72 protein-coding genes (1 of these 72 running past the window's edge) are annotated in these 92,753 nt (G+C 62.8%); 32 read left to right on the top strand and 40 right to left on the bottom strand.

All coding sequences use genetic code 11. The features are described from left to right. Together GRI69_RS08235 and GRI69_RS08240 are read right to left on the bottom strand one after the other, a co-directional pair. Positions 1-763: the 5' portion of an HAD family acid phosphatase gene (locus GRI69_RS08235; protein WP_160727867.1), read on the bottom strand. The gene continues 137 nt to the left of window position 1, outside the view; the window shows 763 of its 900 coding nt (coding positions 1-763); the start codon lies at positions 761-763; its stop codon lies off the left edge, out of view. After that, positions 763-1,470, bottom strand: a complete 708-nt coding sequence (locus GRI69_RS08240) for a CoA transferase subunit A (RefSeq protein ID WP_160727781.1) — start codon at positions 1,468-1,470, stop codon at positions 763-765. The genes GRI69_RS08235 and GRI69_RS08240 overlap by 1 nt, the downstream gene beginning before the upstream one ends. A 493-nt stretch (positions 1,471-1,963) precedes the next feature. Here GRI69_RS08240 and GRI69_RS08245 point away from each other — a divergent pair, with 493 nt between their 5' ends. Then, a complete protein-coding gene (locus GRI69_RS08245) occupies positions 1,964-4,291 on the top strand; it encodes a CDC48 family AAA ATPase (RefSeq protein WP_160727782.1) in 2,328 nt (775 codons plus the stop codon). Here the strand turns inward: GRI69_RS08245 and GRI69_RS08250 are convergent. Genes GRI69_RS08250 through polA form a run of 3 tightly spaced genes read right to left on the bottom strand, consistent with a single transcriptional unit; the run spans position 4,288 to position 9,552 of the window. Further along, positions 4,288-5,406, bottom strand: coding sequence for a mechanosensitive ion channel family protein (locus GRI69_RS08250; protein WP_237453004.1), 1,119 nt, complete (start codon positions 5,404-5,406; stop codon positions 4,288-4,290). The genes GRI69_RS08245 and GRI69_RS08250 overlap by 4 nt on opposite strands. Continuing rightward, entirely contained in the window at positions 5,381-6,685 is a 1,305-nt protein-coding gene (locus tag GRI69_RS08255; protein ID WP_160727783.1) for a sensor histidine kinase, read from the bottom strand. The genes GRI69_RS08250 and GRI69_RS08255 overlap by 26 nt, the downstream gene beginning before the upstream one ends. A 2-nt stretch (positions 6,686-6,687) precedes the next feature. Then, on the bottom strand, positions 6,688-9,552 hold the full coding sequence (polA, locus tag GRI69_RS08260; protein WP_160727784.1) for a DNA polymerase I: 2,865 nt from the start codon (positions 9,550-9,552) through the stop codon (positions 6,688-6,690). 230 nt (positions 9,553-9,782) lie between these two features. Here polA and GRI69_RS08265 point away from each other — a divergent pair, with 230 nt between their 5' ends. After that, positions 9,783-10,055 (top strand): hypothetical protein, encoded by a 273-nt coding sequence (locus tag GRI69_RS08265; protein ID WP_160727785.1) that lies wholly within the window; start codon positions 9,783-9,785, stop codon positions 10,053-10,055. Between the two features lie 95 nt (positions 10,056-10,150). Here the strand turns inward: GRI69_RS08265 and GRI69_RS08270 are convergent, their stop codons facing one another. Together GRI69_RS08270 and GRI69_RS08275 are read right to left on the bottom strand one after the other, a co-directional pair. Then, positions 10,151-11,170 (bottom strand): serine hydrolase, encoded by a 1,020-nt coding sequence (locus GRI69_RS08270; RefSeq protein WP_160727786.1) that lies wholly within the window; start codon positions 11,168-11,170, stop codon positions 10,151-10,153. Between the two features lie 131 nt (positions 11,171-11,301). Beyond that, positions 11,302-11,709, bottom strand: a complete 408-nt coding sequence (locus GRI69_RS08275) for a baeRF12 domain-containing protein (RefSeq protein WP_160727787.1) — start codon at positions 11,707-11,709, stop codon at positions 11,302-11,304. A gap of 102 nt (positions 11,710-11,811) precedes the next feature. Between GRI69_RS08275 and GRI69_RS08280 the strand changes: the two genes are divergently transcribed. From GRI69_RS08280 to GRI69_RS08290, 3 genes are all read left to right on the top strand, one after another. Next, on the top strand, positions 11,812-13,161 hold the full coding sequence (locus GRI69_RS08280; RefSeq protein ID WP_160727788.1) for a phosphotransferase family protein: 1,350 nt from the start codon (positions 11,812-11,814) through the stop codon (positions 13,159-13,161). After that, positions 13,161-14,453, top strand: a complete 1,293-nt coding sequence (locus GRI69_RS08285; protein WP_160727789.1) for an acyl-CoA dehydrogenase family protein — start codon at positions 13,161-13,163, stop codon at positions 14,451-14,453. Before GRI69_RS08280 ends, GRI69_RS08285 begins: the two co-directional genes overlap by 1 nt. Positions 14,454-14,544: 91 nt before the next feature. Then, the gene (locus tag GRI69_RS08290; RefSeq protein ID WP_160727790.1) at positions 14,545-16,743 is read left to right on the top strand and encodes a DUF305 domain-containing protein; all 2,199 of its coding nucleotides are present in this window, start codon (positions 14,545-14,547) and stop codon (positions 16,741-16,743) included. A gap of 124 nt (positions 16,744-16,867) precedes the next feature. Here GRI69_RS08290 and groL read toward each other — a convergent pair whose 3' ends face one another. Further along, positions 16,868-18,520, bottom strand: a complete 1,653-nt coding sequence (groL, locus tag GRI69_RS08295; protein ID WP_160727791.1) for a chaperonin GroEL — start codon at positions 18,518-18,520, stop codon at positions 16,868-16,870. 55 nt (positions 18,521-18,575) lie between these two features. Then, on the bottom strand, positions 18,576-18,863 hold the full coding sequence (gene groES, locus GRI69_RS08300) for a co-chaperone GroES (protein ID WP_160727792.1): 288 nt from the start codon (positions 18,861-18,863) through the stop codon (positions 18,576-18,578). 217 nt (positions 18,864-19,080) lie between these two features. On the opposite strand from groES, the gene GRI69_RS08305 reads away from it, so the two are divergent. Next, entirely contained in the window at positions 19,081-19,914 is an 834-nt protein-coding gene (locus GRI69_RS08305) for a mechanosensitive ion channel family protein (RefSeq protein ID WP_160727793.1), read from the top strand. Position 19,915: 1 nt separating this feature from the next. Here GRI69_RS08305 and GRI69_RS08310 read toward each other — a convergent pair whose 3' ends face one another. Then, positions 19,916-21,328 carry an MATE family efflux transporter gene (locus GRI69_RS08310; RefSeq protein WP_160727794.1) on the bottom strand — a complete coding sequence of 471 codons (1,413 nt, stop codon included), beginning with the start codon at positions 21,326-21,328 and terminating at the stop codon, positions 19,916-19,918. Between the two features lie 222 nt (positions 21,329-21,550). Between GRI69_RS08310 and GRI69_RS08315 the strand changes: the two genes are divergently transcribed. After that, positions 21,551-22,234, top strand: coding sequence for a PilZ domain-containing protein (locus GRI69_RS08315; RefSeq protein WP_160727795.1), 684 nt, complete (start codon positions 21,551-21,553; stop codon positions 22,232-22,234). Positions 22,235-22,249: 15 nt separating this feature from the next. On the opposite strand, the gene GRI69_RS08320 is transcribed toward GRI69_RS08315, so the two are convergent. From GRI69_RS08320 to GRI69_RS08385, 14 genes are all read right to left on the bottom strand, one after another. Next, positions 22,250-22,945 carry a hypothetical protein gene (locus tag GRI69_RS08320; RefSeq protein WP_160727796.1) on the bottom strand — a complete coding sequence of 232 codons (696 nt, stop codon included), beginning with the start codon at positions 22,943-22,945 and terminating at the stop codon, positions 22,250-22,252. After that, on the bottom strand, positions 22,942-23,403 hold the full coding sequence (locus tag GRI69_RS08325; protein WP_337191047.1) for an A24 family peptidase: 462 nt from the start codon (positions 23,401-23,403) through the stop codon (positions 22,942-22,944). The genes GRI69_RS08320 and GRI69_RS08325 overlap by 4 nt, the downstream gene beginning before the upstream one ends. An 8-nt stretch (positions 23,404-23,411) precedes the next feature. After that, entirely contained in the window at positions 23,412-24,191 is a 780-nt protein-coding gene (locus GRI69_RS08330; protein ID WP_160727798.1) for a tetratricopeptide repeat protein, read from the bottom strand. 2 nt (positions 24,192-24,193) lie between these two features. Further along, positions 24,194-25,171 (bottom strand): type II secretion system F family protein, encoded by a 978-nt coding sequence (locus GRI69_RS08335; RefSeq protein WP_160727799.1) that lies wholly within the window; start codon positions 25,169-25,171, stop codon positions 24,194-24,196. Position 25,172: 1 nt separating this feature from the next. Beyond that, positions 25,173-26,174, bottom strand: coding sequence for a type II secretion system F family protein (locus tag GRI69_RS08340; protein ID WP_160727800.1), 1,002 nt, complete (start codon positions 26,172-26,174; stop codon positions 25,173-25,175). 1 nt (position 26,175) lies between these two features. Next, entirely contained in the window at positions 26,176-27,564 is a 1,389-nt protein-coding gene (locus GRI69_RS08345; RefSeq protein WP_237453005.1) for a TadA family conjugal transfer-associated ATPase, read from the bottom strand. 4 nt (positions 27,565-27,568) lie between these two features. Beyond that, positions 27,569-28,753 (bottom strand): CpaE/TadZ family protein, encoded by a 1,185-nt coding sequence (locus GRI69_RS08350; RefSeq protein ID WP_160727801.1) that lies wholly within the window; start codon positions 28,751-28,753, stop codon positions 27,569-27,571. A 7-nt stretch (positions 28,754-28,760) separates the two neighbouring features. Continuing rightward, complete coding sequence (locus GRI69_RS08355; RefSeq protein WP_160727802.1) at positions 28,761-29,360, bottom strand: TadE/TadG family type IV pilus assembly protein; 600 nt, start codon at positions 29,358-29,360, stop codon at positions 28,761-28,763. After that, positions 29,357-29,851, bottom strand: a complete 495-nt coding sequence (locus GRI69_RS08360; RefSeq protein ID WP_160727803.1) for a TadE/TadG family type IV pilus assembly protein — start codon at positions 29,849-29,851, stop codon at positions 29,357-29,359. The genes GRI69_RS08355 and GRI69_RS08360 overlap by 4 nt, the downstream gene beginning before the upstream one ends. After that, positions 29,848-31,377 carry a TadE/TadG family type IV pilus assembly protein gene (locus GRI69_RS08365; RefSeq protein ID WP_160727804.1) on the bottom strand — a complete coding sequence of 510 codons (1,530 nt, stop codon included), beginning with the start codon at positions 31,375-31,377 and terminating at the stop codon, positions 29,848-29,850. Before GRI69_RS08365 ends, GRI69_RS08360 begins: the two co-directional genes overlap by 4 nt. A 15-nt stretch (positions 31,378-31,392) precedes the next feature. Next, entirely contained in the window at positions 31,393-31,689 is a 297-nt protein-coding gene (locus GRI69_RS08370) for a hypothetical protein (protein ID WP_160727805.1), read from the bottom strand. Next, positions 31,679-33,139, bottom strand: coding sequence for a type II and III secretion system protein family protein (locus GRI69_RS08375; protein ID WP_160727806.1), 1,461 nt, complete (start codon positions 33,137-33,139; stop codon positions 31,679-31,681). The genes GRI69_RS08370 and GRI69_RS08375 overlap by 11 nt, the downstream gene beginning before the upstream one ends. A gap of 1 nt (position 33,140) precedes the next feature. Next, on the bottom strand, positions 33,141-34,070 hold the full coding sequence (gene cpaB, locus GRI69_RS08380) for a Flp pilus assembly protein CpaB (RefSeq protein ID WP_160727807.1): 930 nt from the start codon (positions 34,068-34,070) through the stop codon (positions 33,141-33,143). Between the two features lie 113 nt (positions 34,071-34,183). Beyond that, entirely contained in the window at positions 34,184-34,372 is a 189-nt protein-coding gene (locus GRI69_RS08385) for a Flp family type IVb pilin (RefSeq protein ID WP_160727808.1), read from the bottom strand. 860 nt (positions 34,373-35,232) lie between these two features. Here GRI69_RS08385 and GRI69_RS08390 point away from each other — a divergent pair. The 6 genes from GRI69_RS08390 to GRI69_RS08415 are packed head-to-tail and all read left to right on the top strand — an operon-like array spanning position 35,233 to position 52,810. Next, positions 35,233-46,197 carry a beta strand repeat-containing protein gene (locus tag GRI69_RS08390; RefSeq protein ID WP_160727809.1) on the top strand — a complete coding sequence of 3,655 codons (10,965 nt, stop codon included), beginning with the start codon at positions 35,233-35,235 and terminating at the stop codon, positions 46,195-46,197. A gap of 34 nt (positions 46,198-46,231) precedes the next feature. Further along, positions 46,232-46,942 carry an OmpA family protein gene (locus GRI69_RS08395; protein ID WP_160727810.1) on the top strand — a complete coding sequence of 237 codons (711 nt, stop codon included), beginning with the start codon at positions 46,232-46,234 and terminating at the stop codon, positions 46,940-46,942. A 15-nt stretch (positions 46,943-46,957) separates the two neighbouring features. Next, complete coding sequence (locus GRI69_RS08400) at positions 46,958-48,361, top strand: TolC family protein (RefSeq protein WP_160727811.1); 1,404 nt, start codon at positions 46,958-46,960, stop codon at positions 48,359-48,361. A 26-nt stretch (positions 48,362-48,387) separates the two neighbouring features. Continuing rightward, complete coding sequence (locus GRI69_RS08405; protein ID WP_160727812.1) at positions 48,388-50,532, top strand: type I secretion system permease/ATPase; 2,145 nt, start codon at positions 48,388-48,390, stop codon at positions 50,530-50,532. After that, on the top strand, positions 50,529-51,548 hold the full coding sequence (locus GRI69_RS08410; protein WP_337191048.1) for a cell wall hydrolase: 1,020 nt from the start codon (positions 50,529-50,531) through the stop codon (positions 51,546-51,548). The genes GRI69_RS08405 and GRI69_RS08410 overlap by 4 nt, the downstream gene beginning before the upstream one ends. After that, on the top strand, positions 51,545-52,810 hold the full coding sequence (locus GRI69_RS08415; protein WP_160727813.1) for an HlyD family type I secretion periplasmic adaptor subunit: 1,266 nt from the start codon (positions 51,545-51,547) through the stop codon (positions 52,808-52,810). Before GRI69_RS08410 ends, GRI69_RS08415 begins: the two co-directional genes overlap by 4 nt. A 48-nt stretch (positions 52,811-52,858) precedes the next feature. Here the strand turns inward: GRI69_RS08415 and GRI69_RS08420 are convergent, their stop codons facing one another. Next, positions 52,859-53,827, bottom strand: coding sequence for a transglutaminase-like cysteine peptidase (locus GRI69_RS08420; RefSeq protein WP_160727814.1), 969 nt, complete (start codon positions 53,825-53,827; stop codon positions 52,859-52,861). A 139-nt stretch (positions 53,828-53,966) separates the two neighbouring features. Between GRI69_RS08420 and GRI69_RS08425 the strand changes: the two genes are divergently transcribed. From GRI69_RS08425 to GRI69_RS08435, 3 genes are all read left to right on the top strand, one after another. Continuing rightward, positions 53,967-54,494: an acyloxyacyl hydrolase gene (locus tag GRI69_RS08425; protein ID WP_160727815.1), complete on the top strand. Its 528-nt coding sequence runs from the start codon at positions 53,967-53,969 to the stop codon at positions 54,492-54,494. A 131-nt stretch (positions 54,495-54,625) separates the two neighbouring features. Next, complete coding sequence (locus GRI69_RS08430) at positions 54,626-54,946, top strand: DMT family transporter (RefSeq protein WP_160727816.1); 321 nt, start codon at positions 54,626-54,628, stop codon at positions 54,944-54,946. Positions 54,947-56,481: 1,535 nt separating this feature from the next. Further along, a complete protein-coding gene (locus GRI69_RS08435) occupies positions 56,482-56,748 on the top strand; it encodes a hypothetical protein (protein ID WP_160727817.1) in 267 nt (88 codons plus the stop codon). Between the two features lie 113 nt (positions 56,749-56,861). On the opposite strand, the gene rplL is transcribed toward GRI69_RS08435, so the two are convergent. The 7 genes from rplL to GRI69_RS16255 form a co-directional block, all read right to left on the bottom strand. Then, a complete protein-coding gene (gene rplL / locus GRI69_RS08440; RefSeq protein ID WP_160727818.1) occupies positions 56,862-57,236 on the bottom strand; it encodes a 50S ribosomal protein L7/L12 in 375 nt (124 codons plus the stop codon). A gap of 77 nt (positions 57,237-57,313) precedes the next feature. Beyond that, on the bottom strand, positions 57,314-57,829 hold the full coding sequence (gene rplJ / locus GRI69_RS08445; protein WP_160727819.1) for a 50S ribosomal protein L10: 516 nt from the start codon (positions 57,827-57,829) through the stop codon (positions 57,314-57,316). A gap of 309 nt (positions 57,830-58,138) precedes the next feature. Beyond that, positions 58,139-58,423, bottom strand: coding sequence for a hypothetical protein (locus GRI69_RS08450; protein ID WP_160727820.1), 285 nt, complete (start codon positions 58,421-58,423; stop codon positions 58,139-58,141). A 165-nt stretch (positions 58,424-58,588) separates the two neighbouring features. Beyond that, positions 58,589-58,825 carry a hypothetical protein gene (locus GRI69_RS08455; protein ID WP_160727821.1) on the bottom strand — a complete coding sequence of 79 codons (237 nt, stop codon included), beginning with the start codon at positions 58,823-58,825 and terminating at the stop codon, positions 58,589-58,591. Between the two features lie 105 nt (positions 58,826-58,930). Further along, positions 58,931-59,164 (bottom strand): helix-turn-helix domain-containing protein, encoded by a 234-nt coding sequence (locus GRI69_RS08460; RefSeq protein WP_160727822.1) that lies wholly within the window; start codon positions 59,162-59,164, stop codon positions 58,931-58,933. Next, a complete protein-coding gene (locus GRI69_RS08465) occupies positions 59,164-59,703 on the bottom strand; it encodes a DUF2975 domain-containing protein (RefSeq protein WP_160727823.1) in 540 nt (179 codons plus the stop codon). Before GRI69_RS08465 ends, GRI69_RS08460 begins: the two co-directional genes overlap by 1 nt. Positions 59,704-59,726: 23 nt before the next feature. Next, positions 59,727-59,855, bottom strand: coding sequence for a hypothetical protein (locus tag GRI69_RS16255; RefSeq protein ID WP_272916465.1), 129 nt, complete (start codon positions 59,853-59,855; stop codon positions 59,727-59,729). 408 nt (positions 59,856-60,263) lie between these two features. On the opposite strand from GRI69_RS16255, the gene rpoB reads away from it, so the two are divergent. The 6 genes from rpoB to GRI69_RS08495 all read left to right on the top strand — a co-directional run bounded on the left by rpoB (position 60,264) and on the right by GRI69_RS08495 (position 74,993). Next, positions 60,264-64,445, top strand: coding sequence for a DNA-directed RNA polymerase subunit beta (rpoB, locus tag GRI69_RS08470; protein WP_160727824.1), 4,182 nt, complete (start codon positions 60,264-60,266; stop codon positions 64,443-64,445). 61 nt (positions 64,446-64,506) lie between these two features. Next, on the top strand, positions 64,507-68,835 hold the full coding sequence (gene rpoC / locus GRI69_RS08475) for a DNA-directed RNA polymerase subunit beta' (RefSeq protein ID WP_160727825.1): 4,329 nt from the start codon (positions 64,507-64,509) through the stop codon (positions 68,833-68,835). 183 nt (positions 68,836-69,018) lie between these two features. Continuing rightward, positions 69,019-71,406, top strand: a complete 2,388-nt coding sequence (locus GRI69_RS08480) for an EAL domain-containing protein (protein ID WP_160727826.1) — start codon at positions 69,019-69,021, stop codon at positions 71,404-71,406. After that, a complete protein-coding gene (locus tag GRI69_RS08485) occupies positions 71,403-71,861 on the top strand; it encodes a hypothetical protein (protein ID WP_160727827.1) in 459 nt (152 codons plus the stop codon). The genes GRI69_RS08480 and GRI69_RS08485 overlap by 4 nt, the downstream gene beginning before the upstream one ends. 28 nt (positions 71,862-71,889) lie before the next feature. Further along, on the top strand, positions 71,890-73,236 hold the full coding sequence (gene gltX, locus GRI69_RS08490; RefSeq protein ID WP_160727828.1) for a glutamate--tRNA ligase: 1,347 nt from the start codon (positions 71,890-71,892) through the stop codon (positions 73,234-73,236). A gap of 47 nt (positions 73,237-73,283) precedes the next feature. Next, positions 73,284-74,993, top strand: a complete 1,710-nt coding sequence (locus tag GRI69_RS08495) for a SulP family inorganic anion transporter (protein ID WP_160727829.1) — start codon at positions 73,284-73,286, stop codon at positions 74,991-74,993. Between the two features lie 8 nt (positions 74,994-75,001). On the opposite strand, the gene pyk is transcribed toward GRI69_RS08495, so the two are convergent. Beyond that, a complete protein-coding gene (gene pyk / locus GRI69_RS08500; protein ID WP_160727830.1) occupies positions 75,002-76,456 on the bottom strand; it encodes a pyruvate kinase in 1,455 nt (484 codons plus the stop codon). A 49-nt stretch (positions 76,457-76,505) separates the two neighbouring features. Here pyk and GRI69_RS08505 point away from each other — a divergent pair, with 49 nt between their 5' ends. From GRI69_RS08505 to GRI69_RS08525, 5 genes are all read left to right on the top strand, one after another. Further along, positions 76,506-76,817, top strand: a complete 312-nt coding sequence (locus GRI69_RS08505; protein ID WP_160727831.1) for a DUF1244 domain-containing protein — start codon at positions 76,506-76,508, stop codon at positions 76,815-76,817. Between the two features lie 81 nt (positions 76,818-76,898). Then, positions 76,899-77,135: a DUF2312 domain-containing protein gene (locus GRI69_RS08510; RefSeq protein ID WP_160608848.1), complete on the top strand. Its 237-nt coding sequence runs from the start codon at positions 76,899-76,901 to the stop codon at positions 77,133-77,135. 60 nt (positions 77,136-77,195) lie between these two features. Beyond that, positions 77,196-77,450: a hypothetical protein gene (locus GRI69_RS08515; protein ID WP_160727832.1), complete on the top strand. Its 255-nt coding sequence runs from the start codon at positions 77,196-77,198 to the stop codon at positions 77,448-77,450. Between the two features lie 103 nt (positions 77,451-77,553). Further along, positions 77,554-78,426 (top strand): SDR family oxidoreductase, encoded by an 873-nt coding sequence (locus GRI69_RS08520; RefSeq protein ID WP_202391915.1) that lies wholly within the window; start codon positions 77,554-77,556, stop codon positions 78,424-78,426. 54 nt (positions 78,427-78,480) lie between these two features. Next, entirely contained in the window at positions 78,481-78,828 is a 348-nt protein-coding gene (locus tag GRI69_RS08525) for a heavy metal-binding domain-containing protein (RefSeq protein WP_202391916.1), read from the top strand. Here the strand turns inward: GRI69_RS08525 and trpS are convergent. Genes trpS through secB form a run of 3 tightly spaced genes read right to left on the bottom strand, consistent with a single transcriptional unit; the run spans position 78,825 to position 82,012 of the window. Further along, positions 78,825-79,880: a tryptophan--tRNA ligase gene (gene trpS / locus GRI69_RS08530; RefSeq protein WP_160727833.1), complete on the bottom strand. Its 1,056-nt coding sequence runs from the start codon at positions 79,878-79,880 to the stop codon at positions 78,825-78,827. The genes GRI69_RS08525 and trpS overlap by 4 nt on opposite strands. 7 nt (positions 79,881-79,887) lie before the next feature. Next, positions 79,888-81,459 (bottom strand): murein biosynthesis integral membrane protein MurJ, encoded by a 1,572-nt coding sequence (gene murJ, locus GRI69_RS08535; protein ID WP_160727834.1) that lies wholly within the window; start codon positions 81,457-81,459, stop codon positions 79,888-79,890. A 22-nt stretch (positions 81,460-81,481) separates the two neighbouring features. Next, positions 81,482-82,012 carry a protein-export chaperone SecB gene (gene secB, locus GRI69_RS08540; RefSeq protein ID WP_160727835.1) on the bottom strand — a complete coding sequence of 177 codons (531 nt, stop codon included), beginning with the start codon at positions 82,010-82,012 and terminating at the stop codon, positions 81,482-81,484. Between the two features lie 256 nt (positions 82,013-82,268). On the opposite strand from secB, the gene GRI69_RS08545 reads away from it, so the two are divergent. Genes GRI69_RS08545 through GRI69_RS08555 form a run of 3 tightly spaced genes read left to right on the top strand, consistent with a single transcriptional unit; the run spans position 82,269 to position 84,692 of the window. Beyond that, positions 82,269-82,928 (top strand): Tim44/TimA family putative adaptor protein, encoded by a 660-nt coding sequence (locus tag GRI69_RS08545; RefSeq protein WP_160727836.1) that lies wholly within the window; start codon positions 82,269-82,271, stop codon positions 82,926-82,928. A gap of 28 nt (positions 82,929-82,956) precedes the next feature. After that, a complete protein-coding gene (mltA, locus tag GRI69_RS08550) occupies positions 82,957-84,141 on the top strand; it encodes a murein transglycosylase A (RefSeq protein WP_160727837.1) in 1,185 nt (394 codons plus the stop codon). Further along, positions 84,138-84,692, top strand: coding sequence for a Smr/MutS family protein (locus GRI69_RS08555; RefSeq protein WP_160727838.1), 555 nt, complete (start codon positions 84,138-84,140; stop codon positions 84,690-84,692). Before mltA ends, GRI69_RS08555 begins: the two co-directional genes overlap by 4 nt. 4 nt (positions 84,693-84,696) lie before the next feature. Here the strand turns inward: GRI69_RS08555 and GRI69_RS08560 are convergent, their stop codons facing one another. The 4 genes from GRI69_RS08560 to ahpC all read right to left on the bottom strand — a co-directional run bounded on the left by GRI69_RS08560 (position 84,697) and on the right by ahpC (position 91,180). After that, on the bottom strand, positions 84,697-86,247 hold the full coding sequence (locus GRI69_RS08560) for a catalase (protein WP_160727839.1): 1,551 nt from the start codon (positions 86,245-86,247) through the stop codon (positions 84,697-84,699). A gap of 174 nt (positions 86,248-86,421) precedes the next feature. Next, the gene (gene katG, locus GRI69_RS08565; RefSeq protein ID WP_160727840.1) at positions 86,422-88,635 is read right to left on the bottom strand and encodes a catalase/peroxidase HPI; all 2,214 of its coding nucleotides are present in this window, start codon (positions 88,633-88,635) and stop codon (positions 86,422-86,424) included. A gap of 204 nt (positions 88,636-88,839) precedes the next feature. Next, entirely contained in the window at positions 88,840-90,429 is a 1,590-nt protein-coding gene (ahpF, locus tag GRI69_RS08570) for an alkyl hydroperoxide reductase subunit F (RefSeq protein ID WP_160727841.1), read from the bottom strand. 184 nt (positions 90,430-90,613) lie between these two features. Next, positions 90,614-91,180 carry an alkyl hydroperoxide reductase subunit C gene (ahpC, locus tag GRI69_RS08575; protein ID WP_160727842.1) on the bottom strand — a complete coding sequence of 189 codons (567 nt, stop codon included), beginning with the start codon at positions 91,178-91,180 and terminating at the stop codon, positions 90,614-90,616. Positions 91,181-91,492: 312 nt separating this feature from the next. On the opposite strand from ahpC, the gene GRI69_RS08580 reads away from it, so the two are divergent. Next, positions 91,493-92,488 carry an IS110 family RNA-guided transposase gene (locus GRI69_RS08580; protein ID WP_160727873.1) on the top strand — a complete coding sequence of 332 codons (996 nt, stop codon included), beginning with the start codon at positions 91,493-91,495 and terminating at the stop codon, positions 92,486-92,488. A gap of 51 nt (positions 92,489-92,539) precedes the next feature. Next, the coding region (locus GRI69_RS16085) for a hypothetical protein (RefSeq protein ID WP_237453006.1) at positions 92,540-92,753 on the top strand (214 nt) is incomplete at its 3' end.

A 92,753-nucleotide genomic window follows, 5' to 3' on the forward strand; every position in this document is an offset into this window, starting at 1 on the left:
CATTGCCCCATAGCTGTGCGAGGTCGCCCCGCGCGGCGAGTTCGCGCCGCTCCTGGGGGGCGAGCTCGTCATCGTTGAACACATCTGCGAAGTCTCCGAGGTTGTCACCCGCGAGCGCTATGACGCAGTAGCGCTCGGCGATCAGCGCACGGCGGCCGTCCTTGCCGCCGCCTCCGCCATCGTCGCCGCGAAGGTACAGCGTGTCGCGGTGGACTGCCTCGCCGAGGCCAGCCGCAGCGATGGCCCTGGCCGCACCTTTGGGGCTGAATTCGCGATTGGTGTTGAAGACCGGGGTAATGCCCGCTTCACGCAGGCGGCGAAGGCCGGTCACTGCTCCCGGAACGGGCCGGACGTAGCTTGCGCCCGTCTCTTCCCAGCGCTTCCAGCTTTCGCTCGAATAGCTCTGGCCGGTCGAGGCAGTCCAGTATTCATAGCCGAGGTTGAGGATCAACGTCTCGTCCACGTCGAACACCACCGCCAGCGGTTTCCAGCTATCGCCGCGGGCGCAGCTCTGTGGGCCGGAAACGTCACCGCCGATACCCATGGCTACCGATTGCGGCACGCGCCGTTCGCGCGCGCGGGCGACGGCATAGTCGGCAAGATTGCGCCATGCCTGGATCGAGACGCCGGCCGCCTCGCCAGAGCCATAGAGCCATTGCATCGTGTCCGGTGCATCGGTCGAGGCTGTAGGCGCTTCGGAGGCAGGGACGGTCGCGCAGGCGCCTAGCGAAAGAGCCGCCAGCGAAGCAAGGGCCGTGCGCATCACGCCACCTTCCGTTCGCGGGTCGTCACGAATTCGATCTTCTTGTCATAGGGCGCGCCCACGATCATGCGCTGGACGTAGACGCCGGGCAAGTGGATGCAGTCGGGATCGAGACTGCCCACCGGTACGATCTCTTCGACCTCGACCACGCAGACCTTGCCGCAGGTTGCGGCGGGCTGGTTGAAATTGCGTGCTGTCTTGCGGAAGACGAGGTTGCCGGTTTCGTCCGCCTTCCATGCCTTCACGATGGCGAGGTCGGCAAAAATTCCCTGCTCGAGGATGTAATCCTCGCCGTGGAAGGTCTTCACCTCCTTGCCTTCCGCCACCTGTGTGCCGACGCCGGTCTTGGTGTAGAACCCCGGTATGCCTGCGCCGCCTGCCCGCATGCGTTCGGCCAGCGTCCCTTGCGGGCAGAATTCGACTTCGAGCTCGCCGGACAGGAATTGTCGCTCGAACTCCTTGTTTTCGCCGACATAGGAGGAGATCATTTTCTTCACCTGCTGGGTGCGCAGCAGCATGCCGATGCCTTCGTTATCGATCCCGGCATTGTTGCTGGCGAAGGTGAGGCCCTTGACGCCGCTCTCGCGAATGGCGGTCAGAAGGCGTTCGGGAATGCCGCAGAGGCCGAAGCCCCCGCTGGCGATCAGCATGTCGTCTTCGAGCAACCCGTCGAGGGCAGAAGCGGCGTCGGGAAAAAGCTTGTTCATCGGACCTCCGTTACGGCTTGGCTGCTAGCGCCGTGTCAGGGATAAGTCACCCCCGGAACAGGCGGGTCCTCACCGTACTCCGCCGGAGGCCGCTGTAATTGAACCTCGGCCCGCGTCGGCTTGCCTGCCGGTCGACCTGTCAGACTGGAAGCCAGAACCAGCGGCAGGAGCTTGCGTTTCGCTGCACTTGCGAGAGTAGCCGCTGTATAGGCATCCTGAATTCAGGCACTTACGCAACTCACTTGCGCCTTATGCAACAATTCTTGTTCTTTTCGCACTTGCACAATAGATGCTGCCGGAGCATATGTCGCCCTGCCTTTCAGGCATCCTCTCCCAAGACTTTTCCAGCCCGGTTGGTTCGCCAGCCGGGCTTTTTTCTTGTCCGCCAGCCTCTCAGTTGCGGACCCCCAAGCCCTCTCGCTCATTGCATGTCTGTCACCCGTCCCCATCTGCGGGGCGGAAATTGCACGAAATTGCGAGGGAGTTACCCCAGATGGCCGATGCGGATGCTGCGACGACGGCGGTAGAGGATAAGACAGTCAGGCTGCAGGTCGCCGCGGCACGACAGGAAGAGAGCGGTCGGGGCATTGCCAGAATGCCGCGCTCCACCTTCCAGGCGCTCGGCATCACCGAGGGCGACCCGGTGGAAATCGTCGGCAAGCGTGCCACCGTGGCCATCGCCATGTCCGCCTATGACGAGGACCAGTCGATCGAGGTCATCCGGCTCGACGGGCTCCAGCGCGGCAATGCGGAAGTCGGTTCGGGCGAGCACGTCAAGGTGAAGGCCGCCGAGTCGCGTCCCGCCACGCGCGTCGTCTTCGCCCCCGCCAATCGCGACATGCGGCTGCAGGGCCCGGCACAGGCGCTCAAGCGCAATTTTGCCGGCAAGCCTCTCACTGCAGGCGATCTGGTGGCCACCACTGGCCAGCAGCCTGTCCAGAACATGCCGCCCGAAGTGCGCCGCATGTTCAATGCGCCAGCCTATGCGCTGACCCAGATTCGCCTCTCGGTCGTTTCGACGAGCCCCAAGGGCATCGTCCATATCGACGAGAATACCGAAGTCGAACTGCGCGCCGAGTTCGAGGCACCGCGCGATGCGCGTGCAGTAGTGAACTATGACGATGTCGGCGGGATCGAGGATACCATTCAGGCGCTGCGCGAAATGGTCGAACTGCCGCTGCGCTATCCCGAACTCTTCACACGGCTCGGCGTCGATCCGCCCAAGGGCGTGCTGCTCCATGGTCCTCCCGGAACCGGCAAAACCCGGTTGGCTCAGGCAGTAGCCAACGAAAGCGATGCCAATTTCTTCGCCATCAACGGCCCCGAAATCATGGGCTCTGGCTATGGCGACAGCGAAAAGGCGCTGCGGCAGGTGTTCGAGCAGGCGACCAAGGCCGCGCCTGCGATCATCTTCATCGACGAGATCGATTCCATCGCCCCCAAGCGTGATCGCGTGCCCGGCGAGGCAGAAAAGCGCCTTGTCGCGCAATTGCTGACGCTGATGGACGGGCTGGAATCGCGCTCGAACCTGGTGGTTATCGCGGCAACGAACCGTCCGGAAGCGATCGATGAGGCGCTCCGCAGGCCGGGCCGGTTCGACCGCGAAATCGTCATCGGTGTACCCGACGAGAAGGGCCGCCGAGAAATCCTGGGTATCCACACCCGCGGTATGCCGCTCGGCGACAAGGTCGACCTGGCGGAGCTTGCCAAGGCGACTTACGGCTTTGTCGGCGCGGATATCGCCGCCCTGACGCGTGAGGCGGCAATCGATGCGGTGCGCCGGATCATGCCCAAGATCGACCTGGATGAGCGCACCATTCCGACCGAAGTGCTCGACGAACTTTACGTCGGCCGCGAGGATTTCCTTTCGGCGCTGAAGCGTGTCCAGCCCAGCGCGATGCGCGAAGTGATGGTCCAGGTGCCCAATGTTGGCTGGTCCGACATTGGCGGAGTCGGCGATGCCGTTGAGAAGCTGAAGGAAGGCATCGAGCTCCCGCTGAAGAACCCCGACGCCTTCCATCGGCTAGGGATCAGGCCTGCAAAGGGTTTCCTGCTCTATGGCCCGCCGGGCACGGGCAAGACGCTGCTGGCCAAGGCAGTGGCCAAGGAAGCCGAAGCGAACTTCATCTCAATGAAATCGAGCGATTTGCTGTCCAAATGGTATGGCGAGAGCGAGCAGCAGATCGCACGTATGTTCAAGCGGGCTCGCGCAGTGGCTCCATGCGTCGTCTTCATCGACGAGATCGACAGCCTGGTCCCCGCCCGCGGAAGCGGGCAGAGCGAGCCGCAGGTCACGGGCCGGGTGGTCAATACGATTCTAGCCGAGATGGATGGGCTGGAAGAGCTCCAATCCGTCGTGGTCATTGGCGCGACCAATCGCCCGACACTGGTCGATCCTGCCCTGTTACGCCCGGGCCGGTTCGATGAACTGGTTTATGTGGGCACGCCCGACAAGGCGGGACGGGCGCAGATACTTGGGATTCATACGCAGAACATGCCATTGGCCGCGGACGTCGATCTCGGCGATATCGCTGGCAAGACCGAGCGCTTCACCGGCGCCGACCTCGAGGATGTGGTCCGGCGGGCAGGGCTGAACGCCCTGAAACGCGCTGGCGGCGATGTGCAGGAGGTTACCTCCGCCGATTTCGCCGAAGCGCTAGAGGACAGCCGCGCCACGGTAACCAGCCAGATGGAAGCCGAATACAAGAAGATGCGCGGGGAGCTGAAAAAGCGAGCGGCAGAGGTCCAGCCGATCGGTTTCATCCACGAAGGCATGGTCGAAAGTACCCGTGACGCCAAGCACGGCACCGAGAAAAGCTAGCCTTGCATGGCCCGCTGGTTCGCCGCCTCCACCTCGAGGCGGTGGCGGATCAGCGCGCCGGGCTGGTTCTGCCTCAGCCATGTCACCATGTGCTCCCTGACCTCGCAGCGCAGGGTCCAGAGATCGCCGATCGTGTCGGCGCTCATCGACAGGCGGAGCTCGATGCTCTCGGGATAGGCCTCGGTCATCAGCAGGGCGAGGTTGCGGCCATCCCACAAGGGGTGTGCTTTCACGAACCGCTCGAATTCCTCCCGGATCGGTTCGACCTCGGCGGCCGGATCGAGATGGAGCATGACCGGCCCGGTGAGTTTCTCGCTCACGCGTGACCAATTCTCGAAACTCTGGTCGAGAAACCGGAGGGTAGGCACCACGAGAACGCGTTCGTCCCAGGTACGAACAGTGACATAGCTCATCCGGATTTCCTCCACCCTCCCGGTCTCCCCGTCGACCCTCACGAGGTCGCCGATCCGAAGCGGCTGGGTCAGCGCCATCTGCAATCCGGCGATCAGAGATTTCAGAGCAGGCTGCGCAGCGGCACCCACTGCCAGGGCAGCCAGACCGGCCGATGCCAGCATCGTCGTGCCGACATCGCGTACGCCCGGGATGTTCAGCATGATCAGCGAAATGGTCACGATGACGATCGCCACGCGGGCGGTCCGGGACAGAATGGCGATCCGTGTACGATAGCCGCGGTTGGCAACCTCGTCGCCGGTCAGTTCGAGCTGGCGCTCGTATCCGGCGGCAAGGCCTTTTACCAGGGCGAACGCCGCCCAGCCGACTACGGCAGGCGTGAGAAAGCGGGCAAACACGTCCCAGCCATTGCCGACCAGGGCATCGTTCTCGGCGGCGATGGAGATGGCGAAAGCGACCATCGCCCAGCGCACGGGATTGCGGATTTTCTCGACGACTACATCGTCCATCTGGCTGGTCGATGCGCGGGTAATCCTGCGCAGGATCGCAAACACTACCCAGTGCAGGATCAACGCACCAAGCAGTGCGCCGCCAAGTGCAATCAGCATGTGGATCAGGCCTTCCTGGGAGATCGGCCAATTATCGGGATGGTAGCGTTCGAGCATCAAGTGATCGTCACTATGGAGCAGGGGTAGGGCTTGCAAGGGGCGTACGCCCTTCGACATAAGGGAGGTCGATCGTGACCTCCAGCCCGTCGGGTTTGAACTCCCGCGTCAACGTGCCGCCGAATTGACGTGCCGCGCTTTCCATCAGGAGACTTCCGAACCCCTTGCGTTCGGGCTGTCTCTCTACAGGCACACCGCTTTCACGCCATGTCAGGTGGATACAATCGCCGATCCATTTCCATGAGATGTCGATCTGCCCGCCATTGGCCCACGCCCCGTACTTTACGGCATTGGTGGTCAGTTCATGGAAAACCAGACCAAGGGGTGTGATGCGTTTGGCGGGCAAAAGCACTTCGGGGCCGCCGATCGTCGCCGGCTGACTCTGCGACCGATAGGGTGCGAGTGTCGTTTCGATCAGCGTCTCAAGCGAGGCAAGCTCGCGATCCAATTCGCCCTGGCTTACCTCATGCGCGGTCAGCAACGCACGTACACGCTGCGCGATCGCATCGGTGACCGGCTTGGCTTCGGGCTTGTCCTTGGCGCTCATCTGTATGATCGCCAGAACCACGGCGAACAGGTTCTTCACACGGTGGTTCAACTCCCGTGCCAGAAGGTCCGCACGGTCTCGTGCCTCGCCAACCACCACTGCCTGTGCGGCTTCGGCCTGGTGCCGGGCAGCACGCGAAACGAGACGCGAACCCAACAGGATTGCGATCAGCAGCAGCGCGATCAATGTGCCGAGCAAGGGCAGCACACGGCCTTCGATCCTGGCGGTTTCTTCCGCCTGCTCGGCCAACAGGCGGCGCTCGATCTCTTCCATCTCGTCGAGTGCCCGGCGCAACCTTTCCATCGTTTCCTGACCCTCGTCAGTCAGGATGGCCCGTCTTGCATCGAGAAGTCGCCCGTCTTCGAGCAGGATGATCGTATTCTCCATCTCGGAGAATTTTGCACGCGCCAGGGCATCGATCTCGTCGAGAAGCTCCTGCTGCCTCGTCGTCGCATTGTCTGAAAGGAGTGTGCGCAGCCGCCGCAAGGTCGGCTCGATTTGCTCACTGCCCTTGCTGTACGGCTCGAGGTAGCGCCGGTCGAGCGTGATAAGATAGCCGCGCTGCCCGGTCTCGCCGTTCAGCGTGGCGGTATCGACCCGGCCAAGTTGCTCGATAATCTCGGCAGTCAGCTGGGACCGGCTACGCTGTTGACGCTCGGATTCAACCGTCTGGAAGACGAGAAAGATGAGTCCGAGCATTGCCGCTGCGATGAACAGCAGCACGGCAGCGTTGGGCAGCCTGCTTCCCCAGCGAAAGCGGTTCCAGACCATGACTAGTGCGCGGCTCCCCAACTCCTGCCGGTTCCGATATCGACTCCCAGCGGAACAAACAACACCACAGCGGGATTGTGTGCGTTCGCCATGACACGCTCGATGACCTTCGATGCCGCGTCGACATCGGTTTCGGGAAGTTCGAACACCAGTTCGTCATGTACCTGCAGCAGCATGCGGACATGCCCCAATCCGGCCTGGTCCAAGGCGGGCCCCATCCGCACCATCGCCCGCTTGATGATATCGGCGCTGGTACCCTGTATCGGGGCGTTGATTGCCGCGCGCTCCGATCCTGTACGCTCGTTCTGGTTCTTCGAATTGATACGCGGAAACCAGGTTTTTCGGCCGAACAGCGTCTCGGAATATCCCTTTTCACGCACGCTTTCGAGGGTGTGGAGGATGTATTTCTGGATCCCGGGGAAACGCTTGAAATAGGTGTCGATCATCGCCTGCGCTTCGTCGGGTTCGACACCGAGCCGGCCGGCAAGGCCCCAGCGCGAGATGCCGTACAGGATGGCGAAATTGATGGTCTTGGCCCGCGCGCGGGTGTCGCGGGTGACTTCGCCGAACATCTCGGTTGCAGTGCGAGAGTGAATATCCTCTCCCTTTTCGAAGGCATCGCGCAGCGGGCCGACGTCTGCCATGTGCGCGGCGAGACGAAGCTCGATCTGCGAATAGTCGGCTGACAGCAATACGTTTCCTTCATCCGCCACGAAGGCTTCGCGGATCTGGCGGCCGATTTCCGTCCGGATCGGGATGTTCTGCAAATTCGGGTCGGTCGAGGAAAGCCGCCCGGTTTGCGCGCCGACCAGGCTGTAGCTCGTATGCACGCAGCTGGTTCTCGGGTTGATCGCCTGCTGGAGCGCGTCGGTATAGGTCGACTTCAGCTTGGTAAGCTGCCGCCATTCGAGCACCTTGTCCGCGATCTCCGCTCCATCGGCCGAGAGGCGCTCCAGTATCGACTGATCGGTCGAATATTGCCCGCTTTTTCCTTTCTTGCCGCCCTTGTGGCCGAGCTTGTCGAACAGGATGTCGCCGAGTTGCTTCGGGCTGCCGACCGTGAATTCCTGGCCTGCAAGAATATGGATTTCGCCCTCTAGCCTTGCCGTCTCCGTGGCGAACTCATTGGAAAGCTTTGCCAGCCGTGCGCGATCCACCTTGATGCCGTGTCGTTCCATGCCGGCTACCACCGGGACAAGCGGGCGGTCGACGCGCTCGTAAATCTTCGTGCCTCCCTCGATCGGCAGGCGCCGGCGCAAGTGGGCGTGCAGACGCCACGTGACATCCGCGTCTTCGGCCGCATATTCGGTCGCCTTGTCCAGTGGCACTTCGCCGAAAGGGATCGCTTTCTTGCCCGTCCCGCAGATTTCCTTGAAGCTGAGGCAGGTGTGCCCGAGGTGGCGTTCGGCAAGCTCGTCCATCCCGTGGCCTCCGCCGATACCCGATTCGCTGCGTCCGGCGTCGAGCGCGAAACTGATGATCATCGTATCGTCGATAGGCGATACCATGATGCCCTGTCTCGCCAGGACGTTCAGGTCGTACTTGCCGTTCTGGAAAATCTTGAGGATCGCATCGTCTTCCAGCATCGGCCTGAGTGCGGCGAGCGCCGCATCCATTTCGATCTGAGCCGGGCGTTCGGCGAACATGTCGCTGCCGCCATGACCCAGCGGGATGTAACAGGCCTCGTTCGGGCCGACCGCGAGACTTACACCGACAAGATCGCACAGCATGCAATCGAGCGAGCTGGTTTCCGTATCGACCGCCACGAGCCGCGCGTCGGTTGCGCGCCGGATCCAATGCTCCAGCCGGTCCATCGTCTGGACGCACTCATAGGCGCTGCGATCCACTGCAGGCATTTCCGGCAGCGGCTGCACATTGCCCTGGCTGCTCGCTTCGGCCCCGGCGGTCTGCTGTTTGGGCGGATTGAGATCGGTCCGGCGATTCGGGCTGCCAGTGCCCGATTCGAGGCGGCGCAGCAGGCTGGTGAAGCCGTGCTTCTCGAGGAATGCCGAAAGAGGTTCTGGCGGGACGCCGCCGAGCTTCATGTCTTCGAGTTCGACCGGAAGATCGCAATCCTCGCGCAGCGTCACCAGTACGCGGCTGAGTTCCGCATTGGCCCGGTGTTCGATCAGGCGTTCCTTGAGCTTGCTCTTCTTCATGCCCTCGGCGGCATCGAGTGCGGCGGTAAGGTCGCCGTGTTCGACGATCAGCTTGCTCGCGGTTTTCGGTCCGACCCCGAAGATGCCGGGGATGTTGTCGACCGAATCGCCCATCAGCGCGAGGACGTCGCCCACCTTCTCGGGCGGGACGCCGAATTTCTCGATCACTTCCTCGCGCCCGATGCGCTGGCTCTTCATCGTGTCCAGCATGTCGATGCACCCGCCGGTTTCGACTCCCGGCTCCAGATCCTCGTCCGCACATTTGCCGATAAGCTGCATCAGGTCTTTGTCGGACGAGACGATTGTCACGTCCCATCCCTTGCGCGTGGCGGCCCGGGCATAGGACGCGATTATGTCGTCCGCCTCCACGCCGGGTTCCTCGATGCAGGGAAGGCTGAAGGCACGCGTCGCATCGCGGATCAGGGGAAACTGCGGCACCAGATCCTCTGGCGGATCGGGGCGGTTGGCCTTGTACTGATCGTAGATCTCGTTCCGGAAGGAATGGCTCGACTTGTCGAGGATTACCGCAAGGTGGGTCGGACCGTCGGCCTTGTCGAGATCATCGGCCAGCTTCCACAGCATCGTCGTATAGCCGTAAACCGCACCGACCGGCGTGCCTTCCGGATCCGTGAGCGGAGGCAGGCGGTGATAGGCCCGAAATATATAGGCGGAGCCATCGACGAGATAGAGGTGCTGTTTGTCGGCCATCCCAGCGGCACTAGCAGTGAGTCGCGTGCATGGGGAGCGGCAAGAGGCGGAAAAATGTGACCTAAAAATGGCGGAAATGCGGCAATTTTGCTGAAACTATGGCGAATTCGCTTGCGATGCCACAATCCGGCCACTATTTAGACATTGTAAGGCCCGAATTGCCGGGCCTTGCGTGAGGGGGTGGGATCACTTCTCTCGCACCATGAACTCGCTGTTTAAGGATTACCATTATGCGCAAGATCGCACTCTTCGCCGCCGCTTCGGCCGCTGCTCTCTCGCTCGCCGCTTGCTCGGAAGCTACCGAAGACGCAGCTGGCGAAACCGCTGATTCGGCTGCTGCCGACACCGAAGCCAACATGGAAGCCATGGAAGCCGGTGCTGAAGAAGCTGGCGCCGAACTGGAAGCCGGCGCTGAAGACATGGCTGCAGAAGCTGACGCAGCTGCTGCTGAAGTCGAAGCCGACGTCCAGGACGAAACCGCTGACGAAGCTGCTGTCGACTAATATCGCAGGCTTCGTAAACGGTTGACCGTTTCGAAAAGAAAGGGCGGCGCCGCAAGGCACCGCCCTTTTTTCATGTCTGAAACGAGATTGACCGCCTAGCCGCCGTAATCGGCGTCCGCCCACACGCGGCGATCATCGTCCTGGCTGGCAAATCCCCGGTACAGCGCACCCGCTATCGTTGAAATGCGCGCATCGCGCATCTGGCGGGCTTCGAGCTTGCGGCTGCGGTTTCCATTTTCGACTGCCATCGACGGGCTCTGGCCGGTCACGTAAATCGCGGCGGCAATTGCGCGTCCATCGGGCGTGTGGAAAATTCCGATATCGCTCGCGGTGCGGCTAAGGGTTCCGGTCTTGTGCGCCAGCCCCGCGCCTGTCGGAAGCGCGGAACGCATCCGCTTTTTGCCCGTGGTCGTGGCCCGCATCGCGTTCATCAACACGTTACGCGAAGAGGTGCTAAGCCACTTGCCCTGATAAATTCCGGCAAGAAGCTGACCCATTGCACGCGGCGTGGCGCTATCGCGCAAATCTACGCTGGATGCAGGATCGACGCGGCCGTCTTCGCGGATAAGCGTGGCAATGTCGCGAGTGAGTTCGAACTCCTCCAGACCAGCATTGCGCATCCACTGGTTGACAGCGCGCGGCCCGCCGACCGCCGCGAGCAAGGCATCGGTGCAATCGTTGCAGCTCTTGCTGATCATCAAATCGATATGCTGGCGAGCGGAAAGGTGGGCGCCGCCCGGACGGGGCAGTCGCCACTCGCTGGTCAGGCTCCATTTCCCGGCATCGACACCGGCCAGATAGGTAGCGGCGATCGCGACCTTGCTGGTGCTGGCCATGGGAAAGCGCTGGTCGGCGAGAATGCCGATTTCCTGCCCGGTCGAAAGATCGATGGCGTAGACGCCGATGCGCCCGCGCGATCCATCGGCCAATTGGGAGATCCGCTGCTCCAGCGCGTTGTCGTAGACCGCATCGAAGCTCTGGGGCGCGCGGACTTCGGTGCCGAGCACCTGATCGAACTGCGCGCTATAGTCCTTGGTTTGTGCCTGTCCCGGTGCCGACAGCGAAAGCGAAAGAGCCCCCATGGTCAGCAGTTTTGCTAGTGATCTGATCCGCATACCCATCCCAATACCAATTTCATGGTTGTCAGGACATTAACGCATCAGTGGATTCATGCGCAAGTGTTGCCGCGACGAATGGTGTCGCGGCAACGATGGCACCTTTTCCGGTAAGGAAGTTTCGTCACCGCTCAGGCGGCGGCGATGACCTGCTCGATCTTCGAGGTCGGTTCGCCGGTCACGGTCTTGTCGATTTCGCCGACAAGACGCTTTTGCAGCTCGGTGTGATAATGACGGCGCATCTCCCCCAGCGTCTTGGGGTCGGCGATAACCAGAACGTCGGTCAGTTCACCAGCGATAGCCTTAGCGTTCAGCCATTCGGCCGCGGCTGCGCCATGCGCGAGTTCGTTGAGATCGGTCGAGTTGGTCCGTTGGCCCATATCGTCCTGATGCTTCACACCTGCGCTGAAATTCGTGGCTGTGAGGTCCGGCTTCTGCGCGCCTTCGAGTTTCGGTTCGAAGGGCTGGCCCTTGTTCTGCATCACGGTGAAGTGTTCGCCATCGACGATTGCGACATGAGCCATGTGCGGCAGTTTCATCGGGTTCTCCTTGGTAAGATGATGTGTCACCTCACCAACGGCCGAGATGCGGCTGGGGTCCGGGACTTGTGAGGCAATCTGCGATGCGCCACAGTATCGCCCATGGGAGAGAGCGATGGCGCGAGCCAGCTGCAAGCCGGACTGACCAGGGCGCTGGGCCGCGCCGGGATGGGTGCGCCCGGTGGCCTTGCCCGGCTGACCGGCGGCGCGACCATGGAAAGCTGGCGCTTCGAGGCGGACAGGGAGCCCTTTGTCCTGCGCCGGGCCCCAAGCCTGTCGTTCCTCGAAGACCGACCTTTCGGACACGATACCGAAGCTGCCCTTATCCGTGCGGCTGGCGGAGCAGGAGTGCGAGCGCCGGACGTTGTGGTCGAACTGCAAGGAGAGGACGGCATAGGAAGCGGTTTCATCATGCGCGCTCTTCCCGGCACGCCCGATCCGCGAGCCATCCAGCGAATGGACAAACCGGAACGCCTATTGGCGGAATGCGCAGCTCAACTTGCCGACATCCATGGAATCGCGCGCAAGGATGTGCCCGCCGACGTTCCCGTCATGAATTACGGAGAGGCAATCGCGAAACTCCGGGAACAATTCGAGGAAGCGGGCGGCGACCGCCCCATTCTGGCGCTCAGCCTGAAGTGGCTGCAGGACAATTGCCCGGCGCCGGTCGAACCGGTGCTCAATCACGGGGATTTTCGCCTCGGCAATCTGCTTGTCGAGGAAGGAAGGCTCACCGGCGTACTCGACTGGGAGCTGGCGCATTTCGGCGACTGGCATGAGGATCTCGCTTTCGGCTGCATGCCGGTCTGGCGCTTCGGCGCTTACGAACGGCCGGCCCTGGGACTGGGATCGCTTGAAGACTACTTTGCTGCCTACGAGGCTGCCGGGGGCAGGCCGGTCGATCGCGCACGTTTCCGTTTCTGGACGATCTACCGCATGGTCTGGTGGGCGCTCGGCTGCCTGAGGAATGCGCAGATGTGGCGCAGCGGCGATGACCGGATGCTGGAACGGGTGGTCATCTCGCGGCGGACCAGTGAGCAGGAACTCGATCTGTTGCTGCTGCTGGAAGAAGAAGCCCCGGAAGCCGAGCGAACCGCGCCGGTAACCGCGCCTTATGCGGCCTGGCCGGGCCATGGAGAGGCCACTAGCGGAGAGATCGCGCGGGCTGTCTCCGAATGGCTCGGCACGATCAAAGCCCGAATGGAAGGACACGATCGCTTCCAGCTCGCCGTCGCGCGCAACGCTCTCGGCATGATCGCACGAGACGATTCGCTGCTCCCGCGAACAATGAACCTCGATCTGGCCGCAGCGCTTCTGGCTGGAGACGCTTCGCTGGACAGCGCAGGACTGCTCGCAACGCTCCGTGCCGATGCACTGGAAAAGCTCGAGGCCGACGTGCCCAAATACCCCGCGCTCGCAGTCGCGCGCAGGAAATGGTTGGGAGAGAATTGATGGATTTCGCCGTCCCCCGGGAACTCGAAGATTACTACGCCGAGCTGGTTTCCTTCATCGAGGCCGAGATCGAACCGCTGGTCGGAAAGGACGACAACATCCGCTTTTTCGACCATCGCCGCGAGAATGCGCGGACCGATTGGGATCGGGACGGGCTGCCGAGCTGCGAATGGGAGGAGCTGCTGCGACAGGCACGCAAGGTGGCTGACGAGGCAGGCCACTGGCGCTTCTCCGCGCCGAAGAAATATGGCGGCAAGGACGGGTCGAACCTCTGGATGGCGGTTATCCGCGACCGGTTCGCGCAGCGCGGGCTCGGCCTCCACAACGATCTCCAGAACGAACATTCGATCGTCGGCAACTTCCCCTTTGTCGCCATGTTCGACACCTTCGGGACCGAAGAACAGAAACAGGAATTCATCCTCGGCGGCTTCGAAGGCACGCGCCGCGTCGCTTTCGGTCTTACTGAACCCGATCACGGTTCGGACGCCACCCACATGGAAACCGTCGCAGTTCGCGAGGTTCGTGACGGAACCCCCGGCTGGCGGATCGATGGGGAGAAGATGTGGATCACGGGCATGCATGTCGCCACGCATTGCGCGCTTTTCGCCCGTACCGGCGGGACGGCGGGCGATGCGAAGGGAAACACCTGCTTCCTCGTGCCCAATCCGACCGAAGGGCTGAAGATCGAAGAGTGGATGTGGACTTTCAACATGCCCACCGACCATCCGCGGCTGTCGTTCACGAATGTCTGGGTGCCGGACAGCGCGATCCTCGGTGAGGAGGGCCGGGGTCTCGCGCTGGCCCAGAGCTTCGTCCACCAGAATCGCATCCGGCAGGCCGCCTCCAGCCTCGGCGCGGCGCAGTACTGCGTGGAGGAAAGCGTTCGTTATGCCCGCCAGCGCAAGCCTTTCGGCGAAGAACTGGCGCGCAACCAGGCGATCCAGTTCCCGCTGGTCGAGCTTGCGACGCAGTGCGAAATGCTCCGCCTGCTGATTTATAAGACCGCCTGGCAGATGGACAACATGCCACATGAGGAGATCGAGAAGACGATCTCCGACAAAGTCTCCATGTGCAATTACTGGGCGAACCGGCTGGTGTGCGAAGCCGCCGACCGCGCGATGCAGGTGCATGGCGGGATCGGCTATTCGCGGCACAAGCCCTTCGAACATATCTACCGCCACCATCGCCGCTATCGCATCACCGAAGGCGCCGAGGAAATCCAGATGCGGAAAGTGGGGGCATATCTGTTCGGCTATCTGGGGCCGCGCAAGGGCGAGTTTGCGGCCGGTTGATCCGCATCCTCATGTCGTTCGCAGAACTCCCGCTTGACCATGGGCGTTGCATTTGCCTCTCTCAGGCCCACAATTCTTGGGGACTTATAACATGAACACCTTCCTTCGCGTCGCCGCGACCGGCTTGCTTGTATCGACTTCGACCGCCGCTTTTGCGCAAGGGGCTCCGATCGTGATGCCCGGCGCTCCGGGAGAGGCGCCGCGGGTGATCGACGAGGCGCAGGCGATTGCGCTTTCGGACACGCGCTATTCACCGGCCGACGTTGCTTTCATGCAGGGCATGATCGTCCACCACCAGCAGGCGGTGGAGATGGCCGATCTGGTCGAGGCGCGCACCAATAACGACGCGATCCTCAAGACGGCCGACCGTATCGGAGCGGGCCAGAGCGACGAAATGAAGTTCATGCGCGAATGGCTCGAAGCACGCGGCGAACCTGTTGAAATGAAACACACCGGGCATCAGGGCCATGGCGGCCACATGATGATGGGCATGGCCACTGCGGAGCAGATGGCGGCGCTGGCCGCGGCCAATGGCACCGAGTTCGATCGCCTGTTCCTCCAGCGCATGATCGCCCACCACAAGGGCGCCCTCGAAATGGTGGAACGTCTGCACGATGCGCCCGGTAGCGCCTACGAACCCGTGATGTTCGAATTCACCAACGAGGTGGTGAGCGATCAGCAGGCCGAGATTGACCGGATGAACGCCGTCCTCGCCGAGCTGTCCACCGATCCGCGCGCCCGGCTCGCTGCCGGCTTCCGCGATGCGGAAGAGGCGATTTCGAACCTCCGCCTCGTCGCGACGCAGCCCAAGCCGACGGGCTTCTTCGATCCCGAAAATCCGGCCCAGTTGCAACCCCTCATCGAAAAGGATGATGCGGAAGAGCAGCCTGCCGACACCGAAGCGGACGGCGAGGAAGAGGAAGACAAGCCGCAGTTCGGCAAGCGCGGTTCGCTGCTAGACTTCGCCAACACCGATATCGCCTTTTCTGGCGATCTCATGGTCGCGGGCAATTATCACGGCTTCAACGCCTACCGCCTCGGCGAGGACGGCGTGCCGCAGCTCGTTTCCTCGATCGTCTGCCCCGGCGGGCAGGGCGATGTCTCCATCGTCGGCGATCTCCTGGTGATGAGCGTGCAGGACAGCCGCGCGCGGATCGATTGCGGCCTCGAGGGCGTGACCGGCAATGTCAGCGAAGATCGCTTCCGCGGCCTGCGCATCTTCGATATTTCGGACATCACCCGGCCGCGCCAGGTCGGCCTCGTCCAGACCTGCCGCGGCAGCCACACGCACTCCATCGTGAGCGCCGACGCCGACCGTATCGTGCTTTACAATTCCGGCACCTCCTACGTCCGCGACAACGAAGAACTGGAAGGCTGTTTCGACACGGCGGGTGACGAGACCGCGCTGTTCAGCATCGATGTCGTCGAGATCCCGGTCGCCAATCCTGCAGCTGCGCGCATCGTGGACAGCCCGCGGGTGTTCGCGCGTGACGGCCAGATCGCCGGCCTCTGGCGCGGCGGCGATCATGGCGACGGCACGCAGGATACCAGTGTCACCAACCAGTGCCACGACATCACCGTCTTCCCGGCAAAGAACCTCGCGGCGGGCGCGTGCTCGGGCAATGGCATCATCCTCGACATTTCTGACCCGATGAAGCCGGTCCGGATCGACGACGTGACCGACAAGGGCTTCGCCTACTGGCACTCGGCCACCTTCAACAACGATGGCACCAAGGTCCTCTTCACCGACGAATGGGGCGGCGGCGGACGCCCCCGTTGCCAGGCGGGCGATCCCACCAACTGGGGTGCCGACGCCTTCTATGCCATCGAGGAAGGCAAGCTGAGCTATCGCGGGATGTACAAGCTGCCCGCGCCGCAGGGCGACAAGGAGAACTGCGTCGCGCATAACGGCTCGATCATCCCCGTCCCGGGCCGCGATATCTTCGTGCAGGCGTGGTACCAGGGCGGCATTTCGGTGATCGATTTCACCGATGCGGCCAATCCGGTCGAGATCGCTTATTTCGACCGCGGCCCGGTGGACGAGGACCAGCTTGTTACCGGCGGCTACTGGAGCGCCTATTGGTACGACGGCCGCATCTACGCGACCGAGATCAGTCGCGGGCTGGATGTCTTCGCGCTGGAGCCGAGTGAGTTCCTCACCCCCGAGGAAATCGCCGCCGCCGAAGCGGCGCAATACCCGGGCAATGTCTTCAACCCGCAGACCCAGACGCAGGTGACCTGGCCTGAAGATGTGATCGCGGCTGCCGAGGCGAGCCGCAAGGGCGGCTAAGTCCCGGCGCGGGAGGGGCGTCATTTCGCCACTTCACACCGGGTGCTCAACGCACAAGAAAAGGCCCGGCGGATCGCTCCGCCGGGCCTTCGTGTTTTCTAGCCGTTCGGCTGGTCGGTAAGGCTTAGAAGCCCATGCCGCCCATACCGCCCATGCCGCCCATGTCGGGCATGCCGCCGCCGCCGGAGGACTTGTCTTCCGGCTTCTCGACGATGGCTGCTTCGGTGGTGATCAGCAGGCCGGCAACCGAAGCTGCGTCCTGCAGTGCGGTGCGCACGACCTTGGTCGGGTCGATCACGCCGGCAGCCACGAGGTTTTCGTAGGTGTCGGTCGCGGCGTTGAAGCCGAGCGTGTCGTCATTGGCGTCGGTCAGCTTGCCTGCGACAACCGCGCCGTCGTGGCCGGCATTGGCCGCGATCTGGCGAACCGGTGCCTGCAGTGCACGGCGAACGATGTCGATGCCGCGGGTCTGGTCACTGTTCTCGCCTTCGAGACCGTTGAGGGCCTTGGTGGCGTAGAGCAGGGCAGTACCGCCGCCCGGGACGATGCCTTCTTCGACGGCTGCGCGGGTTGCGTGCAGCGCGTCGTCGACGCGGTCCTTGCGTTCCTTCACTTCGACTTCCGACGCACCGCCGACCTTGATCACGGCAACACCGCCAGCCAGCTTGGCCAGGCGTTCCTGCAGCTTTTCCTTGTCGTAATCGCTGCTGGTATTGTCGATCTGCGTGCGGATTTCAGTCACGCGCGCCTTGATGTCGCCTTCGTCACCGGCACCGTCGACGATGGTGGTGTTGTCCTTGTCGATGGTGACGCGCTTGGCTTCACCGAGCATGCCCAGCGTGACGTTCTCGAGCTTGATGCCGAGATCTTCGCTGATCATTTCGCCCTTGGTCAGGATCGCGATGTCCTGCAGCATTGCCTTGCGGCGATCGCCGAAGCCCGGTGCCTTGACCGCAGCAACCTTGAGGCCGCCGCGCAGCTTGTTGACCACGAGGGTAGCCAGCGCTTCGCCTTCGATGTCTTCCGCGATGATCAGTAGCGGACGGCCCGACTGGACGGCCGCTTCGAGCACGGGCAGCATCGCCTGCAGGTTCGATAGCTTCTTTTCGTGGATCAGGATGTACGGGTTTTCGAGTTCGACCGTCATCTTTTCCGGGTTGGTGATGAAGTAGGGCGAAAGGTAGCCGCGGTCGAACTGCATGCCTTCGACGGTTTCGAGCTCAAATTCGAGACCCTTGCTCTCGTCGACGGTGATCACGCCTTCCTTGCCGACCTTTTCCATGGCTTCGGCGATCTTTTCGCCGACTTCACGGTCGCCATTGGCGGAGATGATGCCGACCTGCGCGATTTCCTGGCTGCCGGACACGTCCTTCGAACGGCTCTTGAGGTCTTCGACGACCTTGGTCACGGCGAGATCGATGCCGCGCTTGAGGTCCATCGGGTTCATGCCTGCTGCGACCGACTTCATGCCTTCGGTCACGATCGACTGGGCCAGAACGGTTGCGGTGGTGGTGCCGTCGCCGGCAAGATCGTTGGTCTTGCTCGCGACTTCCTTGATCATCTGCGCGCCCATGTTCTCGAACTTGTCCTTGAGTTCGATTTCCTTGGCGACGGTGACGCCGTCCTTGGTGATGCGGGGTGCGCCGAAGCTCTTGTCGATCACGACGTTGCGGCCCTTGGGGCCCAGCGTGACCTTGACGGCATTGGCGAGGGTATCGACGCCGCGCAGAATGCCTTCGCGCGCGTCGCGGCCGAACTTTACGTCCTTGGCTGCCATGGGAGTTTCTCCTGGAATTGGTTGTTAGACGAAGAAATGCGAAAGGGGTGGGCGATCAGCCCATGATCCCCATGATGTCGCTTTCCTTCATGATAAGCAGGTCTTCACCGTCGAGCTTGATCTCGGTGCCCGACCACTTGCCGAACAGCACGCGGTCGCCAGCCTTGACGTCGAGCGGGGTTACGGTGCCGTCTTCGCCCTTGGCGCCCGAGCCCACGGCGACAATTTCGCCTTCGCTCGGCTTTTCCTTGGCGCTGTCGGGAATGATGATCCCGCCGGCGGTCTTCTCTTCTGCTTCAATGCGGCGCACGAGCACGCGGTCGTGCAGCGGACGAAATGCCATGTTATGACCTTTCTCATAGGTTAGATCTGGTGTTGGCACTCTCTCGTCGAGAGTGCCAGCGCACCGCATTTGGGTGTGCGCCTGCACAGAGTCAACGGGACGCTTCACAAAAATTTCTGCGCCGAGGGCGAGACGTTGCCCGGGGTGGCCAGAGCGAGAGCTTCTCTCTATCGCGCCGCTGAATCCCGCCATTTCGCCTATGACAGGAGCGACCAGAATGCAAACCGACCAGGCCGTCTCGGCCCTCACGATCCCGGAGCAGATATTGCTCTGGTTGCGGCTCAACATGATCGAGATCGCCGGGGCCTTCGCCGTGCTGGTGATCGGCCTGCTGGTGGCCGGACTGATTTCGAACTGGGTGGAAAAGGCGCTTAGCCGCTCTCCCCGGTTCGAACCGACTGTGGCGAACTTCCTGTCCAACGTGGTCAAATATGCGCTGTGGGCGCTGGTACTGGTAACGGTGCTCGCCCAGTTCGGGGTGGAGACTACCAGCATCCTCGCCGCGCTCGGCGGACTGGCGCTGGCCGTGGGCCTCGCCCTGCAGGGCACGCTCAGCAATGTTGCCTCCGGCGTGATGATCCTCGTGCAGAAGCCGTTCAAGGTGGGCGAGGGGATTACCACCGGCTCGGTGACCGGCACGGTGCAGCAGATCGGGCTGTTCACCACCGAGTTGAAACAGTTCGACGGCCTCTTCGTGATGGTGCCCAATTCCGAACTGTGGAACCAGGCGATCGTCAATTTCAACCGCCACCCGATCCGCCGTTTCGAGCTGATCGTGGGCATCGCCTATTCCGACAGCATGGAGCAGGCCCGCAAGGAATTGCTGGCCCTGGCAGAGGCAGACGAAAGGGTGCTGGACGATCCCGCGCCGCAGGCCTTCGTAAGCTCGCTCGATGACAGCTCGGTCGGTATCGGCCTGCGCGTCTGGTGCGCGACCAGCGACTACCTGACGCTGACCTGGGACCTGACCGAGGCGGCCAAGGCGCGCTTCGACCAGGTCGGTCTCTCCATCCCCTTCCCGCAGCGCGAAATCATCCAGCGGGCGGCGTAAATTACCGGCTGGCGGGGCGCAGGGTCAGGCCCAGCGCCTCGCGCCGGTGCCAGCGCCAGCCGAGCAGCGCGGCGGCGACGATGAGCCCGGTCGCAAGACCGATCCAGATGCCGACCCCTTCGAGCGGTGTGGCAAAGCCCAGCACCAGCGCGGTGCCGATACCCGGCACCCAATAGGCGAAGGCGGCGATCCACATCGGGATGCGCGTGTCCTGCAGGCCGCGCAGCGCGCCTGCGGCGACCGCCTGCATGCCGTCGAACAGCTGGAAGGCGGCGGCGATCACGATATAGGTCAGCGCAAAGCCGACCAGCGGGGCATTCTTCGGATCCCACGGATCGATATAGATCGCGAGCAGGTACTCGGGCGCGATGATCATCGCCAGCGCGGTAATCGCCATGAAGCCGGTACCGATCACGATCGCACTCCAGCCCGCGCGTTTCATGCCTTCGGGATCGCGCGCGCCGTAGAAATAGCCCACCCGGATCGTGGCCGCCTGCCCGACCCCGAAAGGCACCTGGAAGGCGAGGGCGGCGATCTGCAGCGCAACGGTGTGCGCGGCAAGCTGTGTCGCGCCGATATTGCCCATCAGGAAGGCGGCGGCGCCGAAGATCCCCGCTTCGGCCGTGATCGTCAGCGCGATCGGCGTACCGACGCGGGTGATGTGCCACAGGCGCTGCCAGTCCGGCGACCACCAGCGGCCGAAGATATGGTAGCGGTGCAGCCGCCGATCGATCCGGATGGCGACGATATAGGCCGCCAGCGTGGTGAATGTGGTGATGATCGTCGCCACCGCCGCGCCCTTCAGCCCCAGCTCGGGCGCGCCGAAATTGCCGAAGATGAAGGCATAGTTCGCCAGCGCGTTGACGAAAATGCCCGACGCCGTGATGGCGGTCGCAAAGATCGGCCGGCCGAGCGTCGAAACAAAACTGCGCAGCACGTTGTTGAACAGCATCGGCACGAGGCTCAGCACCAGCAGCGTGTTGTATTCCAGCGCCATGGCGATGATCTGCGGTTCCTGCCCGGTCACGCGCATCAGCGGGCCGAGCAGCAGGCAAAGCCCGATCCCGGCCACGCCGGAAAACACGGACAGCCACAGCGCCATCCGCACCGAACGGCGCACGGGCCGCAGTGCCGGTGCGCGCTCTCCCAGTTCCGCCGCCGCGACCGCAGCGACAGCGCCCGTCAGTCCGGAAAGGGCCCACAGGACCAGCCCGAAGAGCGCGATGGCCAGCGCCGATGCGGCCAGCTGGTCCTCGCCCAGCCGCGCGATGAAGATCACGTCGATGGCATAGGTCAGCATCTGCAGCAGGTTCGCCGCCGCCAGCGGCCAGCTCAGCCGCAGGGTGGCGCCGATTTCGGCGCGCCAGCCTTCTCTGCCGATCGGCAGGGGCGTGGTGGAGGGTGTGGAGCTCATGATCTTCCGCTCTTCGTGAATCGGAAGAACCGCCCCGCTTAGTCGGATCGGTGCCGGACCTCAAACGCGGATTTCATCTGCGGCCGCGGGAAGCCCCAGAGGCACGAGACGACGGGAGTTTTGCGATTTGCGCCATGCGGCCAGTTGTGGGATGGAAGGAGCGGGCGGCCTTCGGGAAACAATACGGGTTTGCCGAGAAAACGACAAGACGAGGGGTTCCGGGTGAACGACAAGATGGATCTCGACCGCCGCCAGCCGCGCCTGGTCCTGCGGCTGCATACGGGCGTGGGGCAGTCGGGAAAGGCGTTCGACGCCGAAATCCTCAACCTCTCCCGCAACGGCATGCTGGTACGGACCGAAGCGGAACTGTCGCTCGACGATCCGATCCAAGTGGTGCTGCCGAACCGCGGCGCAGTGCCAGCCAAGGTCGTCTGGTTTGCGGACGGATTATACGGTTGCAGCTTCGTCGAACCGATTTCCCAGGATGAAATGGAAGCGGCCACCGATGTCGCATCGACCGAAGACGATTCGGAGCATCGCTACGGTGTGGACCACGAAACGCTCGGCAGCAGGATCAAGCGCCTGCGGGTGAGCAAAGGCCACACCATGCGAGGGCTGGCGCAGAAAGTCGGAGTGAGCAAACCGACCTTGTGGAAGTGGGAAGGCGACCAGGTTCGCCCGCGTCACGAAACGATGCAAAAGCTGGCCGAAGAGCTCGGCGTGAGCGAACTGGAACTGGTCTACGGCGCGCCCGGCCTCGGTGAAGCGATCGCGCTGGCCGAAGAGGATGCGGACAGCGGGAGTTCCCTCGCCGATATCGTCAGGGCGAGCCGCAAGCGGATTGCCGATGCCGCAGGGGTGGACGAGGCGAGCGTCGAAATCCACATCAACTGGGACAAGGAATAGGCGCAGCCCCTGCAATCAGGGGCGCAGCACCAGCCTGTCACGAATGGCATCATAGCGAAGGTCCAGCCCCGCCGTCCGCACCCGGTCGAGCGAGAGACGCCCGCTTTCGCCCGCTGCTGGCAGATTGCCCGCCTTTTCCGACGCCCCCAATCGCGCGAGCGCGGTAACGAGTTCTCCGCGATCGACCTCGATCAGCGACCCGCCGATAAGGAAGATCGTCAGTCCGGTCGCCTCACCCCCTTCGGCCGCGATGGTCTTGGGCACCCCGACACCGCCACTGACCGCAGAAACTCCCTCGGCCAGGCTGAAGCCGATTGGCAGCACCCCGTTCGCATCCGGTTTGGCATAGTTCGCCGGCCGCTGCTCGCGCGCGGCCTGCTTCGCGATCTGCACGGCAGAAGCGGGCTGCGGAGCGGGTCGGTCTGACGGGTTCGCAGCTTCCCCTGACACGGCCGGTTCGCCCGCGGCGAGGACGGCGTCCGGCGCGGCGGGACCCGGTCGCGGAAACTCATGCCCGAAATGGACCACCCGCTCTTCGGGCACGCTGGAGAGGGAGACGCGGACGACTGCCCCGCGGTCGCTGCCCTCGGGCCGCATGGCCCATGCGACCACGAGAATGGCAAGTGCGGTAACCAGCGCAACGATTGCGCGCGAGCGGCTTCGCGGCGGCACCGGGACAAGCCTTTCACCGTCCGAGCGCATCTGGATCATCGCGAGATCCAGAATGCGTAACCGACCGCGCCGATCGCGATTGCAACTCCGTAGGGCAGCTTGGCAAAATCGTCCTTCAGGCGCTTTTTCAGCCCCGTTGCATGCTTGAGGGTCAGCCAGGATACGGCGAGAAAGAAACCCGCGAAGGTGATCGCCACGAACAGGCCGAGCATCTCCCACAAGGGGTAGAAGGAGGCCACCGCCGCGTAGAACTTGCCGTCACCGCCGCCGAAAATGCCCGCCATGAACAGCAGGTACCCGACCACCAGGGCGAGCGCGGCGTGCGCGAAATGCAGGCCCAGCGCGGTCCAGCCGCCCATGGCGAAAGCCAGGCCGAGGCCGGTCACCAGCATCACCAAGCAGAGGATATTGGGCAAGCGCCGCGTGAACGCGTCCAGCCCCGCGCCGATGGCGGCGAGGGCACCCAGCGCGCCGAGCCAGAGTGTGACCACGCCCACCGCGGGGCCTAGTTCTTGTCGGGTGCGGCCGGGCGCGGAGCCAGTCGGACACGCAGCGGATAAGTGTCTGCGGCCTGCGACTGGCCGATGCGGACGCGCTGCGGCGCGGGATCAGCAGCGGTGCGAAGGACGATTTCCGCCGGGCGGGCAGAACCTGCCGGCTGGCGCAATTCGCCGCTCGACAAACGCACGCGTACGGGTACGGAATTCTCGGTCTGGGCCACAGCTGCCGGTCCGCCGACGCTTACGCGCTGCGAACGGGCCGCATTCGAAATGGTGATCCGGTGGGTTTCCCCGCCGCTCATAACCATGCGCTCTTCGGTCACCGGTTCGGCGGGCTCGACCTGATCGTTCTGCGCCAGTTCGGCCAGCGTTTCGCGCGCTCTTTCACGCTGCGCGTATAGCAGCCGGCTGTCGCGGGCGAGATCGCTGCGATAGAACCGGTCGAGGTTGGCGGCAAACCGCTCGTCATTCGCATCGACGCGGGTCGCCGCGATGAAATAGCGTTCGGCGAGGTCGGCGCGGCCGAGCTTGGCGTAAGCCACGCCCAGCGCGTTGAGCGCAGCGCCGCTAGTCTGCGGGTTGAGCGCGGCGCGGTGAAGCGGGCCCAGCGCATTGCCGGTGCGGCCTGCGCGCAGGTGTTCGCGTCCCTCTTCGAGATCGGCGGGTCCGATGGCATATTGCGGCGCCGAGGAATGGCGCGAGAAATCGAACGCCTGGACGAAATTCTGACAGCCCCCCAGGCTGGCGGCGAGCGCAACGAGTGCAAGTGTGGATGCAGGTTTCATGATTATCCTCCTCCTCCCAAGAGTGCTGGACCAACTTCGCGCACGACGCCGACCGCGGCCGGCAGGATCAGAACACCGATCATCGTGGGCAACATGCAGGTCACCAGCGGTATCGAAATCAGCACCGGCAGGCGGTGCGCCTTCTCTTCTGCGCGCATGCGGCGCCCTTCGCGCATTTCCAGCGCATAGACTCTCAGCGTGCTGGAAATGCTCGTGCCCAGCTTGTCGGACTGGATCAGCAGCGTTGCGAAGGACCGGATCTCATCGACCCCCGAGTTTTCGCCCATCCTCCGCATGGCATCTTCGCGCGATGCACCCGCGCGCATCATCAGCGTCGTTTCGGTGAACAGTGCGGAAACAAGCGGGTGGGTGGTGGCGATTTCGCGGCCGACCCGGTCCATCGCGGATTCGAGACCCAGACCGGCTTCGACGCAGACCAACAGCAGGTCGAGCGAGTCGGGAAAGCCGTTGATGATCTCGTTCCGGCGCCGGTCCGCCTTTGCCTGGATGAACAGGTAGGGGAGGAAGAAGCCGAAAAGCGCGCAGACCGCGGAAATGACGTAGATTTTCACGATGCCCGGCGGTTCGGGATCGGTGATAACGCCGAGCAGGTAAAACCCCGGGAAGGCGAAGACCAGCACGATGCGGATCAGCGTATAGAGACGGGGCGCGGAGCTGCCGCGATAGCCGGCGGCTTTCAGCAGCTTCTGCAGCTTGTCGTCCTCGGTATCGGTCAGTTTGATGCCGGAGGATTCGATCGATTGCGCGATCTGCGCCCAGCGGCTTTCGCGTTCCCGCTCGAGCACGCTGTTTTCGAACTCGACGCTGTTTTCGCGCCCGAGCCGGGCGATCTGGTTGCCTATGATCCGGCGCTTAGCGGCCCAGTTGACCGCAATCAGGACCACGCCCACCGCGATGGCGAAGATGATCGCCAGGATCAGTACGCGTATCAGCCAGTTCGAGATCGCGAGTTCGAGCATATCAGACCTTGATGTCGATCATTTTGCGGATGGTGATGACCCCTATGATGTAGAGGATGGAGAGCGTGATCGTGCCGATGATGAAAATCGGATCCTCGATCACGTTGAGATAGAATTGCGGGTTGGCCAGGAAAACGGTCACGAAGGCGAAAACCGGCAGGACGGTGAGCATCCAGCCCGTCATCCGGCCTTCCGAACTCAGCGCCCGGACCTTCATGAACATCGATGCGCGTTCACGGATGACCGTCGCCAGGTTTTCGAGGATTTCGGCCAAGTTGCCCCCGGTTTCGCTTTGCACCGATAGCGAGACCACGAACATCTTCATGTCTTCGAGGTCCCAGCGTTCGGCCATGGCGTTGAGCGCGGTCACGAGGTCCGAACCATAGGTGATCTCGTCGGCCACGATGCCGAATTCGGTCCCGATGGGATCGTCCATTTCGCGCGTGAGCAGTTCGATCGCCGAGGCGACCGGATGGCCCGAACGCAGCGCGCGCACGAAGATATCGAGCGCGACGGGAAATTGTTTTTCCACCTTCCTGCGGCGCGAGGCGGCAATCCGCTGCAGCACGAGGTAGGGCATGACGAAGGCGAGGCAGAGCGCCATTAGGAAAGCGAGCTGGATCACGCCGAATCCGATGCCGACCCCGAAGCCCGCGGCCACGAGGATCACCAGGGCGAAGATCACCAGCCCGGCAATGGTCATGAACATGGCCAGCTGGCCCATGCCCATGGGAATCGCGGAAGCGAAGACGGCGCGCTGGAAATTCTCCACGATCCCGCGAACTATCGGCGGCAGGTGCGGATGCTGGTGCGGGCTGTTCTTGAGCAGCTGCGATACGACCTCGTCCCGGTCCGCGCCGGACTGGATCAGCGTCATCCGGCGGTTGACGGCCCGCGAAAAGGTGCGCTTTTCCGCCGCCGACCGCGCGAGGGTCTGGGCAATCAGGAACACCGCCACGAAGACGGCGAGCAGGAAGACGATCCGGATGATGGTCTCGGCCATGTCAGCCGATCCTCATTTCCGGACGGAAGAGTTCGCTCGGAAGCTTGATGCCGTGCGCTTCGGCGTCCTGCAGGAATTTCGGGCGGATGCCGGTGGCCTCGAAATGGCCCAGCACCGTGCCGTCATCGTCCCGCCCGGTCATCTTGAAGCGGAAGATCTCCTGCATCGTGATGGTTTCGCCTTCCATGCCGGTCAGCTCGGAAAGGCTTTTCACCTTGCGTCGTCCGTCGGACAGGCGGGTGACCTGCACCACGACGTTGAGCGCAGAAGCGATCTGTGCGCGCGAGGATTTCGACGTGATGTCGATGCCGCTCATGCCGATCATCTGCTCGACGCGGCTCAAGGCATCGCGCGGCGTATTGGCGTGCACGGTGGTCATCGATCCGTCGTGGCCCGTGTTCATGGCCTGCAGCATGTCGAAGGCCTCACCGGCGCGGACTTCCCCCACGATGATGCGATCGGGCCGCATGCGCAGGGCGTTTTTCACCAGGTCTCGCTGCGTGACTTCACCCTTGCCCTCGATATTGGGGGGGCGGGTTTCGAGACGGGCGACGTGCTGCTGTTGCAGCTGGAGTTCGGCCGAATCCTCGATCGTGACGATGCGCTCGCGCTCGTCGATATAGGTCGACATGGCGTTGAGCAGCGTGGTCTTGCCTGAGCCGGTGCCTCCGGAAATCAGCACGTTCCGGCGCGAGGCGACGATGGCCTCCAGCACATGCGCCATCTCCTGCGGCAGAGAGCCGAGGCCGATCATCTTCTCGATGCTAATCGGCTGCTTGGCGAATTTGCGGATCGACAGCAGCGATCCGTCGATCGCCAGCGGCGCGACAATCGCGTTGACGCGCGACCCGTCGGCAAGGCGTGCGTCAACGAAGGGCGAGCTCTCGTCCACCCGGCGGCCCACGGCGCTGACGATCTTCTGGATCACGCGCATCAGGTGCTTTTCGTCCTGGAACCGCGTCGATACCCGTTCCAGCTGGCCGCGCTTTTCGACGAAGACCGTGTCATGGCCGTTGACGAGGATGTCGGTGATGGTCTCGTCCTGCAGCAGCGGTTCGAGCGGGCCGAGGCCCATCAACTCGTCCACCACTTCCTGGAGGAGATTCTCGCGCTCCTGCCGGTTCAGGGGCTGATCGAAATCGGCAATCAGTTCCGGCATGATCGCGGAGATCTGGGTCTTGAGCTGTTCGACCGGGGTCTTGTCCAGCATGCCGAGGTTGAGCCGGTCGAGCAGCGCCTTGTGGATCGACACCTTGAGGTCGAGCATCGCCTCGCGCTGGCTATCCTTCTCGCCGAAGAGGATGCGTTCCTGCTCCTCGTCGTCGGGGACATGGAGCGCTTCGATTTCCGAAGCCTGTCCGGCATCCTCGCCGCGTCTGACCTTCCACATGATCTCAGCCCTCCTCGACCAGCGCGAGCATGTGATTGGCCAGCGAGTCGATATCGGCGGCGAACCTGCTCTTGCGCTGGACAGCCCTAGCGAGGACGCCGCGCGCCTGCGCCTGTTCGATCAGCGGTGTGTCAGAATGGACCATGGCGGAAATGGCGTGACCGAGAGCATCCTCGATGCCCTTGCGATCGATCTTCTTGAACAGTCCCGATGCCGCGTGGTTGAGCGCGATGGCAACGCGAGCTTCCGGGTAATCGAAATTGCGCAGCAGCTGCAGCTTGCGCTTCACCTGGCGCAGCGCACCGATGGAGCCGTTGCCGACCAGCAGCACGGCGTCTGCACCCAGCAGGGTCGACATCGCCCAGTTGGTCAGCGCGCCGGGCATGTCGAACAGCACGAGATCGTATTTGCGGCGGGCCAGCGCCACGACCGATCGCAGGCCGTCGAGGTCGAGTTCCTCGATCGGCATGATGTCGGCCGGCGCGGCGATCACGTCGAAGGTGTCGCTCCCCTCCACCGCCACCGAACGGAACAGCTCGTCATCGAGCCTTGCCCCGGCCTCGACGAGGTCGATCAGCGACTTCCGCGATTTGCGGTCGAGGTAGGAGGCGGCGTCGCCGCTCTGCAGGTCGAGATCGATGACGCAGGCGCGCAGGCCCTGTCCCATCGCGCGGGCCATCGCATCGGCGAGGTGGGTGGCGATGGTGGTCGCCCCGGTTCCGCCCACGCATTTCTGCACCGCGAAGACCGGCGCCAGTTCGAGCGTCAGCTCGTCGGGCTTATCGGCCTGTTCGCGCTCGACCTCGAGGATCGCAGTGAGCAGTTCGTCGGTGGTGAAGGGCATGGGCACCACGTCGCCAATGCCCTTGCGCAGCATTTGGCGCGTGATCGACAGATCGACCTGCGGCAGGCCCGCGATGATGGCGAGGTGCGGCCGGGCGGCGCGCAGCGCATCCAGCCGCGCCAGCGAGCGGGGGTCGGCGGGATCGACCTCGATCACCGCGATCCGTGCCCTGCCCACCAGTTCGGCGGGGAGCGGCTCGGACGGTTCGATTTCGACCAGCGTCACCGTGTCCGCCAGCGTCTCCAGTCCGTCCAGCTCCCGCGGGCGGGCGAAGACGAAAACCTGTTCCGGCAATCCTGCCATCCTGTTCGTCTCCGCGGCGTTGAATTTCTGGAAATCGCTCATGTCTGGTTCAATTCGATATCGTGCCTTCGCCGTCCTCGGAGGTCAGCGAATAGGCGAATTCGGGAAGGTCAACCGAGCCGATCAGGAGGCCGAACAGCGGCCTGTGTTCCATGTCGATCAGTCTTACGGTGACGATGGGTGCGACGTCGGGACCGTTGGGGTCTCCGGAATATCCGAGGCCCGACCAGTCATAATCGATCTGGACGTTTTCGGGTGTGATGTTGCCTTTGAAATCCTGCATCCGGCCGACGATCGCGTCGAATGCCGCCCCGTTGCGGGCGGTGCCGAAGGCGCATTGGCCCTTGCAGGTGCAGGCGGTGCTCGTGCAGGTCAGGCCGGGAAACGCGGAAATCGGCACCACCGTGCCTTGCGGAACGCTGCCTGCACTAGCGAAACTGTAGTTGGCCAGACCGGATGGCACCAGGTTGGTGGCGACCGCCCAGCGCGCGCCCATCTGGGTCGCCTTTTCGCCTTGGTTGATCGCCCATGCGTAATAGCCGACGTCCATGATGCCGAACAGGAACAGCAGCATGATCGGCAACACCAGCGCGAACTCCGCCGCCATGGCGCCGCGAACGTCGCGGAGGAAGGCGCGCGCGCGGATCATATGCCGTTCACCACGGCTTCGGCGCTGGCCTGCACGTCGATGGTGGTATCGGTGAGGCCCAGCTGGCCGAACAGCGAATTGTACCCGGTGCGCGCCTCCACCAGCAGGACCGGCGCGCCGCCGGACTTGCCCTTGAAGATGCCGGAATCGATGTAACTCGAGTCGCAGGTAAAGCTCACGGTGATGTCGTCCAGCGCCATGCCGGGCACGCGCGCCGCGGTGCCGGTGGTGGTGCCGGTGCGCGTCACCTGCTTGATCTGCGTTTCCGCCGCGGTGCTGAGGCTGCCGCCGCAAGGGAAATTGGCCCACGGCAGCCGCCCGCCGTATCGAGCGCCTTCGCGCACCGATTTGATCACCTTGTGTTCGGTATAAAAGTAATGCCCCGCCTCGAAGCCCACGAACATGAGGATCAGCAGCAACGGGATCATCAGCGCCATTTCTGCCGCTGCGGCACCGCGCGTATCGCGAAGAAAGGCGAGGGCGCGCATCATTCGATCAGGTAGGGGACATCCTTGCGGACCTCCTGCCCCTCGCTGGCACCGCCGCCCAGCGATGTGCGGCCGATGACCTCGATGTAGAAATCGCTCTTTTCCGTCCGGGCGCGCGCAGCGGAGGGTTCGACCATGAACACGTCGACCCAGTCGACCACTTGCACGTCTTCGGTCCGCCCGCGAATATCCTCGGCCAGGCAATTGACCACGGCAATGGTCAGCACGCGGCGGTCGGGCGTGCTTCCGGGGGGAACTCCCGGCGGCACGCACAGCGGCGTACCCTGCTGCTTGAAGCCCCCGGTGACGTTCTTGGCGGTCAGCATCGTTGCGCGGTTTTCGTATTCGTACCGATATTGCTGGTACCGCGTCGGGGTCGAACGGCCCGTCAGTTCGGGATAGCCATAGTTCGACCATGTAATCGGGATCGCGCCATATCCGTTGGACACGTAATAGGCGTTGCGGTCCCAGTTCCCGTCACCCATCCGGCCCAGCAGGCAGCTGCCCTCCTGGCTCACCGCATGGCACTTGTCACGCGGGTAACCCATCGGGTCCAGCGACAGCGGGTTGGGATGATCGTTGACCGGCGAAGTGGGGAGATAGGGCCGGTCACCCACGATGAAGCCGTTGTTATTGCCGAGGTCGCACTTGTTGCCCTTCTGCAGCAGGTCGATGCGGGCGTTCGCGCTCGCCGGGCAGAGTTCCTGATTGGTCCCGCAGGCCTGGTTCAGCCCGCTGCCCTCGATGCCGAAGCGGGTGTTGATCGCGTCGAACACGCTCACGCTCAGGCCGGGCTTGGTGGTCACGCCGGTTTCCTGCAGGCAGTCGCCGGGGATTTCGGTGCGGCCCAGCACTTCGCGCAGCGCGCTGGCGCCATTGCCGACATTGGTTTCGAGGTATCCGAAATTGCCCGGCACCAGCCCGCCGCCGTCATTGGCGATCAGGCGAATGCCGTGGCCGATATATTGCGTGATGTCGAAATTGGGATCGGCCGTCTCGTTCGGATTGCACAGCATCAGCGGCGGCGTCTTGCACACGGCGGAGCCGAGTCCTGCAAAGGCCACCCCGGCCAGATCCGCGCCATAGGCGCCCACGATCGGCAGCAGCGAATAGTTCAGCCGCCGCCCGTCGACCTGCACTTCCACGTAATTTGCATTGGCATCGCTCGTCGCGGGCGTGGCCTTGGCCTTGTCCTGGTAAAACCGGACCAGGCCGGTCGCATCGCAGGCGGTTTCGGAAGCGACGGTGACGAACTGGCTTTCGGAGGACAGGACCGCGAGGTTCTGCAGCATTCCCGATGCGGCACCGGCGGCGCGTCCGCAAGCCCCGGCCCGCCCGTCCAGCTGGCTGGCTGCGGCCAGCGCGGCCTGGTCGGCGCCGTTCTGCAATTCGCTGTCCAGCCCCATCACGCGGGCGTAATCGAACCCGACCCCAGCAAAGGCGATCAGCGGAATCAGCGCAAGCGCATAGGTGGCCGCAACCGCCCCGCTCTCATCGCCGAAAAACCGCTTAGTCGTGACCGCCTTCATGGTTCATGCTCCGTCCTAGTTCGGACCGCCGCTGGAAATCGCATCGGTGGTGCTGATCGTCTCGACTTCCTCGACAGTGCCTGCGTTATAGGCGTCGATCGCGCGCACCGCGTTGGTGGCCGAAGTCGGCGGGATGGGTGTGTCGTATTCAGGCGATGGATCCACCACCTGCGCGGCCATGGTTGCGCGGTTGGCATCGCCCCAGGTCGGATCGCCCTGCGTCAGGTCCACCCGGCCATCGGTGTTGGTGCAGGCCGCAAGGGCCAGTGCCGCGCCCGCGATCGGCAGGATGCGCTTGGCGTCAATAGTCATAACCGTCTCCTTCGGCAGCAGCCGTTTCGCCGTCGGCGGGACGTTCGCCGGTGATCGGCTCCAGCGGGCGCGGCTTGTATCCTTCCCCGTCCAGCAGCAGCACGTCGGCCTCGCTCGGGTCGTAGATCCGGTCGGTCGGCAGGCGCACCTGGCTGGGCTTGATCGGCGCCACCAGCCGCGGCGTTACCACGATCAGCAGTTCGGTTTCGCCCTTTTGGAAGGAAGAGGAACGGAACAGCGATCCGATGATCGGGATCGATCCTAGCAGCGGGACCTGGTTGACCGTGGTTGTGAAATCGCGCTGCAACAGGCCGGCGATGGCAAAGCTTTCCCCGTCGCGCAGTTCCAGCACCGTGCTGGCGCGCCGGGTCTGAAGGCCGGGGATCTGCAAGCCGCCGATATTGATCGATGCGGCCTGGTCGATGGAGGATACCTCTGGCTCCACCACCAAATTTATGACCTTGTCGGACAGCACCGTGGGCGTGAAGCCCAGGCTGACCCCGAAGGGCTTGAATTCCACCGTCACGGCATTGTTGCCGTCCTGCCCGCCGCCGCCGCCGCTCTGGACCACGGGGATCGGGAATTCGCCGCCCGCAAGGAAGCTGGCGGTTTCACCCGAAAGCGCGATCAGCGTCGGTTCGGCCAGCGTTTTGGCCAGCCCCTTTTCCTCCAGCGCATCGATAAACAGATCGATATCCACGCCAAGGACATCGCTGAACGCTCGCCCGAGGATACCGAAACCGCCAGTTATCGGATCGATCTGGAAGGGGTTGGCACCGCCTCCGAGGGAATAGGGGCCACCGGGAAGGCTGGCGCCATTGCCAGTCGCTCCGGCAAGGCGGCCGCCCGTGATGAAACTGCTGACCCCAAGGTCCTTGCCTACGCTGCGCGATACTTCGGCAAAGCGTACTTCCAGCATCACCTGCTGGCTGCCGCCCAGCGTCATCAGGTTCACGATCTTGTCTTCGGTGGCGTAGGCGCGGGCAAGCTGCATCGCGCGGGATGCTGCACCGGCATCGCTGACCGTTCCCGAAAGCACGATGGCGCCATTGGAAACGCGCATGTCCACCGGCTGGCCGGGCATCAGCTGGCCCATCTGTTCGCGCAGGCCCGCCACATCGGGGCCAACGGAAATGTCCATCACCGCGATCACGCGGTTGCTGCGGTCATACAGCGTCAGCGATGTCGTGCCCACGGACTTGCCGAGGACGTAGATCGAATTGCTGGACACCGGCAGGATATCGGCGATTTCCTCGTTCCCGATCATCGCGCGGTCGATCGCCGTATCGGCGGTCAGCACCTGGCTCTTGTTGACGGCGATATCCACCGTACCGGCATGGATGTTGGCGCCGCCCTGGCCATAGACCTGCGCCGTGGCGGCGCCGGGGGCTAGTGCGGTTCCGGCCAGGGCCAAGGCGATCGCGGCGAGTGGCGTATTCAGGCGAGCCATCTTAACGCTCCACTTCATAGGATTCGGATTCGGTACCCCGGATGATGGCCATGGTCGGCCCGCGCGGGCGGCTGGGCGCACTCGCGGTGCGCGTGGCCTGCGTTGCTCCACCCAGCATGGCGGGCGTGATGTTGATTACCGGCTGGGCCGGACCGCTTCCGGCATTGGCGCCGCCGCTGCTGTTGCGCCCATAGATGCGATAGCCCGCACCGCCCAGATCGGAGAGTACGACCGTCTCGGTCGCGCCGACTTCCTGGTCTTCGACATTGCGCAGGGCGAGCGTGAAGGTGCCCACTTCGCGGGCCAGCGCCAGCTTCTGCGCGCCGAACAGATCGGTCTGAAGCGTGACGGTTTGGACCACTGTAGGCTCGGTGTTCTTTTCGTCCGCCACCTGATCAGTGCCGAGAACAAGGACATTTTCCAGAGCCACTGTAGTCATCCTATCGGTGGTTTGTGCCCCTTCGCCGGGGATTTGTCGGGTCACCATCACGTCGACCACATCACCGGGGCGAACAAAGCCGCCTACACCGGCGACATTGTTCACCGGGATCGCTACTGCACGCATATTGGGCGGGAGGTTTGCGGCGAGAGTGGCGCGACCATTCGCTCCGCTGACCTTGCTGGCCAGGATCGGCTCGCCCGGCGTGATCGGGCGTAGTGCGACGCGGCCGTTGGCCGCTTCCTGCAAACTGGTAAACGCGCCTGAAGGAACCGAGCTGGCAGGCCAGTTCACGAGGCGCGTATTGGTGTCGGTAAGCGGATTGCCGAAAGCGATTTCTTGCGAGGCAACGACGATGCGCGCCATCTGAAGTTCCTCGGCCTTGCGCTCTTCGCGCTCCTGCGCACCGCTAAAATACGAATTGGCGATATAGACGGCGAACAGGCCGACCACGATCGCAATGCCCAGAACAATCCAGTTTCTGCTTTGCATGACCAGAGCCCCCCCTCTTAAGTCGACGTCGTTATACTTAATCTATGCCAATTCGCCAAAAAGAATAATGCGGCCCCCGATTTTCATCGAGGGCCGCAAGCTTAGCCTACCGATTAGGCTGTGCAACCAGTGCCGCCGGGAGCGCACTTTTTGATTTCGGTGGTAGCATTGTCCATCGAAGTCTTAACTGCCCCGCCAAGCGAGAATGCGGCGAAAGCAATCGCTGCGCCGACGACGGCGAGGATCAGAGCATATTCGGCAGCCGAGGCGCCGGATTCGTCACGAAGAAAAGTCTTGAACATGATGTATTACCCCAAGTTGTAAATTCACGGCTGGCATCGCTCTGATGCGTCCCCGCATGGTTCAAAGGCCCCGGCTCTATTTCCGGATAACCCATGTTCGAGGGGGGTAGTGTGGAACCGACGCGACCCTGTTATTATTAACCGGCTTCGCGCCGATCCTTATCACGCTGGCTCCCCTCGAAGCCCATTTAAGTTCGCTGAAACGTAGTCTGCGGTCAACTTTCATGCAACCGAAATCGACTATCCCTGAAATTCAGTTGTTTAAGCGAACCGGAATTTAACGAACGCGGTTAATTCTGGCGGCGGGTGTGGCGGATTCACCCCGATCGGCGAATCAGGAATGTTCACCTGCCCGTTCGATGCCCGTTCGTGGGCCGATGAAGCGCTTGATCGACAACTCCCGTCGAACACCTCGCCCGCTCGCGCGCGGGATCTTCCTGTTCATCATGTGTCTGACAGGCCTGGTTAAGGCCCCGGCACCCCTGCCGGATCCAACTCGGCAAACCGCCTTCTGTCCCATTCCAAGACACTATTTCATTATCCCCGAAAACCAGTGGGATAGCCCGATTATGCGGCCCGCCGCCCCCTCTGCTCCCCTGCGGACCCGTCTCCGAAAAGTTAATTGCATTGCATGATGGTGCCGGGAGGGGTTACTTCGGTTGCAACAACGACACATCGGCAGCCCGGGGCGATTCGTCCCGGAGCCGAATGAACAAGTCGGGGCCGCGAACAGTAACGGATGACATTCGTCAGGGGGCAATACCGGACGGCAGTCCAACAGCCAATCGGCCCGAAGATCCGTGAACTGTCCGCAACAGGAGGGGGGAAACCTTCCTGCCCGCACAGGAAGGATGGACGAGATGGACAGTTTCGAAACCCGCAACGAGTTTGCAGCCCAGGACAGCGACACCGCTTCCGAGAGCCAAGCTACTGATATGCAAGGCAATTCTGTGCAGGCGATGAACCTGCGCAATGCCGATATCGTGCTTCGTCCCGATGCCGACGGCGTCGTCGTCCTCCCCGAAGGCGCCAGCCTCGACAACATGACCGCCGTGGGCCGCGACCTCGTGATCGTCCTCGACGACGGCACCCGCATCGTCATCCCCGACGGCGCGATCATCGTCCCGCAGATCGTGATTGATGGAGTCACCGTCCCGGCTGCCAACCTCGCCGCGCTTCTCACCGGCAACGAGCCGCAGCCCGCCGCCGGCGACCCGCAGAGCTCGGGCGGCAATTTCGAAGTCGATCCCGGCAACATCCAGGCCGCCTATGCCCTGGGTGACTTGCTGCCCTATACGCAGCTCCAGTTCCCGCAGCCCGAAGAGCGCGAGATCATCCCCGCGCTGGCCGAGCGCGATCCGGACATCGTGATCGAAACGCCCGACAATCCCGTTGGCGTGATCAATGCCATCGCCACCGTCGATGAAGACGGCCTGCCGGGCCGCACAATTGACGGCGCCTCCGAACCTGAAGGCACGCGCAGCGAAACCAATTCCGAAACCGCCAGCGGCACCATCGTCTTCAACGCGCCCGACGGCGTGGGATCGGTCCTGATCAACGGCGTAGCGATCACCTCGGTCGGCCAGACCTTCCAGGGCGAAACGGGCACGCTGACCATCACCAGCATCGATCTCGCCAGCGGCCGCATCGGCTTCAGCTTCACGTTGCAGGACAACATGGTCGGCGGCGAGCTGGACGGTTCGTTCGTGATGAGCGTGATCGATTCCGACGGCGACCGCGCCGATGCAAACCTGCAGATCCGCATCATCGACGACGCGCCGATCGCGGCCGACGATGCGAACAGCGTTGCCGCGGGGACCTTCGGGCCGATTGCGGGCAGCGTGCTGGTCAACGACGAACCCGGCGCGGACGGCTATGCCGCCGGCGGACCGGTTACCGGCTTCGCCAATGACAGCGGCTCTGCCGAACCGGGCGATACGCTTGTCGGCACCTATGGCGAGCTGACGCTCAACGCCGACGGCAGCTATTCCTACACCCGCTATTTCAACACGCCCGGCGGCGTGAGCGAAGAGTTCACCTACACCATCACCGATGCCGACGGCAGCACCAGCACCGCCACGCTGACCATCGATATCGGCGATGCGAACGATGCCATAACCAACGTGCCAGACGGCGAAGACGAGACGGTGGTGGAGGAAGGCCAGCTGCCGCCCACCACCGACACGCGTGACGACGAACCGGAGGGTTCGGATTTCGACGGCGACGATGAAACGGCAACCGGCACGATCACCTTCACCTCGCCCGACGGCGTGGGCTCGGTCTCGGTCGGGGGGACCGTGATCGATCCCACCAACCTGCCGCAGGTCGTGGTATCGGACGATACGGGCACCCTCACGGTCATCGACTATACCTATGACCCCGTGACCGGCGAAGGCACGATCACCTACGAATACGAACTGACCGACAACACGGGCGATCCCGAAGGCACGACGGTCGACTTCCCCATCGTGGTGATCGACCTCGACGGCGACGTGGCCGAAGACGACCTGGTGATCACCATCATCGACGACGTGCCCGAAGCCTTCGACGATACGGGCGCGCAGGGCGAAGAAAACGCCCCGATCACCGTCGACGCACTCGCCAATGACATCACCGGCGCGGACGGCGTGGACCTCGCCACTGGAGTGGCCGTGGTCGACGGAACGCTCAGCGGCGACGGCAGCGTTGCCTACAATGGCGACGGGACCTTCACCTATACCCCGGGAGCGGGCGAGGAAGGCACCGTAACCTTCGATTACACGATTACCGATGGCGACGGCGATACGTCGACCGCCACGGTCACGATCACGCTGCAGCCCGATTCCGCGCCTGAAATCGCAGTCGCCGGACAGGACACGGTCTTCGAGGAAGCACTCGGTGCGCGCGGCGACGAACCAGCTGGTTCCAATGCGGCGAGCGACGGCGAATTCGCCAGCGGATCGATCACCATCGCGACCGGCGGCGACAGCGTGGATACGCTGGTCATCAACGGCGTCGACGTTACCGGCGGCGGCACCGTCACCACCGATCGCGGCGTACTGACCGTTTCGGTCACCGACGGCGCCTACAGCTACAGCTACGAGCTGACCGACAACACGCTGACCGATCCGGACAGCGACAGCTTCACGCTGGTTGTCACCGACAGCGACGGCGATACGGCGCAGACCACGCTGGTGGTTTCCATCGTCGACGACAATCCTTCGGCTGCGGACGATGCGAACAGCATCGCAGCGGGCGAATACGGCCCGGTCGGCGGCAATGTGCTGGCCAATGATGTCGAAGGCGCGGATGGCGCGGTCGTCACTTCCTATACCGGCGCGAACGGCACCGGCTCGGCCGGCGACACCATCCAGGGCGAATACGGCACGCTGACTATCGCGGGCGACGGAAGCTATAGCTATACCCGGAATCCGGGCACAGAAGGCGGCGTCAGCGACAGCTTCACCTACACGATCACAGACGGAGACGGCGATACCGCTACCGCCAACCTCGTGATCGCGATTGCCGACAGCCCGGTCGTGCTCGACCTGCCGGTTGCAGGCGAAGAAGGCACGCTGGTCGATGAGGCGGGCTTGCCCGCGGGTTCGGACGCGGCAAGCGACAGCGAATTCACCAGCGGCACCTTCACCTATGACGCGCCCGACGGCCCGGCAGCGGTGACCATCGGCGGCGAGAGCGTGACCGCGGTCGGCCAGACCATCACCGGCAGTTTCGGCACGCTGACGATCACCTCGATCGCCAATGGCGCGATCGGCTACACTTACGAACTGACCACCAATACCGACGGCGACGATACTTTCGACAGCTTCGAAGTGACCGTCACCGATCAGGATGGCGACGTGGCTTCGGGCGATCTCGACATCGCCATCGTGGACGACGTTCCCACGGCAGTGGCCGATACCGACAGCGTGACCGAAGACGGCCCGCTGACCGCGGACGGCAACGTGATCACCAATGCCGAAGCCAATGGCGACAATGGCGGCGACACAACCGGTGCCGATGGCGCGAGCGTGACCGATGTTTCGTTCGGCGGCAATGCGGGCACAGTGAGCGGAGCGACTGCGGGCGCCTATGGCTCGCTCGTCCTCAATGCCAATGGCAGCTATACCTACACGCTCGATAATTCGAACGAGTTCGTCCAGGGCCTCGATTCATCCGAGAGCCTGACCGAGGTCTTCACCTATACTCTGACCGACGGCGACGGCGACACCAGCGTGACCACGCTGACGGTCACGATCAATGGCGATGACGATATCGTCACGATCAATGGTCTCGATCTCCAGACGCCCGAACTGACGGTCGACGAAGACGACCTTGCGGATGGCTCCTCGCCCGATGCAGCGGCACTTACTCCTGCGGGCAACTTCACGGTCGACAGCCCTGACGGGCTCGACACGCTGACCGTGGGCGGCGTCCAGGTCTGGGGCGGCGGCGAAAGCTATCCGATCTCGATCCCCGGCGCCTATGGCACGGTGAACGTAACCGGCGTGACCGTGACTACCGATGCCAATGGCGATGTGATCGCGGCGACCGTGTCCTATGAATACGAACTCAGCGACAACACGCTCGATCATACGGTGGACGGCGAAGACCAACTGGTCGACAGCCTCGACGTTGTCGCCACCGATAGCGACGGATCGCAGGATACGGCTTCTCTCGATATCGCCGTGGTGGACGACGTCCCGACCGCCAATGACGATAGTGCGGGTCAAGGAGCAGAGAACGCGCCGATCGTGATCGATGCGCTGGCCAACGACGTGTTCGGCGCAGACGGTGTCCTCACCGCAGACGGTGTCAGCGTGGTCGTCAGCTCGCAAGGGGCGCAGGGCACCGCGACCTACGATCCGGCGACCGGCCTGTTTACCTACACCCCGGCTCCGGGCGCAGGCAGCAACGGCCAGCTGACCGACAGCTTCACCTACACCATCACCGATCAGGACGGCGACAGTTCGACCGCAACCGTGACGGTCGATCTCCAGCCCGACAGCGAGCCGAGCGGCGGCACGGCTGCCGCGGCAGTCGACGATGACGGCCTGCCCGGCGGCAATCCGGACTCCACCGCCGGCGATCTCGACGCCAATGCAGGCGACGATCCTGCCGACACCAGCGACGCGAGCTTCACCGGCGCGTTGACCTTCGATGTCGGCAACGATGGCCCGGCGACCATTACCTTCGGCTCAGGCCTCGACGGTTCCAGCGTCATGCTGGGCAGCGAAATGGTCACCTATTCGGTCAGCGGCAACACGCTCACCGCATCGAGCGACCGCGGCGACATTTTCACGGTGGAAATCACCGATCCGGCGACCGGCGAATACACCGTCACCCTGCTGCAGAACGTGCTTCACACTGCCGGCAACGACGAGAATGACGCGCTGGCCACCATCGGCTTCACCGTCACGGATAGCGAAGGCGAAACCGCCGATACCACGCTCGACATCACGTTCGACGACGATGCACCAACCGCGACCGATAATACCAATTCGGTCGTGGAGGGCGCCACGGTTACCGGCAACATTCTGACCGATGACGACGGTTTCGGCGTCGATGCGAACGGTGCCGACGGTACTCTCACCATCCTGGCGGTTTCCGGAAGCGGCAGCAGCGACGATGGTGCCCCCTTCGTGGTGACAGGGACCTATGGCGAACTGACTGTAAATGCCGATGGCAGCTACAGCTACGAAAGCTTCGCCAACGCGACGAACGCAGACGCAATCGACAGCTTCACCTACCAGATCGTCGATGCCGACGGAGACATCTCCGAAGCGGCGCTGGATATCGACATCACCAATGTTGCCGGTACCGTCGAAGACGATGAAGCGACCGTCAATGAAGCCGGTCTTCCTACGGGCAGCGATGCGCCGAGCGACAGCGAAATCGACGCCGACGGTCAGATCACCGTCGTCGATGCGACCGGGACGTTCACCTATGTGCTGACCGATCCCGCGGGCGGCAATTACGGTACTCTCACGCTCGACAGCGTGACGGGCGAATATACCTATACGCTCGACACGAATGTCGATGGCGACAGCATCACGCTCGACCAGGGCGGCGACAATGGCACCAACACCGTCACCGGACAGGAAAGCTTCGGTTACGAAGTCTATGACGAGTTCAACAATTTGATCGGCAGCGGGACGATCAACGTCGATATCGTCGACGATGTCCCGACCGCTACCGACCAGGCACTGATCAATGTCGCCGAGGATGCTGCCGATATTTCCGGCAACGTCATGACCGATGGCACGCCCGATACCGAAGGCGCGGACGGCGCCAGTGTTACCGCGATCACGGTGGGTGCGCAGACCGTGGCCGTGCCGCAGGACGGCTCGGACGCAACGCTGATGACCGCCAACGGCACCTACACAATCGACATGGACGGCAACTGGACCTTCGATCCGAACCCGGGTCTCGACCAGTCGTCGGGCGCCATAGTCGCTGACTTCAGCTACACGCTGACCGACGGCGACGGTGATACCGACACCGCCACGCAGCCGATCCGCATCCTCGATGGAACGGGTCCGAACGATCCCGAAGCGGTCAGCCTGACCGTCGACGACCAGAACCTTGCCGATGGCAGCACTCCTGCCGGTCCGGACTCGGATTCCGAAACGATCAATTTCGTCCCCGGATCCGATCCGTTCGAAAGCATCGTGTTCGGCGACACCTCCGGTCTCGACGGCGGCCTGACCTGGGCGCGAGTAGACGATTTCACCATCACCGGTTCGGATGGCGGCCGTCTCGTCGTTACACTGACGCTCAATGTCGTCGGTGACGATGCCACCGTCACTGCAACGCTAAACGACAATTATCTCGGCCATGCGAGCCAGGGCGACGAACTCGACGCGCTCGGCTCGGTCGACGTCATCGCCACAGATATCGATGGCGACACTGCCACCGGATCGGTCGCCGTGAACGTCTCGGACGATGTCCCGACACTCGAAGCCACTGCACCCGGCGCCGGCTCGATCGAAGTCGACGAAACCGACCTGGGCACGCCTGCAGGTGCCGACTTCTCGGGCCTGTTCACGCCCGACTACAATGCCGATGGACCGGGTAGCGTAGGCAACTACATGCTTGGTCTGACCGCCAGCGCGACCGGCCTGGTCGACACCGCCAGCGGCGAGGCAGTGGTTGCCACGCTGGTTGGCGGCACGATCGAAGGACGGACCGAAAGCGGCGGCGAACTGGTGTTCACCATTACCGTCGATGCCGATGGTAATGTCGAACTGACGCAGGAGCGTGCAGTAGTCCACGCCGACGAGACCGATCCCGACGATGCCACCGGTCTTCCGGGTAACCTGGTCACGCTGACAGCCACGGTTACCGATGGCGACGGCGATACGGCGGATGCCACGGCGAATATCGGCGGCGCCTTCTCGTTCCGCGACGATGGCCCTGCGATCGATGCATCGGTAGTCGATGGCAACGCGGTCACGCTGACCACGCAGGATGCCGAGACGATCGGTGCGGGCAGCGACACTGCGGTGTCGACAGCCAACTTTGGCGGGGCATTCACCGTCGCCAGCAGCGCCTATGGCGCGGACGGCGCAGGCAGCATCGCCTGGGACTTCTCGCTGGCAATCGACAATGCGGCATCCGGCCTCACCAGCGATGGTGTGCCTGTTACGCTTTCGTTGAACGGCGATGTGGTCGAAGGGCGCGCCAACGGTACGCTCGTCTTCACGGTCTCGGTCGATGATTCGACCGGCGAAGTCACGCTCACCCAGTTCGAGGAGATAGACCACGACCTTCCCGGCTCGGACGACAATTACGATAGCCAGCTCGAAGCACTCGGTGACGGCGTGCTCTCGCTCAGCGGCACCGCGACCATCACCGATGGCGACGGCGATACGGCCGAGGAAACCGTGGTCCTCGACCTCGGCGGCAATATCCAGTTTGCGGACGACGGCCCGAGCATCGATGCCGCAGTCGTCGACGGCGACGCGGTCACGCTGACCACGCAGGATGCCGACACCGTTGGCGGCACGGACACCGATGTCTCGATCGCCAACTTCGGCGGCGCATTCAGCATCGCGGCCAGCAGCTACGGTGCGGACGGTGCGGGCAGCATCGTCTGGGATTTCAGCCTCACGGTCGATCAGGCCGCGTCGAACCTCAGCAGCGATGGCGTTCCGGTAACGCTCTCCCTGAACGGCGATGTGGTCGAAGGCCGTGCAAACGGTACTCTCGTCTTCACGCTCGAAGTGAATGAGACCACAGGTGCCGTTACCCTGACGCAATATGAAGAGATCGACCACGATCTTCCCGGCGCGGACGGTAATTACGACAGCCAGCTCCAAGCGCTCGGCAATGGCCTCGTCACCCTATCGGGCACGGCGACCATTACCGACGGCGACGGCGATACGGCTGAAGAGACGGTTACGCTCGATCTTGGCGGCAACGTCCGCTTTGCCGACGATGGACCCAGCATTGATGCGGCAGTCGTCGATGGCGATGCGGTCACGCTTACCACGCAGGATGCCGATACTGTCGGCGGTGCGGATACCGATACTTCGATCGCAGATTTCGGCGGCGCCTTCTCGGTCGCCAGCAGCGATTACGGGGCAGACGGCGCCGGCAGCATTGCCTGGGCCTACTCGCTGGTCATCGACAACCCGACTTCGGGCCTGACGAGCGGCGGCGTTCCGGTAACCCTGACGATGAACGGCGATGTGGTCGAAGGCCGCGCCAACGGCACGCTGGTCTTCACCGCTGCGGTGAACGGCACCACCGGCGTCGTCACGCTGACGCAGTACGAGGTGATCGACCACGATCTTCCGGGTGACACGACCGGCTTCGACAGCCAGCTCGAAACCCTTGCCGACGGCGTCCTTTCGCTGAGCGGCACCGCGACGATCACGGACGGCGACGGCGATACCGCCGAGGAAACGGTGGTACTCGACCTTGGCGGCAATATCCGCTTTGCCGATGATGGCCCAATCGCCGATCCCGATACCAACAGCCTGACCGAGGACACCGCATCGGTTGGCGGCAATGTCATCGCCGACGATGCCTTCGGCGCTGACGGCGCGGGTGATCCGGCCGTAACCGCAGTGACCGGCTTCAATGGTACTGCCGGCACAGTGGGCGGCTCGACAGCCGGAGAATTCGGTACGCTCTCGCTCAATGATGACGGGACCTATACCTATACGCTGAATACCGCTGCGGTGCAGAATCTCGATGACGGGGAAAGCGAAGTGGACAGCTTCACCTACACGATCGTCGATGCCGACGGCGATACCAGCACCACCACGCTCGACATCACCATCACCGGCGCAAACGACGCTCCGATGGCCGAGAACGACACCAACTGGGTGCTCGATGTCACCGTGGGCGCCGACCCGACCACCTCTGGCAATGTCCTGCAGGATCTCGATCACCCCGGCGCGCCGAGCGGTTCGTTCGCGGACGTGGCGGACACCGATGTCGACGGCGATACGCTGAGCGTAACCGGCGTGACTGGCGGTACGGTGGGCGCATCGCTCGCCGGGACCTACGGCGCGATCGTCATCAATGCCAACGGGACCTACACCTACACGCTCGACAGCGACAACGCCGCGGTCGATGCGCTGGGCGACGGTGAAACGCTGACCGATACCTTCACCTATACGGTGAGCGACGGCGACGCGACCGACACCGCCACCGTGGAGATCACGATCTTCGGCACCAATGATGCACCGGTTGTCGGCACCGCTGTTGCAGCAGTCTCGGACGAGGGTCTGGCCGGAGGCAATGTCGACGGCGTCGGAACCCCGACCGACACCACCAACTCGGCCATTGCGATGGGCACTGTGACGATCACCGACGCCGATGGCGATGCGCAGACCGTCACCCTCGGTACGCCGACCTCCGGGGCCCTTTCTTCGGGCGGCGATCCAGTTCTTTGGACTACGCAGGACGGCGGGCAGACGCTGGTCGGCTACACAACCAACGTGAACAATCCGGTCGTCACGATTACGATCGACAATGACGGCGATTTCACGGTCACCCAATTCCAGCAGATCGACCATCCGGATACCTCGGTGGAAGATGTCGATTCAATCGTCATTCCCGTGAGCTCGAACGATGGAACGACCACGGTCACCAATCCGAACGCAATCTCTGTCTCATTCGAGGATGATAGCCCGATCATCGGCGCCTTCAGCCCGGATGATCAGGTCATTCCGAACGAGGACGGATCCACGGCTGACGGGACCTTCGTCTATTCGCCGGGCGGCGATGGGCATGGCGAATTCACGATCACTGGACCGGTTATCGATGGCATCGTCTACCAGCCGCTTGAACACGGCCTGCTCGACCTGACTGACGACGGGGTAGCAAACCCCGTTCAGGGCACGACACTTACCGGCACGAATGCCGATGGGACGGTCGACATCTTCACCTTCCAGGTGGATGCCGAAGGAAATTATCTCTTCACGCTTCTCGAGCCGGACGCCGGAGATACGGAGACCGTTTCGTTGCTGGGCCTCACGGCCGGCGGCCCACAGGCATTTGTCCAGACTCCGGATGGCCGGATCGAATTCAGCAGCGCTGACGGCATCAATTCTTCGACAGTCGGATTTGGTGTCGCCAACCAATTCGTGGGAGCGGGTGAAAGCTTCGCTGTGGAGTTCCACTCTCCTGGCCAGCCCGGCAACCAAAACCCCTTGGTAAATCCGGACTTCGTCTCTTCTGCGGTCCTCACCAACGATCGTGACGGCGGGAGCGTCGTCTACCAGATCACCGTTTACAACGACGCCGACGGGACTTCGGAAGTAGTCTACAACGGGACTATCACAACTTCGGAAACGTTGATCGATCCGACTACACTGGATACGTTCAATCGGTTCGAAGTCGTTGCGGTCAGCGGTGGTGGGCAGGGCGCGCGCTTTACTGCGCTGAGCTTTACCAAGCAGATCTTGCCGGACGAACAGCAGTTCGATTTCGATGTCAGCGCCACCGATAGCGACGGCGATGCGACGGCTATCGCTTCGATCTCTGTGCTGGTCGATCCCGACGCGCCGAGCAGCATGGCTTCGCTCAGCAAGTTCTCGCTCGACAGCACGCTGGTTCAGCAGGACGGCGCAAACGACAACGCACTCTTCGCGAGCTCCTCGACTGCCACCAAGACCACCAGCGATCCGCGCATGGACATGCGCCCGATGGAAATGGCGACGGTTGCGGCGATGGCATCCGGCTTCTTCATGCCGGAAATGCAGTCGCAGTTCGACCAGACCATCGGCGATCGCGTTTCCGCGGACCGTGATATGGTTAATTTCGAGTTCGCTCCTGCTGCGGAAGTCCAGGCTCCGGAGATGCTTGAACCCGAAGCGATGAGTTTCGACGGCTTCGTCCAGACGGATCAGATCGATCCACGCGAACCCACAATGTCGAATATCATGGAAGGCGAAAGCGCGTCCAAGGCACCCCAGGCCGAGTTTGGCAGTAACCTGCAAAACGAAGGCGTGGACTTCGCCCAAGGCGTGGATGCCGGGCCCCAACTGGCCGGCGGCCCGAGTGTGTTCGAAGGCTTTGCCGGGGGCGATGCGGCAAGCGCGATGGAAGCGCTGCTCATGCTCGAAGCGCCAGCCAAGATGGCAGAAGCCGGTCCTGCGAAGGAGCCCGGGAAGGGTGTGGGTGAGACTGTGGCCGAGATCGCGGCGGAAGCCGAAGTCGACGCCATCGTCGATCACTTCGCGGCCAACGATGGTCCGGCGATGGCGGTAACGCCGCCGGAAGGGCTGCTCGACAGCATGATCGGAAACGAAGTGGCGCTCCATGCCATGGGCATGATGCCGCAGGACCAGAACGACGAAGCGGCCGCATTGGCAGCGGCTTCGGCATGATCGCAAAGAGAAGTTTGAAACAAGGGGCTTTGCAATGAGAAAAACAACCGCGATTTTCGCGCTTGCCGGAGCCGCAGTGGGGATGATCCCCTCTGCGGCCTTCGCGCAGGACGACCTTATGAGCCTGGACGGCAGCGAATTGCGCAGCGCCGTACAGATGCGCTACGACGCCGCACTCGCGCTAACCAAGGATCCAGGAATCGTGAACGCGAACGATCCGCGTTACATCTGGGCCAGCGAGGCGAAGGCGCAGTGCGGTATCGCGCTCGGTTTCCTCAAATCCAGCACGAAGGACGAGGTCAGCCTGTCGAAGTGCGGGATGGCCTACGACATGATGAACCGCACGCCGCAGGCGCGGGTAGCCGCTCCTGCGCCGCAGGCGCCCGCTGCGCCTCCAGAAGTCTGCAACGCGCAGGCACCGGGCCTCATCTTCTTCGAATTCGATTCCGCCACGCCGCAGCAGGATGCGGTGGAAACGGTCGAATACGTGGTCGAGAATGCAGCGGTCTGCAATTGGACGCGCTTCACCGTCGTCGGTCACACGGACCGGTCGGGCAGCAACGCCTACAATCAGGGACTGTCGGAACGCCGCGCCGAAGCCATCGAGGGGCTGATGGTCGGTCGCGGAATTGCCGATGCCACAATTTCCACGCGCGCCGAGGGTGAAGAAAGCCCCCGCGTGCCGACCGCCGACGGGGTTCGCGAATTGCAGAACCGCCGCGTCGAAATCCTGGTCAACCAGTAAGTGAGGGGACGAAAAATGCGCAAGACAACCCTGGCCACTGCCGCGGCGCTCCTGCTTGCAGGATCGGCTCCGGCAGCCATGGCACAGACCGCGCCCGCAGAAACCGTATCGATGCAGGACGCGATTGCCATCGCCATGCAGTCGAACCCGGAAATCATGCAGGCACAGTACAACAAGGAAGCGATCGAGTTCGAACGTAAGCAGGCGCAGGGGCTGTACCTTCCCCGCGTCGGCATCGAGGCGAGCGCGGGCGTTCGGAGGCTGGAAAACAACACCCGCCGTACGCTGGGCATCGCGAACAACGAGCTCTATCCGCTGGAAGCGGGGATCAACGCCGAATGGACAGTGTTCGATTTCGGCCGCCGCCGCGGCGAATTGCTGCGCCAGGCGGCCCGCGTCGACGGTGCCTCCCTGCGTGTGGTCGAGCGTTCGGAATTCATCGCCCTGCAGATTGCACGCCAGTATCTCGATGTTCTCCTCCAGGAACGCGTTGTTGCCGCCGCACGTGACAATGCGGCCTTCCATCAGACGCTGGCTTCCGATCTGTCGACCGGGGTGGACGAAGGTTCGATTTCGGTTGCCGACCAGCAGCAGGCCGAAGAGCGGCTGCAATCGGCACTGGTGCGCAGCGAAGAGGCCGATCTGGAACTCCAGAACGCCTATATCTCGCTACGCCGCCTGACCGGCATGGACATCAATGTGGGCACAATCCCGCCGGATCTTTCCAACGCCATGCCCAGCGATCTTCCGACCGCGGTCGGTCTGGCTCGCCTCAACAATCCGCTGGTGCGTGAAGCGGAGGCCGATGTCGACGCCGCTAATGCGCTGGTCGACGCGGCCGAGGGCGACCTCTGGCCGACGATCGGAATCGAGGCGAGCGGCCGCACCGGTGAGGATATCGACGGTTTCGCTGGCGAAACCACCGACCTGCAGGCCCGCGTGGTGCTGCGCTGGGACGTATTCGACGGCGGCATCAACCGGGCCAAGCTGCAGGAGAACATCCGCCAGGCGAGCCTTTCCCGTTATGCACTGCATGATCGCCAACGTGCTGCCGAAGAGGACGTGCGGCTGGCATGGCAACAGCTCGATACGCAGCGCCGGGTGGTGCAGCAGCTCGACCGCCAGAGCCAGGTCAGCGACGACCTCCTGCTGAGCTATCGCAGCCAGTTCAACATCGGGCGTCGTTCGCTGCTGGACGTGCTCGATGCACAGAACACGCGCTTCAATACGCAGGTCCGTCTCGAAACGGCACGGTTCTCCCAATTGTTCGCGCAGTACCAGACGCTTGCTGCTACAAACCAGTTCCTCGATGCGCTGAGCATCGCTCCGGGGGCCGGGGCAGGCGAGCAGGAACGCGAACGGTTCAATTATGGGCCGTCCGCGGATGCCGAATTGCAGCGGCGCGTCGCCGGAGATTGACGCAACACGAAGGGCCGATCACGGCTATGGAACAGACTAGGGCGGAACAGATTGGCGGGCGGGTCCTGGACCCGCTCGTCGATTGCATTGGCGAGGCGGCGAAGCGTTATGGCTTGCCGTTTGCGCGCGGCACGCTTGTCCAGCTTCCACGAAACACCGAAGGGCTGCTGCCGGCCCATCAGGCTCCGGCAGCACTCGACCTTGTCGGCCTCAACCACGATGTCCTGCGCCGTCGGCGCCTGCCGACCAACGCCAAGCTCCTGCCTGCTATCGCGGCAATGGACGGGGGCGGCTTCGTGCTGCTGCTCGAAGCGCAGGAGGACGAACTTCTCGTCTGGCGTCCGGAAACCGGCGCAGAGACCTGGGAAAAGCGCCACGATCTTGGCGAGGTTTACGCCGATACGCTGATACCCGTTTACGGTGATCCGGACCGGATGCGCGCCGACGAGGCACCCTGGCACGCGAAAGCGCGGAGTCACTGGTTCTGGGGCGAACTCCGCCGCGAACGCAGTGCCTTCACGCCCGTCTTGCTCGCATCGCTATTGGTGAACCTGCTGGCGATCGCGCTGCCGATCTTCACGATGAACGTGTATGACCGGGTCATCCCCAACCAGGCGCAGGAAACGCTCTGGGTGCTGGGCCTCGGCGTCCTGCTCGCCTTCGCGCTCGAATTCGCGCTGCGCCGCGCGCGCACATCGATCGTCGACGAAATTGCGCAGCGCCTTGATCTCAAACTGAGCCAGAAGATCTTCTCGCGCCTGCTCGCCATGCCGCTGGCAGAGCGCAAGGGCCACACGGGATCGATGGCCGCGCGGGTGGCCGAATACGCCATCGTGCGCGATTTCTTCGCCTCGACTTCGGTCGTTTTGGTGGTCGATGTGCTCTTCCTTGTTGTCTTCGTCGCGGTCATTGCGATCATCGCGGGCTGGCTGGCGCTGGTTCCACTGACGATCATCGCGGCGATGGCGGTTGCGGGGTTCGTCCTGCAGAAGAAAGTGGTCGAGGCTTCGCAGGATGCGCAGGCCGATTACGGTTTGCAGCAGACGCTGCTGGTTGAATCACTGACCGGTGCGGAGACGCTGAAGGCCATGGGCGGGGAGGGCGGCATGCTCTCGCGTTGGCACCGGCTGGCCGATGTCGGTGGACACTCGCAGCTGCGGCTACGCAACATCAACTCGGTCGCGGTCAGTCTGGCACAGGTCTTCCAGCAGATCTCCACCGTCGCGCTGATCATCGGAGGCTATTACCTCTTCGCCGCGGGCGAGATTACCATGGGTGCGATCATCGCCATCGTGATGCTGGCTTCGCGCTCGCTCGCCCCTGCAGGCCAGATCGCCTTCCTGCTGACCCGCGGCCGGCAGGCCAAGGAGACGCTATCCAGCATCGAGCGGATGTTCGAGACCGGGGACGAGCGCAAGCTCGGCGCCAGCGTTGCGCCCAGCGCAATCACGCGCCCACGCATCGCGCTTCAGGATGCCGAATTCCGCTATGCCGAGGAAGCCCCTGCGGCGCTTTCCGGCCTCAACCTGACCATCGAGCCGGGCGAGCGCATCGCGCTGGTCGGCCGTGTCGCCTCCGGCAAATCGACATTCGGGCGGCTGCTCTGCGGTCTTTATGCTCCGACCGAAGGCGCGATGATGGTCAATGGAATTGACAGCCGCCAGTACCGTCCGCAGCAACTGCGCGAGGCATTGGGCTTCGTGGGGCAGGATGCGGCGCTGTTCTCCGGCTCGGTGCGCGACAATCTTACGCTTGGACGGCTCGGCCTTTCGGAAGAGGCATTGCTTGAAGCGATGCGGGCCACGGGGGCGGACCAGTTCCTGTCGCGCGATGCCGGAGGGTTCGACCGCTCGGTGGGCGAAGACGGACGCCAGCTTTCGGGCGGCCAGCGCAGTTTCCTTTCGCTTGCCCGCGCCTTGGTCGAACCGCGCGAGCTGCTGTTCCTCGACGAGCCGACCGGCGCGATGGACAGCGAGACGGAAAAGATGTTCGTCGAACGCCTGTCGGGCGCAATGAAGCCCGAACAGACGCTGGTGATCTCGACGCACCGTCCGGCTCTCTTCTCCATCTGCAACCGACTGATCGTGCTCGACAAGGGCCGGATCGCTGCCGACGGGCCGGTCAAGGAAGTCCTCGCTCAGGCCGGCGCAGCGCGCGGAGGTGTCGCGTGAACAAGGCCGCAGCCACCCGCATCAGGCGCATCTGGGCGTTTTCTGTCCTTGTCGTGACCAGCCTGTTCGTCGGCACGTCGGCGCTGCTGGTTCCGCAGGAGCAGGCGATCGCCATGGCAAAGCTGGCGCCGGAATTGCAGGCCGATCTTTCGGACATGACTACTTCCGCCGAAACTGGGGCCATGCTGCTGGACGCCGAAGATGGTGATGCACTGGCGCGCAACCTTGCGATCCCCACGCTTGCGGGCCGTCTGGAACGCCCTGGGCGGTTCGCAGCCATACCGCTTTCCTCGAACCACTTTGGCACAGCAGCGGACTGTCTAGCGCAGGCGGTCTATTACGAAGCGGCGCTGGAACCTGCGCTGGGCCAGCGCGCGGTTGCGCAAGTCGTGCTCAACAGGGTCCGGCATCCGGCCTATCCCAACACCGTTTGCGGCGTCGTCTATCAGGGCTGGAACCAGAAGGTCTGCCAATTCAGCTTCACCTGCGACGGGGCACTGATGCGCAAGCCGCAGGCCGATCTATGGCGCTCGGCCAAGGCCATCGCGCGTGACGCGCTTTCGGGCCGCGAAGTCGCCGAAGTCGGCACCGCAACGCATTACCACGCCGATTACGTCGTGCCCTACTGGGCCTTCAAGCTGGGCAAGATCGCTACCATCGGTCGCCATATCTTTTACCGCTTCCCCGGCTCGCCGGGTCGCGCCGCCAGCTTTTACGGCAATTGGGCGGGTCGGGAGATCAAGCCGCAGGTTGATTTCGCGCGCTTCATCGAAACGGACGGCGAAGAGCCCATCGAACTGGTCGCGGAAGCCGTTTACACGCCCGGTCTTACGGTTGAGCCGGATGTCCGGGACCGGCATGCCGCTGCCGATGTGGGTGGACGGATCGACACCACCAAGGCGTGGCGCCTGACCATTCCCGACCCGGTCGAGGCCAGCGCCGGTTATCGCAATACCCTCTCTTCGCAGGGCGCGCTGGTGGCAGCGGCGCCCGGATCTTCGGAGCAACCGCAATGACCGCCTTCCAGCGCTGGAATACGATGAGCGCGGCGCAGCGCCTGATCGTCACCGCCGCAGTGGGAATCGCCCTGCTGTTTGCCTGGGCCGCTTTTGCCCAGGTCGACCAGATTACCCGCGGCACCGGTACGGTCATCCCGTCGAGCAAGGCGCAACTGGTACAACCATCGGAGCCTGCCGTGATCGAGGAAATCCTCGTGAGAAGCGGGCAGAGCGTGAAAGAGGGCGACTTGCTCGTCCGCCTCGACGATTCGCAGAGTGCGTCGACCCTGGGTGAACTCCAGACCGAGAACGAGCGACTGGCCGTTCGTGCCCAGCGCCTCAACCAAGAGGCGGCTGGAGGCACTTTGGGCTGCGAAAGCGGAAGCGGTTGTGCCGATGAACAGCGTTTGGCGCAGGCCCGCGCTGCGACGGCGCAGGCGCGCGAATCCTCGCTCGCTTCGGCGGTCGAGCAGCGCCGCCGCGATCTTTCGGAAGCCCAAGCTACGGCCTCAAGCCTGGAAAGCAGCCTGCGCCTCGCGCGCGAGCAGGTCGAGATGTTGCGTCCGCTGGCTGCGAAGAATATCGTACCGCAAACCGATCTCCTGACGGCGGAGCGAGAAGTGATCGACCTGCAGGGCCGGCTATCCGCTTCGCGTCAGGCCGCAGCGCGCGCTTCCGCCTCCATCAGGCAGGCGCAGGCCGATCTTTCGCAGGCCCGTGCCGATTTCCGCCAGCAGGCGCTGGCTGAGCGCAGCGAGATCACCACGCGCATGGCCGTGAACGCGGAAAGCATTCGCGGCGCCACCGCGCGGCGCAACCGCAATGAATTGCGCGCCCCGTCGGACGGGATCGTCAACGATGTGCAGGTCACCACCGAAGGCGGCTTCGTCAATGCGGGTGAGAAGATCATGCAGATCGTTCCGGTAGGCGACAAGTTGCTGATCGAGGCCCGCATCTCACCCAGCGACCGCGCTTTCGTGAAGGTCGGAGACCGGGCGAATGTGAAGGTCACAGCCTATGATTTCTCGATCTACGGCGGATTGAAAGGCCGCGTCGCGCAGGTCAGCGCCGACAGTATCTTCGACGAGGTCGAGCGCGAAGCCTATTACGCAGTGATCATCGAGACCGACCGTGCTTTCATCGAGAAGGGCGGAGTGCGCCTGCCGATCGTGCCCGGCATGATCTGCGATGTCGAAGTCCTGACCGCACGCCGCAGCGTGCTGTCCTACCTGTTTAAGCCGGTAAACCGCGCCTTCGACCGCGCGCTGACCGAACGCTGAAGTTTGCTTGGGGGGAGAGAGGCGCGAGCGTTGCTGCGCTCGTGCCTCTCAATATCCGTGCAGCCAGCTCTGCTTCGCGCCCAGGCTCATGACCGGGCGATAGCCGTGGTCCTGCGAGGCATCGAGCGGCGCGCTGCCGACATTGTCCAGCATCAGGTAACCGTCATCGGTCTTTACCAGCAGCACGGCATGATCACGGCGGCGGACGAGATCGCGCGCCAATGTCAGGATCATGTCTTCGCGCGCAACACCGGCGGCGGCGAGCAGTTCCATCTTGAGCAGGGCAAAGTCTTCGCAGTCACCCTGCCCAAGGCGAAGGGTGGTCGCGGCATCGGCCCAGTAATCGCTGCGGCCGTAGAGGTCGATATCCTCGACATGCTCGATCTCGCGGTTCACCCAGCGGTTGACCGAAGCGATCACCTGCCCCAGATTTTCGCGGCTTCCGCCCGCCTGGATAAGCGTGGCGGACAGGTTTGTCCGGCTTGCGCCCACGCGCTCCCACTGGGCATCGAAACTCGTGCGCGAAATCGGCACCATGCGGCTGCCGAGGACAAGGTCCTTGCGTGCGGCCGAAGGCAGGAGCGATGGATCGCGGCGCGGAGCCGCGAATTGGGTCTGGCCCGGCCGGAACGGGATTGCCGAAGCGAAGGGGCTGGCTTCGATGGCGCAGGCCCCGCTACGCGAAGCAACCGGTGCGGCCGCCGGCTCGAAGGGTGGGCGCGGCGCGCTGGAGAGCAGCGGATGCGAGAGTGCTGCACTCGTCTGCCGCGCGCGGATCGCGTCGAGTGCGCTTTCGCCGCCGATGATCTGCGATGCCTTGCTCGCGGAAGCCGATGTGAGGGAAATGGGCGCATTGGCGGGCATCGGTTCGCTGCAACCCGATGCCATCTTCTCCACCGCCTGCACCGCGATAGCCGGGGTCGCGGCCTGTACAGCCTGCGGGGCGATTGCCAGCAAGGCCGCCGCCGCCGTCAGAGCAGGGCGAAGCAGGGCGCGGGAGGATGAGGTTCCAACCATGCCCCGGTGTTACGAAGGCAAGCTCAAGGAACGGTTGCGGGTCAGGGTTAATGGCCGGAAAAGACCTTGCTTCAGCCCCGCGAAAGCTGGCGGCATCTAATCCCTAACGCGCCTTCACCACGGTCCGGGAATTTCCAAGATGCGCTTTTTCGCCCCCCTGCTTGCGCTTGTCTTCGCTGCGATACCTGGTGCTGCCAGCGCGCAGGAAATCTATGGCGGCCTCTATGCGCATGGCGTGGATACGCCTTTCACCTTCGACACCAATGAGGGCGGCGTCGATGTCCAGGCCGGGGTTCGCTTCGACGAGATCGAGGCGATGGCCGATGTGCAGCCCTATGTCTTCGGCTCGGCCAATTTGTCGGGCGATACCAGCTTCGTCGGCGCCGGGGTGAGCTGGAAGGCGGAGATCGGCAGACTGTACGTGCGGCCCGGCGTCGGGCTGGTGATCCACGATGCACCCTCGCTCCGCGTGGATCCGCAAACCGGCATGCGCACCGATCTGGGCAGCCGTGTGCTGTTCGAACCGGAACTCGCGGTCGGCGTGGACCTCGACGAACGCTGGTCGGTGGAGGCGAGCTGGGTCCACATCAGCAATGCGCGCCTGTTCAACAGCGAACAGAACCCCGGCATCGACATGATGGGCCTGCGGGTGAACTACCGGATGTGACAGGCGGCACTTCCTGGGGGCAAGGGCCGTTGCGGGCCGCCGCCGTAGTGCCTATGTGAACCGCGCGGCGACCACGTTCCCGCCCTTTGGACTTCAAGACCGGGACGGCCCGGCGGTTTCAGGAGGCTGCTATGGCGTGGGTTGCGCTTTTCTTTGCTGGATTGTTCGAAATTGTCTGGGCGACTGCAATGAAGCAGTCGGACGGGTTTACCAAACTCGTGCCGACCATAGTCATGGCTGTGGGGATGCTGCTGAGTTTCGGCTTGCTGGCCTGGTCGATGAAGGTGCTTCCGCTGGGCACGGCTTACACGATCTGGACCGGGATCGGCGCTCTGGGCGCATTCATCATCGGCATAGCCTATTTCGGAGAAGCGCTGAGCTTCATGCGGGTCACTGCTGCGGCGCTGATCGTTTGCGGTCTGGTGATGATGAAGCTTTCGAGTCCTGCCTAGACCTTCAGCAGGTGCCTCTTTTCGCAGACATGCAAGAACATCCGGCGGCGAGCCCGGACCTAACGCCGTGGGAAGCATCCGCGCTCAAGCAGCCCGAAGGGCGGTAGCGCAAGATAAACAGATCACGCGGCTGGGCGAACCTTGCGCGAGGCGAGGCGTAGCTCCCGAGAGCGAGAATGACGGGGGCCTTTTGCAGATTGCTCTGCGAAAGACCCCGCGGGCGGATGCCTGATCGGCGCGGTTCGGGTGGCGGCCCCGCCGGACCTTTGCGCACTCAAGCAGCCCGAAGGGCGTTAGTGCAAACAAACACGCACTGAAGCAGCCCGAAGGATGCCAATGCATGAACGTTCATGCATACGAGGCCGCCCGAAGGATGCCCGAACACGAACACCGAACCTGAACCCGGCTTAGTCTCATGTGCGACCTGGGCAGCGGGTGCGACGGGGAGGGTTCGCCTGTGAAAAGCATGAGCCCCTGCCGCTCTCCCGCGCGGGCGAAGAAGGTCCCGCGACCTGTATCGTGCTGCCGGCCGCATCCGGGCGAAGGAGAGAAGGTGTCCTGGGGCCTGGAAGAGGTCATTCGCTCCCGACCTGGACGCCCGCGCCTTTCGACCGGCCGCGCCGCCCATACAGGCACCGCCGTCGCGGGCCCTCCGGGCAAGGAAGGGGGGTACCAGCTTCGCGCCCTCCCGATCCGCTGCCACACCTAACCAAATAGGTGACAAAGTCAAGAATTTAGCGGAGAAATAGGTTTTGCATAGGGCGGTGCCTACTGAGACTGGCGGCAGTCAGTTTCGGTCATTCCCGGTGGAATGGCTGGTGCAGCTCTACGTCCGATTTGGGGTGGAAACCTGCCAGAACCTGAAGATGGATTTTAGTAGCGAAAAGGTAAAGAAATGACGGCTATGGTGCATATCGATCTTGTTGGGGCATAATTTGTGGACGATCGTAAGAATGCTTATCTCGCTTGCGCCGTTAGCTTTGCTTGCACAAGTGGCGGCACCTGGACCCGAGAATTGGGCCTATTTGACGTGCATGACGTCACGTGCAGCAGAGGTCGCACAGGAAAGACTGCCTGAAGCAGAGTTCAAGCAACGCCTTCAAAGCTTTTGCCAGAACGAGAGATCGACACTTCGAAATGTAATTGTGCGCCAGCAGATTGCAGATGGACGGACACGCGAGCAGGCCAACTCCGACGCCAATGTGTTCTTCGCAGAGATAATGGAGCAGATGCTTAGTCTGCGACCAGTCGCGCCTAGGTAGAGAATTAGTCTTAGTAAGAGAACAAGGGACGAGTGTGACGCTTACACGTTGTCCGTAATGGCGTCGGAAGCGGAAAGGCCGCCTAATCGCTGAAGCTCGCTTTTTCCAAAGGTGTGAATTCGCACCTTGAAAAATCTCTCGGTTAATTTTCAGTATTTTAACCGGTTGGAAAGTCCGAAGAACAATTAAGGCTCGTATCAGACGTCTTGTTGTACGGTGCCAATAATGTCCCACGTTCAATCGAGAAAACTTCAGTTTCGAATAATGAGGATATTGGCGCTGGTGCTGGCCTTTGTCGGACCCTTGACGGCATCGGTGGTCTATTCGAAGTTTTTTCGGGAAGACGGCTTGGTAACTGAAATTCGCCAACTGGTTTTCGTGAGCATGGCGAGCCTGACGGTCATTGGCGGTGCGCTGCTGCTCAATTGGCCATTCGATCAGTGGCCGCGAATTGCCAGGCGCGGAGCGTTCGCAATACTTGCGCTGGCCATGGTTTTTGCCTTTTTGTTCATGACGATATTTGTCATGATCTATCTCTGAGTTGGGTGTCAGCGCGCTCTCGGAGGACCGCACTTGGCACCAAAAAGGGCGGCGCCTTGCGGCACCGCCCTTCGGTGATCTCGCGGAACGAGATCGAAGCGTAAGCCTGTGGCTTACTTGAGCTCGACGGTACCGCCGGCTGCTTCGATCTTGCCCTTGATTTCTTCGGCTTCAGCCTTGTTGACGCCTTCCTTGACGGCCTTGGGCGCGCCTTCGACGAGAGCCTTGGCTTCAGTGAGGCCCAGGCCGGTGATGGCTCGGACTTCCTTGATGACCTGGATCTTCTTGCCACCGTCGCCGGTGAGAATGACGTCGAATTCGTCCTTCTCTTCAGCGGCTTCAGCGGCGCCGCCAGCGGCGGGTCCAGCTACGGCAACAGCAGCGGCGGCGCTTACGCCCCACTCTTCTTCAAGTGCCTTGGCAAGCTCAGCGGCTTCCATAACAGTCAGCTTCGACAGTTCTTCAACAAGCTTGGCGATATCGGCCATGATGTTTCACTCCAAATAAAAGGCCGGGGCGGTTGATTGGTTTGCCCCGATAAAAAGTCGCGTTTGCGAGAGGTCTCTTACGCCGCTTCCTTGGCGCCATAGGCACCAACGACACGAGCGAGCATCGAAACGGGTTCCTTGATCGTGCGGACAACCTTGGTTGCCGGCGCGTTGAGGAGGCCCACGATCGTGCCACGAAGTTCGTCGAGGCTGGGCATCGAGGCCAGCGACCTCACACCTGCTTCGTCGAGCTTCTGCGCGCCCATCGATCCGCCGACGATTTCAATCTTGTCGGTGGTCTTGGCAAACTCCACCACGGCTTTCGCCGCAGCGACCGGATCTTCGGAATAACCGAGGGCGGTCGGACCGGTCAGGAACTCGTCGAGTCCTGCATAGTCGGTGTCCTTGAGGGCGAGCTTGGCGAGACTGTTCTTCGCAACCTGGTAGGCTGCACCAGCTTCACGCATCTTGTTACGCAATTCGGTCGACTGGGCGACCGTAAGGCCCAGGTTGCGGGTCACGACGACCACGCCAGCCTGGTTGAAGACATCGCTGAGCTGGGCAACTGCGTCGGTCTTTTGCGAACGATCCATGCCATACTCCTTCACTATGGCCGCACGGAATGACTTCCAGGCGACCGGCTACGTTTGTCCATGCTGCAAGAGGCAACACAGGCGAGTCCGTTGATGGGGAAGGAGGTGCGCCAGCTGGCGCGAAACGGCGGATGTTGGCCCGCCGGAAATCTCTGTCCCCGTCTAGGCTGGAAATTAAGACCGGCAAATCCCGGTCACCAACTGTCTCGGACGGATGCAAGGGCGAAAATCGAAAAGACCCGCCATTGCGTGGCGGGCCTTTAGCGATTTCGGCGCTCCGGTCAAGCCGAAGCGTGATGGGTACTGCCTTTATTCGGCAGGATAGGCGGGATCGACCGGATCGTCGGCCATCGACTCTTCTCCTGCTATAGGCTCGGCGGCAGGTTCATTGGCGGCTTCCGGGTCCGGTTCCATGTCGGATTGCAGCAGGCCGTCCTCGCCGGGCTCATATTCGGGGCCGCCTTCCGGGCCGGGATCGGCTGAAGTCACGTCGCTGCCCAGATCGGCGGTGTCGCCGCCGTCGATGGGTTCGCCGCAGGCGGCGAGGCCGAAGACAAGGGCAAGCGGGAGGGTGGCGGTTAGGGTGCGTTTCATGGCGGGGTTCTCCTCGTTGTCTTATCCCACCAACGGAGCCCGGCAATCACCGTTCCGGCAGGACTATCGACCCCGGGTTTCTGGAGCAGGAGCACAAATGGAAAAGGCCCGGTCCGAAGACCGGGCCTCCCGTAATTCCGTGCTGCTTACGCAGACTGGCGGAAATTATTCGGCTGCCGGAGCTTCTTCGGCGACCGGAGCTTCTTCAGCCATCGGATCGACTGCGGTTTCGTCGGTCATGGTGTCTTCGGTGGTCATGGTGTCTTCGACCATCGGTTCTTCCATCGGAGCCGGTTCGACAACGGTGGTTTCTTCTACCGGTGCTTCTTCGGTTGCGGTTTCGCCGCAGGCGGCGAGGGTCAGCGCAACGGGAAGGGCGGCGAAAAGAGCGATCTTCTTCATGGGTGTTCTATTCCTATGCGCCATGATCGGCGCGGTCACAAAATAGCCACATTGTGCCGAGTCGAAAATAGGGAAAATGCATCGAGCCCGCTGCCCGGTGCTTTTTTATCGGTTTTCGCCTTGATCATAGGCGAGCAGGTCGCCGGGCTGGCATTCCAGTTCGCGGCAAATCGCCTCCAGGGTGGAGAAGCGGATTGCCTTGGCCTTGCCGGTCTTGAGGATCGAAAGGTTGGCGAGGGTCAGGCCCACCCGCTCGGCCAGTTCGGTGAGCGTCATGCGGCGTGAGTGGAGGAGATCGTCGAGCCGAACCACGATATTGGTTCCTTCTTCTGCAGGCATCACACGGTTCCTTCGAGATCGTCGCGCATCGCGGCGCCGTGGCGGAATACACGGGCAAGGATGAAGAGGACGACCACTAGCACGACACCGCTAAGGTCGAGGCCTGCGTCGACGGTTATGCCGTCCTGTTCTTCGAAATTCTTGGCGATGTAGAGCGCGGCACCTGCGGCCGGGATCGCAAGCAGCTGTGCTGCAAGAGCGAGCCAGCCCATCAGGGTAAGGCGCTCGGCATTTGCGGGTACGAAGGGATCGCCTTCACCAACCGTGTCGATAATCTTGCGCAGGAGGCGCAGGAACCAGAGGGCTCCGGCCAGGAAGAGGATCCCGAAGACCATTATTCCGAGCACGGCGCCAAGAGGGAAAACGAGGTCGGGATTGGCATATTCGATGCGCGCTTCGGCGGTAATCTTGTCGCGGAGGAAGAATACGAGCGGCAGGCCGATGATCAGGACGACCGCTGCGAAACCAAGGATCGCCTGCATAACGACGATAATGAGGCGGCCTGCGAGGAGCAGCGGGTCATTTGGGCGGGTTGTCATATGGCTTCTCCGTAAGCGCGGTGTCAGGCGAGCGTCGGCGCGTCGATGACGGCCACCTGGGCCTGCGGGACACTGGTGACGGCCTGCAGCGAGACGATAGTGATAAGGGCAGCAGCGAAAGCGGCGGTGAGATGTGTGGTGATACGAGGCATTTATCGAACTCCTTGATGGTCAGTATTGATAATCAATAATTCGAGTAATCCTTATTGTCAATCAATAATATTGAAAAACGATATTGCGTTTATCGAGCTTCGAGATTCCCGGAAATTCGCCCTCGCAGGGCCGATCTGTCGTTTGACAAAGGTCGGCACGCTTCCTACATGCCCCATCGACCGCACGCTTCGAGCGAGTCCGATTCATGCGCGGGAATCGGACACAGGATGGAAGCGGCGTTTCCATATCGCGACGCTTTTCATGAGCTGCAGCTGCCGCCGCTATTGGTGTGCATTCGCTGCAGCCTTTTTGCGTCTCGCGATTTGGCTCTCACGCGCATGAGACAAGAAATTCGAGCTCCTGTCCGCGCGGGAGCCCAGGCACATATCAAGAGGTAACTACCCCTTATGGCTACCAAGGCGAAGGCACCCCGCAGCACCGCGTCGGGCACTGCAAAGCGGCGTATCCGCAAGATCTTCGGCGACATCCACGAAGTCGTCGACATGCCCAACCTCATCGAAGTCCAGCGCGAGAGCTACGAACAGTTCCTCCGTTCGGACAAGGACAAGGGCCACGTCTCGGGTCTCGAGAAGACGCTGCGCTCGGTCTTCCCGCTGCGCGACTTCGCCGGCACCGCCGAACTCGACTTCGTCCATTACGAACTCGAAGCGCCGAAGTACGACACCACCGAATGCCGCCAGCGCGGCATCACCTATGCGGCCCCGATGAAGGTCACGCTGCGCCTGATCGTCTTCGAAGTCGACCAAGAAACCGAGACTCGCTCCGTCCTCGATATCAAGGAGCAGGACGTCTACATGGGCGACATGCCGCTGATGACGGACAACGGTACCTTCATCATCAATGGTACCGAACGCGTCATCGTATCGCAGATGCACCGTTCTCCGGGTGTGCTGTTCGATCACGATCGCGGCAAGACCCACAGCTCGGGCAAGCTCCTCTTCGCTGCCCGCATCATTCCGTACCGCGGTTCGTGGCTCGATTTCGAATTCGACGCCAAGGACGTCGTCAACGTGCGTATCGACCGCAAGCGCAAGCTGCCGGTCACCGCGCTGCTCTATGCTCTCGGTCTCGACGCCGAAGGCATTCTCGAGCATTTCTACGAAACGGTCACATGGAAGCGCTCCAAGGACGGCTGGGAAATTCCCTTCGTCGCCGAGAACTGGCGCGGCCAGAAGCCGGCATTCCCGCTGGTTGACGCCAAGACCGGCGAAGAAGTCTTCGCCGCCGGCCAGAAGATTTCGCCCCGCGCTGCCAACAAGGCGGCCAAGGACGGTCTCGAAACCCTGCTGCTGCCGACCGAGGAAGTGTTCGGCCGCTATGCCAGCGCCGATCTGATCGACGAAAGCACGGGCCGCATCTACATCGAAGCGGGTGACGAGGTCTCGGCAGAGAATCTCGAAGTGCTCGACAATGCGGGCGTCGACAGCCTCGAACTGCTCGACATCGACCACATCACCACCGGTCCCTGGATCCGCAACACGATGAAGGTCGACAAGGCCGAGAACCGTGACGAAGGTCTGGAAGCGATCTACAAGGTCATGCGTCCCGGCGAACCGCCGACCAAGGAAACCGCCGAAGCGCTGTTCGAAGGCCTGTTCTTCGATGGCGAGCGCTACGACCTTTCCGCCGTCGGCCGCGTCAAGCTCAACATGCGTCTCGATCTCGACGCGGAAGACACCGTGACCACGCTGCGTAAGGAAGACATCCTCGCCGTGGTCAAGGAGCTGGTCGACCTGAAGGACGGCAAGGGCGAAGTTGACGACATCGACAACCTCGGCAACCGCCGCGTGCGTTCGGTGGGCGAGCTGCTGGAAAACCAGTACCGCGTCGGCCTGCTCCGCATGGAACGCGCCGTGAAGGAGCGCATGAGCTCTGTCGACGTGTCCACCGTGATGCCGAACGACCTCATCAACGCGAAGCCCGCCGTGGCTGCGGTGCGTGAATTCTTCGGCTCCAGCCAGCTCTCGCAGTTCATGGACCAGACCAACCCGCTGTCCGAAGTCACCCACAAGCGCCGCGTGTCGGCGCTCGGGCCGGGCGGTCTTACCCGTGAGCGCGCAGGTTTCGAAGTGCGCGACGTTCACCCGACCCACTATGGCCGCATCTGCCCGATCGAAACGCCGGAAGGCCCGAACATCGGTCTGATCAACTCGCTCTCGACCTTCGCGCGCGTCAACAAGTACGGCTTCATCGAAACGCCGTATCGCAAGGTGAAGGACAACAAGGTCACCGACGAGGTCATCTACCTCTCGGCGATGGAAGAGCAGAAGCACACCGTCGCGCAGGCTTCGGCCGACCTCGACGACAAGGGCGGCTTCGTGGAAGATCTGGTCTCTGCGCGCCAGAACGGCGACAACCTGATGGCCCCGCGCGACACGATCACGCTGATGGACGTCAGCCCCAAGCAGCTCGTCTCGGTCGCCGCATCGCTCATTCCGTTCCTGGAAAACGATGACGCCAACCGCGCCCTCATGGGCTCGAACATGCAGCGCCAGGCCGTTCCGCTCGTCAAGGCAGAGGCGCCCTGGGTCGGCACCGGCATGGAAGAAACCGTGGCGCGCGATTCGGGCGCTGCGATCACCGCCAAGCGCGGCGGCGTGGTCGACCAGGTCGACGCGACGCGTATCGTGATCCGTGCGATCGGTGACGTCGAACCCGGCCAGTCGGGTGTCGACATCTATACGCTGCAAAAGTTCCAGCGTTCGAACCAGGATACCTGCATCAACCAGCGTCCGCTAGTGAAGGTGGGCGAAACGGTCGAACCGGGTGACGTCATTGCCGACGGTCCTTCGACCGATCTCGGCGAACTGGCGCTCGGCCGCAACACGCTCGTCGCCTTCATGCCCTGGAACGGCTACAACTACGAAGACAGTATCCTCATCTCCGAGCGTATCGTGAAGGACGACGTCTTCACCTCGATCCACATCGAGGAATTCGAAGTCATGGCGCGCGACACGAAGCTCGGGCCGGAAGACATCACCCGCGATATCCCGAACGTCGGCGAGGAAGCGCTCCGCAACCTCGACGAGGCAGGTATCGTCTACATCGGTGCTGAAGTGCACCCGGGCGATATTCTGGCCGGCAAGATCACGCCGAAGGGCGAAAGCCCGATGACGCCGGAAGAAAAGCTCCTCCGCGCCATCTTCGGCGAAAAGGCCAGCGACGTGCGCGACACTTCGCTTCGCCTGCCGCCGGGCGTTGCCGGTACGGTGGTCGAAGTCCGCGTGTTCAACCGTCACGGTATCGAGATCGACGACCGTACGCGCGCGATCCAGAACGAGGAAATCGAACGCCTCCGCAAGGACGCCGCCGACGAACGCGCGATTCTCAACCGTGCGACCTACAACCGCCTGCGCGACATGCTGCTCGGACAGACGGCTTCGGCAGCGCCCAAGGGCGTGAAGAAGGGTAGCGAGATTACGGAAGAACTGCTGGACGACATCGAACGGCACGAATGGTTCAAGTTCGCTGTTGCGGACGATGGCCGCCAGCAGCAGATCGAAGCGGTCAAGACGCAGTACGACGAGAGCGTGAAGGTAATCGACGACAAGTTCGAAGACCGTAAGGAAAAGCTCGAGCGCGGTGACGAGCTCGCCCCGGGCGTGCTCAAGATGGTCAAGGTCTTCGTCGCGGTGAAGCGCAAGCTGCAGCCGGGCGACAAGATGGCCGGCCGCCACGGAAACAAGGGCGTTATTTCGCGCATCCTGCCGATCGAGGACATGCCGTTCCTCGAAGACGGGACCCCGGTCGATATCGTGCTGAACCCGCTGGGCGTGCCTTCGCGCATGAACGTGGGACAGATCTTCGAAACGCATCTCGGTATGGCGGCCCGTAACCTGGGCCACCAGATCTCCGATGCGCTCGACGACTGGCACAAGGCGAATCCGAACGCTGCCGAAGATTATTCCAAGGCCAAGCCTCCCGAGGCCGTCATGGAACGCCTGCAGAATGCCTATGGCGATCGTTATGCCGAAGATCTGAAGTCGCGTTCGACCGAGGAAATCGTGGAACTCGCCGGAAACCTGCGCGCAGGCGTTCCGATGGGTACCCCGGTGTTCGACGGTGCCCGCGAGGGCGACGTTACCGTTGAATTGGAGAAGGCGGGCCTCGACGCAGACGGCCAGTCGATCCTGTTCGACGGACGTACCGGCGAAGCCTTCGACCGCAAGGTGACCGTGGGCATCATCTACATGCTCAAACTGCACCACCTTGTGGACGACAAAATCCACGCCCGTTCGATCGGCCCCTACAGCCTCGTCACCCAGCAACCGCTGGGCGGTAAGGCGCAGTTCGGCGGCCAGCGCTTCGGTGAGATGGAGGTCTGGGCACTCCAGGCCTACGGTGCAGCCTACACGCTGCAGGAAATCCTCACCGTGAAGTCGGACGACGTGATCGGCCGTACCAAGGTCTACGAAGCCATCGTCAAGGGTGACGATACCTTCGAGGCCGGCATTCCGGAGAGCTTCAACGTGCTCGTCAAGGAAATGCGCAGCCTGGGCCTCAATGTCGAACTCAAGTCGCTTGCCGACGACGAGGACGGCGACGGCCTCGCGATCGCGGCGGAGTAAGGGGGCTAACCACCCCCTCCGCTTTCCGCCCTTTAGAATTACCCCGATAGGGAATTAAGTCATGAACGAACTGACCAAATTCACCAACCAGCTCGCGAAGCCCGAAACCTTCGACGAGATCCAGATCGGCATCGCCAGCCCCGAGCGCATTCGCTCGTGGTCCTTCGGCGAGATCAAGAAGCCCGAGACGATCAACTACCGTACGTTCAAGCCCGAACGCGACGGCTTGTTCTGCGCGCGCATCTTCGGCCCCGTGAAGGATTACGAGTGCCTGTGCGGCAAGTACAAGCGCATGAAGTACAAGGGCGTCGTCTGCGAAAAGTGCGGCGTCGAAGTCACCGTGACCAAGGTCCGCCGCGAGCGCATGGGCCACATCGAACTGGCCGCCCCGGTCGCGCACATCTGGTTCCTCAAGTCGCTGCCTTCGCGCATCGGCCTGCTGCTCGACATGCAGCTCAAGCAGCTCGAACGCGTGCTCTATTTCGAGAGCTACATCGTGACCGAGCCGGGCCTCACTGCGCTCGAAAAGAACCAGCTGCTGACCGAGGATGAACTCCTCGAAGCGCAGGACGAATACGGCGAAGACGCGTTCTCCGCCTCGATCGGTGCCGAAGCCGTCAAGTTCATGCTGATGGATCTCGATCTCGAGCAGGAAAAGGCAGATCTGCTGGAAGAGCTGGCGACCACCAAGTCCAAGCTCAAGCCTGCCAAGATCATCAAGCGCCTGAAGGTCGTGGAAAGCTTCATCGAATCGGGCAACCGCCCCGAATGGATGATCCTCGAAGTCGTGCCGGTCATTCCGCCCGAACTGCGCCCGCTGGTGCCGCTGGACGGTGGCCGCTTCGCGACCTCCGATCTCAACGATCTCTATCGCCGCGTCATCAACCGCAACAACCGCCTGAAGCGCCTGATGGAATTGCGCGCGCCGGACATCATCGTCCGCAATGAAAAGCGCATGCTGCAGGAAGCCGTCGACGCCCTGTTCGACAACGGCCGCCGCGGCCGCGTGATCACGGGTGCCAACAAGCGTCCGCTGAAGTCGCTGTCCGACATGCTCAAGGGCAAGCAGGGCCGCTTCCGTCAGAACCTCCTCGGTAAGCGCGTCGACTATTCGGGCCGTTCGGTCATCGTGACCGGTCCGGAACTCAAGCTGCACCAGTGCGGCCTGCCAAAGAAGATGGCGCTCGAGCTGTTCAAGCCGTTCATCTATGCCCGCCTCGACGCCAAGGGCCTGAGCATGACGCTCAAGCAGGCCAAGAAGTGGGTCGAGAAGGAGCGCAAGGAAGTCTGGGACATCCTCGACGAAGTCATTCGCGAGCACCCGGTCCTCCTCAACCGCGCGCCGACGCTCCACCGTCTCGGCATCCAGGCGTTCGAGCCCGTGCTGATCGAAGGCAAGGCGATCCAGCTTCACCCGCTGGTCTGCGCCGCCTTCAACGCCGACTTCGACGGTGACCAGATGGCCGTGCACGTCCCGCTGAGCCTCGAGGCACAGCTGGAAGCGCGCGTGCTCATGATGAGCACCAACAACATCCTCTCGCCCGCCAACGGCAAGCCGATCATCGTGCCTTCGCAGGACATGGTGCTGGGTCTCTACTACCTGTCGATGGAACGGCAGGAGAAGACACCCGAATTCGTCAAGGGCGACGATGGCGAGCAGCACGAGAAGCTGCCGCTGTTCAGCGACATGGCCGAAGTGCACCAGGCGCTTGAAACCAAGTCGGTCACTCTGCACTCGAAGATCATGGCTCGCGTTCCGCAGGCCGACGAGGCCGGCAAGGTCGCAATGAAGCGCTTTGTCACCACGCCGGGCCGCATGCTGATCGGCGAATGTCTGCCGAAGAACTTCAAGGTGCCGTTCGACATCGTCAACCGCCTGCTGACGAAGAAGGACATCGCCGACGTGATCGACGAAGTCTATCGTCACACCGGTCAGAAGGACACGGTGCTGTTTGCCGACGCCATCATGGTGCTGGGCTTCCGTCACGCGTTCAAGGCCGGCATCAGCTTCGGCAAGGACGACATGATCATCCCCGACTCCAAGGCGGGAATGGTCGACGCCACCAAGGCGCTGGTTGCCGATTACGAGCAGCAGTACCAGGACGGCCTGATCACCCAGCAGGAAAAGTACAACAAGGTCATCGACGCCTGGAGCCAGTGCGGCGACAGGGTTGCCGACGCCATGATGGAAGAAATCCGCTCGCAGCCGGTCGACAAGGACGGCAAGGAAGCGCAGATCAATTCAATCTACATGATGAGCCACTCCGGTGCGCGTGGTAGCCCCGCGCAGATGAAGCAGCTCGCCGGTATGCGCGGCCTGATGGCCAAGCCTTCGGGCGAGATCATCGAGAACCCGATCATCTCGAACTTCAAGGAAGGCCTGAACGTCCTCGAATACTTCAACTCCACCCACGGTGCCCGTAAGGGTCTCGCGGATACGGCGTTGAAGACGGCGAACTCGGGTTACCTGACCCGCCGCCTGGTCGACGTGTCGCAGGACTGTGTCATCGTCGAAGAGAACTGCAAGACCGACAATGCGCTCGAAATGCGCGCCATCGTGCAGGGCGGTAGCGTTATCGCCTCGCTCGGCGAGCGTATCCTGGGCCGTACGACTGCCGAAGACATCGTCAACGCCGCTACCGGCGAAGTGATCGTCAAGGCCGGCACGCTGGTCGACGAGCCGATGGTGAAGGAAATCGAGGAGGCCGAAACGCAGGTCGCCAAGATCCGTTCGCCGCTGGTCTGTGAAGCCAAGCAGGGCGTTTGCGCGACCTGCTACGGCCGTGACCTCGCTCGCGGTACGCCGGTCAACATCGGCGAGGCTGTCGGCGTTATCGCCGCGCAGTCGATCGGTGAACCCGGCACGCAGCTGACCATGCGTACCTTCCACATCGGCGGTGCCGCACAGCTCAACGAGACTTCGCATCTCGAAGCGGTGTCGGACGGCAAGGTCGAATATCGCGACATGCCGACCATCACCGACAAGAAGGGCCGTATTCTGTCGCTCGCCCGCAATGGCGAACTGGCAGTGATCGACAAGGAAGGCCGCGAACGCGAAATCCACAAGGTGCCTTACGGTACCGTGCTGATGCACAAGGATGGCGCGAAGGTGAAGGAAGGCGATCGTCTGGCAGAATGGGACCCCTTCTCACTGCCGATCATCACCGAAACCAGCGGTGTGGTCCGCTTCCAGGACCTCATCGACGGGACCTCGATGGAAGAACGCGTCGACGATGCCACCGGTATCGCCCAACGCGTCGTCACCGAAATCCGCACCGGCGGACGCGCCAAGAAGGACGATCTTCGTCCGCGCCTGACGCTGTTCAACGATGCCGGGGACGACAGCGAAGCCGCGCGCTACATGCTGGCGCCCGGTACGGCGCTGTCGGTCGAAGACGGTCAGGACGTGCAGGCCGGCGACATTCTCGCCCGTGCCTCGCGTGAAGCCGCCAAGACCCGTGACATCACCGGTGGTCTGCCGCGTGTTGCCGAACTGTTCGAGGCCCGCGTGCCCAAGGACAATGCGATCATTGCCAAGATTTCCGGCAAGATCGAATTCGTCCGCGAATACAAGGCGAAGCGCAAGATCGCGATCGTTCCGGAGGAAGGCGATCCGGTAGAATACCTGATCCCCAAGACCAAGATCATCGACGTCCAGGAAGGCGACTTCGTCAAGAAGGGCGACACGCTGATCTCGGGCTCGCCGAACCCGCACGACATCCTCGATGTCCTCGGGATCGAGCCGCTCGCCGAGTATCTGGTCGACGAAATCCAGGAAGTCTACCGACTGCAGGGTGTGAAGATCAACGACAAGCACATCGAGGTGATCGTTCGCCAGATGCTGCAGAAGGTCGAGATCACCGACAGCGGCGACACCGTGTTGCTGCCGGGCGAACAGATCGATCTGGAAGAGCTCAACGAGACCAACTCGAAACTGGGCCGGAACAAGGAACATGCCAAGGGCAAGCCAATCCTGCTCGGCATCACCAAGGCTTCGCTCCAGACGCGCTCGTTCATCTCGGCCGCTTCGTTCCAGGAGACCACCCGTGTGCTCACTCAGGCTTCGGTCGAGGGCAAGAAGGACTCGCTAATCGGTCTCAAGGAAAACGTCATCGTGGGCCGCCTCATCCCTGCCGGTACCGGTGCGGGCATGAACCGTATGCGCGTTACCGCTTCCAGCCGCGACGCTGCGCTGCGCGCACAGTGGAAGAAGGCCCAGGATGCGATCATCGCCGCCAATACGGCAGCCGAAGAGCATGAAGCGGAACTCGCCCAGGGCGAGGAAGCGGCAATCGGCGACGATCCGCTTGCGAGCATGAAAGGCGAAACGCACGGCACCGATGCCGATGCGGGCGACTACCTCAATGAAGACGCGAAGGACGGCGAGTAAGTCTTACTTCGATTTTAACAAAAAAGCCCCGCCGGAGCGATCCGGCGGGGCTTTTTCGTGATGGCGCCGGTGAGACTGAGTTGGAAGGCTCCACTTGCGCTTGACCGGACGTATGCGAGGTTGCACCATCTGACGTGCAGACGGGGGTCCGGGCTGTGGGGCGCTCGCTACCGGGGGAATATCGTGTCGCGATCCGAGTACGTGACCGAAGGCCAGGAGGATGGGAAAGGCGTGAAGAGCGCCGACCGCTTGCGGCACCTGGTGCTCCATCGCCGTCTGAAGAATTTCAGTTCTGGGGCGATGACATCCTTGCTGCCGGCGCTCGGTTCGATTTTCCTTCTTTTGTGGACGTTCTGGAACGATGCGCCCCGAATGGTGATCCTTGTTTGGGCGACTGTGCAGGTATTCCAACTCGGCGTTTTCGTTATCATGGATCGCAGCCTTCACCTGGATAGCGCGCCATACGAGCAGATGCGCAGGCAGTGGCGGCGGATACTGCTTCTCCAGATGTTCGGGAGCACGATTTGGTGCGTGATCTTTCCATATCTGGCGATCTACGCCGTCGGCCTGGAAATCGCTGTGCTCGGCGTCGTAGGCACGGCTATCCTCTGCGGTACGCTGCTCGTGCACCGTACTGCGCCGCAGGCGGCCATCTTCCATACCCTGACAATATCCTCTGCCCTCATCGCCTCGGCATTCCTGATAGCCTCCTGGAGTTCCTGGCCAACCATCGCGCTGATACTGACATTTGCCGTCGCTCTGCTCGGTGCGACCAAGGCGCAGGAAGTCTACTTTCACGCCGCAGCCAAGGCCGAAATCGAACGACGCGAGAGCGCCAATGTCGTCCGGATGCTGCTCAACGACTATGAGGAGCAGTCTTCGGAATGTCTGTGGACGGCAGGGCCTCGCGGAAACATGCGGGACGTTAGCGAGCGCCTCGCGAAGGCGCTCGATCGGGAGAGGAGAACGCTAGAAGGCTCTTCCTTCCTCGAGATGTTCGTGCCGGGACCGGAGCGCGATTCCCTGGCCGCACATCTGGGCGAGCGTGTTCCCTTCCGCGACCGGCTCGTCCGCCTTCGGCTGAACGGCGAGATGCGGTATTGGAAACTGTCAGCGCGCCCGCGGGAAGACGGCAGCATGAGCGGCGTGGCGCGCGATGTAACGGCAGATCGCCTGATCGAAGAGCGGGTCGCCTTCATGGCGCATTATGACAATCTCACTGGTCTCGCCAATCGCTATCTCTTCAACGAACGACTGCGCAGCCTGACGGGAGAGCAGCATTCGAAGGGCTCGAACATTGCGTTGTTCTATCTCGATCTCGACGATTTCAAGGCGGTCAACGATACTCGCGGCCATCTTGTCGGCGACCGGCTCCTGCGTGAAGTCGGCACACGGCTGGAACAGGAAGTGCGCAGCGAAGACCTTGTGGCAAGGCTGGGAGGCGACGAATTTGCGGTTCTGATCGAAACGCGCGCCGGAGACGGACTGCTGATCGAACGTGCCCACCGGTTCCTCTCCGTCGTCCGCGCGCCCTACGAGATCGAGGGCCATACCTACCGTGTGTCGACGAGCGTGGGCGTGGCGAGATGCTCCGATGGGGATTGCGATGCGGAAGAATTGATGCGCCGCGCGGACCTTGCGCTTTATGCCGCAAAGGAAAAGGGGCGCGACAATCTCGCCATGTTTGAACCTTCGCTGGACCGGATCGCCCGCCAGCGAAGGGAAATCGAGAACGACCTCCGCGACGCTCTCGCGCGGGGGCAGATGCGTATGCATTACCAGTCGATTATCGATCTGGATACCGGTCGCACAACCGGCTTCGAGGCACTTCTGCGCTGGTACCACCCGCACCGCGGCGTGATCGAGCCGGGCGATTTTCTGTCTGTGGCAGAAGACACCGGGTTGATTGTGCAACTGGGCGAATGGGTCATTCGCCAATCGCTCGCAGATGCGGTCGCGATGCCGGGCGACTTCCGCATCGCAATCAACCTTTCCCCCACGCAGGTGAAAAATCCCAATCTTGTCGCCACTGTGGCGCAGGCGATCCACGCAACCAATATCGAGCCTGAGCGCGTAGAACTCGAAATCACAGAGCATGTTCTGATGGATCAGGATGAAGTAGGGCACAGTACCTTGATGCGCCTGCGCGAATTGGGTGTTCGCATTGCTCTCGATGATTTCGGAACCGGCTATTCCTCGCTCGGATATTTGCGCCGCTTTCCCTTCGACCGGATCAAGATCGATCGGGGTTTCATCGCCGATGTAGCCAGCGACCTTGGCAGCCAGGCGATCGTCTCGACCATAACGCGACTTGCCGATGCTCTCGGCATGGATACGACCGCAGAAGGTATCGAGGATCGCGCGCAGCTCGACTTGTTGCGCAAATTGGGCGTACAGGAAGCGCAAGGCTTTCTCATTTCCCAACCGGTGCTGCCCGAAGAAATCGGCCCTCCCGGAGAGGAGTGCGGGATAGAGTTGCACGCTCCCGATCCCGAGCTCGGCCCGGAATTCTTGAGCTATCGCAAAAAGCGCGCTGAAGTCGCTGCCCGGCGGGCGGGCGGGGCAGCATGATGCGTCTGGAGGGCTCGACCGTTTTCTTGCTGCTGGCCGCATGCAGCCCGCAGGCTCCAGCACCGCACGGCGATACACAGCCCCCGAACAACCCTTCTATAGCTCCATCGCGGCAAGCATTACCGGCGGTCGAACTGGCCGGAGAGTGGCGTGTGGCCGGCATCGACGGAGTACCCCTCGACGCAAACTACGGAATTGCTCTGTCCGCCAATGACACCCGTATCTGGTGGGAGCCGCAATGCGCCGGGCAGTTTCGCGAGTACCGCATTTCCGGCGCAAGCTTCACTGCGTTGAGCCCAGACAGCGGCACTCAGGAAGGTTGCGAAATCGGCTATCCGGAGGAACTGGCGACAATCTGGTCCGCTCTGGATGCAGCAGACACGATCGAGCGCACACCCGAAAACGGTGTCCTGATTTCGGGAAACGGCCGCAGCCTACTCATCTTCTCGCAATAGTCCCCGGCATGGGCTATCGGCGCAGTCCATGACCACGATCACCCGTTTCGCGCCATCGCCCACCGGGCACCTCCATGTCGGCAATATCCGTACTGCGCTCCATAACTGGCTACTCGCGAAGAAAAATGGCGGACGCTTTCTGCTGCGCATCGACGATACCGATGCCGCGCGCAGCCGAGAGGAATACGTCGATGCGATCCGCGCCAATCTCGCATGGCTTGGCCTTGAGCCGGACGCTGAGGAGCGCCAGTCGCAGCGGCTGGAGAAATACGAAGCAGCGTTTGCGGCGTTGAAGGAAGCAGGTCGCGTCTATCCGGCATATGAGACAGCGCAGGAATTGGAACTCAAGCGCAAGATCCAGCTCGGGCGTGGCCTGCCGCCGATTTACGACCGGGGGGCGCTCGCTCTCACCGACGAACAGCGCAAAGCGAATGAGGCCGCAGGCACCGCGCCGCACTGGCGTTTTCGCCTCGACCATGAAGAACCGATCCGGTGGGAGGACGGCGTGCGCGGGCCGCAGGAGTTCGACGCGACGCAGCTTTCCGATCCGGTCATCCGCCGTGCGGACGGCAGCTGGCTCTACATGCTGCCGAGCGCAGTGGACGATCTCGATATGGGCATCACGGATGTCCTGCGCGGAGAGGATCACGTTTCTAACACTGCCGTTCAAATTCAGATGTTTACCGCACTAATTGCTGCGCTTCGCCCGGCGCAGCAAATTCCCCGCTTCGCGCATGAGGCCTTGCTGGTCGGCAAGGAAGGCAAGCTGTCGAAGCGACTTGGTTCGCTGGGCTGCGATGCATTTCGCGAGCGCGATATAGAACCGGAAACGCTCATCGCCTTGCTGGCCCGTCTTGGCACATCGCAACCGGTCGAACCGATTGCCGATCGCGAACGGATCGTGGAGACATTCGACCTTGCTACCTTCGGTCGCGCACCCGCGAAATTCGACGATACCGAACTCGACCGGCTCAACGCCGCCATCGTCCATCAGATGGCGTTCGAAGATGTGGCTGATCGCCTGCCCGCGGGAATGGACGAGGCCGGCTGGCATGCGGTGCGTCCCAATCTTGCGCATATCGGCGAAGCTGGCGGCTGGTGGCGACTGGTGACCGGGCCGATAGCGCCGCCTCGCCTTGAAGAGGAAGATCGCGCCTATCTTGCGGAAGCGGCGGCCACCCTCGAATGGTCGGACGATCCGTGGCATTCGCTCACCAACGCGCTCAAATCCCGGACCGGGCGCAAGGGCAAGCAGCTGTTCATGCCTCTGCGCCAGGCGCTTACGGGTCTCGATCACGGGCCCGACATGTCGGAATTGCTGCCGCTCATCGGAGAGGATGAAGTTCGCGCCAGATTGGAACGCGCAGCAGCCTGATGGTTTTCGTTTACGAGGGGACCTAACGACAGGGGAAGTTCCGCAGCATGACAGGCAAGGCGTTTGTCCCGACAGGAAGGTGGCTTGCCAGCCTTTCGGGAAGCGTTGCCTTCAAGGATGCAATTGCCGGTATGGTCCTGTCCATACTGCTCGTCCCGCAGGCCATGGCCTATGCCCAGCTTGCCGGATTGCCACCCCAGATGGGTCTGTTCGCGGCGCTCGCCCCGCCGCTGCTCTACTTGTTTTTCGGGACCAGTCCCTTCGTTTCCCTCGGTCCTGTCGCGCTCGTCTCGCTGGTTATAGGCGAGGCTATTGGCAACACGCCTCTCGCCCCCGCGATCGGTGCGGAGATCATCGCGATAGAGGCCGGCATCCTCCTGCTGTTGCTGGGCGGGTTCGGCCTGGGGCGGCTGGTCAATTTCATCAGCGAACCGGTGCTGCTCGGTTTCACCGCCGCTTCGGCAGTCCTGATAGCCGCGAGCCAGCTTCCGACCCTGCTTGGCATCGATTCCTCGCGCGCCGGCGATCTGCCCAGTGCGCTTTCCGCGCTGTTGGCGGGGTTCGCCGGCGTTCGCCCGGCCACTGCAATCGTCGGCACGGTCTCGCTGGTCATCCTGTTGCTGGCGGGACGATATGCGGCACCCATGCTCTGGAAGATGGGGGTCAAGCCGCCCTTTCGCCTGGCGCTGGCGAAATCGTTCCCGCTTGCGGTCATCGTGGGGGCAGGAGTGGCGGCGCTGGTCGTGGAGGCCCCGATCCCCACGGTCCCATCGATCGAGGGCGGTTTGCCGCAGCCGGCTTTCCCTTTCGTGCCGCTGAACTTCTGGTTTCAGTTGCTACCCAGCGCTCTGGCCGTTGCGATCATCATCTTCGTGACTGCGACGGCGGTCGCCAAGACACTGGCGGGGGAGGACCGTAGCAATCTGAATTCGAGCAGAGAAGCAGTTGCCCTGGGAGCCGGCAATGTCGCGGCGGCCCTGACCGGCGGCTATTCGGTCGGCGCGAGCCTCAGCCGCTCGGCCTTGGTTCGCGACAGCGGTGGAAGGACGCCGCTGGCTACTGTATTCGCGTCATTCGCGGTCATCGCGGTGCTGTTCCTGCTCGCGCCCTTGCTTGCCTATCTGCCGCGGACGGCGCTTGCGGCGCTGGTCATCAGTGCGGTCTTCGCGCTGGTGAAATGGCACGACATTGCCATGGTCTGGCGTCACGACCGGGTCGAGGGGCTGATAATCGCCGCCTCCTTCGCCGCCACTCTCCTGTTCGGGGTGCAGCTCGGCCTCGCCATCGGTGCCGTGCTCGGGCTGGCGCACTTTCTCTGGTTTTCCTCGATTCCGCGCGTGACCGTGGTCGGTTCGAACGATGGCGGCACCACCTTCCGGTCGGCAAGGCGCGACGGCGTCAGCGTCAAGACGCTACCCGTTCTGGTGGTCCGGATCGACCGGTCGATCTATTTCGGCAACAGCGAATACTGCGAAGACCGGATCGTCGCGCATGTGGCTGAATACGAGGCGGTCGAACATCTCGTGCTCGACATGCGTGCGGTCAACGCGGTCGATGCCAGCGGTGCGGCCATGCTGCTGCGCCTCGTCCAGAGAATGCGCGACAATAACGTGATCGTACATTTTGCTGCCACGCACGAACCGGTCGCGAGCAAGATCAAGCCCTATGGCGGCCAAAGGAGCGATTTTCATCGCACGGTGTCCGATGCGCTGGAAGCCTGCGGGGTCCGGGAAGACGGACCGATACCCTACACCTGACGAGGCGTTCAGCCTTCGTGCTTGTCCAGCTCGTTCCCACTGATGGTCACGACATGGAGCAAATTGGTCGATCCGGGCGTGCCGAAGGGAACACCGGCAAGCGCGATAAGCTTCGATCCGGCACTTCCGAAACCGTGCCGCAGTGCCATGCGCTTGCCCTTGGCGATCATCTCTTCGAAACTGCCGATGTCCTTGGTCGCCACGGCATGCGCGCCCCACAGGAGGCCGAGACGGCGGGCAGTGGTCATGCTCGGGGTAAGCACCAGCATGGGAACGCTCGGGCGCTCGCGCGCGACGCGGCGCGCGGTCGAACCGCTGCCGGTGAAGACCGTGATCGCTTCTATCGACACCGTATCGGCCACCGTCATGCAGGCATGCGCCAGCGCATCGGCGGTGGTCCGGTCGGGCGGCGTATCGAGAAAGCGCACGCGGGCGAGATAGGCCTCGTCGCCTTCGACCTGCTTGGCGATGCGGTGCATGATGGTGACCGCTTCCTCGGGCCAGTCTCCGGCCGCAGTTTCCGCCGACAGCATCACGGCATCGGCGCCGTCGTAGACCGCATTGGCGACATCGGAGACTTCCGCGCGCGTCGGGGCGGGACTTTCGATCATGCTTTCCAGCATCTGCGTTGCCACGATTACCGGCTTGCCCGCGGTGCGCGCCTTGTTGACGATCCGCTTCTGCAGCGGCGGCACTTCCTGCGGCTCCAGCTCAACGCCCAGGTCGCCGCGCGCGACCATGATGCCGTCGCTCATCTCGATGATCTCGTCGAGGCGGTGCACTGCCATCGGCTTTTCGATCTTGGCGCAGAGCGAGCCCTTGCCGCCCATCAGCCGCCGCGCTTCGGCGAGGTCTTCGGGGCGCTGCACGAAACTGAGCCCTATCCAGTCGACCCCCTGGCTCATGGCGAAGGCGAGGTCCTTGCGGTCCTTGTCGGTCATCGCGGGGATCGGAATTTCCGCATCGGGGACATTGACGCCCTTGCGATCGGAAATCACGCCGCCGACCTCTGCCGAGCAGAGGATCTCGTTCTCGTCGGCGCGGATCACCTTCAGACGGATCTTGCCATCGTTGATGAGGAGGCGCTGCCCCTTTCCGAGCAGGCCGAACAGCTCGGGATGCGGCAGCTCGACACGCGTTTCATCGCCGGGCTCGGGGTTGCGGTCGAGCGTGAAATGGCCCGAGTGGCGGATGACCGCCTGCCCGTCCTTGAACTTGCCTACGCGCAGCTTCGGCCCCTGCAAATCGGCGAGGATTGCGATGGGGCGGTGGAAGTCCTTCTCCATTGCGCGGATCGACTTGATCGTCTGTTCGTGATCGGCATGCTCCCCATGGCTCATGTTGACGCGAAAGGCGTCCACCCCAGCCTTGAACAGACGGGCGAGCATTTCGGGAGAGCGGCTGGCGGGGCCGACGGTGGCGAGGATCTTGACCTTTCGGCCCCGGGGATCGAGCTTTTGCATATGCACCGCCTATGGCAGAGCCACATGGCAACTCAAGGACAAGTAACAGATGGATACGAATACAGACCCGCTCGACCAGCTCGACGATGCCGTAGCGGCACAGGCCTTTCGGCGGCTGGTGCGGCACCTGCGCCACCGGCACGATGCGCAGAACATCGACCTGATGGGGCTCTCCGGATTTTGCCGCAACTGCCTTGCCGACTGGATCATTGATGCAGGGTTCGAGGGCGACAAGCTGGCCGCGCGCGAACTGATCCACGGCATGCCGCAGGCGGAGTGGAAGGAAACCCGCCAGACGCCCGCAACCGACGAGCAGTTGGCGCGGATGGAGGCCAGCGTCGCGAAAAATCGCGTGGACTAGCGAGTCGCCGCCTTCACCCCGCGCGGAGCGATGGCTATCGCACCGCCAACCGATTCTCGTTTCACTGGAGTTTTCACGAAAATGGCCGAAGCCACCGACGACCGCCTGCGCCTGCTGATCGAGCGCATCGAACGCCTCGAGGAAGAAAAGAAGGGCATCGCCGACGACATCCGCGACGTTTATGCCGAATCCAAGGCGGTCGGATACGACACCAAGATCATGCGCCAGATCATCAAGTTGCGTAAGATGAAGCCGGACGAGCGCAGCGAACAGGAAACCATTCTCGATACCTACAAGGCCGCCCTCGGCATGGGTTGACATCACGCGCCGCCCATGTGTTATGGTGATGTAATACACTAACTGGATGTGGGGGGAAGGATGTCTACCGATACCAAGCCGAGCCGCGGCCTCATTGGTTTTCTGCTGTTGGGGCCGATTGTCTTCGCGATCGTCGCGGTGCTGGCCATGCTGTTCGGTGCGGCTGCGGGTTGGTTGGGCGAATTCATCTCTCCTCAGGTGTTCGAGCGGTTGACGGCCCTGGTGTTCGGCGAAGCGATACCGGGCTGGCAATTCGGCGCGATGCTCGGCTTCGTGGGCGGTTTCCTTCGCGCCTCGCTTCCCAAGCAGCGATAGGGCCTCTTCTGCTGCCGGGCGCAACTGGCCGGTCCGTATTTGAGACGGGCCGACGGAACGCGTCGCCGCCGCAAGCGGTTGATCGGGTGAAAGGAATTCACCCATGTCTACCGAAACCGTCGACACCGCATTCGTCGAAGAAACTTCCGAAGAACCCCGGATGCCGGGGTCGGAAACCGATCTGGATCGAAAGCCGAAATGGCAGCCGCGCTTTCCGGGATCGGGACGGCTGAAAGGCAAGGTCGCGATCGTGACAGGCGGCGACAGTGGCATCGGCCGTGCGACCGCCGTCCTGTTTGCGCGCGAGGGAGCCAAGGTTGCGATCGCCTATCTCGAGGAAAGCGAAGACGCGCAGATCACCGCCAAAGCGATTAAAAAAGAGGGCAGCGAGGTGTTGCTCCATGAAAGCGACCTTGGCTGCCCCGACAGCTGCAAGCTGCTGGTCGACCGGGTGATCGACAAATGGGGGCGGCTCGATGTGCTCGTCAACAATGCGGGCGAACAGCATCCCGACGAGGACATTACCGATATCACCGTCGAGCAGCTCCAGCGCACCTTCCAGACCAACATCTTCTCGATGTTCTACCTGACGCAGGCCGCGCGTCCGCACCTCAAGAAGGGTGCGGCGATCGTGAACTGCACCAGCGTCACCATGTACAAGGGCGCAGGACTGCTGCTCGATTACAGTGCGACCAAGGGCGCCATTACTGCTTTCACGCGCTCGCTCAGCGAACAGCTGGTCGGCGACGGTATCCGTGTAAACGGTGTCGCGCCGGGGCCGATCTGGACACCGCTCAATCCGATGGGCGGCCAACCACCCGAAAAAATGGACGACTTCGGAGAGGATACGCCCATGGGCCGACCGGGCGAGCCGAACGAGGTCGCGCCCGCCTTCCTCTTTCTCGCCTGCGAGGACAGTTCCTACATGTCGGGCCAGGTCCTGCATCCGAATGGCGGGATCATCGTCAACGGTTGACCCGGGCAGCAGCCGTCCTATCTAGGCAACACAGTCTTGTGTAGGAGAGAACGAATGGCCGGACCCTGGAAAGATGCGCGCGGGATAACCGTCACCACCACGCCGACGATCGAAGGCAAACCCATCCAGGAATATCTGGGTATCGTGACCGGCGAAGTGATCGTTGGCGCGAACCTGTTCCGCGATCTCTTTGCCAACATCCGCGACATCGTGGGCGGGCGTTCGGGCAGCTACGAGCGCATCCTGCGCGACGCGCGGGAACAGGCGATAGAGGAATTGCAGGCCGAAGCGGCGACGCGCGGCGGCAATGCCGTGGTCGGCGTCGATCTCGACTATGAGGTGATCGGCGACACTGGCTCGATGCTGATGGTCTCCGCCAGCGGGACCGCAGTCAGGGTTTAACCCCGCACGAGGCCCAGCGCCTTGTAGGTTGCGTCGAGCGTCGGAACCGCGATCTCGCGTGCGCGGGAGGCGCCGCGTGCGAGTATGGCATCCAGTGCCTCGCGGTCCTCGAGCAATTCGGTGAAGCGCGCCGAGATCGGGCGGAGGCTCTCTACCAGCACCTCGCCCAGCGCAGGCTTGAACTTGCCGAAACCTTCACCGCCATATTCGCCCAGCACATCGGCCATGCTGCGATCGGTCAGCGCGGCATAGATCGTAACCAGGTTCAGCGCTTCCGGACGTCCGGCCAGACCGGCTTCCTCGCTGGGTAACGGTTCGGGATCGGTCTTGGCCTTCTTGACCTTTTTCATGACGGTATCGGGGTCGTCAGCCAGATTGATCCGGCTCATCTCGGACGGATCGGACTTGCTCATCTTCGCCATGCCGTCACGCAGGCTCATGATCCGTGCGGCCTGCGGCGGCACGATCGGATCGGGCAGGGTGAAGACGGGCACATCCTCCGATGCGAAGTCATTGTTGAATTTCTGCGCAATGTCGCGCGCCAGCTCCAGATGCTGCTTCTGGTCTTCGCCCACCGGCACGTGCGTCGCCTGATAGAGCAGCACGTCGGCGGCCTGCAGCACGGGATAAGTGAACAGGGCAACCGACTGGCCTTCGCGGTTCTTGCCCGCCTTGTCCTTCCACTGCGTCATGCGGTTGAGCCAGCCCATCCGGGCCGTACCGCCGAGCAGCCACTGCAGTTCGGCATGTTGCGGAACCTGCGCCTGGTTGAACAGCACGCTTTTCGAAGGATCGATCCCGCAGGCTACCAGTGCCGCCGCCATTTCGAGCGTGCCCTTGTGCAGGTCGGCCGGAACGTGCGGCATCGAGATCGCGTGAAGATCGGCGAGAAAGAACAGGCATTGGTTCTTCTCTGCGCTACCGCCTGCGGCTGCTTGAGCGCGGTTCGCATCTTCCATCTCGTCCTGCATGCGCACCCAGTTGCGGATCGCACCGAGGTAATTGCCGAGGTGGAGATTGCCCGTGGGCTGGATGCCGGAGACTACACGCATGATGATCTTACGGAGCTTTCTTCTTGGTGAGGGCGGCAAGGCGTTGCCTGTCGATCGCGCCCACCGCAAAGGCGACGCCGAAATAGACCACTGCCGAACAGCCGACGAGGACGAGCAGGGCGCCCAGTCGCTCGAACAGCCCGGCGGAGAACCAGCCGGTTAGCAAATCGCGCGCGAACCACAAGGCGGCGCCCATGGCGGCGGCGGCGACAAGCTGGCGGGCGATCCGGCCGACGAGGGCAAGCGGGATGGAGTAATACCCGCGCTTGACGAGGACGACGTAGAGATAGGCGACGTTGATCCACGCGCCAATCACGCTGGCATAGGCGACGCCGACCACGCCGTAATCGGTCAGGATCGCGAAGTTCAGCCCGACGAAGACGATCAGCGAGATGAAGGCGGCATATACCGGGGTCTTGGTATCCGACCGGGCATAGAAATTGGGGACCAGAACCTTCACCAGCACATAGGCGGGCAGGCCCAGCACCAGCGCGGCGAGGACCTGGCCCGTTGCCGCCGCATCGGCCAGATCGAAGCGGCCGCCTTGGAAGATCATGGTCACGAACGGTACGGCGCATACCGCCAGCGCCACTGCCGCCGGTATGGTCAGCAGCATCGACAGCTCGATTGCGTCGGACTGGATACGATCGGCCCCTTCCTTGTTCTTGCTACCCACGAACTTGGACAGCGTCGGCAGGATGGCTGTCGAGAGGGCGATCCCGATGATGCCCAGCGGCAACTGGTTCAGCCGGTCGGCATAGTTCATGTAACTCACCGAACCGTCGGCCAACTGGTTGAGGAAATAGAGCTGCACCAGCGTGTTGATCTGATAAGCGCCGCCGCCGATCGCAGCGGGCAGGGCGATCACGCTCAGCCGCTTCACTTCGGGCGTGATGCGCGGCCACAGCAGCCTGGGCCGAAAGCCCTCCACCCGGGTCCAGTAATAAAGCCAGGCGAGCTGCAGCACGCCTGCGCCGGTCACCGCCCAGGCCACCGCATAGCCAACCTGTTCGACGCTCCAGCCCAGTGTTTCGGCGGCATATTCGCCGCCCATAAGCGCGGTAATCAGCACGAGGTTCAGGATGATCGGAAAACTTGCCCCCGGGGCAAAGCGGCTCACCGAATTGAGCATGCCGGTGAACAGCGTCACCAGACTGACGAGGATGATGTAGGGGAACATGATCCGCGCAAAGGTCACGGCCATGTCGAAGTTTTCCGGGTCGATCGGCTTTTCGGCAAGGATCCAGATCACGCCCGGCATCGCAACCATCATCGCCGCGCACAGCAGGATGAGGACCGGCAGGAAGACGCTCAACACGTCGTCCGAGAAACTGCGAGCACTCTCGAGTCCCCCATCGCCATGCAGACGCTTGGAGAACATCGGTACGAAGGCGGCGGAGAAAGCGCCTTCCGCGAACAGGCGGCGGAAGACGTTGGGAATGATGAAGGCCTGGAACCACGCATCGGTCACCGCATTGGCGCCGAGCACGCGGCTGAAGATCATCTCGCGCGCCATGCCGGCGACGCGGCTCACCATCGTCAGTGAGCCGATCGTCCCGACATGTTTGAGCAGGCTCATCGCCTATAAGCTCTCTGATGCGTCAGTTGTCGCCGGCCGGCGCGGGGGCGCCTTCGCCCTGCTGCGCCGCGCGGGCCTGCAGCTGCTGCTGGTAGAGCGCACCGAAATCCATCGGATCGAGCAGCAGCGGCGGGAAGCCCGCATCGCGCACCGCATCGGAAATCACTGCGCGGGCGAAGGGGAAGAGCAAACGCGGAGCCTCGGCGAAGAGAAACGCGTGCGCATGCTCGTCGGGCACATTGCGAATGCCGACCAGACCGCAATAGGCCAGTTCGACGATGTAGAGATTGCCCTTTTCGCCATCGGCGCGGGCAGTCATCTTTAGTTCGACCTCGTGAACCTCGTCACTGATCTTGTTCGCGCCGATGTTCACCTGCACGTCCACCTGAGGCTGGTCGTTCCACTGGAAACTGCCCGGTGCGTTGGGATTCTCGACCGAGAGATCCTTGATGTACTGGTTGATCAGCCCCACCGCCGGACTGTTGTCCGCACCGTTTGCCCCGGCTGCAGGGTCCATGTTGAGATCGGTCAGTACGTCGTTTTCATCGGCCATGGGAAAATCACTTCTCTGCGAATGTCGAATCGGAATGGCCGGGGGCCGTGCGGGCAACCCGGCTGGTTCGGCGCGCGCCTAGCACCCCCTCGCGCGCGGGGCAATGCGGCTAGGGTGCTCCCGGCGGGCGAGCGCAAGCACGGTGCGGCCGAGCATTGCCCGTTTGTAATTCCTTCCTATCTAGGGCAGGAAAGTATGGAACTGCCAAGCCCTCCGGCGCGTAGGCAGAATACGATATGAAAACGGACAAGTATTTGTGATCTACGAGATCGTCATCCTCGCCGCCATCGCCGCCTTTCTGGGGCTGCGTCTCTATTCCGTGCTCGGGCAGCGTTCCGAGCATGAGGAAGAGCCTGCACGGCACCGTTTCGATGCGCCCGAGTCCCAGGTTCCGCCTGCAACCGACCGCCAGCCTGCTGGCACGCGCGAACCGGTGCAACTGCGGAGCGTGGACAACGCCTCTTCCGCTAACGAAAGCGCCATTCGCGCCATCGCCAGTGCCGATCCGCGGTTCGACCTGCTCGGCTTCCTCGATGGGGCAAAGGCGGCCTATGGCATGATCCTCGAAGCCTTCTGGGAAGGCGACAAGGAAACCCTGCGCGAACTGACGGACGACGATGTCTATGCCGGTTTTGCCGCGGCCATCGATGCCCGCACGGACGCGGGCGAGAAGCTGGAAAACCGCTTGATCCGTATCGAGGATGCAACGGTCCATTCGGCGGAACTGGACCGGCGCACGGCGCGCATTTCGGTGCTGTTCGTCTCCGACATCGCTTCGCTCACCCGTGACAAGGATGGCAATGTGATCGCCGGTTCGCTGGATGATGCAGTGGAAAGCCGCGACATCTGGACCTTCAGCCGCAACGTCGATTCGAGCGACCCGAACTGGGTGCTCGACGAAACCGACCAGGACTGATCACCGCCCCACAATTCGGAGAGTGCCAATGCATCGTCTCGCCGGGCTGGTCGCAGCCTTCAGCCTTGCGGGATGCGCTGCCATCCCTGACGTCCGCCCGCCGATGGATACCGGCGTGGTCGAGATTCCCGAGCCTATCCCGGCGGACACCGCACTTGCCGCCACGCTCTCGCCCGGACCCGCGATCGAAACCATGCCGTTTACCGGTTTCGATGCCGCTCCGGCGCTCGCCGCTTTCCGCGCTTCCTGCAGCAAGATCCTCTTTCGCGACGACACCAGCGGCCTGACCCGGCGGGTCGACTGGCAGGGTCCTTGCGGCGCGGCGCAAAACTGGTTGAGCGACCCGACGGATTTCTTCAAGAGCCAGTTCGAGACCGTGATCGTCGGTGACGGGTCCGCATTCGCGACCGGCTATTACGAGCCGGAAATACTCGGCAGCCGCGTTCGGGCGCCCGGTTACGACATACCGGTCTATGCCATGCCCGAAGACCTCGTGCGCGCCTGGCCTGCGGACATGCCCGAAAGCGAACGCACCGGCCGCCCTCCGCTGGGGCGCTATGACGAGAATGGCGATTTCGTATCTTATTACGAACGCGCCGAGATCGAGACGGGCGTGCTTGATGGCAAGGTTCCGGTAATCGCCTGGGCGGCCGATCCGGTCGAATTCTTCTTCCTCCAGATCCAGGGCAGCGGGCTGCTGCGCCTGCCGGACGGCACCCTCATGCGCATCGGTTATGCCGGCCAGAACGGCCGCGAATATGTCGGCATCGGTCAGGTCATGCGCGAACAGGGATTGATCGGTGACGGAACACCCTATCCCACTTCGATGCAGGGCATCATCGCCTATATCCGCGACAATCCGGAAAAGGGCGCCGAGATCATGCGGCTCAACAAGAGCTGGATTTTCTTCCGCGAACTCGACACCGACGGTCCGCTCGGTTCGCTCGAAATCCCGGTAACGCGCGGCGACAGCGTGGCGGTGGATCCGAAATTCGTGCCTTATGGCGCGCCGGTCTGGCTCGATATGGAGCATGACGTGGCCGATGGCCTCTGGATCGCGCAGGACACGGGCGGAGCGATCAAGGGCGCGAACCGCTTCGACACTTTCTGGGGCAATGGCGAGGACGCCCGTGAAATCGCGGGCGGCATGAGCAGCCGGGGTACGTCCTACCTGCTCCTGCCCAAGGGGACGCTTGCGCGCCTGAAACCATGACCGCTCCGCGCGGGCTGAGCAGCGAAGAGGCGGCCGCGTGGGAGAAGGTGGCTGCGACGGTCGAGCCCCTGCATCCGCAGGTCATGCGCAAGCAGCCGGTGCCCGAAGTTTCTCCGCCCAAACCGCAGGCGAAGGCGGCCTCGGCCAAGCCTCCGAGACCGGCCCCGGCTCCAAAGCCTGTCGTCCAACCCGTCCGGCGTCCGCAAAACAATCTCGATTCCCACTGGGACAAGCGGCTGAAAACGGGGACGATCCAGCCAGACTTCACTCTCGACCTGCACGGACATGGTCTCGACGCGGCCTATAGCCGGCTGATGAGCGGCGTGGCGCAGGCGCGCGCCATGGGTGCGCGCACGATCCTGCTGGTCACGGGTAAACCGCGCCCCGTCGATCCCGCCGATCGGGGCACCAAACGCGGCGCCATTCGCGCCAAGGTGCTCGACTGGCTGGCGGCCTCCAGCCACCATTCCGCCATCGCAGCAGTAAGGCGCGCCCATCTCCGCCATGGCGGAGAGGGCGCGCTCTACATCGTGCTCAGGCGAGAGCGGTAGGGGCTTACTCGGCAGCTTCCTTCATTGCCGCACCTTCGCCGGAAATGGAGAGTGCACTGGCCATTCCGGGCGCCTTCGACTTGCCGCCGACCTTGTCGCGCACCGATTTCTCGATCCGTTCGCCGATCTTCTGATCCACGTTCTTCCAGTATTCGAAAGCGCGGACGAGAACCTTCCCGCTCACTCCATCGGCCAAATGGCCGGCCACATTGGAAACGAAGCGGTCGCGCTGGGCATCGTCCATCACTTCGTTGATCAGCGCGCGCGGCTGGCTCCAGTCGTCATCGTCCTCGCGCAAGGTATAGGCCTGCCGCACCATATCGCCATCGGCGTACCAGGTCGCTTCGCCGCCCACTTCGGGCTGCGCGGCAGGGCCGCCATAGGAGTTGGGCGCATAAACCGGATCGACGGCATTCACCGTCCGGCTCTTGCCCGCGCGTGAATAGGAATTGACCTCCGCATTGCGGGCCGAATTGACCGGGATCTGCTTGTAGTTGACCCCCAGCCGCGCGCGGTGAGCGTCGGAATAGGAAAAGCCGCGGGCTAGCAGCATCTTGTCGGGGCTGAGGCCAATGCCCGGCACCATGTTGTTCGGCTCGAATGCCAGCTGTTCGATCTGCGTATCCCAGTCGACCGGGTTTTCGTCCAGTACCAGCCTGCCAACTTCGATCAGCGGATAGTCCGCATGCGGCCAGGTCTTGGTCAGGTCGAAGGGATTGATGCGATAGGTCTTGGCATCCTCGAACGGCATGATCTGCCATTTCAGCGTCCAGCTCGGGAAGTTGCCTTCGTGGATCGCGCCGAACAGGTCGCGGCGGTGATAGTCGCTATCCTCGCCGGCCTTCTTTACCGCTTCGTCCTGCGTCAGATGGGCGTTGCCGCTTTCATTGCCGACATCGGTGTGGAAGTGGAACTTGACCCAGAACTTCTCGCCATCCTCGTTGATGAGCATGTAGGTATGGCTGGAATAGCCGTTCATTTCGCGCCAGTTCTTCGGCACGCCGCGGTCACCCATCAGGTAGGTCACCTGATGCGCGCTTTCCGGGCTCAGCGTCCAGAAATCCCACATCATGTCGTGATCGCGCAGGCCGTTGTCCGCCCGGCGCTTTTGCGAACGGATGAAGTGCTGGAACTTCAGAGGATCGCGGATGAAAAAGATCGGCGTGTTGTTGCCGACCATGTCGAAATTGCCGTCCTCGGTATAGAACTTGACCGAAAACCCGCGCGGATCGCGCCAGGTATCGGGGCTGCCGCGTTCGCCTGCCACGGTGGAAAACCGCATGGCTACATCGGTCTTCTTGCCCTTCTTGAAGAGCTTGGCCTTTGTATATTTCGATACGTCGGCGGTGGTTTCGAAATGCCCGAATGCGCCCGAGCCCTTCGCATGGGGCTGGCGTTCGGGAATCCGCTCGCGATTGAAGTTGGCCATCTGCTCGATCAGGTAGTGATCGTTGAGCACGATCGGGCCATCGCGGCCCAAGGTCAGCGAATGTTCGTCGCTCTGCGCCCGGATGCCTGCATCACTCGTGGTGGGGGGTACTTTGCCGTCGGTCATGTCGGGCGCCTTTTCGAATTAGGGGAGTGACCGACCTACGGTCGGGAGGGCCGCCGCGTTCCTTCACCGGCGCAGGATAAAAACTACTAAGCGTGATTGCATTCTCCTCTCACGAAAAAGCCCCCGGCATCGCTGCCGGGGGCTCCTCGCAGTCCCGAAGGGTCCTCGGCGGCCCTACTGGTACTTCGCGTATTCGAGATCGAAGCGGTCTGCATCCATGACCTTGGTCCAGGCCTTGACGAAATCGCGCACGAACTTCTCTTCATTGCCGTTCTCGGCATAGACTTCGGCCACGGCCCGCAGGCGCGAATTGGAACCGAAGACGAGATCGGTGCGGGTCGCGCGCCATTTCTCGCTGCCGTGGATGCGGCACTTGCCGACGAATTCCTCGTCGCCGCTCTCGTCGACCACTTCCCAAACCGTGCCCATGTGGAGCAGGTTGAGGAAGAAGCTGTTGTCGAGCTTGCCCGGCGTTTCGGTGAGTACGCCGATGCTGTTGCCGTGCTTGGCATGCTTGCTCACCGCGCCCAGCGCACGCAGGCCGCCGACCAGCACGGTCATCTCGGGGATTGAAAGGCCGAGCAGGTGGGCCCGGTCGATCAGCATGTCTTCCGTCTTCACCGAAGCCTTGGTCTTCAGGTAGTTGCGGAAACCGTCGGCAAAAGGTTCCAGCGGCTCCCAGCTTTCGGCGTCAAAATCTTCCTGTTTCGCATCGCCGCGGCCGGTGGTGACCGGGACGGAAATATCGAACCCGGCATCCTTCGCCGCTTTCTCGACTGCTGCCGAGCCGGCGATGACGATGGCGTCGGCCATGGAAATGCCGCCGCGGATTTCGTCGAGCTTCTTCAGAACCTTTCCGAGCTCTTCGGGGTCGTTAACCGCCCAGTTGCGGACCTCGTCGAAGCGGATATGCGCCCCGTTAGCACCGCCGCGGTGATCCGAATTGCGATAGGTCGAGGCCGAAGCCCAGGCTGCCTTGACCAGCTCGGCAACCGAAAGCCCGCTGTCCAGCACCTTGGATTTGAAGGAGGACAGATCGCTGTCGGATACCTGCGTTCCAGCAGGGATCGGGTCCTGCCAGATCAGGTCTTCGGCCGGGACGTCCGGGCCGAGATAGCGGACCTTGGGCCCCATGTCGCGGTGGGTCAGCTTGAACCATGCGCGGGCGAAGGCATCGTCCAGCGCGGCCTGGTCGTTGAGGAAGCGTTCCGAAATCTTGCGATATTCCGGATCGCGCTTCAGCGCCATGTCCGCCGTGGTCATGATGGTCGGGACCTTCTTGTTCGGGTCGCGCGCATCGGGGGCCATGTCTTCGGGTTCGGGATTGACCGGGGTCCACTGGTTTGCGCCAGCGGGGCTCTGGGTCAGTTCGTATTCGTATTTGAACAGCAGGCGGAAATAGTCGCCGCCCCATTGCGTGGGGTTCGGGGTCCACGCGCCTTCGATGCCGCTGGTGGTGATATGACCCTTCTCGATTTCTTCGGGATCGGTCAGCCAGCCGAAGCCCATGCGGTGCAGGGTCTCGCCTTCCGGAGCGCTGCCGAAGCTATCGGCTGGCGCTGCGCCGTGGCACTTGCCGAAGGCGTGGCCGCCAGCGGTCAGGGCCACGGTTTCCTCGTCGTTCATCGCCATGCGGGCGAAGGTTTCACGCATGTCGCGTGCCATGCCCTCGGCATCGTGCGGGTTGCCGCCCGGACCTTCGGGATTGACGTAGATGAGACCCATCTGGATCGCGGCGAGCGGGTTTTCGAGCGCCTTGCCCTCATCGGGGAGGATGCGCGTTTCCGCGCCGGTATCGACCCACTGTTCTTCGGTGCCCCAATAGACGGTTTCCGGGTCGAACACGTCCTTGCGACCGCCGCCGAAGCCGAACACCGGACCGCCCATCGATTCGATGGCGACATTGCCGGTGAGGATGAAGAGGTCGGCCCAGCTGATGTGCTTGCCGTATTTCTGCTTGATCGGCCACAGCAGGCGACGTGCCTTGTCGAGGTTGCCATTGTCGGGCCAGCTGTTGAGCGGGGCGAAGCGCTGCTGGCCGCTGGAGGCACCGCCGCGACCGTCACCGGTGCGGTAGGTGCCGGCCGCATGCCATGCCATCCGGATGAAGAATGGGCCGTAATGCCCATAGTCTGCCGGCCACCATGGCTGGCTGTCGGTCATCAGGTCGGTGAGGTCTTTCTTCAGCGCGGTGTAGTCGAGCGCATTGAAGGCTTCGCAATAATCGTAATCCTCGCCCATCGGATCGGCTGCGCGGCCGCCTTCGGTGAGGATTTCGAGATCGAGCTGGTCGGGCCACCAATCGCGGTTGGTGCGGCCGAGCAGCGAGCGGGTACCTCCGTCACCGTGGAAGGGGCAGCCGCTGATGTCTCCGGTCTTGGCGTCCATGAAAACTCTCTCCTCTAGAAATTAAAGACTCGGTTCCCGTCCGAGGTTGGAGAGCACGTTGAACCCGGTCGGCTTATTCGTCCAATCGATTAAACGGTTCAAATAGATAGGCGGAAGCGATTGTGCTGCGAGGCGTGGCGCGCATACGTAAAACGCCGCCATCCCGCTGGAATGACGACGCTTTCGTGTTCGGTTTATGACGGGTCAGGCGGCCTGAGCGATCTCTTCGGCGGGTTCGGTCCGGATCAGGTAATCGAAAGCAGAGAGGCCCGCCTTCGAGCCTTCGCCCATGGCGACCACGATCTGCTTGTAGGGCACGTCGGTCACGTCGCCTGCGCCGAAGATGCCGGGCAGATTGGTGCGGCCTTCCTCGTCGGTGGCGATTTCGCCGAACCTGGTCAGTTCGAGCCCGCTTCCCTGAAGCCATTCGGTGTTCGGGACGAGGCCGATCTGCACGAATACGCCTTCCAGCTCGATCCGGCGCGTGTCGCCGCTCTTGCGGTCCTTCAGCATCAGCCCGTCGACCTTGCCGCCCTTGCCGGTGACTTCGGTGGTCTGCCCGCTGGTGACGATTTCCACATTGGACATGCTGCGCAGCTTCCTCTGCAGCACCTCGTCGGCACGCAGCTTTTCGTCATATTCGATCAGCGTCACATGGCCGACGATCTTGGCAAGATCGATTGCCGCCTCGACGCCCGAATTGCCGCCGCCGATCACCGCGATGCGCTTGCCCTTGAACAGCGGACCGTCGCAGTGCGGGCAATAGGCCACGCCCTTGTTGCGATATTCCGCTTCGCCCGGAACGCCCAGATTGCGCCAGCGCGCGCCGGTCGCAAGGATCAGGCTGCGCGTCTTGAGCGATGCGCCATTGCCAAGTTCCACCGTGTGAAGCCCGCCTTCTTCCTTCGCGGGGACCAGCTTCACCGCCCTGGCGAGGTTCATCAGGTCGATATCGTATTCGCCGACATGGCGTTCGAGGTCGCCCGCCAGCTTGGGGCCCTCGGTGTAGGCGGTGCCGGGGAGGTTCTCGATGCCCAGCGTGTCGTGCAGCTGTCCGCCGAAGCGTTCGGCCGCAATTCCAGTCCGGAAACCCTTGCGCGCGGTATAGATCGCCGAGGCAGCACCCGCAGGGCCTCCGCCGACAACCAGCACTTCGAACGGGTCCTTGGCGGCGAGCTTCTCGGCGGCCTTCGCGTCCGCGCCGGTATCCACCTTGGCGAGGATTTCGGCCAGTTCCATCTTGCCGTTGTAGAAGGGTTCGCCGTTGAGGAAGGTCGCAGGCACGGTCATCACGTCGCGTGCATCGACTTCGTCCTGATAGGTGCCGCCTTCGATCAGCGTGGCGGTGACGCGCGGGTTTTCCAGCGCCATCAGCGTCAGCGCCTGCACCACGTCGGGGCAGTTGTGGCAGCTCAGCGAGAAATACATCTCGAAATTGAAATCGCCCTCCAGCCCGCGAACCTGCTCGAGCAGGTCGGCGTCGACCTTGGGCGGGTGGCCGCCAGCCCACAGCAGGGCAAGCACCAGCGAAGTGAACTCGTGGCCCATCGGGAGCCCCGCGAACCGCACCCACTTCTCCGCATCGCTGGCGCGGCGGATCACGAAGCTGGGCTTGCGGTCATCGGTGCCGTCGAAGTTGGCGCTGACGTCTTCGTGCAGCGCGGCGATCTCTTCGAGCAGTTCGCGCGTCTGGCGCGATTTTTCATCGTCGCCCAGCGAGGCGACCAGCTCCACCGGCTCGCGCAGATTGGCGAGATAGGTCTTCAGCTGCTGGGTAAGGTTCGCATCGAGCATGGACGGACTCCGGGCGTAGGTTGCGGGCGGGGGTTGCGGGCGTGATCGAAATTCAAAGGGATGGAAAAGACCCGGGGCTTGGGGGGGAGGATTGCCCCGGGTCTTCCAGCGACCCGAGATTATTGTCTCGGGCTCTTGAGGCGGGCGAAAACTAGGAACGCCCGCCCTGACTTGTCCTGCCGGCTCAGATCTTGCCGACGAGGTCGAGCGAAGGTGCCAGCGTGTCGCTGCCTTCTTCCCATGCGGCCGGGCAGACCTGGCCGGGGTTGGCGCGGACATACTGGGCCGCCTTGATCTTGCGGGCGAGTTCGTTGGCATTGCGGCCCACGCCTTCGCAGGTCTGCTCCATGATCTGGATCACGCCGTCCGGATCGACCACGAAGGTGGCACGATCGGCAAGGCCGGCACCTTCACGCAGCACGTCGAAATTGCGCGCAAGGACGTGGTTCTGGTCGCCAAGGAACGGGAAGCTCAGCTTGCCGATCTTCTCGCTGGTGTCATGCCATGCCTTGTGGCTGAAATGTGTGTCGGTCGACACGGCATAGACTTCGACGTCCATCTTCTGGAGCATGCCATACTGCTCGCCGAGGTCTTCGAGTTCGGTCGGGCAGACGAAGGTGAAGTCGGCCGGATAGAAGAAGAATACGGCCCACTTGCCCTTCACGTCTTCGTCGGTGACTTCGTAGAAATCTTCACCGGCCTTGAAGGCGGTGGCGTTGAACGGTTTGATCTGGCTTCCGATGATACCCATGGGTTTTTCTCCGTTGTCGGGTTGAAACTGATGGGTGTCAGATAGGCCGTGTTGCGGTGCACAAAAGCGATATGTTGCGATTGCTAGCATCGGAATAATCGATTAACTCGATGGAACTTTCGAAAAGCGCAAGGGTCGCGCGATTTCATTGCGTTTTGCGCAATTGGAACGAGGATTGGGTGGAGCTGCAGCGGCGGCTTTGAGGTGATGGGGTGGACGCCCCCCGGCGGCATCGATGTGCCATAGTGGAGGTGTTTGAACACCACTAGAGAGGAGGCGTCCATGTCGGAAGTTAGCATCATCGGGTGAGATATCGCAAAGCCTGTTTTCCAGGTCCACGGGGCCGATGCCTCGGGCCGTGCGGTGCTCCGCAAGAAGATCAGCAGGGCGAAGCTCTTGCCGTTCTTTGCTTCGCAGCCCTCCTGCCAGGTGGTCCTGGAAGCGTGCGGGGGCGCGCATCACTGGGCGCGTGAACTGGCGAAGCTGGGTCATGAGGTCCGGTTGATCGCGCCAGCTTACGTAAAGCCGTTCGTGAAGCGCCAGAAGAACGATGCTGCGGATGCCGAGGCCATCTGCGAGGCGGCGCAGCGCCCGAGCATGCGGTTCGTGCCAGTAAAGACCGAAGCACAGCAAGCAGCCGCGCTGGTGTTCCGGGCCCGCGACCTGCTGGTCAAGCAACGCACGCAGATCAGCAACGCCGTTCGCGGTCACATGACCGAGCATGGCTGGATCGCGCCGCAAGGCCTGGCGCACATGAAGAAGCTGGCCGCACTGCTTGAGGATCCCGACGCGGTTCCCGAGAGCGCACGGCCGGTACTGGAGATAATGCTCGATCAGATGGCAGTGCTCAGCGAGCGCATTGCCGAACTTGACCGGGAGATCGCCCGGCGTGCCCGCGAAGACGAGACCGCGCGGCGGCTGATGACGATCCCGGGCATCGGACCGATCACGGCAACCGCGATCACCGCACTTGCACCTCCGCCCGGCACCTTTGCCAAGGGCCGCGACTTTGCCGCATGGGTCGGGCTTACACCGCGCCAGCACTCGACCGGCGGCAAGCAGAGGCTCGGCGCGATCTCGAAGATGGGCGAGCGAACGCTGCGGCGGCTGCTGATCATCGGCAGCAGCGCGGTCGTGCTCCAGGCAAGCAGGCGCGGCGCACCCGCGGGATCGTGGCTGGAACAGATGATGGCGCGCAAGCCGCGCATGCTGGTGACGGTGGCGCTCGCGAACAAGACCGCGCGCATCGTCTGGGCAGTGCTGACGAAGAACGAGGATTACAGGGCTCCGGTCTCGGTCGCGGCGTAAGCCGGGCCGGACCAGAGGTCGCCGGAAGGACGTAGGCGGACGAAGGAGAGTATGGCAAAACAGTCGGCGAGACGGGACCGGAAGAACCAGGGCTTTCCACCGTGCTTCATCAGTACGCTGAGGGTGATGTGGTTCCGGTCCGCGAACTCCCATACGGGCCCGCAGCACGAAAAGCTGCACCAGGAGGCCGGACAGATGGCAGCATCCGACTACGTGCCAAACCTCTCAAAATACCGCTTGCATCCTGCGGGGCGTCCACAGATGG

The sequence above is a fragment of the Qipengyuania vulgaris genome, assembly GCF_009827325.1.
GTDB classification, from domain to species: Bacteria; Pseudomonadota; Alphaproteobacteria; order Sphingomonadales; family Sphingomonadaceae; genus Qipengyuania; species Qipengyuania vulgaris.

Bases quoted from the DNA above. Each gene is read 5' to 3' on its own strand.
- rplJ (WP_160727819.1), bottom strand. From the start codon at position 57,829: ATGGATCGTTCGCAAAAGACCGACGCAGTTGCCCAGCTCAGCGATGTC.
- GRI69_RS08515 (WP_160727832.1), top strand. From the start codon at position 77,196: ATGTCTACCGATACCAAGCCGAGCCGCGGCCTCATTGGTTTTCTGCTG.
- GRI69_RS08415 (WP_160727813.1), top strand. From the start codon at position 51,545: ATGACCGCCTTCCAGCGCTGGAATACGATGAGCGCGGCGCAGCGCCTG.
- mltA (WP_160727837.1), top strand. From the start codon at position 82,957: ATGCATCGTCTCGCCGGGCTGGTCGCAGCCTTCAGCCTTGCGGGATGC.
- GRI69_RS08495 (WP_160727829.1), top strand. From the start codon at position 73,284: ATGACAGGCAAGGCGTTTGTCCCGACAGGAAGGTGGCTTGCCAGCCTT.
- groES (WP_160727792.1), bottom strand. From the start codon at position 18,863: ATGGCATTTCGTCCGCTGCACGACCGCGTGCTCGTGCGCCGCATTGAA.
- GRI69_RS08345 (WP_237453005.1), bottom strand. From the start codon at position 27,564: ATGTGGAAGGTCAGACGCGGCGAGGATGCCGGACAGGCTTCGGAAATC.
- murJ (WP_160727834.1), bottom strand. From the start codon at position 81,459: ATGAGCCTGCTCAAACATGTCGGGACGATCGGCTCACTGACGATGGTG.
- GRI69_RS08450 (WP_160727820.1), bottom strand. From the start codon at position 58,423: ATGAAACGCACCCTAACCGCCACCCTCCCGCTTGCCCTTGTCTTCGGC.
- GRI69_RS08240 (WP_160727781.1), bottom strand. From the start codon at position 1,470: ATGAACAAGCTTTTTCCCGACGCCGCTTCTGCCCTCGACGGGTTGCTC.
- GRI69_RS08355 (WP_160727802.1), bottom strand. From the start codon at position 29,360: ATGATCCGCGCGCGCGCCTTCCTCCGCGACGTTCGCGGCGCCATGGCG.
- GRI69_RS08455 (WP_160727821.1), bottom strand. From the start codon at position 58,825: ATGAAGAAGATCGCTCTTTTCGCCGCCCTTCCCGTTGCGCTGACCCTC.
- secB (WP_160727835.1), bottom strand. From the start codon at position 82,012: ATGGCCGATGAAAACGACGTACTGACCGATCTCAACATGGACCCTGCA.
- rplL (WP_160727818.1), bottom strand. From the start codon at position 57,236: ATGGCCGATATCGCCAAGCTTGTTGAAGAACTGTCGAAGCTGACTGTT.
- GRI69_RS08520 (WP_202391915.1), top strand. From the start codon at position 77,554: ATGTCTACCGAAACCGTCGACACCGCATTCGTCGAAGAAACTTCCGAA.
- GRI69_RS08560 (WP_160727839.1), bottom strand. From the start codon at position 86,247: ATGACCGACGGCAAAGTACCCCCCACCACGAGTGATGCAGGCATCCGG.
- GRI69_RS08525 (WP_202391916.1), top strand. From the start codon at position 78,481: ATGGCCGGACCCTGGAAAGATGCGCGCGGGATAACCGTCACCACCACG.
- GRI69_RS08275 (WP_160727787.1), bottom strand. From the start codon at position 11,709: ATGAAACTGCCGCACATGGCTCATGTCGCAATCGTCGATGGCGAACAC.
- GRI69_RS08485 (WP_160727827.1), top strand. From the start codon at position 71,403: ATGATGCGTCTGGAGGGCTCGACCGTTTTCTTGCTGCTGGCCGCATGC.
- GRI69_RS08400 (WP_160727811.1), top strand. From the start codon at position 46,958: ATGCGCAAGACAACCCTGGCCACTGCCGCGGCGCTCCTGCTTGCAGGA.
- GRI69_RS08460 (WP_160727822.1), bottom strand. From the start codon at position 59,164: ATGCCTGCAGAAGAAGGAACCAATATCGTGGTTCGGCTCGACGATCTC.
- katG (WP_160727840.1), bottom strand. From the start codon at position 88,635: ATGGACGCCAAGACCGGAGACATCAGCGGCTGCCCCTTCCACGGTGAC.
- trpS (WP_160727833.1), bottom strand. From the start codon at position 79,880: ATGCGTGTAGTCTCCGGCATCCAGCCCACGGGCAATCTCCACCTCGGC.
- cpaB (WP_160727807.1), bottom strand. From the start codon at position 34,070: ATGCAAAGCAGAAACTGGATTGTTCTGGGCATTGCGATCGTGGTCGGC.
- GRI69_RS08320 (WP_160727796.1), bottom strand. From the start codon at position 22,945: ATGATCCAGATGCGCTCGGACGGTGAAAGGCTTGTCCCGGTGCCGCCG.
- GRI69_RS08350 (WP_160727801.1), bottom strand. From the start codon at position 28,753: ATGAGCGATTTCCAGAAATTCAACGCCGCGGAGACGAACAGGATGGCA.
- GRI69_RS08505 (WP_160727831.1), top strand. From the start codon at position 76,506: ATGGATACGAATACAGACCCGCTCGACCAGCTCGACGATGCCGTAGCG.
- GRI69_RS08365 (WP_160727804.1), bottom strand. From the start codon at position 31,377: ATGAAGGCGGTCACGACTAAGCGGTTTTTCGGCGATGAGAGCGGGGCG.
- GRI69_RS08425 (WP_160727815.1), top strand. From the start codon at position 53,967: ATGCGCTTTTTCGCCCCCCTGCTTGCGCTTGTCTTCGCTGCGATACCT.
- GRI69_RS08310 (WP_160727794.1), bottom strand. From the start codon at position 21,328: ATGAGCTCCACACCCTCCACCACGCCCCTGCCGATCGGCAGAGAAGGC.
- GRI69_RS08465 (WP_160727823.1), bottom strand. From the start codon at position 59,703: ATGACAACCCGCCCAAATGACCCGCTGCTCCTCGCAGGCCGCCTCATT.
- GRI69_RS08360 (WP_160727803.1), bottom strand. From the start codon at position 29,851: ATGATGCGCGCCCTCGCCTTTCTTCGCGATACGCGCGGTGCCGCAGCG.
- GRI69_RS08285 (WP_160727789.1), top strand. From the start codon at position 13,161: ATGGATTTCGCCGTCCCCCGGGAACTCGAAGATTACTACGCCGAGCTG.
- pyk (WP_160727830.1), bottom strand. From the start codon at position 76,456: ATGCAAAAGCTCGATCCCCGGGGCCGAAAGGTCAAGATCCTCGCCACC.
- GRI69_RS08385 (WP_160727808.1), bottom strand. From the start codon at position 34,372: ATGTTCAAGACTTTTCTTCGTGACGAATCCGGCGCCTCGGCTGCCGAA.
- GRI69_RS08395 (WP_160727810.1), top strand. From the start codon at position 46,232: ATGAGAAAAACAACCGCGATTTTCGCGCTTGCCGGAGCCGCAGTGGGG.
- GRI69_RS08305 (WP_160727793.1), top strand. From the start codon at position 19,081: ATGCAAACCGACCAGGCCGTCTCGGCCCTCACGATCCCGGAGCAGATA.
- gltX (WP_160727828.1), top strand. From the start codon at position 71,890: ATGACCACGATCACCCGTTTCGCGCCATCGCCCACCGGGCACCTCCAT.
- GRI69_RS08430 (WP_160727816.1), top strand. From the start codon at position 54,626: ATGGCGTGGGTTGCGCTTTTCTTTGCTGGATTGTTCGAAATTGTCTGG.
- ahpC (WP_160727842.1), bottom strand. From the start codon at position 91,180: ATGGGTATCATCGGAAGCCAGATCAAACCGTTCAACGCCACCGCCTTC.
- GRI69_RS08270 (WP_160727786.1), bottom strand. From the start codon at position 11,170: ATGCGGATCAGATCACTAGCAAAACTGCTGACCATGGGGGCTCTTTCG.
- GRI69_RS08375 (WP_160727806.1), bottom strand. From the start codon at position 33,139: ATGGCTCGCCTGAATACGCCACTCGCCGCGATCGCCTTGGCCCTGGCC.
- GRI69_RS08335 (WP_160727799.1), bottom strand. From the start codon at position 25,171: ATGCTCGAACTCGCGATCTCGAACTGGCTGATACGCGTACTGATCCTG.
- rpoC (WP_160727825.1), top strand. From the start codon at position 64,507: ATGAACGAACTGACCAAATTCACCAACCAGCTCGCGAAGCCCGAAACC.
- GRI69_RS08390 (WP_160727809.1), top strand. From the start codon at position 35,233: ATGGACAGTTTCGAAACCCGCAACGAGTTTGCAGCCCAGGACAGCGAC.
- GRI69_RS08510 (WP_160608848.1), top strand. From the start codon at position 76,899: ATGGCCGAAGCCACCGACGACCGCCTGCGCCTGCTGATCGAGCGCATC.
- GRI69_RS16255 (WP_272916465.1), bottom strand. From the start codon at position 59,855: ATGCCTCGTATCACCACACATCTCACCGCCGCTTTCGCTGCTGCCCTT.
- GRI69_RS08340 (WP_160727800.1), bottom strand. From the start codon at position 26,174: ATGGCCGAGACCATCATCCGGATCGTCTTCCTGCTCGCCGTCTTCGTG.
- GRI69_RS08555 (WP_160727838.1), top strand. From the start codon at position 84,138: ATGACCGCTCCGCGCGGGCTGAGCAGCGAAGAGGCGGCCGCGTGGGAG.
- GRI69_RS08405 (WP_160727812.1), top strand. From the start codon at position 48,388: ATGGAACAGACTAGGGCGGAACAGATTGGCGGGCGGGTCCTGGACCCG.
- groL (WP_160727791.1), bottom strand. From the start codon at position 18,520: ATGGCAGCCAAGGACGTAAAGTTCGGCCGCGACGCGCGCGAAGGCATT.
- GRI69_RS08290 (WP_160727790.1), top strand. From the start codon at position 14,545: ATGAACACCTTCCTTCGCGTCGCCGCGACCGGCTTGCTTGTATCGACT.
- rpoB (WP_160727824.1), top strand. From the start codon at position 60,264: ATGGCTACCAAGGCGAAGGCACCCCGCAGCACCGCGTCGGGCACTGCA.
- ahpF (WP_160727841.1), bottom strand. From the start codon at position 90,429: ATGCTCGATGCGAACCTTACCCAGCAGCTGAAGACCTATCTCGCCAAT.
- polA (WP_160727784.1), bottom strand. From the start codon at position 9,552: ATGGCCGACAAACAGCACCTCTATCTCGTCGATGGCTCCGCCTATATA.
- GRI69_RS08280 (WP_160727788.1), top strand. From the start codon at position 11,812: ATGGGAGAGAGCGATGGCGCGAGCCAGCTGCAAGCCGGACTGACCAGG.
- GRI69_RS08245 (WP_160727782.1), top strand. From the start codon at position 1,964: ATGGCCGATGCGGATGCTGCGACGACGGCGGTAGAGGATAAGACAGTC.
- GRI69_RS08265 (WP_160727785.1), top strand. From the start codon at position 9,783: ATGCGCAAGATCGCACTCTTCGCCGCCGCTTCGGCCGCTGCTCTCTCG.
- GRI69_RS08370 (WP_160727805.1), bottom strand. From the start codon at position 31,689: ATGACTATTGACGCCAAGCGCATCCTGCCGATCGCGGGCGCGGCACTG.
- GRI69_RS08255 (WP_160727783.1), bottom strand. From the start codon at position 6,685: ATGGTCTGGAACCGCTTTCGCTGGGGAAGCAGGCTGCCCAACGCTGCC.
- GRI69_RS08420 (WP_160727814.1), bottom strand. From the start codon at position 53,827: ATGGTTGGAACCTCATCCTCCCGCGCCCTGCTTCGCCCTGCTCTGACG.
- GRI69_RS08330 (WP_160727798.1), bottom strand. From the start codon at position 24,191: ATGAAACCTGCATCCACACTTGCACTCGTTGCGCTCGCCGCCAGCCTG.